Annotated in this window: 103 protein-coding genes, 3 pseudogenes and 1 riboswitch (1 of these 107 running past the window's edge); of the genes and pseudogenes, 47 read left to right on the top strand and 59 right to left on the bottom strand. The window is 51.5% G+C overall.

The window, feature by feature from the left end; genetic code table 11:
* Positions 1–124: 124 nt before the first annotated feature.
* Together murI and btuB are read right to left on the bottom strand one after the other, a co-directional pair.
* Positions 125–982: a glutamate racemase gene (gene murI, locus ACJHXB_RS19260; protein WP_000201819.1), complete on the bottom strand. Its 858-nt coding sequence runs from the start codon at positions 980–982 to the stop codon at positions 125–127.
* Entirely contained in the window at positions 927–2,771 is a 1,845-nt protein-coding gene (btuB, locus tag ACJHXB_RS19265) for a TonB-dependent vitamin B12 receptor BtuB (protein WP_000591356.1), read from the bottom strand. The genes murI and btuB overlap by 56 nt, the downstream gene beginning before the upstream one ends.
* A 64-nt stretch (positions 2,772–2,835) precedes the next feature.
* A riboswitch (cobalamin riboswitch) is annotated at positions 2,836–3,026 on the bottom strand.
* A 113-nt stretch (positions 3,027–3,139) separates the two neighbouring features.
* On the opposite strand from btuB, the gene trmA reads away from it, so the two are divergent.
* The gene (gene trmA / locus ACJHXB_RS19270) at positions 3,140–4,240 is read left to right on the top strand and encodes a tRNA (uridine(54)-C5)-methyltransferase TrmA (protein WP_000187004.1); all 1,101 of its coding nucleotides are present in this window, start codon (positions 3,140–3,142) and stop codon (positions 4,238–4,240) included.
* Positions 4,241–4,279: 39 nt separating this feature from the next.
* On the opposite strand, the gene ACJHXB_RS19275 is transcribed toward trmA, so the two are convergent.
* The 4 genes from ACJHXB_RS19275 to ACJHXB_RS19290 all read right to left on the bottom strand — a co-directional run bounded on the left by ACJHXB_RS19275 (position 4,280) and on the right by ACJHXB_RS19290 (position 7,918).
* Positions 4,280–4,639 carry a YijD family membrane protein gene (locus tag ACJHXB_RS19275; RefSeq protein ID WP_000806411.1) on the bottom strand — a complete coding sequence of 120 codons (360 nt, stop codon included), beginning with the start codon at positions 4,637–4,639 and terminating at the stop codon, positions 4,280–4,282.
* Complete coding sequence (gene fabR / locus ACJHXB_RS19280) at positions 4,639–5,289, bottom strand: HTH-type transcriptional repressor FabR (protein ID WP_001309117.1); 651 nt, start codon at positions 5,287–5,289, stop codon at positions 4,639–4,641. The genes ACJHXB_RS19275 and fabR overlap by 1 nt, the downstream gene beginning before the upstream one ends.
* A 103-nt stretch (positions 5,290–5,392) precedes the next feature.
* Positions 5,393–6,709, bottom strand: coding sequence for a citrate-proton symporter (locus ACJHXB_RS19285; RefSeq protein WP_000125476.1), 1,317 nt, complete (start codon positions 6,707–6,709; stop codon positions 5,393–5,395).
* 42 nt (positions 6,710–6,751) lie between these two features.
* On the bottom strand, positions 6,752–7,918 hold the full coding sequence (locus tag ACJHXB_RS19290; protein ID WP_000569565.1) for a M20 aminoacylase family protein: 1,167 nt from the start codon (positions 7,916–7,918) through the stop codon (positions 6,752–6,754).
* A gap of 328 nt (positions 7,919–8,246) precedes the next feature.
* Here ACJHXB_RS19290 and sthA point away from each other — a divergent pair, with 328 nt between their 5' ends.
* Positions 8,247–9,647 (top strand): Si-specific NAD(P)(+) transhydrogenase, encoded by a 1,401-nt coding sequence (gene sthA, locus ACJHXB_RS19295; RefSeq protein WP_001120810.1) that lies wholly within the window; start codon positions 8,247–8,249, stop codon positions 9,645–9,647.
* Here the strand turns inward: sthA and oxyR are convergent.
* From oxyR to argC, 4 genes are all read right to left on the bottom strand, one after another.
* Complete coding sequence (gene oxyR / locus ACJHXB_RS19300; RefSeq protein ID WP_001025939.1) at positions 9,630–10,547, bottom strand: DNA-binding transcriptional regulator OxyR; 918 nt, start codon at positions 10,545–10,547, stop codon at positions 9,630–9,632. The two genes, sthA and oxyR, sit on opposite strands and share 18 nt — an antisense overlap.
* A gap of 266 nt (positions 10,548–10,813) precedes the next feature.
* Positions 10,814–12,187 (bottom strand): argininosuccinate lyase, encoded by a 1,374-nt coding sequence (gene argH / locus ACJHXB_RS19305; protein ID WP_001230093.1) that lies wholly within the window; start codon positions 12,185–12,187, stop codon positions 10,814–10,816.
* A gap of 60 nt (positions 12,188–12,247) precedes the next feature.
* The gene (gene argB, locus ACJHXB_RS19310) at positions 12,248–13,024 is read right to left on the bottom strand and encodes an acetylglutamate kinase (RefSeq protein WP_001605002.1); all 777 of its coding nucleotides are present in this window, start codon (positions 13,022–13,024) and stop codon (positions 12,248–12,250) included.
* 7 nt (positions 13,025–13,031) lie between these two features.
* A complete protein-coding gene (gene argC, locus ACJHXB_RS19315) occupies positions 13,032–14,036 on the bottom strand; it encodes an N-acetyl-gamma-glutamyl-phosphate reductase (protein ID WP_000935366.1) in 1,005 nt (334 codons plus the stop codon).
* Positions 14,037–14,189: 153 nt separating this feature from the next.
* Between argC and argE the strand changes: the two genes are divergently transcribed.
* From argE to ACJHXB_RS19335, 4 genes are all read left to right on the top strand, one after another.
* A complete protein-coding gene (gene argE / locus ACJHXB_RS19320; protein WP_001309115.1) occupies positions 14,190–15,341 on the top strand; it encodes an acetylornithine deacetylase in 1,152 nt (383 codons plus the stop codon).
* A gap of 411 nt (positions 15,342–15,752) precedes the next feature.
* Positions 15,753–18,404: a phosphoenolpyruvate carboxylase gene (ppc, locus tag ACJHXB_RS19325; RefSeq protein WP_001005578.1), complete on the top strand. Its 2,652-nt coding sequence runs from the start codon at positions 15,753–15,755 to the stop codon at positions 18,402–18,404.
* A gap of 182 nt (positions 18,405–18,586) precedes the next feature.
* Positions 18,587–20,320 (top strand): phosphoethanolamine transferase CptA, encoded by a 1,734-nt coding sequence (locus ACJHXB_RS19330; protein WP_000556274.1) that lies wholly within the window; start codon positions 18,587–18,589, stop codon positions 20,318–20,320.
* Between the two features lie 148 nt (positions 20,321–20,468).
* Complete coding sequence (locus ACJHXB_RS19335) at positions 20,469–21,320, top strand: AraC family transcriptional regulator (RefSeq protein ID WP_000274638.1); 852 nt, start codon at positions 20,469–20,471, stop codon at positions 21,318–21,320.
* On the opposite strand, the gene ACJHXB_RS19340 is transcribed toward ACJHXB_RS19335, so the two are convergent.
* Genes ACJHXB_RS19340 through ACJHXB_RS19360 form a run of 5 tightly spaced genes read right to left on the bottom strand, consistent with a single transcriptional unit; the run spans position 21,307 to position 26,256 of the window.
* Positions 21,307–21,648, bottom strand: a complete 342-nt coding sequence (locus ACJHXB_RS19340) for a PTS fructose-like transporter subunit IIB (RefSeq protein ID WP_000323849.1) — start codon at positions 21,646–21,648, stop codon at positions 21,307–21,309. The two genes, ACJHXB_RS19335 and ACJHXB_RS19340, sit on opposite strands and share 14 nt — an antisense overlap.
* A 1-nt stretch (position 21,649) precedes the next feature.
* Positions 21,650–22,528: a [formate-C-acetyltransferase]-activating enzyme gene (locus tag ACJHXB_RS19345; protein WP_000204085.1), complete on the bottom strand. Its 879-nt coding sequence runs from the start codon at positions 22,526–22,528 to the stop codon at positions 21,650–21,652.
* Complete coding sequence (locus ACJHXB_RS19350; RefSeq protein WP_000184858.1) at positions 22,494–24,791, bottom strand: formate C-acetyltransferase; 2,298 nt, start codon at positions 24,789–24,791, stop codon at positions 22,494–22,496. The genes ACJHXB_RS19345 and ACJHXB_RS19350 overlap by 35 nt, the downstream gene beginning before the upstream one ends.
* A 50-nt stretch (positions 24,792–24,841) precedes the next feature.
* On the bottom strand, positions 24,842–25,162 hold the full coding sequence (locus tag ACJHXB_RS19355; protein ID WP_000161265.1) for a PTS fructose-like transporter subunit IIB: 321 nt from the start codon (positions 25,160–25,162) through the stop codon (positions 24,842–24,844).
* Positions 25,163–25,176: 14 nt separating this feature from the next.
* The gene (locus ACJHXB_RS19360; protein WP_001004469.1) at positions 25,177–26,256 is read right to left on the bottom strand and encodes a PTS fructose transporter subunit EIIC; all 1,080 of its coding nucleotides are present in this window, start codon (positions 26,254–26,256) and stop codon (positions 25,177–25,179) included.
* 308 nt (positions 26,257–26,564) lie between these two features.
* On the opposite strand from ACJHXB_RS19360, the gene ptsP reads away from it, so the two are divergent.
* The 4 genes from ptsP (at position 26,565) to ACJHXB_RS19380 (ending at position 31,802) form a co-directional block, all read left to right on the top strand.
* Positions 26,565–29,066, top strand: coding sequence for a phosphoenolpyruvate--protein phosphotransferase (gene ptsP, locus ACJHXB_RS19365; protein WP_001185123.1), 2,502 nt, complete (start codon positions 26,565–26,567; stop codon positions 29,064–29,066).
* A gap of 11 nt (positions 29,067–29,077) precedes the next feature.
* On the top strand, positions 29,078–29,740 hold the full coding sequence (gene fsa, locus ACJHXB_RS19370; RefSeq protein WP_000424856.1) for a fructose-6-phosphate aldolase: 663 nt from the start codon (positions 29,078–29,080) through the stop codon (positions 29,738–29,740).
* 10 nt (positions 29,741–29,750) lie between these two features.
* Positions 29,751–30,854, top strand: coding sequence for a bifunctional L-1,2-propanediol dehydrogenase/glycerol dehydrogenase (gene gldA / locus ACJHXB_RS19375; RefSeq protein WP_000373992.1), 1,104 nt, complete (start codon positions 29,751–29,753; stop codon positions 30,852–30,854).
* Positions 30,855–31,184: 330 nt separating this feature from the next.
* Positions 31,185–31,802, top strand: a complete 618-nt coding sequence (locus ACJHXB_RS19380) for a DUF1287 domain-containing protein (RefSeq protein ID WP_000647905.1) — start codon at positions 31,185–31,187, stop codon at positions 31,800–31,802.
* Between the two features lie 26 nt (positions 31,803–31,828).
* Here ACJHXB_RS19380 and yijE read toward each other — a convergent pair whose 3' ends face one another.
* The 3 genes from yijE to metF all read right to left on the bottom strand — a co-directional run bounded on the left by yijE (position 31,829) and on the right by metF (position 36,226).
* Positions 31,829–32,734, bottom strand: coding sequence for a cystine transporter YijE (yijE, locus tag ACJHXB_RS19385; RefSeq protein ID WP_001366770.1), 906 nt, complete (start codon positions 32,732–32,734; stop codon positions 31,829–31,831).
* 93 nt (positions 32,735–32,827) lie between these two features.
* Entirely contained in the window at positions 32,828–35,008 is a 2,181-nt protein-coding gene (gene katG, locus ACJHXB_RS19390) for a catalase/peroxidase HPI (protein WP_001296626.1), read from the bottom strand.
* Between the two features lie 327 nt (positions 35,009–35,335).
* Positions 35,336–36,226 carry a methylenetetrahydrofolate reductase gene (gene metF, locus ACJHXB_RS19395; protein ID WP_000007513.1) on the bottom strand — a complete coding sequence of 297 codons (891 nt, stop codon included), beginning with the start codon at positions 36,224–36,226 and terminating at the stop codon, positions 35,336–35,338.
* Between the two features lie 75 nt (positions 36,227–36,301).
* Between metF and ACJHXB_RS19400 the strand changes: the two genes are divergently transcribed.
* The gene (locus ACJHXB_RS19400; RefSeq protein WP_000660165.1) at positions 36,302–36,436 is read left to right on the top strand and encodes a hypothetical protein; all 135 of its coding nucleotides are present in this window, start codon (positions 36,302–36,304) and stop codon (positions 36,434–36,436) included.
* A gap of 140 nt (positions 36,437–36,576) precedes the next feature.
* Here ACJHXB_RS19400 and metL read toward each other — a convergent pair whose 3' ends face one another.
* Both metL and metB read right to left on the bottom strand, forming a co-directional pair.
* Complete coding sequence (metL, locus tag ACJHXB_RS19405; RefSeq protein WP_001100672.1) at positions 36,577–39,009, bottom strand: bifunctional aspartate kinase/homoserine dehydrogenase II; 2,433 nt, start codon at positions 39,007–39,009, stop codon at positions 36,577–36,579.
* A 2-nt stretch (positions 39,010–39,011) separates the two neighbouring features.
* Positions 39,012–40,172: a cystathionine gamma-synthase gene (gene metB, locus ACJHXB_RS19410; protein WP_001295694.1), complete on the bottom strand. Its 1,161-nt coding sequence runs from the start codon at positions 40,170–40,172 to the stop codon at positions 39,012–39,014.
* Positions 40,173–40,448: 276 nt separating this feature from the next.
* Between metB and metJ the strand changes: the two genes are divergently transcribed.
* The gene (gene metJ / locus ACJHXB_RS19415) at positions 40,449–40,766 is read left to right on the top strand and encodes a met regulon transcriptional regulator MetJ (protein ID WP_000852812.1); all 318 of its coding nucleotides are present in this window, start codon (positions 40,449–40,451) and stop codon (positions 40,764–40,766) included.
* Positions 40,767–40,825: 59 nt separating this feature from the next.
* Positions 40,826–41,434: a YiiX family permuted papain-like enzyme gene (locus ACJHXB_RS19420; protein WP_000702310.1), complete on the top strand. Its 609-nt coding sequence runs from the start codon at positions 40,826–40,828 to the stop codon at positions 41,432–41,434.
* 60 nt (positions 41,435–41,494) lie between these two features.
* Here the strand turns inward: ACJHXB_RS19420 and rpmE are convergent, their stop codons facing one another.
* Positions 41,495–41,707, bottom strand: a complete 213-nt coding sequence (rpmE, locus tag ACJHXB_RS19425) for a 50S ribosomal protein L31 (protein WP_000710769.1) — start codon at positions 41,705–41,707, stop codon at positions 41,495–41,497.
* Positions 41,708–41,909: 202 nt separating this feature from the next.
* On the opposite strand from rpmE, the gene priA reads away from it, so the two are divergent.
* The 7 genes from priA to rraA all read left to right on the top strand — a co-directional run bounded on the left by priA (position 41,910) and on the right by rraA (position 49,875).
* A complete protein-coding gene (gene priA / locus ACJHXB_RS19430) occupies positions 41,910–44,108 on the top strand; it encodes a primosomal protein N' (RefSeq protein WP_001469197.1) in 2,199 nt (732 codons plus the stop codon).
* 155 nt (positions 44,109–44,263) lie between these two features.
* On the top strand, positions 44,264–45,289 hold the full coding sequence (gene cytR / locus ACJHXB_RS19435) for a DNA-binding transcriptional regulator CytR (RefSeq protein WP_000644904.1): 1,026 nt from the start codon (positions 44,264–44,266) through the stop codon (positions 45,287–45,289).
* Positions 45,290–45,380: 91 nt separating this feature from the next.
* Positions 45,381–46,340 (top strand): cell division protein FtsN, encoded by a 960-nt coding sequence (gene ftsN, locus ACJHXB_RS19440; RefSeq protein ID WP_000068834.1) that lies wholly within the window; start codon positions 45,381–45,383, stop codon positions 46,338–46,340.
* 92 nt (positions 46,341–46,432) lie between these two features.
* A complete protein-coding gene (gene hslV, locus ACJHXB_RS19445) occupies positions 46,433–46,963 on the top strand; it encodes an ATP-dependent protease subunit HslV (RefSeq protein ID WP_135125143.1) in 531 nt (176 codons plus the stop codon).
* 9 nt (positions 46,964–46,972) lie between these two features.
* Positions 46,973–48,304, top strand: coding sequence for an HslU--HslV peptidase ATPase subunit (hslU, locus tag ACJHXB_RS19450; RefSeq protein WP_001293344.1), 1,332 nt, complete (start codon positions 46,973–46,975; stop codon positions 48,302–48,304).
* Positions 48,305–48,370: 66 nt separating this feature from the next.
* On the top strand, positions 48,371–49,297 hold the full coding sequence (gene menA, locus ACJHXB_RS19455) for a 1,4-dihydroxy-2-naphthoate polyprenyltransferase (protein ID WP_000139496.1): 927 nt from the start codon (positions 48,371–48,373) through the stop codon (positions 49,295–49,297).
* Between the two features lie 92 nt (positions 49,298–49,389).
* On the top strand, positions 49,390–49,875 hold the full coding sequence (rraA, locus tag ACJHXB_RS19460; protein WP_000872908.1) for a ribonuclease E activity regulator RraA: 486 nt from the start codon (positions 49,390–49,392) through the stop codon (positions 49,873–49,875).
* A gap of 84 nt (positions 49,876–49,959) precedes the next feature.
* Here the strand turns inward: rraA and zapB are convergent, their stop codons facing one another.
* Positions 49,960–50,205 carry a septal ring assembly protein ZapB gene (zapB, locus tag ACJHXB_RS19465; RefSeq protein ID WP_001296623.1) on the bottom strand — a complete coding sequence of 82 codons (246 nt, stop codon included), beginning with the start codon at positions 50,203–50,205 and terminating at the stop codon, positions 49,960–49,962.
* A gap of 424 nt (positions 50,206–50,629) precedes the next feature.
* On the opposite strand from zapB, the gene glpF reads away from it, so the two are divergent.
* The 4 genes from glpF to fpr all read left to right on the top strand — a co-directional run bounded on the left by glpF (position 50,630) and on the right by fpr (position 54,994).
* Positions 50,630–51,475, top strand: coding sequence for a glycerol uptake facilitator protein GlpF (glpF, locus tag ACJHXB_RS19470; protein ID WP_000084268.1), 846 nt, complete (start codon positions 50,630–50,632; stop codon positions 51,473–51,475).
* A gap of 22 nt (positions 51,476–51,497) precedes the next feature.
* The gene (glpK, locus tag ACJHXB_RS19475) at positions 51,498–53,006 is read left to right on the top strand and encodes a glycerol kinase GlpK (RefSeq protein ID WP_000136788.1); all 1,509 of its coding nucleotides are present in this window, start codon (positions 51,498–51,500) and stop codon (positions 53,004–53,006) included.
* A gap of 134 nt (positions 53,007–53,140) precedes the next feature.
* On the top strand, positions 53,141–54,151 hold the full coding sequence (glpX, locus tag ACJHXB_RS19480) for a class II fructose-bisphosphatase (protein WP_001250644.1): 1,011 nt from the start codon (positions 53,141–53,143) through the stop codon (positions 54,149–54,151).
* 96 nt (positions 54,152–54,247) lie between these two features.
* Positions 54,248–54,994, top strand: a complete 747-nt coding sequence (gene fpr, locus ACJHXB_RS19485) for a ferredoxin--NADP(+) reductase (RefSeq protein ID WP_000796322.1) — start codon at positions 54,248–54,250, stop codon at positions 54,992–54,994.
* Between the two features lie 4 nt (positions 54,995–54,998).
* On the opposite strand, the gene uspD is transcribed toward fpr, so the two are convergent.
* The 3 genes from uspD to ACJHXB_RS19500 all read right to left on the bottom strand — a co-directional run bounded on the left by uspD (position 54,999) and on the right by ACJHXB_RS19500 (position 56,405).
* Entirely contained in the window at positions 54,999–55,427 is a 429-nt protein-coding gene (gene uspD, locus ACJHXB_RS19490) for a universal stress protein UspD (protein WP_000323555.1), read from the bottom strand.
* A 26-nt stretch (positions 55,428–55,453) separates the two neighbouring features.
* On the bottom strand, positions 55,454–55,753 hold the full coding sequence (locus tag ACJHXB_RS19495) for a DUF406 domain-containing protein (protein ID WP_000655986.1): 300 nt from the start codon (positions 55,751–55,753) through the stop codon (positions 55,454–55,456).
* A gap of 211 nt (positions 55,754–55,964) precedes the next feature.
* Complete coding sequence (locus ACJHXB_RS19500) at positions 55,965–56,405, bottom strand: DUF805 domain-containing protein (protein WP_000155244.1); 441 nt, start codon at positions 56,403–56,405, stop codon at positions 55,965–55,967.
* 100 nt (positions 56,406–56,505) lie between these two features.
* On the opposite strand from ACJHXB_RS19500, the gene ACJHXB_RS19505 reads away from it, so the two are divergent.
* Positions 56,506–57,105, top strand: coding sequence for a YiiQ family protein (locus tag ACJHXB_RS19505; RefSeq protein WP_000802226.1), 600 nt, complete (start codon positions 56,506–56,508; stop codon positions 57,103–57,105).
* 107 nt (positions 57,106–57,212) lie between these two features.
* The gene (gene tpiA / locus ACJHXB_RS19510) at positions 57,213–57,980 is read left to right on the top strand and encodes a triose-phosphate isomerase (RefSeq protein ID WP_001216325.1); all 768 of its coding nucleotides are present in this window, start codon (positions 57,213–57,215) and stop codon (positions 57,978–57,980) included.
* A 54-nt stretch (positions 57,981–58,034) separates the two neighbouring features.
* Here tpiA and cdh read toward each other — a convergent pair whose 3' ends face one another.
* The 5 genes from cdh to cpxP all read right to left on the bottom strand — a co-directional run bounded on the left by cdh (position 58,035) and on the right by cpxP (position 62,900).
* Complete coding sequence (cdh, locus tag ACJHXB_RS19515) at positions 58,035–58,790, bottom strand: CDP-diacylglycerol diphosphatase (protein WP_001469196.1); 756 nt, start codon at positions 58,788–58,790, stop codon at positions 58,035–58,037.
* Positions 58,791–58,896: 106 nt separating this feature from the next.
* Positions 58,897–59,886 (bottom strand): sulfate/thiosulfate ABC transporter substrate-binding protein Sbp, encoded by a 990-nt coding sequence (gene sbp, locus ACJHXB_RS19520; RefSeq protein ID WP_001045689.1) that lies wholly within the window; start codon positions 59,884–59,886, stop codon positions 58,897–58,899.
* A 319-nt stretch (positions 59,887–60,205) separates the two neighbouring features.
* The gene (gene pfkA, locus ACJHXB_RS19525) at positions 60,206–61,168 is read right to left on the bottom strand and encodes a 6-phosphofructokinase (protein ID WP_000591795.1); all 963 of its coding nucleotides are present in this window, start codon (positions 61,166–61,168) and stop codon (positions 60,206–60,208) included.
* A 180-nt stretch (positions 61,169–61,348) separates the two neighbouring features.
* Positions 61,349–62,251 (bottom strand): CDF family cation-efflux transporter FieF, encoded by a 903-nt coding sequence (fieF, locus tag ACJHXB_RS19530; protein ID WP_001076742.1) that lies wholly within the window; start codon positions 62,249–62,251, stop codon positions 61,349–61,351.
* A 148-nt stretch (positions 62,252–62,399) separates the two neighbouring features.
* The gene (gene cpxP / locus ACJHXB_RS19535) at positions 62,400–62,900 is read right to left on the bottom strand and encodes a cell-envelope stress modulator CpxP (protein ID WP_001223800.1); all 501 of its coding nucleotides are present in this window, start codon (positions 62,898–62,900) and stop codon (positions 62,400–62,402) included.
* Positions 62,901–63,049: 149 nt separating this feature from the next.
* On the opposite strand from cpxP, the gene cpxR reads away from it, so the two are divergent.
* On the top strand, positions 63,050–63,748 hold the full coding sequence (gene cpxR, locus ACJHXB_RS19540; protein ID WP_001033722.1) for an envelope stress response regulator transcription factor CpxR: 699 nt from the start codon (positions 63,050–63,052) through the stop codon (positions 63,746–63,748).
* Positions 63,745–65,118, top strand: a complete 1,374-nt coding sequence (gene cpxA / locus ACJHXB_RS19545; RefSeq protein WP_000580417.1) for an envelope stress sensor histidine kinase CpxA — start codon at positions 63,745–63,747, stop codon at positions 65,116–65,118. Before cpxR ends, cpxA begins: the two co-directional genes overlap by 4 nt.
* A 104-nt stretch (positions 65,119–65,222) precedes the next feature.
* On the opposite strand, the gene yiiM is transcribed toward cpxA, so the two are convergent.
* From yiiM to sodA, 3 genes are all read right to left on the bottom strand, one after another.
* On the bottom strand, positions 65,223–65,897 hold the full coding sequence (gene yiiM / locus ACJHXB_RS19550) for a 6-hydroxyaminopurine reductase (protein ID WP_001270252.1): 675 nt from the start codon (positions 65,895–65,897) through the stop codon (positions 65,223–65,225).
* Between the two features lie 148 nt (positions 65,898–66,045).
* Positions 66,046–67,029, bottom strand: a complete 984-nt coding sequence (gene kdgT / locus ACJHXB_RS19555) for a 2-keto-3-deoxygluconate transporter (RefSeq protein ID WP_001166063.1) — start codon at positions 67,027–67,029, stop codon at positions 66,046–66,048.
* Between the two features lie 259 nt (positions 67,030–67,288).
* A complete protein-coding gene (gene sodA / locus ACJHXB_RS19560; protein WP_001297064.1) occupies positions 67,289–67,909 on the bottom strand; it encodes a superoxide dismutase [Mn] in 621 nt (206 codons plus the stop codon).
* A gap of 284 nt (positions 67,910–68,193) precedes the next feature.
* Between sodA and rhaT the strand changes: the two genes are divergently transcribed.
* Positions 68,194–69,228: an L-rhamnose/proton symporter RhaT gene (gene rhaT / locus ACJHXB_RS19565; RefSeq protein ID WP_000063520.1), complete on the top strand. Its 1,035-nt coding sequence runs from the start codon at positions 68,194–68,196 to the stop codon at positions 69,226–69,228.
* On the opposite strand, the gene rhaR is transcribed toward rhaT, so the two are convergent.
* Together rhaR and rhaS are read right to left on the bottom strand one after the other, a co-directional pair.
* Positions 69,225–70,073 carry an HTH-type transcriptional activator RhaR gene (rhaR, locus tag ACJHXB_RS19570; protein WP_024185224.1) on the bottom strand — a complete coding sequence of 283 codons (849 nt, stop codon included), beginning with the start codon at positions 70,071–70,073 and terminating at the stop codon, positions 69,225–69,227. The two genes, rhaT and rhaR, sit on opposite strands and share 4 nt — an antisense overlap.
* 73 nt (positions 70,074–70,146) lie before the next feature.
* Complete coding sequence (gene rhaS, locus ACJHXB_RS19575; protein ID WP_000217153.1) at positions 70,147–70,983, bottom strand: HTH-type transcriptional activator RhaS; 837 nt, start codon at positions 70,981–70,983, stop codon at positions 70,147–70,149.
* 287 nt (positions 70,984–71,270) lie between these two features.
* Between rhaS and rhaB the strand changes: the two genes are divergently transcribed.
* The 4 genes from rhaB to rhaM all read left to right on the top strand — a co-directional run bounded on the left by rhaB (position 71,271) and on the right by rhaM (position 75,386).
* Complete coding sequence (rhaB, locus tag ACJHXB_RS19580) at positions 71,271–72,740, top strand: rhamnulokinase (protein WP_000144069.1); 1,470 nt, start codon at positions 71,271–71,273, stop codon at positions 72,738–72,740.
* Positions 72,737–73,996: an L-rhamnose isomerase gene (rhaA, locus tag ACJHXB_RS19585; RefSeq protein WP_001315116.1), complete on the top strand. Its 1,260-nt coding sequence runs from the start codon at positions 72,737–72,739 to the stop codon at positions 73,994–73,996. Before rhaB ends, rhaA begins: the two co-directional genes overlap by 4 nt.
* Positions 73,997–74,237: 241 nt before the next feature.
* Positions 74,238–75,062, top strand: coding sequence for a rhamnulose-1-phosphate aldolase (gene rhaD / locus ACJHXB_RS19590; protein ID WP_001179776.1), 825 nt, complete (start codon positions 74,238–74,240; stop codon positions 75,060–75,062).
* 9 nt (positions 75,063–75,071) lie between these two features.
* The gene (gene rhaM / locus ACJHXB_RS19595) at positions 75,072–75,386 is read left to right on the top strand and encodes an L-rhamnose mutarotase (RefSeq protein WP_000619503.1); all 315 of its coding nucleotides are present in this window, start codon (positions 75,072–75,074) and stop codon (positions 75,384–75,386) included.
* A 40-nt stretch (positions 75,387–75,426) separates the two neighbouring features.
* Here rhaM and ACJHXB_RS19600 read toward each other — a convergent pair whose 3' ends face one another.
* Positions 75,427–76,821: a carbohydrate porin gene (locus ACJHXB_RS19600; protein WP_000749937.1), complete on the bottom strand. Its 1,395-nt coding sequence runs from the start codon at positions 76,819–76,821 to the stop codon at positions 75,427–75,429.
* A 476-nt stretch (positions 76,822–77,297) separates the two neighbouring features.
* Here ACJHXB_RS19600 and ACJHXB_RS19605 point away from each other — a divergent pair, with 476 nt between their 5' ends.
* Genes ACJHXB_RS19605 through ACJHXB_RS19620 form a run of 4 tightly spaced genes read left to right on the top strand, consistent with a single transcriptional unit; the run spans position 77,298 to position 82,014 of the window.
* Positions 77,298–77,744, top strand: coding sequence for a PTS fructose transporter subunit IIA (locus tag ACJHXB_RS19605; RefSeq protein ID WP_000729617.1), 447 nt, complete (start codon positions 77,298–77,300; stop codon positions 77,742–77,744).
* Positions 77,745–77,754: 10 nt separating this feature from the next.
* The gene (locus ACJHXB_RS19610; RefSeq protein WP_000446006.1) at positions 77,755–79,206 is read left to right on the top strand and encodes a PTS fructose-like transporter subunit IIBC; all 1,452 of its coding nucleotides are present in this window, start codon (positions 77,755–77,757) and stop codon (positions 79,204–79,206) included.
* The gene (locus tag ACJHXB_RS19615) at positions 79,196–80,266 is read left to right on the top strand and encodes an aminopeptidase (RefSeq protein WP_001019470.1); all 1,071 of its coding nucleotides are present in this window, start codon (positions 79,196–79,198) and stop codon (positions 80,264–80,266) included. The genes ACJHXB_RS19610 and ACJHXB_RS19615 overlap by 11 nt, the downstream gene beginning before the upstream one ends.
* Entirely contained in the window at positions 80,266–82,014 is a 1,749-nt protein-coding gene (locus ACJHXB_RS19620; protein WP_032341287.1) for a putative frv operon regulatory protein, read from the top strand. The genes ACJHXB_RS19615 and ACJHXB_RS19620 overlap by 1 nt, the downstream gene beginning before the upstream one ends.
* 55 nt (positions 82,015–82,069) lie before the next feature.
* On the opposite strand, the pseudogene ACJHXB_RS19625 reads toward ACJHXB_RS19620, so the two are convergent.
* A pseudogene (locus ACJHXB_RS19625) lies at positions 82,070–82,711 on the bottom strand (YiiG family protein); the annotation flags it as partial.
* An 88-nt stretch (positions 82,712–82,799) separates the two neighbouring features.
* Entirely contained in the window at positions 82,800–83,633 is an 834-nt protein-coding gene (gene fdhD, locus ACJHXB_RS19630; RefSeq protein ID WP_000753597.1) for a formate dehydrogenase accessory sulfurtransferase FdhD, read from the bottom strand.
* A gap of 193 nt (positions 83,634–83,826) precedes the next feature.
* Here fdhD and fdnG point away from each other — a divergent pair, with 193 nt between their 5' ends.
* From fdnG to fdhE, 4 genes are read left to right on the top strand one after another with little or no spacing between them, the layout of a single operon-like run.
* On the top strand, positions 83,827–86,877 hold the full coding sequence (fdnG, locus tag ACJHXB_RS19635; RefSeq protein ID WP_410233529.1) for a formate dehydrogenase-N subunit alpha: 3,051 nt from the start codon (positions 83,827–83,829) through the stop codon (positions 86,875–86,877).
* Between the two features lie 12 nt (positions 86,878–86,889).
* Positions 86,890–87,792 (top strand): formate dehydrogenase O subunit beta, encoded by a 903-nt coding sequence (gene fdoH, locus ACJHXB_RS19640; protein ID WP_000331377.1) that lies wholly within the window; start codon positions 86,890–86,892, stop codon positions 87,790–87,792.
* A complete protein-coding gene (fdoI, locus tag ACJHXB_RS19645) occupies positions 87,789–88,424 on the top strand; it encodes a formate dehydrogenase cytochrome b556 subunit (protein WP_000829013.1) in 636 nt (211 codons plus the stop codon). Before fdoH ends, fdoI begins: the two co-directional genes overlap by 4 nt.
* Positions 88,421–89,350, top strand: coding sequence for a formate dehydrogenase accessory protein FdhE (gene fdhE, locus ACJHXB_RS19650; RefSeq protein ID WP_000027693.1), 930 nt, complete (start codon positions 88,421–88,423; stop codon positions 89,348–89,350). The genes fdoI and fdhE overlap by 4 nt, the downstream gene beginning before the upstream one ends.
* A gap of 181 nt (positions 89,351–89,531) precedes the next feature.
* Here fdhE and ACJHXB_RS19655 read toward each other — a convergent pair whose 3' ends face one another.
* From ACJHXB_RS19655 to ACJHXB_RS19675, 5 genes and pseudogenes are all read right to left on the bottom strand, one after another.
* A complete protein-coding gene (locus tag ACJHXB_RS19655; RefSeq protein ID WP_001309881.1) occupies positions 89,532–89,774 on the bottom strand; it encodes a CopG family transcriptional regulator in 243 nt (80 codons plus the stop codon).
* A gap of 218 nt (positions 89,775–89,992) precedes the next feature.
* Positions 89,993–90,211, bottom strand: coding sequence for a CopG family transcriptional regulator (locus ACJHXB_RS19660; RefSeq protein ID WP_001295676.1), 219 nt, complete (start codon positions 90,209–90,211; stop codon positions 89,993–89,995).
* Positions 90,212–90,629: 418 nt separating this feature from the next.
* Positions 90,630–90,908, bottom strand: a complete 279-nt coding sequence (locus tag ACJHXB_RS19665) for a hypothetical protein (RefSeq protein ID WP_001306650.1) — start codon at positions 90,906–90,908, stop codon at positions 90,630–90,632.
* A 358-nt stretch (positions 90,909–91,266) separates the two neighbouring features.
* Positions 91,267–91,557, bottom strand: a complete 291-nt coding sequence (nadS, locus tag ACJHXB_RS19670) for a NadS family protein (protein WP_000356400.1) — start codon at positions 91,555–91,557, stop codon at positions 91,267–91,269.
* Positions 91,558–91,871, bottom strand: a pseudogene (locus ACJHXB_RS19675) (type II toxin-antitoxin system RelE/ParE family toxin).
* 228 nt (positions 91,872–92,099) lie between these two features.
* Between ACJHXB_RS19675 and ACJHXB_RS19680 the strand changes: the two are divergent.
* A complete protein-coding gene (locus tag ACJHXB_RS19680) occupies positions 92,100–93,008 on the top strand; it encodes an alpha/beta hydrolase (protein WP_001306651.1) in 909 nt (302 codons plus the stop codon).
* Positions 93,009–93,175: 167 nt separating this feature from the next.
* Here the strand turns inward: ACJHXB_RS19680 and ACJHXB_RS19685 are convergent, their stop codons facing one another.
* The 12 genes and pseudogenes from ACJHXB_RS19685 to yihU form a co-directional block, all read right to left on the bottom strand.
* Positions 93,176–94,090: a transposase gene (locus ACJHXB_RS19685; RefSeq protein ID WP_146849359.1), complete on the bottom strand. Its 915-nt coding sequence runs from the start codon at positions 94,088–94,090 to the stop codon at positions 93,176–93,178.
* Positions 94,091–94,102: 12 nt separating this feature from the next.
* Positions 94,103–94,990 (bottom strand): annotated as a pseudogene (locus ACJHXB_RS19690) (hypothetical protein); the annotation flags it as partial.
* Between the two features lie 415 nt (positions 94,991–95,405).
* Positions 95,406–96,347: a fatty acid biosynthesis protein FabY gene (fabY, locus tag ACJHXB_RS19695; protein WP_001297068.1), complete on the bottom strand. Its 942-nt coding sequence runs from the start codon at positions 96,345–96,347 to the stop codon at positions 95,406–95,408.
* 44 nt (positions 96,348–96,391) lie between these two features.
* Complete coding sequence (gene dtd, locus ACJHXB_RS19700; RefSeq protein ID WP_000560983.1) at positions 96,392–96,829, bottom strand: D-aminoacyl-tRNA deacylase; 438 nt, start codon at positions 96,827–96,829, stop codon at positions 96,392–96,394.
* Complete coding sequence (locus ACJHXB_RS19705; protein WP_000920762.1) at positions 96,826–97,698, bottom strand: virulence factor BrkB family protein; 873 nt, start codon at positions 97,696–97,698, stop codon at positions 96,826–96,828. Before ACJHXB_RS19705 ends, dtd begins: the two co-directional genes overlap by 4 nt.
* Positions 97,692–98,291 (bottom strand): glucose-1-phosphatase, encoded by a 600-nt coding sequence (gene yihX / locus ACJHXB_RS19710; RefSeq protein ID WP_001315111.1) that lies wholly within the window; start codon positions 98,289–98,291, stop codon positions 97,692–97,694. Before yihX ends, ACJHXB_RS19705 begins: the two co-directional genes overlap by 7 nt.
* A gap of 140 nt (positions 98,292–98,431) precedes the next feature.
* Positions 98,432–99,319, bottom strand: coding sequence for an aldose 1-epimerase (locus ACJHXB_RS19715; RefSeq protein WP_001469194.1), 888 nt, complete (start codon positions 99,317–99,319; stop codon positions 98,432–98,434).
* Complete coding sequence (locus ACJHXB_RS19720) at positions 99,309–100,658, bottom strand: MFS transporter (RefSeq protein WP_410233530.1); 1,350 nt, start codon at positions 100,656–100,658, stop codon at positions 99,309–99,311. The genes ACJHXB_RS19715 and ACJHXB_RS19720 overlap by 11 nt, the downstream gene beginning before the upstream one ends.
* A 98-nt stretch (positions 100,659–100,756) precedes the next feature.
* The gene (locus ACJHXB_RS19725) at positions 100,757–102,190 is read right to left on the bottom strand and encodes an MFS transporter (protein ID WP_000078437.1); all 1,434 of its coding nucleotides are present in this window, start codon (positions 102,188–102,190) and stop codon (positions 100,757–100,759) included.
* Positions 102,191–102,259: 69 nt separating this feature from the next.
* A complete protein-coding gene (locus ACJHXB_RS19730; RefSeq protein WP_000357981.1) occupies positions 102,260–103,270 on the bottom strand; it encodes a zinc-dependent alcohol dehydrogenase in 1,011 nt (336 codons plus the stop codon).
* Positions 103,271–103,302: 32 nt separating this feature from the next.
* Positions 103,303–104,190, bottom strand: coding sequence for an aldolase (locus ACJHXB_RS19735; protein ID WP_000094552.1), 888 nt, complete (start codon positions 104,188–104,190; stop codon positions 103,303–103,305).
* Between the two features lie 24 nt (positions 104,191–104,214).
* Positions 104,215–105,093 (bottom strand): sulfolactaldehyde 3-reductase, encoded by an 879-nt coding sequence (gene yihU / locus ACJHXB_RS19740; RefSeq protein ID WP_001306655.1) that lies wholly within the window; start codon positions 105,091–105,093, stop codon positions 104,215–104,217.
* Between the two features lie 172 nt (positions 105,094–105,265).
* Between yihU and ACJHXB_RS19745 the strand changes: the two genes are divergently transcribed.
* The gene (locus ACJHXB_RS19745; protein ID WP_000196715.1) at positions 105,266–106,162 is read left to right on the top strand and encodes a sugar kinase; all 897 of its coding nucleotides are present in this window, start codon (positions 105,266–105,268) and stop codon (positions 106,160–106,162) included.
* A 39-nt stretch (positions 106,163–106,201) separates the two neighbouring features.
* Positions 106,202–106,990, top strand: a complete 789-nt coding sequence (locus ACJHXB_RS19750) for a DeoR/GlpR family DNA-binding transcription regulator (RefSeq protein ID WP_410233531.1) — start codon at positions 106,202–106,204, stop codon at positions 106,988–106,990.
* A 59-nt stretch (positions 106,991–107,049) separates the two neighbouring features.
* Here ACJHXB_RS19750 and ACJHXB_RS19755 read toward each other — a convergent pair whose 3' ends face one another.
* From ACJHXB_RS19755 to typA, 4 genes are all read right to left on the bottom strand, one after another.
* Positions 107,050–108,315, bottom strand: a complete 1,266-nt coding sequence (locus ACJHXB_RS19755) for an MFS transporter (protein WP_000956312.1) — start codon at positions 108,313–108,315, stop codon at positions 107,050–107,052.
* Between the two features lie 101 nt (positions 108,316–108,416).
* Positions 108,417–109,397 carry a sugar phosphate isomerase/epimerase family protein gene (locus ACJHXB_RS19760; protein ID WP_000256393.1) on the bottom strand — a complete coding sequence of 327 codons (981 nt, stop codon included), beginning with the start codon at positions 109,395–109,397 and terminating at the stop codon, positions 108,417–108,419.
* A 7-nt stretch (positions 109,398–109,404) separates the two neighbouring features.
* Positions 109,405–110,115, bottom strand: coding sequence for a GntR family transcriptional regulator (locus ACJHXB_RS19765; protein WP_000829793.1), 711 nt, complete (start codon positions 110,113–110,115; stop codon positions 109,405–109,407).
* Between the two features lie 216 nt (positions 110,116–110,331).
* Positions 110,332–112,155 carry a ribosome-dependent GTPase TypA gene (gene typA, locus ACJHXB_RS19770; RefSeq protein WP_000570668.1) on the bottom strand — a complete coding sequence of 608 codons (1,824 nt, stop codon included), beginning with the start codon at positions 112,153–112,155 and terminating at the stop codon, positions 110,332–110,334.
* Between the two features lie 372 nt (positions 112,156–112,527).
* Here typA and glnA point away from each other — a divergent pair, with 372 nt between their 5' ends.
* From glnA to glnG, 3 genes are all read left to right on the top strand, one after another.
* On the top strand, positions 112,528–113,937 hold the full coding sequence (glnA, locus tag ACJHXB_RS19775; RefSeq protein ID WP_001271717.1) for a glutamate--ammonia ligase: 1,410 nt from the start codon (positions 112,528–112,530) through the stop codon (positions 113,935–113,937).
* Between the two features lie 173 nt (positions 113,938–114,110).
* Complete coding sequence (glnL, locus tag ACJHXB_RS19780; RefSeq protein ID WP_000190577.1) at positions 114,111–115,160, top strand: nitrogen regulation protein NR(II); 1,050 nt, start codon at positions 114,111–114,113, stop codon at positions 115,158–115,160.
* Between the two features lie 11 nt (positions 115,161–115,171).
* On the top strand, positions 115,172–115,343 hold the 5' portion of the coding sequence (glnG, locus tag ACJHXB_RS19785) for a nitrogen regulation protein NR(I) (RefSeq protein ID WP_001188777.1). It continues 1,238 nt past the right edge of the window; 172 of the gene's 1,410 nt are visible here — the first part of the coding sequence; its start codon is at positions 115,172–115,174; its stop codon lies beyond the right edge, outside the window.

Below are 115,343 nucleotides of genomic sequence, written 5' to 3' on the forward strand. Positions count from 1 at the left end.
CCCCGCTGACCCGGCGGCGTGTTTGCCGTTGTTCCGTGTCAGTGGTGGCGCATTATAGGGAGTTATTCCGGCCTGACAAGAGGAAATTTAAAATAATTTTCTGACCGCGCAACATTCAACCAAATCAGCCTAAAACTGCCAGTTTTTCGAGCGTTTCGAAGCCGTAACGCTGTAAAACGGGCAATAATTGTTCAGCTTCTGGCGTCATTGCCATACAAAAGGCAATATTCGCATCGGCAGATTTTGCATCCGGGGCTTCATGTTCTAACAGCCAGGCCGTTCGGCGAGCAATCGCTGCGCCAGAATCCACCAGCCGGGTTCCCTCTGGCAGCACCTGTAACAGTTCTTCTTGTAGTAGAGGGAAATGGGTACACCCCAGTACAACGGTATCTGGCGGCTCTTTCATTCTTAACCACGGACGCAAGATACGTTTTAGCGCATCCAGAGAAACATCTTCGCCATGCAGCTTCGCTTCAGCCAACTCGACCATCTCTGCCGAGCCCAGCATTTCTATCTGGCATTCATTAGCGAAACGCGCGATCAGCTCATGAGTATAAGAACGTTTAACAGTTCCGCGGGTTGCCAGTAATCCGACAATGCCATTTGCCGTCAGACGTGCAGCAGGTTTAATCGCCGGCACGACACCAACAACCGGGAAGTCGAACTTTTCGCGTAATGCAGGAAGCGAAACGGTACTGGCGGTGTTGCAAGCGACCACAGCCAGCGCAAGGGGATAACGTTCTTGCACCGCGGTGACAATTGCCACCACTCGCTCAACAATAAACGCTTCGCTTTTTTCGCCATACGGGAAAGCGACGTTATCGAAAGCATAAATGTAATGGAGATCCGGTAAGAGATGCCGGATCTCGTCATAGACCGACAACCCACCGACGCCGGAGTCAAACACCAGCACGGTGGGACGTGGTTCAGAAGGTGTAGCTGCCAGACAAGGTGTATTCCCGTCCTGCAGTTTGGTAGCCATAGACTGTCTCATAATCTTTGTCGAACAGGTTGGCTATTTTACCACGAACTGTCAGGTGAGAGGTGACCGGATACGCAACCGCAAGATCCCACAAGCTCACACCGCCCATTTTAACGGTTTGATAAGGATAAGATGAGTAATCCTTATCATAGCGAGTGCCTAAATACTGATAAGTAATACCCCAGTCGAAGTCATACAATTGCCAGTCGAGCTGGTATTTCACCTGCTGTTTAGCACGGCGTAACAACGGCACGTCGGTAATCGCATTACGCGCATCGACATAATCATAACTCACAGTATGCGTCAGTGGTCCGGTATCAAAATTGGCGGTCGCCTCGACGCCCTTAATCCGCGCTTTCCCTTCGTTGTAATATTTCAGGGTGTGATCATCATAATCGATCAAGTCACTGACATCGTTACGATATCCGGAAATACGCCAGTTCACCCCAGCGGTTAAGCCTTCAAACGCGCCTTCCCACTGTTTGCTTTTCTCAGGATTCAGATTCGGATTTCCGTAGAAACCATACAGTTGCCCAAGATTAGGTGCCTTGTACGACGTGCCATAAGAAGCGATAAAACGATAGCCTTCGATGAATTCCCAACCGGCACTCGTTTGCCAGGTTCCATGACGACCAAACTGTGAGTTATCGTCGCTGCGGGCTGCGCCTTCAAACGTAAAATCGCCGACTTGTTGCAATCCGGTCAGATAGATGCCGGTATTACGTTGATCATATCCATCCTTAACATAAGCTGTGCCCGGTGCCGTGCTCTGCTTCTGCCAGTCAACACCCGCACCAATATTACCGTGGCCAATGATGATGTTGTTTGCCCACTGGACGGTGTATTGCTTCATCTCATCGAGCGTCGCCGACGAATCATAACGACCATAATGGGGATCGTAGTTGTAATCTTTGCTATGGCTATAGCTGGTAATGAGTTGTGATTTAATCAGTTCACCGTTATAGCGCAGCCCGGCGTCCCAACTTTGGCTATAGAGTTTACGGGTATCGAGCAACGGTGAGCCGGGAGAATAATACGCGTCATAATTGGTACGGTTATCATAGCCATAGCCGCGCACAAAGCCGCTCCAGGCATCAGTAAAGTTATGCTCCAGCGCGCCATAAAGCGTTTTACTTAAAAAACCATCGTTATCTGTCTGCGCTTGCGTTCCGGTATTCCCATAGGCAACAACATCATAACCATGAGTATGGGCATAATCGCCCAACAGCGTTACCCGTGTCTTATCCCCCAATTGTTGCTGCGTGGAGACATCATAGTTCTGATAACTATTGCTTCCCCACCCTGCTGAAATTTCCGTTCCGGGTTCATCGCGCGTCGTGATGATATTCACCACCCCACCTATCGCATCGGAACCATAAACGGCGGAGCGCGGCCCACGGATATATTCAACACGCTGGACAAGCGCAATAGGGAACTGGCTAAGGTCGGCAGAACCACTCACTCCCGCCAGATTCAGGCGGACGCCATCAATTAACACCAGCACATGACTGGCATTTGTACCGCGAATAAAAATAGATGAGAGCTGACCTGAACCGCCGTTTTGGGTGATATCGACGCCCGGAAGACGGCGCAGCACATCATTGACCGAGGTCGACTGCCAGCGGTCGATATCCTGACGCGTCACAACGGTGGTTGGTGCAAGCACAGTGCTGCGCGGCTGTTCAAAACGGTTAGCGGTAACGACGAGAGTATCCGGGCTGGTATCCTGTGCCCAAGCGGAAAAGGCTGTGACGGAACACGCCGTCAGCAGCGAAGCTTTTTTAATCATTGTAAAGCATCCACAATAGAAGAAGGATGCCGCAGGTTTCATCAATATTACGCGATGATGAGAACCAGATGCGACGTTGGCCGGCAGGTCTTCGGGCTTGGAGGGGTATCTAAGATACTAAGAGATGATGACTTCCCACCGGATGGCAGTGTCCGCATAACGCAATCATCGCACCTTTCCTTACCGCTGCGCGTCAGCTCCAGATTCGCACTGGATTCCCTATTAACTCACAGGACCGGCAAGTGGATGCTACAGGTTGTAACAAGTTACTGTCCAGACGTAGCTCACAAATAGGAATACATCAAGATCTGGACATCTGATGAGCAATCCCTACAATCGCCGCGTACTTTAATTTTTCAGGATACATCATGACCCCCGAACACCTTCCAACAGAACAGTATGAAGCGCAGTTAGCCGAAAAAGTGGTACGTTTGCAAAGTATGATGGCACCGTTTTCTGACCTGGTTCCGGAAGTGTTTCGCTCGCCGGTCAGTCATTACCGGATGCGTGCGGAGTTCCGCATCTGGCACGATGGCGATGACCTGTATCACATCATTTTCGATCAACAAACCAAAAGCCGCATCCGCGTGGATAGCTTCCCCGCCGCCAGTGAACTTATCAACCAGTTGATGACGGCGATGATTGCGGGTGTGCGCAATAATCCCGTCCTGCGCCACAAGCTGTTCCAGATTGATTACCTCACCACGCTGAGCAATCAGGCGGTCGTTTCCCTGCTGTACCATAAAAAGCTGGATGACGAATGGTGTCAGCAGGCGGAAACCCTGCGTGATGCACTGCGAGCGCAGAATCTGAATGTGCATCTGATTGGTCGGGCAACGAAAACCAAAATCGCGCTGGATCAAGATTACATCGACGAACGTCTGCCGGTCGCAGGGAAAGAGATGATCTACCGTCAGGTAGAAAACAGCTTTACCCAGCCGAACGCGGCGATGAATATTCAGATGCTGGAATGGGCGCTGGACGTAACCAAAGGCTCAAAAGGCGATTTACTGGAGCTGTACTGCGGCAACGGTAACTTCTCATTAGCCCTGGCGCGCAATTTTGATCGGGTATTAGCCACCGAAATCGCCAAGCCGTCGGTCGCTGCCGCGCAATACAACATTGCCGCTAACCATATTGATAATGTACAAATTATTCGTATGGCGGCAGAAGAATTTACTCAGGCGATGAATGGCGTACGTGAGTTTAACCGCCTGCAAGGGATCGACTTAAAGACCTATCAGTGCGAAACCATTTTTGTCGACCCGCCGCGCAGCGGTCTGGACAGTGAAACCGAGAAAATGGTGCAGGCGTATCCGCGTATTTTGTACATCTCCTGTAACCCGGAAACGTTATGCAAGAATCTGGAAACATTAAGCCAGACGCACAAGGTCGAACGTCTGGCTCTGTTTGATCAGTTCCCCTACACGCACCATATGGAGTGCGGCGTATTACTGACCGCGAAGTAAAATCTATGCCGGATGCGCCAGCATCCGGCATGATACCGATTACTCAGCAACTTCCTGCTTACGGTTACGCATCTTCGCGCCAATCCAGAACACCATAATGACGGACAGTACTGCCGGGAAGAAGTTAGAGCCGATATCCGGATATTCCGCACGAACTACCGTGCTGTACAGCAGTACGCCGAGAATAAAACAGGCAGCTGCCAGACCCGGCAAGCCTACCGGCATAGTGCGATTAAGATAACGTTGATGCAGGCAGTAAACCGTCAGCACAAGGGAAATAATCGGGAATACAGAAAATGGCACAATGGAGCTAAACAGCGCTGCGAAAGTACCATTAATCGATAAGCCAGCAACTAACGCCAGCAGCAGCGTACCTCTATCTTGATTTGCTTGTTTCATTACTCGTCCTTCACATTTCCCGGAATAATTGCGGTTTTCTCTTGTTCACGGCGATACCAGTAATAAGCCCCTTTCGAAATCATTCGCAGTTGCAGTACCAGTCGCTCTTCTAATTGCCGACGTTGTTCGACGCCGACGTCCAACGCCTCGGCACCCGCACTGAAGACAATCGTCACCATGGCTTCGGCTTGCGCTTCAGTAAACGCACGCGGCATATGGTTTTCGAGTTCCAGATAGTCCGCAAGTTCCGCAATGAAGTGCTGAATTTCACGCGCAACCGCAGCACGAAACGCAGCGGAGGTGCCGGAGCGTTCCCGCAATAATAACCGGAAGGCGTTAGGATTATTACCGATGAACTCCATAAATGTGGAGACCGAGGTGCGGATCACACTCCCGCCTTTGGCGATACGCTGACGCGCCTGGCGCATGAGTTGGCGTAGCATTAAACCGCTCTCATCAACCATGGTCAGACCCAGTTCGTCTACGTCGCGGAAATGCCGATAAAAAGAGGTGGGAGCAATGCCCGCTTCACGCGCCACTTCACGCAAACTCAGGCTGGCGAAGCTGCGTTCAGCACTTAATTGGCTAAATGCGGCTTCCACCAGCGAACGGCGGGTTTTTTCTTTTTGTTGCGCTCTTACGCCCATCACGATGTCTGAATCCTTGCCAAAAGTACTGCTGGCACTATACCAGAGAATGAACATACTGGATTGCTCCAGTGTTGTGAATGAACGGTAACGCAATAAAACATATTTACTGCAATTCTTTGGCCGGTTCTTTTACGTACAACAACGCCAGCATCGACAGCAACGTGCCTCCCCCCAGATACCACGCCGGAGCCGTCAAACTATCCAGCAACACGATGGATTGCGTAGCGAAATATTGAGCAAAACCGCCAAAGATTGCCACACCAATGCTATAAACCAGTGCAAAACCCAATGCCCGAATCCGTTTCGGCAACAATTCAGAGATCAACAACATCACTGGCACACCACCAAGCGTGGTAAAGCTGACCATCACGAAAACCACCGTCAGCAACATGCCAGGGCTTGGGTAATTCACCAACAGCCAGAATGACGGCCAGCTACAGATCAGCACCATCACACGGGAGATTAAAATCAGCTTTTTACGCCCGACCGAATCGCACAACATCCCCACCAGCAACGCACCCACAAACGTAATAACGCCCGCCAGTAACATCGCTGCATGAGAATAATGTTGAGGCATCGCCAGATACTTCGCCGCCCAGGTGCCGTAATAAAAGAGGGAAATATAGGTTGCGACCGTGCTACCAATAGCGAGTAAAACGCCATTAACGATCGTCGCCTTGTGTAGCAGGAGCAGAGAGAACGCGCTTTCGCTGGTAGCAGCTTTTTTATTGCGCACAGGCTCAGGTACGTCATTTTCCAGGCTCAGACGCAACCAGCAACCGATAGGTGCTAATAACACGCCAATAAAGAACGGCACACGCCAGCCCCATTCTGCCATTACGGTTTCTGAACCTGTGGCGAACGGTAGCCATGCGCTCAGACCTAAAGCAACAACACCACCAAAGGTCGTTGCCAGCCCCTGGGTCGCCAGCGACCAGCTACTGTAAAAGCCGCGACGATTTGCCGGAGCTGATTCAACCAACAAAGACATTGAGGCACCGACTTCGCCTCCTGCCGCAACGCCCTGAATTAGACGCGCCAGCACCAGCGTCGCGGTTCCCCAATAGCCTGCCGTTGCATATGTCGGCGCGATGCCAATCATCAACGTGCCGAGGCTCATCAGGGCAATGGTGAACACCATCGCGGGCTTACGTCCGAAACGATCGGCCCAGGCCCCGACGATAATTCCACCAAGCGGGCGCATAAAAAAACTCACGCCAAACGTTGCAAATGCCAGTAGTAGCGCGACGTTTTTGTCTGCGCTGGGCGGGAAAAATAGTGTACTGATATAGACCACAAAAAAGTTGTAAACGCCAAAATCAAAAAATTCGAGCGCATTGCCAAACGCCGAAGCAAAAATCACCCGCTTACCGCTGGGCTTTTTCTTCACAATCACGCTTCCATTTACGATCGCCGTCATTCCATGTTCCTTGCCAAAAAGTGTTGTTGTGTGTTGTTTTATTTATTGCAGCCAGGCTTCTACCAGTGCGCCCCAGTAGCTGCATGCCGGGACCAGACTTGCATCGTTGAAGTCGTAGCCCGGGTTATGCACCATGCAGGAACCTTCCCCGACATCGCCATTACCGAACAGCAAAAAAGCGCCTTTCGGCTGGGCTTCCAGCATGAAAGAGAAATCCTCACTGCCCATCAGGGGCTTGATGCCAAACTCGGCCCGATCTTCACCAAACGTTTTACACGCCACCTGCCAGGCGAAGCGCGCCATCTCCTCGTCATTCACTAATACCGGTGTACCGTTAACATGCGTAACCTCAGCCGTAGCACCAAAGCTGGCAGCCTGGGCTTGTGCCAGAGCAGGAATACGGGTCAGAAGAAGTTGTCGGGTATCGCGGCTAAGAGAGCGGACGCTGATTTTCATCTCAGCACTGTCAGGAATGACGTTAGCCGCCTCCCCTGCAACAATGCTGCCGACGGTAATTACCGCCGCTTCCAGCGGATCGACATTGCGCGACACAATGCTTTGTAATGCGGTGGTGATATGTGCAGCAACCAGCACCGGATCGATGGCTTTGTGCGGGATCGCACCGTGTCCACCACAACCACGAACCGTAATATGGAACTGATCCATTGACGCCATTAGCGCCCCAGGCTGGAAATAAAACTTACCCACCGGCAGACCGGGCATGTTATGCATGCCGAAAATGACATCGCAGGGGAAACGGTCAAAAAGCCCCTCTTTAACCATGATCTCACCGCCGTTAATCATCTCTTCCGCAGGCTGGAAGATGAGACGTAACGTGCCGTTAAAAAGGCGGGTTTCGGCAAAATAACGCGCGGCACCCAGCAGTATGGTGGTATGCCCGTCATGCCCGCAGGCGTGCATTAAACCAGGATGTTTACTGGCCCAGGGCTTGCCACTATTTTCATAAATTGGCAATGCATCCATATCCGCCCGCAGGCCAATACTTTTCTCTCCGTCGCCCACTTTTAACGTGGCTACCACGCCGGTTGTCGCCAGCCCTTGCTCAACCTCATAGCCCCACTGGCGCAGCTTTTCCGCCACCAAAGCACTGGTTTTAAATTCTTGTAATCCCAGTTCCGGGTTTTCGTGGATCTGATGGCGGATCTCGCGCAGTTCTTCCTCAAACCCTCGAATATAGTGTTCGATCATCGGCTATTCCTTTATTCACTTATAAACAGGCTAATTAACGGATCTTATTGATGGTATAAATACAAATAACTCATCAATATAAAATATTTATATATTTGTTTTATAAGAAGATTTCATAAAGACAATAACAAAAAAGAACGCTTCGGCAAGATAAAACTATCAGCCATAAGAAAAAGCGATTAATAGTGAATTAATGAAATAAGAAGGGGCAGATAAAGCAAAGCCCGCTCAAGTTATAGCCAGATAAATGACGGGGATCAATTGGCTTACCCGCGATAAAATGTTACCATTCTGTTGCTTTTATGTATAAGAACAGGTAAGCCCTACCATGCCACATTCCTACGATTACGATGCCATAGTAATAGGTTCCGGCCCCGGCGGCGAAGGCGCTGCAATGGGCCTGGTTAAGCAAGGTGCGCGCGTCGCAGTTATCGAGCGTTATCAAAATGTTGGCGGCGGTTGCACCCACTGGGGCACCATCCCGTCGAAAGCTCTCCGTCACGCCGTCAGCCGCATTATAGAATTCAATCAAAACCCACTATACAGCGACCATTCGCGACTGCTCCGCTCTTCTTTTGCCGATATCCTTAACCATGCCGATAACGTGATTAATCAACAAACGCGCATGCGTCAGGGATTTTACGAACGTAATCACTGTGAAATATTGCAGGGAAACGCTCGCTTTGTTGACGAGCATACGCTGGCGCTGGATTGCCCGGACGGCAGCGTCGAAACACTAACCGCTGAAAAATTTGTTATTGCCTGTGGCTCTCGTCCATATCATCCAACAGATGTTGATTTCACCCATCCACGCATTTACGACAGCGACTCAATTCTTAGCATGCACCACGAACCGCGCCATGTGCTGATTTACGGTGCTGGAGTGATCGGCTGTGAATATGCGTCGATCTTCCGCGGTATGGATGTAAAAGTGGATCTGATCAATACCCGCGATCGCCTGCTGGCATTTCTCGATCAAGAGATGTCAGATTCTCTCTCCTATCACTTCTGGAACAGTGGCGTAGTGATTCGTCACAACGAAGAGTACGAGAAGATCGAAGGCTGTGACGACGGTGTGATCATGCATCTGAAGTCGGGTAAAAAACTGAAAGCTGACTGTCTGCTCTATGCCAACGGTCGCACCGGTAATACCGATTCGCTGGCGTTACAGAACATTGGGCTGGAAACTGACAGTCGCGGACAGCTGAAGGTCAACAGCATGTATCAGACCGCACAGCCACACGTTTACGCGGTGGGCGACGTGATTGGTTATCCGAGCCTAGCGTCGGCGGCCTATGACCAGGGGCGCATTGCCGCGCAGGCGCTGGTGAAAGGCGAAGCCACCGCACATCTGATTGAAGATATCCCTACCGGCATTTACACCATCCCGGAAATCAGCTCTGTGGGCAAAACCGAACAGCAGCTGACCGCGATGAAAGTGCCGTATGAAGTGGGCCGCGCCCAGTTCAAACATCTGGCACGCGCACAAATCGTCGGCATGAACGTGGGCACGCTGAAAATTTTGTTCCATCGGGAAACAAAAGAGATTCTGGGTATTCACTGCTTTGGCGAGCGCGCTGCCGAAATTATTCATATCGGTCAGGCGATTATGGAACAGAAAGGTGGCGGCAACACTATTGAGTACTTCGTCAACACCACCTTTAACTACCCGACGATGGCGGAAGCCTATCGGGTAGCTGCGTTAAACGGTTTAAACCGCCTGTTTTAACACTTTATCGAAATGGCCATCCATTCTTGCGCGGATGGCCTCTGCCAGCTGCTCATAGCGGCTGCGCAGCGGTGAGCCCGGACGATAAACCAGCCCAATAGTGCGGCGAGGCTCCGGCTTAATGCACGGCAGATAAACAACTCCATCGCGTTTGCGCTCCGGCGGCACAGCCAGCGCTGGCAGTAAAGTGATCCCGCTACCTGCCGCCACCATGTTGCGCAGCGTCTCCAGGCTGGTCGCGCGGAAGTGTGTATCTTCATCCGCCCCGGCTTCAAAACAGAAACCCATTGCCTGATCGCGCAAACAATGACCATCTTCCAGCATCAGCAGTTTTTCTCCTGCCAGATCGGCCATCGGTACGCATTCGCGGTTCGCCCACGGGTGATCTTCATAGATAGCCAGCAACATTGGCTCATCAAACAACGGCACTTCAATGAATGCTTCGCTCTCTTTCACCAGCGCGAGGATCACGCAATCGAGCTTGCCGCTGTCCAGTTGCGCCAGTAACTGGTGGGTCTGTGCTTCATGCAGATACATTTCCAGCTTTGGAAAGGTCTGGTGCAGCATCGGGATAATATGCGGTAGCAGGTACGGTCCAACCGTGGGAATCAAACCAATATGCAGCGGTCCGGACATCGTCTCGCCCTGCTGGCTTGCCATCTCTTTAAGGACTTTCACCTCACGCAGCACGGTACGCGCCTGATCCACCAGCAGCATTCCCGCCTGGGTGAACAACACTTTACGGCTGGTCCGCTCCAGCAACATCACGCCCAACTCATCTTCCAGCTTACGAATTTGCCCGCTAAGCGTCGGCTGGCTAACGTGGCAGGAATCTGCCGCACGCCGAAAATGGCGGTGTTCGGCCAATGCCACCAGGTACTCAAGATCACGAATATTCATTATCCATCCTCCATTGCCACGATAGTTCGCGGCGATAGGTAGCATAGCAACGAACGATTATCCCTATCAAGCATTCTGACTGATAATTGCTCACAGAAACGGAGCGGCACCTCTTTTAACCCTTGAAGTCACTGCCCGTTTCGAGAGTTTCTCAACTCGAATAACTAAAGCCAACGTGAACTTTTGCGGATCTCCAGGATCCGCTTTTTTTTGCCATAAAAAAGCCCGGCGATAAGCCAGGCTCAAATTTGTACATATAAATGTTCTTACCCCAACCGCGCCTGCGCAAAAGCAATCGCCTGCGCCACCTGCTGCGGTGAGACGCCGCCTTTTGCCGCACGCTTGTCGAGGCACGATTGTAGCGACAGAATCGGATAGACATCTTCGCCAATCACCTGACTGAATTTCTGCAACTCACTGAGCGGTAGTTCTTCCAGCGGTTTGCCCTGACGAATGGCTTCCACCACCGCTTCACCAACAATATGGTGCGCCTCGCGGAACGGTACGCCTTTCGCCACCAGGTAATCCGCCAGTTCAGTGGCGTTGGCGTAACCCTGCTGAGCCGCTTCCTGGCAACGCGGACGTTTCACCTGAATGCCGTCCAGCACCAGCGCCGCCATATGCAGGCAGTCCAGCCAGGTATCGAGCGCGTCGAACAGACCTTCTTTGTCTTCCTGCATATCTTTGTTGTAAGCCAGCGGCAAACCTTTCAGCGTCATCATCATGCCGGTTAACGCCCCCTGCACCCGACCGCATTTACCGCGAATCAGCTCCAGCGCATCCGGGTTTTTCTTCTGCGGCATTAATGATGAACCGGAAGTCACGCGGTCCGAAAGCTCGACAAACCCCGCTTCGCCGGTGTTAAAGAAAATCAGATCTTCAGCAAAACGCGACAGATGCACCATGCCGATAGCGGCAGCAGACAGCAGTTCCAGCACGTGGTCACGGTCAGAAACGCTGTCGAGACTGTTACGGGTCGCTGAGGCAAATCCCAGCCAGCCTGCTAACTGTTCACGGTCGATTTCATAGGCCGTTCCCGCCAGTGCGCCACAGCCTAACGGGCTGACATCCAGACGCTTAAGCGCATCCTGCAAACGGCTTTCATCACGCGCCAGCATCTCAACGTAGGCCAGGCACCAGTGCGCGAAAGTCACCGGTTGAGCGCGTTGCAGGTGGGTGTAACCCGGCATCACCGCGTCCTGATTGTTTTGTGCGGTCTCGACCAGAGCGGATTGTAACTGCCGGTTAGCCGTCAGTAACTCGCTAACGGTATCTTTGCACCACAGTTTCAGGTCAGTCGCTACCTGATCATTACGACTACGCCCGGTATGCAGCTTTTTGCCTAACTGGCCCACTTTGTCGATCAGTTTGCCTTCCACCCAGCTATGGATATCTTCGGCGTCGCTTTCAAGGATTTGTTGTGGCCTGGCGCGAACATCTTCCAGCAGCACGTTCAACGCCTCTTCCAGTTGCGCCTGTTCTTCTGCGGTCAGCACACCGACCGTTACCAGGGCTTTGGACCAGGCCACAGAGCCAACAATATCCTGCTCCGCCAGACGGTAATCAAAGCGCAGTGAGTCGTTAAATTGTTTGAACCGTTGATCTGCTGCCTGGGTAAAACGTCCGCCCCAAAGTGCCATAACTCTGTTTCCTTATTTTGAAATTCAATGCCGGAAAGCTGCGCTTCCGGCCAACAAAACTTAAGCTAAAATCCGCGTACCCATCGGCATACCGTTAAACAGTGCCGGAAGCTGTTCCGCATGACGCCAGGAAGCGATATCCACCGGGCGGCCCAGCGTGCGCGCAGCATCCAGCGCCGCGTTCACTTTCACTATCATGCCATCAGTAATAATGCCCTGCTCAATCAGTTGTTCTGCTTTCGCGGCGGTCATTTCGGCAATACGTTGCCCTTTGCCGTCGAGAATGCCGCTGACGTCGGAGAGCAAAATCAGATCCGCGCCCAGCGTTGCCGCCAGCGCCGTCGCTGCCTGGTCAGCATTGACGTTCATCAGTTGCCCTTCGTCTGTTACGCCAATGGAGCTGACCACCGGCAGATAACCGTTCTCCAGCAAGGTGTTGATAAGCTTAGGCGAACCTGGCTGCGCCAGTCCAACATGGCCTAACTCTTCATCAAGCTGGGTCACTTTGACGCTGTCGCCGTCACCGAGAAACAAACCTACGGCCGCAATCTGATGTTTCTTCGCCCATGCCAGCAGGGTTTTATTTGCCGTTCCCGCCAGTGCTCCGGTGATAATGTTTATCTGATCCGCTGGCGTCACCCGCAGGCCATTTTTCTTTTTCACCGGCAGATTCAGCCCTTTCATCAACTCATCTACCACGCAGCCGCCACCGTGGACAATCACCAGCGGACGCTGATGTGACTCACGATAATTCACCAGGGCGCTAAACAGACGTTCCAGCGCCTCTTCACTATCCAGCAGTACGCCGCCCAGTTTGATAATTAATGGATTCATCATTGCACCCTTAAATAAGAGACTGCGTTTCCGCATAGCCGAAACGTATATTGGCGCACTGTACCGCTTGTGCCGCCGCGCCTTTCAGTAAGTTGTCTTCGGTCGCCACAATAATCAGATGCTCGCCCTGAACGGCAAACCCGATATCGCAAAATGGCAGCCCAACGACATTTTTCAGCGCCGGAACGCCTTTGTCATACAGTCGCACCAGCGGTTTATGGGCATACGCCTGCTGTAACACTTGCGCGACTTGCACCTGGGTCACACCCGGTTTCAGGCGGCAGGTAATGGTTTCGAGAATGCCGCGCGGGAAATTGCCCAGATGCGGGGTGAAGATAACGTCAGCACCGAGGTGTGTGGCGATCTCTGGTTGATGGCGATGAGTAAAGACGCCATACGGTTGCAGGCTAACTTCACAAAAACTATTTGAAATCGCTGCCTTACGTCCTGCACCGCTCACGCCGCTGGTGGCGTTGATCACCGGCCACTGATTGAGGTCAAGAAGATCGGCATCAATCAACGGTTTCAGCGCCAGCTGTGCCGCCGTCGGATAACAGCCTGGCACGGCAATCAAGTTCGCTTCTTTTAATTTATTACCGCACCACTCGGCCAGACCGTAGGCTGCCTGTTCCAGCAGTTCCGGATACTGATGGGTAAAGCCGTAATATTTTTCATAGAAGGTGGCGTCGTTAACACGAAACGCGCCGGAAAGGTCGAACACCACGCAGCCGGCTTCAAGAAATTGCGGCGCTAAATCGTGGCTAACTTCATGGGCGGTGGCGAGAAACACCACGTCCACCCCTGGGCTAAACTCGCTGATATCCGACATCGGCTGCAACGGCAGATCAACGATGCCTTTTAGCTGCGGATGCAAATCGGAGATTAACTTTCCCGCATCATTGCTTTGCGCTGAAACAGTCAAAGCGGTTATGTTCATATGCGGATGGCGATTTACATAGGTCACTAGCTCTGCGCCAGCGTAGCCGCTGGCACCCACAATCAGCGTATTCAACATCGGGGCTATTCACCTTCTTATGTCTGGTTGCCAGGTTAAACGTAAAACATTCACCTTACGGCTGGTGGGTTTTATTACGCTCAACGTTAGTGTATTTTTATTCATAAATACTGCATGAATATTGATACTATCATGACCAGAGGTGTGTCAACAATGAAAAACAAATTACCGCCATTTATCGAGATTTACCGTGCTCTGATTGCCACACCTTCAATAAGCGCCACGGAAGAGGCACTCGATCAAAGCAATGCAGATTTAATCACTCTGCTGGCGGACTGGTTTAAAGATTTAGGCTTCAATGTGGAAGTGCAGCCTGTGCCAGGAACTCGCAACAAATTTAATATGCTGGCAAGTACCGGACAGGGGGCTGGCGGTTTGTTGCTGGCGGGGCATACCGATACGGTGCCATTTGATGACGGACGCTGGACGCGCGATCCGTTTACACTGACGGAGCATGACGGCAAGCTTTACGGCTTAGGCACCGCCGACATGAAAGGCTTTTTTGCGTTTATCCTTGATGCGCTACGCGATGTCGACGTCACGAAACTGAAAAAACCGCTCTACATTCTGGCGACTGCCGATGAAGAAACCAGTATGGCCGGAGCGCGTTATTTTGCCGAAACTACCGCCCTGCGCCCGGATTGCGCCATCATTGGCGAACCGACGTCACTACAACCGGTACGCGCACATAAAGGTCATATCTCTAACGCCATCCGTATTCAGGGCCAGTCGGGCCACTCCAGCGATCCTGCACGCGGAGTTAACGCTATCGAACTGATGCACGACGCCATCGGGCATATTTTGCAATTGCGCGATAAGCTGAAAGAACGTTATCACTACGAAGCGTTTACCGTGCCATACCCCACGCTCAACCTCGGGCATATTCACGGTGGCGACGCTTCTAACCGTATTTGCGCTTGCTGTGAGTTGCATATGGATATTCGTCCGCTGCCGGGCATGACACTCAATGAACTTAATGGCCTACTCAACGATGCGCTGGCTCCGGTGAGCGAACGCTGGCCGGGTCGTCTGACGGTCGACGAGCTGCATCCGCCGATCCCTGGCTATGAATGCCCGCCAAATCATCAACTGGTTGAAGTAGTTGAGAAATTGCTCGGAGCAAAGACCGAAGTGGTGAATTACTGTACCGAAGCGCCGTTTATTCAAACGTTATGCCCGACGCTGGTTCTGGGCCCTGGCTCAATTAATCAGGCTCATCAGCCTGATGAATATCTGGAGACGCGGTTTATCAAGCCCACCCGCGAACTGATAACCCAGGTAATTCACCATTTTTGCTGGCATTAAAAAAGCAAATCAGGCTGATGACAAAGCCATGCAAGCGCACGGACAGTCCCCTCGCCCCTTCGGGGAGAGGGTTAGGGTGAGGGGAAAACCGTGCCCATACTGACCCGTAAGCGAGTTTGTCAGCAATCTCAAATGATGCCCAAATGGTAACTACAACTCATAACTCTTTGGTGTTAATTGAGGCGATTTTTTAACATTCCCATAAGTTACGCTTATTTAAAGCGTCGTGAATTTAATGGCGTAAATTCCTGCTATTTATTCGTTTGCTGAAGCGATTTCGCAGCATTTGACGTCACCGCTTTTACGTGGCTTTATAAAAGACGACGAAAAGCAAAGCCCGAGCATATTCGCGCCAATGCGACGTGAAGGATACAGGGCTATCAAACGATAAGATGGGGTGTCTGGGGTAATATGAACGAACAATATTCCGCATTGCGTAGTAATGTCAGTATGCTCGGCAAAGTGCTGGGAGAAACCATCAAGGATGCGTTGGGAGAACACATTCTTGAACGCGTAGAAACTATCCGTAAGTTGTCGAAATCTTCACGCGCTGGCAATGATGCTAACCGCCAGGAGTTGCTCACCACCTTACAAAATTTGTCGAACGACGAGCTGCTGCCCGTTGCGCGTGCGTTTAGTCAGTTCCTGAACCTGGCCAACACCGCTGAGCAATACCACAGCATTTCGCCGAAAGGCGAAGCTGCCAGCAACCCGGAAGTGATCGCCCGCACCCTGCGTAAACTGAAAAACCAGCCGGAACTGAGCGAAGACACCATCAAAAAAGCAGTGGAATCGCTGTCGCTGGAACTGGTCCTCACGGCTCACCCAACCGAAATTACCCGTCGTACACTGATCCACAAAATGGTGGAAGTGAACGCCTGTTTAAAACAGCTCGATAACAAAGATATCGCCGACTACGAACACAACCAGCTGATGCGCCGCCTGCGCCAGTTGATCGCCCAGTCATGGCATACCGATGAAATCCGTAAACTGCGTCCAAGCCCGGTAGATGAAGCCAAATGGGGCTTTGCCGTAGTAGAAAACAGCCTGTGGCAAGGCGTACCGAATTACCTGCGCGAATTGAACGAACAACTGGAAGAGAATCTCGGCTACAAACTGCCCGTCGAATTTGTTCCGGTCCGTTTTACCTCGTGGATGGGCGGTGACCGCGACGGCAACCCGAACGTCACTGCCGATATCACCCGCCACGTCCTGCTGCTCAGTCGCTGGAAAGCCACCGATCTGTTCCTGAAAGATATTCAGGTGCTGGTTTCTGAACTGTCGATGGTTGAAGCGACCCCTGAACTGCTGGCGCTGGTTGGCGAAGAAGGTGCCGCAGAACCGTATCGCTATCTGATGAAAAACCTGCGTTCTCGCCTGATGGCGACACAGGCATGGCTGGAAGCGCGCCTGAAAGGCGAAGAACTGCCAAAACCAGAAGGCCTGCTGACACAAAACGAAGAACTGTGGGAACCGCTCTACGCTTGCTACCAGTCACTTCAGGCGTGTGGCATGGGTATTATCGCCAACGGCGATCTGCTCGACACCCTGCGCCGCGTGAAATGTTTCGGCGTACCGCTGGTCCGTATTGATATCCGTCAGGAGAGCACCCGCCATACCGAAGCGCTGGGCGAGCTGACCCGCTACCTCGGTATCGGCGACTACGAAAGCTGGTCAGAGGCCGACAAACAGGCGTTCCTGATCCGCGAACTGAACTCCAAACGTCCGCTTCTGCCGCGCAACTGGCAACCAAGCGCCGAAACGCGCGAAGTGCTCGATACCTGCCAGGTGATTGCCGAAGCGCCGCAAGGCTCCATTGCCGCCTACGTGATCTCGATGGCGAAAACGCCGTCCGACGTGCTGGCTGTCCACCTGCTGCTGAAAGAAGCGGGTATCGGGTTTGCAATGCCGGTTGCTCCGCTGTTTGAAACCCTCGATGACCTGAACAACGCCAACGATGTCATGACCCAGCTGCTGAATATCGACTGGTATCGCGGCCTGATTCAGGGCAAACAGATGGTGATGATTGGCTATTCCGACTCAGCAAAAGATGCGGGCGTGATGGCGGCTTCCTGGGCGCAATATCAGGCACAGGATGCATTAATCAAAACCTGCGAAAAAGCGGGTATTGAACTGACGTTGTTCCACGGTCGCGGCGGTTCCATTGGTCGCGGCGGCGCACCTGCTCATGCGGCGCTGCTGTCACAACCGCCAGGAAGCCTGAAAGGCGGCCTGCGCGTGACTGAACAGGGCGAGATGATCCGCTTTAAATATGGTCTGCCAGAAATCACCGTCAGCAGCCTGTCGCTGTACACCGGGGCGATTTTGGAAGCCAACCTGCTGCCACCACCTGAGCCGAAAGAGAGCTGGCGTCGCATTATGGATGAACTGTCAGTCATCTCCTGCGATCTCTACCGTGGCTACGTACGTGAAAACAAAGATTTTGTGCCTTACTTCCGCTCCGCTACGCCGGAACAAGAACTGGGCAAACTGCCGCTGGGTTCACGTCCGGCCAAACGTCGCCCGACCGGTGGCGTCGAGTCGCTGCGCGCCATTCCGTGGATTTTTGCATGGACGCAAAACCGCCTGATGCTCCCCGCCTGGCTGGGTGCAGGTACGGCGCTGCAAAAAGTGGTCGAAGATGGCAAACAGAGCGAGCTGGAGGCTATGTGCCGCGATTGGCCATTCTTCTCGACGCGTCTCGGCATGCTGGAGATGGTCTTCGCCAAAGCAGACCTGTGGCTGGCGGAATACTATGACCAACGTCTGGTAGACAAAGCACTGTGGCCGTTAGGTAAAGAGTTACGCAATCTGCAAGAAGAAGACATCAAAGTGGTGCTGGCGATTGCCAACGATTCCCATCTGATGGCCGATCTGCCGTGGATTGCAGAGTCTATTCAGCTACGGAATATTTACACCGACCCGCTGAACGTATTGCAGGCCGAGTTGCTGCACCGCTCCCGCCAGGCAGAAAAAGAAGGCCATGAGCCGGATCCTCGCGTCGAGCAGGCGTTAATGGTCACTATTGCCGGGATTGCGGCAGGTATGCGTAATACCGGCTAATCTTCCTCTCCTGCAAACCCTCGTGCTTTTGCGCGAGGGTTTTCTGAAATACTTCTGTTCTAACACCCTCGTTTTCAATATATTTCTGTCTGCATTTTATTCAAATTCTGGATATCCCTTCAGATATCCTTAAGGAATTGTCGGTACATTCGGCGATATTTTTTTCAAGACAGGTTCTTACTATGCATTCCACAGAAGTCCAGGCTAAACCTCTTTTTAGCTGGAAAGCCCTGGGTTGGGCACTGCTCTACTTTTGGTTTTTCTCTACTCTGCTACAGGCCATTATTTACATCAGTGGTTATAGTGGCACTAACGGCATTCGCGACTCGCTGTTATTCAGTTCGCTGTGGTTGATCCCGGTATTCCTCTTTCCGAAGCGGATTAAAATTATTGCCGCAGTAATCGGCGTAGTGCTATGGGCGGCCTCTCTGGCGGCGCTGTGCTACTACATCATCTACGGTCAGGAGTTCTCGCAGAGCGTTCTGTTTGTGATGTTCGAAACCAACACCAACGAAGCCAGCGAGTATTTAAGCCAGTATTTCAGCCTGAAAATTGTGCTTATCGCGCTGGCCTATACGGCGGTGGCAGTTCTGCTGTGGACACGCCTGCGCCCGGTCTATATTCCAAAGCCGTGGCGTTATGTTGTCTCTTTTGCCCTACTTTATGGCTTGATTCTGCATCCGATCGCCATGAATACGTTTATCAAAAACAAGCCGTTTGAGAAAACGTTGGATAACCTGGCATCGCGTATGGAGCCTGCCGCACCGTGGCAATTCCTGACCGGCTATTATCAGTATCGTCAGCAACTAAACTCGCTAACAAAGCTACTGAATGAAAATAATGCCTTGCCGCCGCTGGCGAATTTCAAAGATGAATCGGGTAACGAACCGCGCACTTTAGTGCTGGTGATTGGCGAGTCGACCCAGCGTGGACGCATGAGTCTGTACGGTTATCCGCGTGAAACCACGCCGGAGCTGGATGCGCTGCATAAAACCGATCCGAATCTGACCGTGTTTAATAACGTGGTGACGTCTCGTCCGTACACCATTGAAATCCTGCAACAGGCGCTGACCTTTGCCAATGAAAAGAACCCGGATCTGTATCTGACGCAGCCGTCGCTGATGAACATGATGAAACAGGCGGGTTATAAAACCTTCTGGATCACCAACCAGCAGACGATGACTGCCCGCAACACCATGCTGACGGTATTTTCGCGCCAGACCGACAAGCAGTACTACATGAACCAGCAACGTACGCAGAGTGCGCGTGAATACGACACCAACGTGCTGAAGCCGTTCCAGGAAGTGCTGAAGGACCCTGCGCCGAAGAAACTGATCATCGTTCATCTGCTGGGTACGCATATCAAATACAAATACCGTTACCCGGAAAATCAGGGCAAGTTTGATGGCAATACCGATCATGTTCCGCCGGGATTAAGCGCAGAAGAACTGGAGTCATATAACGATTATGACAACGCTAACCTGTACAACGATCACGTGGTTGCCAGCCTGATTAAAGACTTTAAAGCAGCAGACCCGAACGGTTTCCTGGTTTATTTCTCTGACCACGGTGAAGAGGTTTACGACACGCCGCCGCACAAAACTCAGGGGCGTAATGAAGACAACCCGACGCGTCATATGTACACCATTCCGTTCCTGCTGTGGACGTCAGAAAAATGGCAAGCGACTCATCCGCGTGATTTCTCACAGGATGTTGATCGTAAATACAGCCTGGCGGAACTGATCCACACCTGGTCAGATTTGGCGGGCTTATCTTACGACGGTTACGATCCAACCCGTTCAGTGGTGAATCCGCAGTTCAAAGAAACCACCCGCTGGATTGGTAACCCGTACAAGAAAAATGCGCTGATCGATTACGACACTCTGCCGTATGGCGATCAGGTAGGTAATCAGTAAATGACCTTTGTATCGCGTCTGGCGCTATTTGCCGGATGCGATACTGCCGCAATGTTTACATCGCACTCCCATCAGGCCACACTTTTCAGGTGGCCTTTTTTCATAATGCCAGTTACTGTTTTCCCGTCTACATAGCTAAGGGAATAACATGTATCACGACGTCAGCTATCTGCTCTCCCGCCTGATCAACGGCCCGCTGTCCCTGCGCCAGATTTACTTTGCCAGCAGCAACGGTCCGGTGCCCGATCTCGCGTATCAGGTCGATTTTCCACGGCTGGAAATTGTGCTGGAAGGTGAGTTTGTTGATACCGGCGCTGGAGCAACGTTAGTTCCCGGCGATGTGCTGTACGTTCCCGCTGGTGGCTGGAATTTTCCACAATGGCAAGCCCCCGCCACTACCTTTAGCGTGCTGTTTGGCAAACAGCAACTCGGCTTCAGCGTCGTGCAATGGGATGGCAAACAATATCAAAATCTGGCGAAGCAACACGTCGCCCGACGCGGCCCGCGCATTGGTTCTTTTCTGCTACAAACGCTCAATGAAATGCAAATGCAGCCGCAGGAGCAGCAAACGGCAAGGCTTATCGTCGCCAGCCTGCTTAGCCACTGCCGCGATTTGCTCGGCAGCCAAATCCAGACCGCCTCACGTAGCCAGGCACTATTCGAAGCTATTCGCGATTATATCGACGAACGCTATGCCTCCGCGCTTACCCGCGAATCTGTCGCACAGGCGTTCTATATTTCACCAAACTATCTCTCGCACCTGTTTCAAAAAACGGGGGCCATTGGTTTTAACGAATACCTGAATTACACGCGACTGGAGCACGCTAAGACGTTATTGAAAGGCTATGACCTGAAGGTAAAAGAAGTGGCGCACGCCTGCGGCTTTGTCGACAGCAACTACTTCTGCCGTCTGTTTCGTAAAAATACCGAACGCTCACCGTCGGAATATCGTCGGCAGTACCACAGCCAACTGACAGAAAAACCGACTACTCCAGAATAAGATGGGTTTGCTGCGGCGCAGAAAGCACTTTGCGCACCGCGCTCATCACCCGCTGCGGCTCACGCAGGAAAGCGTAGATGCTGCATTGCACATAGCGGCAATGTTCAAATCGCTCAGCACCGGCAAGCTCGATATCCGTAATTAACAGCGCAACATCCGCCCGGCGGATATCCTCGTCCGCTAAACGATTCTCCGTTCCCAACGCGCCCTGGGTTTCAATGCTGACGCCCCACTTCTCTAACTGGCACAACTTTTCCAGCCGTTCCGCCGCCATATATGTATGCGCCACGCCGCTTACGCAGGCGGTTACTGCCACCAGGTATGCCATTTTAACCTCCCACGGTAACCTGAAATCCGGCCCGTTCTGCCATTTCGCGCATCGTTGTCACATCGGCTGACGACGGCGCAGCAACATCTTTCATCGACCATGTTTTCCCCAGCAGGCGGTATTTCGGTTCGCCGTACTGATGAAACGGTAACAGATGGATCTGCCTGATATTCAGCGGGATCAGTACATCCAGCGCCTGCTGCATATTCTCCCGGCTGAGTGTGAAACCAGGGATCAGCGGTAAACGCGGGATCACGTTGACACCCTCACTCACCAGCAAACGCAGATTCTCCAGCACGCGTTGCAGGTTCATCTTCACCACATCCCGAGCCTGAGCCGCATCCATAATTTTTAAATCGAACAACACTTCATCGCACAATTTCGCCAGCGGTAACAGCTTGCTGGCTGGCGCGTCTCCGGCAGTTTCGATGGCGCATGACACACCCCATAGCCGCAGTCGCTGTAAAAAACGGGTCGCAAACTCCGCCTGCATTAACACTTCGCCGCCAGAAAGCGTGACGCCACCGCCGGACGTGCGAAAAAAAATGTCATCTTTCATCACTTCCCGTTCCAGAGCGTCAAGGCTGATATCGCGGCCAATCCGTTCAAATGCCCCGGAGGGGCATTCATCCGCATCACGCAAACATTTCGCGCAGTGCAGACATTTCGCCTCTCTGCGCACCGTCTGGATTTTGCCGGAGATCGACTCCGGATTAGCACACCATGGGCAAAGATGCGGACAGCCTTTAAAAAAGACCACCGTACGAATGCCCTCGCCGTCATTCAGTGAATAACGCTGAATGTTGAAAATGCGCGCCACATCATCGCGGCGCATTTCCACAACGTTACAGCTGATGCGCTGTCCGGCGGATGATGTCATCCTGGATCTCCTTCGACAATTCGACAAAGAAGGCGCTGTATCCGGCAACGCGCACCACCAGCCCGGCATAATCTTGTGGGCGCTGTTGCGCTTCCCGTAACGTGTCGGCGTTCACCACGTTAAACTGAATATGCTGCAACTTAAGCTGGGTAAATGCCCGTAAGAAGTCAGCCAGTTTGCGTAATCCCGCTTCACCTTCCAGGGTCGCCGGAGTGAATTTCACGTTCAGCAACGTACCGTTAGACAGCAGCGTATTATCGAGCTTACTGACTGATTTCAGTACCGCCGTTGGCCCTTGTGCATCCTGACCCAGCATGGGTGACAAGCCACCGTCTGCCAGTTGTTCCCCGGCAAAACGACCGTCTGGCGTCGCGCCAACCACCGATCCCAACGGGACGTGAGCAGAAACGGTATACGATCCTGGCGTGAAGTAGCCGCCGCGCGGGTTCTGGTATTTTTCCACTTCTTTGCAGTAGTGGCGTAACAGTTCGGCGCTGATGTTATCCACCTCGTCGATATCGTTACCGTATTTCTCGAAGCGGTTAATTAAGCGAGCGCGGACTTTTTCGCCTTCTGGCGTTGCGAAGTTGGCTTTTAATACCGACAGCAATTCGTCAAAACTTAAACGCTGTTGATCAAAAATCATCCCTTTCAACGCATGGAGAGAATCGCTCAGGTTGGCGATACCGATCCCCTGTACGCCGGAGAAGTTATAACGCGCGCCGCCGTCAGTAATATCGCGGCCTTTTTCCAGACAATCGCTGATAAAAGACGAGAGTAGCGGTACAGGTGCCCAGTCGCGATGGCCGATATCACAAATATTGCTGCCCTCAACCATCAGGGTGATGTAGTGGCTGATCTTGGCGCGGATCTGTTCCAGTAAACCTTCATAAGTCAGCGCAGCGTTGCCTTCATTTTCATGCAGGCAGATTTCCATCACTTTCAGCAGGTTAAACATCGCGATGTCATGCAAGCCGTAGGTTCTGCCGGGAATAGATAATTCCACACAGCCCACTACGGAATAGTCGCGCGCATCTTCCAGCGAAACGCCACGGTTGAGGAACGCTGGCACCACCACTTCATCGTTAAAGATTTGCGGAATACCGGTGCCGAGGCGAATGGTTTCTGCGGTTTTCATCAGGAACGGCGTGTCGATCAAGGCGTTAGTGCGCACGCCGAGGTTCGGTTGCGGTAATTGCACGCTTTGATAAGCGTCAAGGCAAAGGAACGAAAGCACGTTCACCGCGCTACGTCCGTTCTCGGTTAACCCGCCGAGCAGTGCGGTATAGCCGGTAGGGAAACCTGCGAAATAACGCGCGCTACTGGTGGAGCGCAACAGCACGATGTCGTTGCATTTCACCCATAAAGATTCGAGCAGTTCTTTCAGGAATGCCGGATCTTCGCCCTGGGTTAATGATGCCTGATAGAACGGCAACATATACTGGTCGAAGCGCCCCAACGATAGCGAACTGGCGTTGGATTCGTATTGCAGAATGATGTTCATGTACCAGAATAACTGGCACGCCTGCCAGAACGTCTGCGGCTTATGTTCGGCGTTATGGCGGGAGATCTCCGCAATGGTCAGCAGTTCTTCGCGACGCGGGCCATCAGTGCAGCTTGCCGCCATCGTTTCCGCCAGTTCGGCGTAACGCAAAATATGTTTCTGCGAGGCTTCCAGCAGTAACAGCGCTGCCTGATAAAAGTGATTCTCCGGCTGTTGCTGACAATGTTGCTGCATCTGTGCCACCAGCTCCCCCAGCCCGTGATTCAGCAGGCGCGGGTAATCAATAATAATGTGCCCCTGGCCTTTATCCGTCTGGTTGATGCTGAAAATCTGCGTGCTGGTCGCGGCTTTTACTTCATCCGTCATCTGCCCGTTGATGAAATCTTTCATCGAACGTTTTTCCCAGTACGGGAACAACTCTTCGCGGTAGATACGTTTATCTTCTTCGCTGATAGCAAAGCGGTCCTGCGGACGCGTCGGGAATTGATCCAGCTCTTTCAGCAGCCAGTAAGGGTCCATTTCCGGCGACATAATCCCGGCGCGTGGTTTTACGGTGCGGTTACCGGCAATCAGTTCTTCATCACGAATCGAAATTTCAACGTGTTCAAGGATATACGCTGTTGCTTTCGCCCGACGCATTATCACCGGCTCCCCTTCGGTTTGCCGATGGCTGGCGGTATAAAGCAACGCCCGCTCCAGCGAGATTTCACGGGTATTGGCAAACAGTGCAGTTTTGAGGCGAGAGATACGATTCGTCATGAGGAACTCCTGTGGGAAAGCGAACCCGCCCTTGCGGGCGGGATAAGAACTTAAGCGGTTTGTGCCAGGTGAGCTTCAATTTTGCTCATAATGGCGTCAGCACGCTTTACCGCGTCGCTGATGTTGACACGCACGATAGTCTTGCCAGCAAAACGCTCTTCAAATTTGATGCCGATATCTTTGGTCAAAATCACCATATCGGCGCTTGCCACGTCTTCCGCAGTCAGTTCATTTTCCAGACCAATCGACCCCTGGGTTTCTACTTTCACTTCCCAGCCTTTCGCTTTCGCGGCGCTTTCCAGCGCCTCTGCCGCCATATAAGTATGGGCAACACCTGAAGGACATGCGGTTACTGCGATAATTTTCGTCATGGCTCGTTCCTCAATTAATTAATTTCAAAATCCAGATCCAGGTCGTCTTCCTTCTCTTCAGTTGAAGACCCATTTTTACGCGCCAGACTTTTCAGCACGTTCACGCAGACTGCCGTCACAACCGCCCCGACAGCCACTGCCGCGATGTAACCCAACTTACCTTCAACCACCGGCAGCACAATCAGACCACCCCAGCCTGCATAGCACTGCGCACCGACCAGCGCCGCAGTTACCGCACCACAAACTGAACCGACCATGATGGAAGGAATGACACGCAGCGGATCGGCAGCGGCGAAAGGAATCGCCCCTTCAGTAACCCCAACACAGCCCATCACCAGTGCCGCCTTGCCGGTTTCGCGCTCTTCTGCGGAGAAATTTTTACGACCAATCAGCGTCGCCAGCCCCATCCCCAGCGGTGGAACACAAATCCCCACGGCAGCAATAGCCACCACGGTATAAACACCCTGAGCAACGCAAATCAGCATGAAGGCATAGGCCACTTTGTTAACCGGGCCGCCCATATCGAACGCCAGCATCAGACCCATGATCACCGCCAGCATAACAATGCTGCCCTGCTGCATCCCCTGAAGCCACTGGGTCAGGCTGTTGGTCAACGCCCCCACCGGCTCGCCCAGCCCCCACATCATGACGCCAGCGGTAATCAGTGTGCCGACGATTGGAATGATGAAGATTGGCATCACCGAGCGCAGAACTTTATGCACCGGAATTTTCTTCAGGTAATGCACCACGATGCCGCCGATAATCCCGGCGATCAGCGCACCAAAGAAGCCCGCGCCAAAGCTGTTACCAACCCAGGCACCGATAGCGCATGGAGCCAGCGCAGAACGTTCTGCAATGGAATAACCGATGTAAGCGGCGAGGAAAGGCACCATCAGCGTCAAACCTGCAACGCCGATATCAAACAGTTTTTTCAGATTCGGATCGGCTACGGCATCCGGCACTGCGCCTTTGCCATACAACATGACGGAAACCGCCAGCAAAATACCGCCCGATACCACGAAGGGAATCATGTGTGAAACGCCCGTCATTAAATGCTGACGGGTATTTTTCAGGATCTGCACCAACTCATTCATAAGCTGCTCCCGGGCTTGCGAAAGCCCATGTCCATATTTTTGATGGAAGAAACAATAGGCAATCGCAGGCGGAGCAAACAGTGGATAAAAAGGCCATTTACTGGACTTTTGTAATATCAGTACAAAAATGCGATCCGCCTCATAACTTGCGATAATCCGGAAGTACACCGCAAAACGGCGTCTTGTGAGACGCGTCGCAAATTGACGGTTACATTACATTTGTCCAGCTTTTGGCAGATTTGTCACATGGTAGGCCGTTGCCGTGCGCTCTTATCCTGTAAACAGAAAACCGTACCGGGAGAAAGGCAATGGCCCTGATTGTGGAATTTATTTGTGAGCTACCTAACGGCGTCCATGCGCGTCCGGCAAGCCACGTTGAAACGCTGTGTAATACTTTTTCATCACAAATTGAGTGGCATAACCTGCGCACTGACCGCAAGGGCAACGCCAAAAGCGCCCTTGCGCTGATTGGCACCGATACGCTGGTGGGCGATAACTGCCAGTTACTGATTTCCGGGGCCGACGAACAGGAAGCGCACCAGCGTTTAAGCCAATGGCTGCGCGATGAATTCCCCCACTGCGACGCACCGCTGGCGGAAGTAAAATCTGACGAACTGGAACCACTGCCGGTTTCACTGACCAATCTGAATCCGCAAATTATCCGTGCCCGCACCGTGTGCAGCGGTAGCGCAGGCGGCATTCTGACGCCGATCTCTTCTTTAGATCTCAATGCGCTGGGTAATCTTCCCGCAGCCAAAGGCGTTGACGCCGAACAATCCGCACTGGAAAACGGTCTGACGCTGGTACTGAAAAACATAGAGTTTCGTCTGCTGGATAGCGACGGTGCTACCAGCGCGATTCTGGAAGCGCACCGATCCCTGGCTGGCGATACTTCCCTGCGCGAACATTTACTGGCAGGTGTCAGCGCCGGATTAAGCTGTGCCGAAGCGATTGTCGCCAGTGCACACCACTTCTGCGAAGAGTTTTCCCGTTCCAGCAGCAGCTACCTGCAAGAACGCGCCCTGGACGTACGCGACGTCTGCTTCCAGTTACTCCAGCAAATCTACGGTGAGCAACGCTTCCCGGCACCGGGCAAACTGACGCAGCCCGCCATTTGTATGGCGGATGAACTGACCCCCAGCCAGTTCCTCGAACTGGATAAAAATCACCTCAAAGGATTGTTGCTCAAAAGCGGCGGCACCACCTCACATACGGTGATCCTTGCCCGTTCGTTCAACATTCCGACGCTGGTTGGTGTGGATATTGATGCCCTCACTCCGTGGCAGCATCAAACGATTTATATCGACGGCAACGCTGGGGCGATTGTGGTTGAGCCAGGGGAAGCCGTAGCTCGTTATTATCAGCAGGAAGCCCGCGTACAGGACGCCCTGCGTGAGCAACAGCGTGTCTGGCTGACCCAACAAGCCCGTACCGCAGACGGTATCCGCATTGAAATTGCCGCTAACATCGCTCACTCCGTGGAAGCGCAGGCCGCATTCGGCAATGGTGCGGAAGGCGTTGGTTTATTCCGCACTGAAATGCTCTATATGGATCGCACCAGTGCACCGGGCGAAAGCGAGCTGTACAACATTTTTTGTCAGGCGCTGGAGTCCGCCAACGGACGCAGCATTATTGTGCGCACTATGGATATTGGCGGTGACAAACCCGTTGATTATCTGAATATTCCCGCAGAGGCAAACCCGTTCCTCGGTTATCGCGCGGTGCGTATTTATGAAGAATACGCGTCGTTGTTTACCACACAACTACGGTCGATCCTGCGCGCCTCTGCTCACGGCAGCCTGAAAATCATGATCCCGATGATCTCCTCAATGGAAGAGATCTTATGGGTAAAAGAAAAACTGGCAGAAGCCAAACAGCAACTACGTAACGAACACATTCCGTTTGATGAGAAGATCCAGCTCGGCATTATGCTGGAAGTGCCGTCGGTGATGTTCATCATCGATCAATGCTGCGAAGAGATTGATTTCTTTAGTATTGGTAGTAATGACCTGACGCAATATCTACTGGCAGTGGATCGCGATAACGCTAAGGTGACTCGTCACTACAACAGCCTGAATCCGGCCTTCTTGCGGGCGCTCGATTACGCCGTGCAGGCGGTGCATCGCCAGGGCAAATGGATTGGTCTGTGCGGTGAACTGGGAGCGAAAGGTTCCGTGCTGCCGTTGCTGGTCGGTTTAGGGCTGGATGAACTCAGCATGAGCGCACCATCAATTCCGGCGGCGAAAGCGCGGATGGCGCAACTTGATAGCCGTGAGTGCCGCAAGTTGCTCAACCAGGCAATGGCCTGCCGTACTTCGCTGGAAGTGGAACACCTGCTGGCGCAATTCCGCATGACCCAACAAGACGCACCGCTGGTCACCGCCGAGTGCATCACACTGGAAAGCGACTGGCGCAGCAAAGAAGAAGTGCTCAAAGGCATGACCGATAACCTGCTGCTGGCGGGCCGCTGTCGCTATCCGCGTAAACTGGAAGCCGACTTGTGGGCGCGCGAGGCCGTTTTCTCTACCGGTCTGGGCTTTAGTTTTGCCATTCCCCACAGCAAATCAGAACACATTGAGCAATCCACCATCAGCGTAGCGCGTTTGCAAGCGCCGGTGCGCTGGGGCGATGATGAAGCGCAATTCATCATTATGTTAACCCTGAACAAACACGCCGCGGGCGATCAACATATGCGCATTTTCTCGCGCCTCGCTCGTCGCATCATGCACGAAGAATTCCGTAATGCGCTGGTTAACGCCGCCTCTGCCGACGCTATCGCCAGCCTGCTGCAACATGAACTGGAACTGTAAAAGGAAACATCATGGAACTGTATCTGGACACCGCTAACGTCGCAGAAGTCGAACGTCTGGCACGCATATTCCCGATTGCCGGGGTGACAACTAACCCGAGCATTATCGCTGCCAGCAAGGAGTCCATCTGGGAAGTGCTGCCGCGCCTTCAAAAAGCGATCGGTGATGAGGGAATTCTGTTTGCTCAGACCATGAGCCGCGACGCGCAGGGTATGGTGAAAGAAGCGAAACGCCTGCGCGACGCCATTCCGGGTATTGTGGTGAAAATCCCGGTGACTTCCGAAGGTCTGGCAGCAATTAAAATACTGAAAAAAGAGGGTATTACTACACTTGGCACCGCTGTATATAGCGCCGCACAAGGGTTATTAGCCGCACTGGCAGGGGCAAAATACGTTGCTCCGTATGTTAACCGCGTAGATGCCCAGGGCGGAGACGGCATTCGTACGGTTCAGGAGCTGCAAGCGCTGTTAGAAATGCACGCACCAGAAAGCATGGTGCTGGCGGCCAGCTTTAAAACGCCGCGTCAGGCGCTGGACTGTTTACTGGCAGGATGTGAATCCATCACCCTGCCCTTAGATGTAGCGCAACAAATGCTCAACACCCCTGCGGTAGAGTCAGCTATAGAGAAGTTCGAACACGACTGGAATGCCGCATTTGGCACTACTCATCTCTAAAGGAGCAATTATGGACCGCATTATTCAATCACCGGGTAAATACATCCAGGGCGCTGATGTGATTAATCGTCTGGGCGAATACCTGAAGCCGCTGGCAGAACGCTGGTTAGTGGTGGGTGACAAATTTGTTTTAGGTTTTGCTCAATCCACTGTCGAGAAAAGCTTTAAAGATGCTGGACTGGTAGTAGAAATTGCGCCGTTTGGCGGTGAATGTTCGCAAAATGAGATCGACCGTCTGCGTGGCATCGCGGAGACTGCGCAGTGTGGCGCAATTCTCGGTATCGGTGGCGGAAAAACTCTCGATACTGCCAAAGCACTGGCACATTTCATGGGTGTTCCGGTAGCGATCGCACCGACTATCGCCTCTACCGACGCACCGTGCAGCGCATTGTCTGTTATCTACACCGATGATGGTGAATTTGACCGCTATCTGATGTTGCCAAATAACCCGAATATGGTCATTGTCGACACCAAAATCGTCGCTGGCGCACCTGCACGTCTGTTAGCGGCGGGTATCGGCGATGCGCTGGCAACCTGGTTTGAAGCACGCGCCTGTTCCCGTAGCGGCGCTACCACTATGGCGGGCGGCAAGTGTACCCAGGCGGCGCTGGCACTGGCAGAACTGTGCTACAACACTCTGCTGGAAGAAGGCGAAAAAGCGATGCTTGCCGCCGAACAGCATGTAGTGACTCCGGCGCTGGAGCGCGTGATTGAAGCGAACACCTATTTGAGCGGCGTTGGTTTTGAAAGCGGCGGGCTGGCGGCGGCTCACGCGGTGCATAACGGCCTGACCGCTATCCCGGACGCGCATCACTATTACCACGGTGAAAAAGTGGCATTTGGTACGCTGACGCAGCTGGTTCTGGAAAATGCGCCGGTGGAGGAAATCGAAACCGTAGCTGCCCTTAGCCATGCGGTAGGTTTGCCAATAACTCTCGCTCAACTGGATATTAAAGAAGATGTCCCGGCGAAAATGCGAATTGTGGCAGAAGCGGCATGTGCAGAAGGTGAAACCATTCACAACATGCCTGGCGGCGCGACGCCAGATCAGGTTTACGCCGCACTGCTGGTAGCCGACCAGTACGGTCAGCGTTTCCTGCAAGAGTGGGAATAACCTACTCCAAACTCCCGGCTTGTCCGGGAGTTTGAGAGTGCAGGCAAAGTGGCTCACTCGTCACTGCGGGCATGTTTTTCCCCCTCGCCCTTTCAGGGAGAGGGTCGGGGTGAGGGTAAATATTCGCCCCGGAGCTGGCCTGTTCCCCTCACCCTAACCCTCTCCCCAAAGGGGAGAGGGGACTGTTCGAGCACTTTTTATACGTTATCACCCGTCTGAAACTCCCACGTTGTTCAGGAATTTTTTATCCGCTTCTGGACATTTTCTCTACAGAACAATCGTTAGCCCGGAAGGTCGAATCTGTGACTCTTATTTTCACGGACGGAACAGATGAAAGCTTCACTGGCGCTGGTCAGCCTGCTAACGGCATTTACCAGCAACTCCTTAAAATCTCCGGCCGTTCCACCAACCGTGGTACAAATCCAGGCCAACACCAACCTTGCCATCGCAGACGGTGCCAGACAGCAAATCGGCGGCACGCTATTTTACGATCCGGCGTATGTGCAGCTTACCTATCCTGGCGGTGATGTCCCGCAAGAACGCGGCGTATGTTCCGATGTGGTGATCCGCGCCTTGCGCAGCCAGAAGGTCGATTTGCAGAAACTGGTTCACGAAGATATGGCGAAGAATTTTGCTGAGTACCCGCAAAAATGGCAGTTAAAGCGCCCGGACAGCAACATCGATCACCGTCGGGTGCCTAATCTGGAAACCTGGTTTACCCGCCACGATAAAACACGCCCCACCAGCAAGAACCCCGGTGATTATCAAGCGGGCGATATTGTCTCCTGGCGATTAGATAACGGGCTGGCGCATATTGGGGTGGTGTCAGATGGCTTCGCCCGCGACGGTACGCCGCTGGTGATACATAACATTGGCGCAGGCGCGCAGGAAGAAGACGTGCTGTTTAGCTGGCGGATGGTGGGGCACTATCGGTATTTTGTTAAATAAGCGATCGCCCCACATGAAGAAAAAATTCAGATGTTTTTTACACTGACAGCTTCTTTTTTCTTACGGCTCACCAGCGCCAGTGCCAGCACAATCAGCACAATACCGCTACCTTCAACGGCCCCCGGATTCTCACCGAGCAGCCACCAGGAAAAGAGTACGCCGCAAACGGGAACGGCCAGTGTGCTTAAGCTGGCAATACTGGCAGGCAAGTTTTTCAATACAAACAACCATAAGCTCCACGCCAGCGCCGTCGCCAGAATCGCACTGTAGGCCAGAGCCCAGAACACGGTGGGTTGCCAGTCAATTTCACGTTGCGGCACCAGTAAAGCGACCGCACTCATCACCAGCGCCGCATAAAGCATCTGCCAGGATGTTAACGACAATAAATCCACGCGCGGATGGCGGGCGTATAGGCGTTTCGCGACAATCGCGCTCGCCCCCCAACTAACACCGGAGAGGATTGCCAGCATGGCACTTTTCATCGAAGAGAAATCGAGCTGCCACGGTTGTAACACCAGCAGTAAGCCAACGGCGGCAATCAGAATCACAAAATATTGCCCACGTCGCAGGCGTTCACCGAGAAACAACGCGGCGAAAATCACCACCCAGAACGGCATGGTATAGCTCAGGATCGCCACCTTCCCCGCTCCTCCACTGACCAGCGCCCACTGCGCCAGGCCAACCATCCCACAGGTTTGTAACAGGGCAATGGCTAAGGTGTATTTAAACGGTGTCGGGCGCATTCCGCGACCACGTAATAAAAGGACGATGAATAAAACGAGAGCGCCGAAAATGCAGCGTAAGGCGGTAAAGTCGAAGGCACCGATGTAGCTGGTGACTTGCTTCATGAAAATCCAGCTATAACTCCAGATAAGTGTGAGCACAACCAGGCCACTGATTGCCAGTGGGTTGCTCTTTCCTGCGGCAGACATGAGAGATCCAGTGTGTAGTTTTCCTGTGGACACTATACGCCGGTAAAGAAACTTCAGCGACTGCCTGAAAGACAGTCGCTGAAGAAGGTCAGATTACAGCAGGTCGAAACGGTCGAGGTTCATCACTTTCACCCATGCCGCCACGAAGTCTTTAACAAACTTCTCGTGGGCATCGCTGCTGGCGTAAACTTCCGCCACCGCACGCAAGACAGAGTTAGAGCCAAAGACCAGATCCGCACGGCTGGCTGTGTATTTCACTTCGCCGGTTTCACGGTCACGGCCTTCGAACAGCTCTTTCGATTCGTCGGTCGCTTTCCACTCGTAACGCATATCCAGCAAGTTCACGAAGAAGTCATTACTCAATACACCAACGCGGTCAGTGAAGACGCCGTTTTTGCTGCCATCGAAGTTGGCACCCAGTACACGCATCCCGCCCACCAGCGCGGTCATTTCCGGCGCGGTCAGCGTCAGTTGCTGTGCTTTATCAATCAGCAGTGACTCGGTGGTGGAAACGTCCAGACGAGCGCGATAGTTACGGAAACCGTCAGCAATTGGCTCCAGCAGTTCGAACATTTCAATGTCAGTCTGATCCTGACGCGCATCAACGCGACCCGGTGCAAACGGTACATGAATGCTCAAACCTGCGGCGCTTGCGGCTTTCTCTACGCCAACCACACCTGCCAGCACGATGATATCCGCAAGCGAGGCTTTACCAGACTCTTTCTGGATTTTCTCCAGAACAGGCAGAGCACGAACGGCTGCGGCGTTCACATCCCAGTCGCGCTGCGGCATTAATGCCAGACGCGCACCGTTGGCACCACCGCGTTTGTCGCCACCACGGAAGGTAGAAGCAGACGCCCAGGCTACCGATACCAGCTCGCTGACAGACAGACCAGAATCCGCAATCGCGAATTTCAGATCGATAATGTCCTGCTCGGTCGGGTTGTAGATCGGCTGCGGCAGCGGATCTTGCCAGATCAGATCTTCTTTCGGTACTTCCGGTCCGATGTAGCGAGATTTCGGCCCCATATCCCTGTGCGTCAGTTTGAACCAGGCACGGGCAAAGGCTTCATTGAACGCCTGCGGATCGTTGAGAAAACGACGAGAGATCTTCTCGAACTCCGGATCAAAACGCAGCGTCAGGTCGGTCACCAGCATCGTCGGTTTACGTTTCTTCGACGGATCGAACGGATCCGGGATAATTTCCGGTGCGTCTACCGCTTCGAACTGGATTGCGCCAGCCGGACTGCGGGTCTGTACCCACTCATACTTGAACAGGTTTTCGAAGAAGTAGTTGCTCCACTGGGTCGGCGTCTGGGTCCAGACTACTTCCAGACCAGAGGTAATGGCATCTGCGCCAACGCCGCTGCCGTAAGTGCTCGCCCAGCCTAAACCTTGTTCTTCAATCGGTGCAGCTTCTGGATCAGGACCTACATTTGATGTCGGACCGGCACCGTGAGTTTTACCCAGCGTATGACCACCCGCAATCAGCGCCACGGTTTCTTCGTCGTTCATGCCCATGTTGCCGAAGGTCGCGCGGATAGCTGCTGCCGCAGAAAGCGGTTCGCCGCTGTGATCCGGGCCTTCCGGGTTAACGTAAATCAGGCCCATCTCGGTTGCGCCCAGCGGCGCTTTCGCCAGTGCTTCCGGATGACGGTGGGTCAGCCAGGCTTTTTCATCACCCCAGTTAACATCCAGATCCGGTTCCCAGACGTCTTCACGACCGGCACCAAAACCGAAGGTACGGAAGCCGGAGTTTTCCAGCGCCACGTTACCCGCGAGGATAAACAGGTCGGCCCAGGAGATTTTCTGACCATATTTCTGTTTGATTGGCCACAACAGGCGACGCGCTTTATCGAGGCTTACGTTATCCGGCCAGGAGTTCAGCGGTGCAAAACGTTGCTGACCACGACCCGCGCCGCCGCGCCCGTCGATTGAACGGTAAGTACCCGCGCCGTGCCAGGCCATACGAATAAACAGACCGGCGTAGCTGCCCCAGTCGGCAGGCCACCACGGCTGAGATTCTGTCAGCAGGGCTTTCAGATCTTTTTTCAGACCGTAGTAATCTAATTTGCTGAATTCTTTGCGGTAGTCAAAGTCCTCACCCAGTGGGTTAGAACGATTAGAATGTTGGTTTAACAGGTCAACACGGAGTTGATTTGGCCACCAGTCGCGCGTGGTTGTGCCCCCACCTGCGCTCTGGTCGTGACCGCCCTGATGGAACGGGCATTTGCCAGTGGCTGTCGTGTTATGGATATCGTCTGACGTGCTCATCAATGTGCTCCCCTCTACAGTGTTACCGTTACGATACACAGCGTTAGAGAGAAGTTATAATTGAATTAATCCACGGATGCGATAGTTGAGATCTTACATATTGTTGGTTAAAGAGATGTAGATCAAATTGATCGTAATTAAGCCCTTATGAGTATGTCTGATTTCGGACAAATGCTTTATAAAAAAGGTTTTAGCTTGGTATCCTTCAAGTAATGAGGGAGAAAACAAGGCTGATAACCTTATTTTCCCGCCCTCATTTCGAGGCAGCATTTTGTGCTCTGTTTAAAATTTGTGATCACTGTGTGATTTTTACAAAAGCCACAATACTTATAAACCAGGTCGAACACCCAGCGTATGGCAAATCGCGTAACTCATTTCAGCGCGGTTAAGCGTATAGAAGTGGAAATCTTTCACTCCTTCACGGCTTAAAATCTTCACCATATCCATGGCGATATTCGCGCCCACCAGCTTGCGGGTTTCAGCATCATCATCCAGCCCGTCGAACATTTGTGCCATCCACGCCGGAATACGCACGTTGGTCATGTCGGCAAATTTCTTCGCCTGTTTAAAGTTCGAAACCGGCAAAATTCCCGGAATGATTTCCACATCAATGCCTGCCGAGACGCAGCGATCGCGAAAACGCAGGTAGCTTTCGACATCGAAGAAGAACTGAGTAATCGCGCGGTTGGCTCCGGCATCCACTTTTCGTCTCAGGTTGAGTAAATCGGCCTGGGCACTTTTCGCTTCTGGATGTACTTCCGGATACGCCGCCACGGAGATATCGAAATCTGCCACTTCTTTTAACAGCGTCACCAGGTCAGAAGCATACATTTCTGGCTTACCACTTCCCGGCGGCAGGTCGCCACGCAGCGCCACGATATGGCGAATACCGTTATTCCAGTAGTCGCGTGCAATGGTGCGCAGCTCGTCGGGCGTCGCATCAATGCAAGTAAGATGCGGTGCCGCTTCCAGACCAGTGCGATCTTTAATGCCTTTAATAATGCTGTGCGTACGGTCGCGCTCGCCGGAGTTCGCGCCATAGGTCACCGACACAAACTTCGGTTTCAGGTTGCTAAGGCGATCGATGGAGTTCCACAGGGTCTGCTCCATTTCACTGGTACGCGGCGGGAAAAACTCGAACGAAACGTTAATCTGCCCCTGGACTTCTGCCAGACTCTGATTCAGGGCATCCCGCTGGCTGGCGTGAAAAAAGCTCATACCTTACCTCATCAATCGCTTGTAGTTATATGTTGTGTTGTGCACATCTATCCGTTTAGACGTCCAGATGTAAAGATGAAGGAAAAGCTGAAGGGCGTCAACCGAAAAATGACCAATGATGGTGAGGAAAAATCAGGGAAGTTGAAAAAAATTCAGGATGGTAAGAAAAAGAAAATCCGGTATGCAAAACAGACCGGATTGCAGATGTAGGCTAACAACGTACTTATTGCTTCTTGCCGGATACGGCGTAAACGCTTCATCCGGCCTATAACCCTATGATAATTCAATAAATTACATTATAACCCATAGACCCGAAGACATGCGTACCGGACATTATTAGTTTCCTGAAATTACAACAACTGCGCCAGGCGGTTAATATCCGACTGAATCGCCCCTGCGGTGACGTCGCGCCCCGCGCCAGGCCCACGGATCACCAGAGGGTTATCGCGATACCAGCGGCTTTCGATGGCAAAGACGTTATCGCACGGCAGCAGTGATGCCAGCGGATGGTCTTCACGCACCGCTTCCACGCCCACACGCGCTTTGCCATTGGCATCGAAACGCGCCACGTAGCGCAGCACCAGCCCCATTTCGCGGGCCGCTTCCAGTCGTTGCACCATCTGCTCGTTCAGTTCATCGCCGTTTTCAAAGAAATGGTCGATGCTACCGCCTTCGCAATGGGCAGGCACCAGCGATTCCACGCGCACCTGATCTGGTTCGATGTCGTAACCCGCTTCACGCGCCAGAATCACCAGCTTGCGCATCACGTCTTTGCCGGAAAGGTCATCACGCGGGTCAGGCTCGGTTAAGCCCTGCTGCCACGCCTGATCCACCAGTTCGGTAAACGGCACGCTACCGTCGAATTGCAGGAACAGCCAGGAGAGCGTGCCGGAGAAGATCCCGCTGATCGACAAAATAGTATCGCCGCTGTCGATCAGATCGCGCACGGTGTGGTTGATCGGCAAGCCTGCGCCGACGGTGGCGTTGTACAGCCAGTGACGCCCGGTTTTTTCGAAGGCGTCGTGGATCTGGCGATATTTATTGCTGTCGCTCGCTCCTGCCAGTTTGTTGGCACTGATGACGTGGAAACCGTGGCTGGCGAAATCAAGATACTGGTCAGCGAGCTGCTGGCTGGCGGTAACGTCCAGCACCACTAAATCATCATACGGATGGGCGCGCATCCACAGGAACAGCGACTCTTCATCCTGCTCGACCGCTTCATCGTTGAAGAAGGCTAGCGCGCGGCTGGCATCCAGCCCGTCATAACTCAACAGGCTGCGGCGGCTGTCCACCACGCCTGCCAGCACAAATTCAAAGCCGGTACGTGCCGAAAGCGTGCTCTGCTCACGGGCGAACAGTTCCAGCCAGCGGGAACCGATATTGCCCTTGCCGAACAATACCAGGCCGATGCGTTTTTCTGCGCGGAAGACGGACTGATGCAGCCCCTGAATCAGGCTTTCGGTCGGGCCGGTGCGCAGTACTGCCACCAGGCTGATGCCGTCATCGGACTGCCAGGTAAATTCGACCGGCTGGCCTTTCAGTTGCTGCCAGAAGCGGTGGCAATGCAGCGGGTTACGGGTGACACCCGCCCCAACCATCGCCACCAGCGCCAGCCCCTGACGCAGGCGCAGTTCGCCAGGTAATCCCGCTTCGTCGAGGATTTTCAGCGCACTGTCGGCCACTTCTGAGGTGTAGCAAAATTGCAGCAACTGGCGATCATTATGCACGCCAACTGCCAGTGGACGCACCTGCGCGCGTTTCAGGATTTGGTCGATCTCTTTATGCGCCAGTTTGAAATCCTGGCTGGCGGGCACCTGAAACTCAATCAAGCAGACATCATCATGGCTGGTGACAATACGCGCACCAGTACCGGAGGCCAGCACGCGTTCAATGCGCGTGGAACCTTGATCCGGCGTGTAGCTACAGCGCAGCTGCAGGTCGATTTCGCTGCCAGAAACTGGCTGTAAAGTACGGGCGTGAAGAACGGGAGCCGCCAGACGCGCCAGTTCGCTGGCCTCATCCAGACGCAGCAACGGCAGCAGGCAGGCATCTTTCACTTTACGCGGGTCGGCGCTGTATACCCCGGCGACGTCGCTCCAGATGGTTACGCGGGAAACTCCCGCCAGCGCACCGATTTGTGTCGCGGAATAGTCGGAACCGTTACGCCCCAGCAGCACCGTTTCACTGGCGTTGTTACGGCTGATAAACCCGGTCACCACCAGACGTTTGCCCGGATGTTGTACCAGTAGCTGTTGCAGCAACGGGTAAGAAAGTCCTTCATCAACCTGCGGTTGCGCAGCGCGTTCAGCGCGTAAAAACTCGCGGGCATCAAGCCAGGCCGCTGGCAGCCCTTGTTGATTAAGTACCGCAGACATCAGGCGCGCCGACCACACTTCGCCGTGGCCCACCACTTCCGCATACACCGCGTCGTTAATACCGCTGTCGAGCAGCGCCGCCAGGCGTTCCAGATCGCTGACAAAAGCGCTAATGAGGCTATCGGCTTCTTCGGCGGGTAACAGGCCGCTAATCAGATCGCACTGATAGCGACGCAGCGTTTGTTGAACCTGATGCGCAGAGAGACGATCGGTCTGGCTTAGTTTCAACCAGTTAATCAACTGGTTAGTGGTGCTACCGGCGGCGGAAACCACCATCATATCGTCAGGCTGAGAGTACTCCGCCATAATGCCCGCGACACGCAAATAACACTTCACATCAGCCAGACTACTGCCACCAAATTTATGCAGTTGACGACCTTTCGCCCCTGCCTGCGCAATCACATTCATTTTTACCCCTTGTTTGCAGCCCGGAAGCCATTTTCCAGGTCGGCAATTAAATCTTCGCCATCTTCAATACCGGTGGAGATACGCAGCAGCGTCTCGGAGATCCCGGCGGCGGCACGCGCTTCTGGTGCCATGCCTGCATGTGTCATGGTTGCGGCGTGAGAGATTAAACTTTCCACTCCCCCTAATGATTCCGCCAGCGTAAACAACGACAGCCCGCCCAGGAAACGACGCAGCGTCTGCTCATCGCCATCCAGTTCAAAACTCAACATTGCGCCAAAGCCTTTTTGCTGGCGCGCGGCAATTTCATGCCCCTGATTTTCCGGCAGCGACGGGTGATACAGTTTTTTCACCAACGGCTGGGTTTGCAGATATTTCACAATCGCCTGCGCGTTGCGCTGGGCCAGCTCCATACGCGGCACCAGCGTTCGCAAACCGCGTAGCAGCAGATAGCTGTCAAACGCGCCGCCCGTCACGCCAATATTGTTTGCCCACCAGGCCAGTTCGGTGACAACGTCCGGATCTTTAGCAATCACCACGCCGGCCACCACGTCTGAGTGACCGTTCAGATATTTCGTGCATGAATGCAACACCAGATCGGCACCTAATGCCAGCGGATTTTGTAATGCCGGGCTTAAGAAGGTGTTATCCACCACACTCACCGCCCCGACTTCCCTTGCCAGATGGCAGATTTTCGCAATATCCACGACGCGTAACAATGGATTACTTGGGCTTTCTACCAGTACCAGTTTGGGTTTTTCTGCCAGCGCTGCCCGTAATGCCTGTTCATCGCCTTGATCAACAAACAACACGCGATAGCAACCGCGTTTCGCCAGACTGTCGAACAGGCGATAGCTACCTCCGTAGCAGTCGTGTGGCGCAACCAGCAGATCGCCAGGTTTCAAAAAGACGGTCGTTACCAGGTGAATCGCGGACATGCCGGTATTAGTAAGTACGGCACCGGCACCACCTTCCAGTTCTGCCAGCGCACGCTGAACCACATCGCGCGTTGGGTTGCCGCGCCGCGAGTAATCATGCGCGCGCGGTTCATTAAATCCGGTAAAGTTATAGGTGCTGGAAAGATGGATGGGAGGGACAACGCAACCATACTGTTCGTCGTCATTTAACCCGCTACGCACTGCGATGGTGGCCTGTTTACGCGTCATGTGATGAAGTTCCCTGGGCTTGGTCGGTGAAATGTCAGGCACCAGAGTAAACATTGTGTTAATGGACGTCAATACATCTGGACATCTAAACTTCTTTGCGTATAGATTGAGCAAATCCCAAATAGCCGTTAAAATTATATGCATTATCACGCCGACAGGTGCATTACACGATGTCACGGTAACGCCTGTACGGTAAACTATGCGGGTTTACGGTCAGTACCCACATAAATTGTGTGGTCTGGTCTCAATTTATTGACGAAGAGGATTAAGTATCTCATGGCTGAATGGAGCGGCGAATATATCAGCCCATACGCTGAGCACGGCAAGAAGAGTGAACAAGTCAAAAAGATTACGGTTTCCATTCCTCTTAAGGTGTTAAAAATCCTCACCGATGAACGCACGCGTCGTCAGGTGAACAACCTGCGTCACGCTACCAACAGCGAGCTGCTGTGCGAAGCGTTTCTGCATGCCTTTACCGGGCAACCATTGCCGGATGATGCCGATCTGCGTAAAGAGCGCAGCGACGAAATCCCGGAAGCGGCAAAAGAGATCATGCGTGAGATGGGGATTAACCCGGAGACGTGGGAATACTAAAGCGGAAAAGAGCGGCGCGGAGTTAACCAGCCGCTTTTTTCATACAAGGACGTTTAACGATGAAAATCAGGCTACTGATCCTCAGCCTGCTGGTTTCTGTGCCTGCCTTTGCCTGGCAGCCGCAAACTGGCGACATCATCTTTCAAATCTCTCGCTCATCGCAAAGTAAAGCGATCCAACTGGCGACCCATTCCGATTACAGCCACACCGGTATGCTGGTGATGCGTAACAAAAAGCCCTACGTTTTTGAAGCGGTCGGCCCGGTGAAATACACCCCGCTCAAGCAGTGGATTGCCCATGGTGAAAAGGGCAAATACGTTGTTCGCCGCGTTGAAGGCGGACTGAGTGTTAAACAACAGCAAAAACTGGCGCAAACGGCAAAACGTTATCTCGGCAAACCGTACGATTTCAGCTTCTCGTGGAGCGACGATCGCCAGTACTGTTCGGAAGTGGTGTGGAAGGTTTACCAGAATGCGCTGGGAATGCGCGTGGGCGAACAGCAGAAGTTGAAAGAGTTCGATCTGAGTAACCCGCTGGTTCAGGCAAAGCTCAAAGAACGCTACGGCAAAAATATTCCGCTTGAGGAAACGGTGGTCTCGCCACAAGCCGTTTTCGACGCGCCACAACTCACCACGGTTGCCAAAGAGTGGCCGCTGTTTTCGTGGTAATACGACCAAAATTCAGGCACAAAAAAAGCGCCATGCGGCGCTTTTTTCGGAAATCCGGTCTTATTTGCTGCCCGGGATGTTGAAACGCTTGTTGAAGCGGTCAACACGGCCACCGGTAGCAACATCACGCTGTTTGCCAGTGAAGAACGGGTGGCACTTGCTGCACACGTCGAGGTTCAGGTCATGACCAACGGTGGAGCGGATTTTCATTACGTTACCGCAAGAGCAGCTAGCAGTAATTTCTTCGTATTTCGGGTGAATATCTTTTTTCATGGGAAAACCTCGGTTTAAGGCCGCGTCGCTCTTCCAGCCCTAACGCCAGACACCACGCGATGTTAAAAGTATAGCTTCAATACGATCATTTCGTACGAAGGCGCGAAATCATACAGAAATTAACCAGCGTATGCAAACTGATCCGCACTCTTCTACGGCAATGTGTATACTAACCCACCGAATTTCAAGTCAGGATGATGCTATGCCCGTTGCCCACGTTGCCTTGCCCGTTCCGCTTCCTCGTACCTTTGACTATCTCCTGCCAGAAGGCATGACGGTTAAAGCCGGGTGTCGCGTGCGCGTGCCGTTTGGCAAACAGCAGGAGCGCATCGGGGTTGTGGTATCAGTTAGCGATGTCAGTGAGCTGCCGCTTAACGAGCTGAAAGCGGTAGTTGAAGTGCTGGACGTTGAGCCGGTATTTACTCACTCCGTCTGGCGATTACTGCTATGGGCGGCGGATTACTATCATCATCCGATTGGCGATGTGCTGTTTCATGCCTTGCCGATTTTACTACGCCAAGGGCGGCCTGCGGCGAACGCGCCGATGTGGTACTGGTTTGCCACTGAACAAGGCCAGGCGGTGGATCTGAACAGCCTGAAACGCTCGCCAAAGCAACAACAGGCGCTGGCAGCGTTACGGCAAGGCAAAATCTGGCGCGACCAGGTTGCAACGCTCGAATTTAATGATGCCGCGTTGCAGGCACTGCGCAAAAAAGGTCTGTGTGATTTAGCAAGTGAAACACCAGAGTTTAGCGACTGGCGCACGAACTATGCCGTTTCTGGTGAGCGGTTGCGGTTGAATACCGAACAGGCCACCGCCGTTGGCGCAATTCATAGCGCGGCAGATACTTTTTCTGCCTGGCTGCTGGCGGGCGTTACCGGTTCCGGTAAAACGGAGGTTTATCTCAGTGTACTGGAAAATGTGCTCGCTCAGGGCAAACAGGCGCTGGTGATGGTGCCGGAAATCGGCCTGACACCGCAAACTATCGCCCGTTTTCGTGAACGTTTTAATGCCCCCGTAGAAGTTCTGCATTCCGGCCTGAACGACAGCGAGCGTCTTTCGGCGTGGTTGAAAGCGAAAAATGGTGAGGCGGCGATTGTGATCGGCACCCGCTCCGCGCTGTTTACGCCGTTTAAAAATCTCGGTGTGATTGTCATTGATGAAGAGCACGACAGTTCCTACAAGCAGCAGGAAGGCTGGCGCTATCATGCCCGCGACCTGGCGGTTTATCGTGCGCACAGCGAGCAAATCCCGATTATTCTTGGCTCCGCAACACCCGCACTGGAAACGTTATGCAACGTCCAGCAGAAAAAATACCGCCTGCTGCGCCTGACGCGTCGGGCGGGGAATGCGCGTCCGGCAATTCAACACGTGCTGGATTTAAAAGGTCAGAAGGTGCAGGCGGGGCTGGCTCCGGCGTTAATCACCCGTATGCGCCAGCATTTACAGGCCGACAACCAGGTTATCCTCTTTCTTAACCGCCGTGGCTTTGCGCCTGCCTTGCTGTGCCACGACTGCGGCTGGATTGCCGAATGTCCACGTTGCGATCACTACTACACGCTGCATCAGGCGCAACAGCATTTGCGCTGCCACCATTGCGACAGTCAGCGTCCGGTGCCGCGCCAGTGCCCTTCCTGCGGTTCCACGCACCTGGTACCCGTGGGGCTGGGCACCGAACAGCTTGAACAGACGCTTGCGCCGCTGTTCCCTGGTGTGCCCATTTCTCGTATCGACCGCGATACCACCAGCCGCAAAGGAGCGCTGGAACAACAACTGGCGGAAGTGCATCGCGGCGGCGCGAGGATCTTGATCGGCACGCAAATGCTGGCGAAAGGTCACCACTTTCCGGATGTGACGCTGGTGGCGTTACTGGATGTGGACGGTGCGCTGTTTTCTGCCGATTTTCGCTCGGCAGAGCGTTTTGCCCAGCTTTACACCCAGGTCGCCGGTCGTGCCGGGCGTGCGGGTAAACAGGGCGAAGTGGTGCTGCAAACGCACCATCCGGAACATCCTCTGTTGCAAACGTTGCTCTATAAAGGCTACGACGCCTTTGCCGAACAGGCGCTGGCTGAGCGACGGATGATGCAGCTGCCGCCGTGGACCAGCCATGTGATTGTGCGTGCGGAAGATCATAACAATCAGCATGCGCCGCTGTTCCTGCAACAACTGCGTAATCTGATCCTCTCCAGTCCGCTGGCAGACGACAAACTGTGGGTTCTCGGTCCGGTTCCGGCACTGGCCCCTAAGCGTGGTGGTCGCTGGCGCTGGCAAATTTTGTTGCAGCACCCTTCCCGCGTGCGATTACAGCACATCATCAATGGTACGCTGGCGCTTATTAATACAATACCGGATTCCCGTAAGGTGAAATGGGTGCTGGATGTCGATCCCATCGAGGGCTAATGCGCAAACGATGCGAGGCGGATCGAAAAATTCAATATTCATCACACTTTTCATGAAAATTCTGTAACCGTTTTCACGCGCTATCTGCTAAAAATGTTGCCGATGTGAAGTAAACATGGATGTAGTACGCCTGACGTGCCAGGCGAGGAGTGAGTGTGAAAGCGAAGAAGCAGGAAACTGCCGCGACCATGAAAGACGTTGCCCTCAAGGCAAAAGTCTCTACAGCGACTGTCTCCCGAGCATTAATGAATCCCGATAAAGTCTCCCAGGCCACCCGTAATCGGGTTGAAAAAGCGGCCCGGGAAGTGGGTTATTTACCGCAGCCTATGGGGCGCAACGTCAAGCGTAATGAATCCCGCACCATTCTGGTGATTGTCCCGGATATCTGCGATCCCTTCTTTAGCGAAATTATTCGCGGTATCGAAGTTACGGCGGCAAATCACGGATATCTGGTGCTGATTGGCGACTGTGCGCATCAAAATCAGCAGGAAAAAACCTTTATCGATTTGATCATCACCAAGCAAATTGATGGCATGTTGTTGCTGGGTTCAAGGCTGCCGTTTGATGCCAGCATTGAGGAACAGCGTAATCTGCCGCCGATGGTGATGGCGAACGAATTTGCACCGGAACTGGAGCTGCCTACCGTTCATATCGACAATCTGACCGCCGCATTTGATGCAGTAAATTATTTATATGAGCAAGGGCATAAACGGATTGGCTGTATAGCCGGTCCCGAAGAGATGCCGCTGTGTCACTACCGCCTGCAAGGCTACGTTCAGGCGCTGCGTCGCTGCGGCATTATGGTTGATCCGCAATACATCGCCCGTGGCGACTTCACCTTCGAAGCCGGAAGCAAAGCAATGCAACAGCTGCTTGATCTTCCACAACCGCCTACTGCTGTCTTCTGCCATAGCGATGTGATGGCGCTCGGCGCACTTTCGCAGGCAAAACGCCAGGGGCTGAAAGTACCGGAAGACCTTTCCATAATCGGTTTTGATAACATCGACCTGACGCAATTTTGTGATCCGCCGCTGACAACCATCGCGCAGCCGCGTTACGAAATCGGTCGGGAAGCTATGCTGTTATTGCTTGATCAAATGCAGGGGCAACACGTTGGCAGTGGCTCTCGTTTAATGGACTGCGAACTTATCATCCGGGGATCAACACGCGCGTTACCTTAAAGTAAACCTTTAAGACTGCCGTGACTGGTCAAAGGCCCGCCGCTTAAGTAACATGGCGGGCTGACGAACGAATAAATACAGCGAAACGATAGTGGCACAACGAGATTATGTACGCCGCAGCCAACCGGCACCTTCGCGGCGAAAAAAGAGCACCTCACGGAAAAAGCAACGAAATCTGCCTGCGGTTTCTCCCGCTATGGTCGCTATTGCTGCCGCCGTTCTTGTGACCTTTATCGGTGGTCTGTACTTCATTACGCATCACAAGAAAGAAGAGTCCGAGACGCTGCAAAGCCAGAAAGTGACCGGAAACGGACTACCACCAAAACCAGAAGAACGCTGGCGCTACATCAAAGAGCTGGAAAGTCGCCAGCCGGGTGTGCGTGCGCCTACAGAACCTTCTGCCGGTGGTGAAGTGAAAACGCCGGAGCAACTAACACCAGAGCAACGCCAGCTCCTTGAGCAAATGCAGGCTGATATGCGCCAGCAGCCAACGCAGCTGGTTGAAGTTCCGTGGAATGAGCAGACGCCGGAACAGCGTCAGCAAACGCTACAGCGCCAGCGTCAGGCGCAGCAATTAGCGGAGCAGCAACGCCTGGCTCAGCAGTCGCGTACGACTGAACAAAGCTGGCAGCAGCAGACGCGTACGTCGCAAGCCGCACCGGTACAGGCGCAACCGCGCCAGTCTAAACCGGCTTCTACTCAGCAGCCGTACCAGGATCTGCTGCAAACTCCTGCGCACACGACCGCGCAGTCGAAGCCGCAGCAAGCTGCGCCGGTTGCTCGTGCCGCTGACGCGCCAAAACCGACGGCGGAGAAAAAAGACGAACGCCGCTGGATGGTGCAGTGCGGTTCGTTCAGAGGCGCGGAACAGGCAGAGACGGTACGTGCTCAGCTGGCGTTTGAAGGCTTTGACTCGAAGATCACCACCAACAATGGCTGGAATCGTGTGGTCATTGGCCCGGTGAAAGGCAAAGAGAACGCAGACAGCACCCTCAATCGCTTGAAGATGGCGGGTCATACAAACTGCATTCGGCTCGCCGCCGGGGGTTGAAACCCTCAAAATCCCCCCCATCTATAATTGCATTATGCCCCGTACTTTTGTACGGGGTTTGTACTCTGTATTCGTAACCAAGGGGTCAGCTCGTGACAACTATAGTAAGCGTACGCCGTAACGACCATGTGGTCATCGCTGGTGATGGTCAGGCCACGTTGGGCAATACCGTAATGAAAGGCAACGTGAAAAAGGTCCGCCGTCTGTACAACGACAAAGTCATCGCGGGCTTTGCGGGCGGTACTGCGGATGCTTTTACGCTGTTCGAACTGTTTGAACGTAAACTGGAAATGCATCAGGGCCATCTGGTCAAAGCCGCCGTTGAGCTGGCGAAAGACTGGCGTACCGATCGCATGCTGCGCAAACTTGAAGCACTGCTGGCAGTCGCGGATGAAACTGCATCGCTTATCATCACCGGTAACGGTGACGTGGTGCAGCCAGAAAACGATCTTATTGCTATCGGCTCCGGCGGCCCTTACGCCCAGGCTGCGGCGCGCGCGCTGTTAGAAAACACTGAACTTAGCGCCCGTGAAATTGCTGAAAAGGCGTTGGATATTGCAGGCGACATTTGCATCTATACCAACCATTTCCACACCATCGAAGAATTAAGCTACAAAGCGTAAGGATCTCCCATGTCTGAAATGACCCCACGCGAAATCGTCAGCGAACTGGATAAGCACATCATCGGCCAGGACAACGCCAAGCGTTCCGTGGCGATTGCTCTGCGTAACCGCTGGCGTCGCATGCAGCTCAACGAAGAGCTGCGCCATGAAGTGACCCCGAAAAATATCCTGATGATCGGCCCGACCGGTGTCGGTAAAACTGAAATCGCCCGTCGTCTGGCTAAGCTGGCGAATGCGCCGTTCATCAAAGTTGAAGCGACCAAATTCACCGAAGTGGGCTATGTCGGTAAGGAAGTGGATTCTATTATTCGCGATCTGACCGATGCCGCCGTGAAAATGGTACGCGTCCAGGCTATCGAGAAAAACCGTTATCGCGCTGAAGAACTGGCAGAAGAACGTATTCTCGACGTGCTGATCCCACCTGCTAAAAACAACTGGGGACAGACCGAACAGCAGCAGGAACCGTCCGCTGCTCGTCAGGCATTCCGCAAGAAACTGCGTGAAGGCCAGCTTGATGACAAAGAAATCGAGATCGATCTTGCCGCAGCACCGATGGGCGTTGAAATTATGGCTCCTCCGGGCATGGAAGAGATGACCAGCCAGCTGCAGTCCATGTTCCAGAACCTGGGCGGCCAGAAGCAAAAAGCACGTAAGCTGAAAATCAAAGACGCCATGAAGCTGCTGATTGAAGAAGAAGCGGCGAAACTGGTGAATCCGGAAGAGCTGAAGCAAGACGCTATCGACGCTGTTGAGCAGCACGGGATCGTGTTTATCGACGAAATCGACAAAATCTGTAAGCGCGGCGAGTCTTCCGGTCCGGATGTTTCTCGTGAAGGTGTTCAGCGTGACCTGCTGCCGCTGGTAGAAGGTTGCACCGTTTCCACCAAACACGGGATGGTCAAAACTGACCACATTCTGTTTATCGCTTCTGGCGCGTTCCAGATTGCGAAACCGTCTGACCTGATCCCGGAACTGCAAGGTCGTCTGCCAATCCGCGTTGAGCTGCAGGCACTGACCACCAGCGACTTCGAGCGTATTCTGACCGAGCCGAATGCCTCTATTACCGTGCAGTACAAAGCACTGATGGCGACTGAAGGCGTAAATATCGAGTTTACCGACTCCGGTATTAAGCGCATCGCGGAAGCGGCATGGCAGGTGAACGAATCTACCGAAAACATCGGTGCTCGTCGTTTACATACCGTTCTGGAGCGTTTAATGGAAGAGATTTCCTACGACGCCAGCGATTTAAGCGGTCAAACCATCACTATTGACGCAGATTATGTGAGCAAACATCTGGATGCGTTGGTGGCAGATGAAGATCTGAGCCGTTTTATCCTATAATCGCGTTCAATCATTTTCATCATTGTTTGATGGGGCTGAAAGGCCCCATTTTTATTGGCGCGTATTATGACTGAACAACAAATTAGCCGAACTCAGGCGTGGCTGGAAAGTTTACGACCTAAAACCCTCCCCCTCGCCTTTGCTGCAATTATCGTCGGGACGGCGCTGGCATGGTGGCAAGGTCACTTCGATCCGCTGGTCGCCCTGCTGGCACTGATTACCGCCGGGCTATTACAGATCCTTTCTAACCTCGCCAATGATTACGGCGATGCGGTAAAAGGCAGCGATAAACCTGACCGTATCGGACCGCTACGCGGCATGCAAAAAGGGGTCATTACCCAGCAAGAGATGAAACGGGCGCTCATTATTACCGTCGTGCTCATCTGTCTCTCCGGGCTGGCACTGGTTGCAGTGGCGTGCCATACGTTGGCCGATTTTGTCGGTTTCCTGATTCTTGGTGGGTTGTCGATCATTGCCGCTATCACCTACACCGTGGGCAATCGTCCTTATGGTTATATCGGTCTGGGTGATATTTCCGTACTGGTTTTCTTTGGCTGGTTGAGCGTCATGGGCAGCTGGTATTTACAGGCTCATACATTGATTCCGGCGCTGATCCTTCCGGCGACCGCATGCGGCCTGCTGGCAACGGCAGTACTGAACATTAATAACCTGCGTGATATCAATAGCGACCGCGAAAATGGCAAAAACACGCTGGTGGTGCGCTTAGGTGAAGTGAACGCGCGTCGTTATCATGCCTGCCTGCTGATGGGCTCTCTGGTGTGCCTGGCGCTGTTTAATCTCTTTTCGCTGCATAGCCTGTGGGGCTGGCTGTTTCTGCTGGCGGCACCGTTGCTGGTGAAGCAAGCCCGTTATGTGATGCGGGAAATGGACCCGGTGGCGATGCGACCGATGCTGGAACGCACTGTCAAGGGAGCGTTACTGACTAACCTGCTGTTTGTTTTAGGGATATTCCTAAGCCAGTGGGCAGCATAACTGACAAATATCAATTAACAATTGATGATTTTGCCAACAGCCCACATAGCGCGATATACTGAAAATTCTCGCAGCAACTGAATGTTAAGCCTATGAAATACGATACTTCCGAGCTTTGTGACATCTATCAAGAAGATGTTAACGTCGTGGAACCGCTGTTCTCCAACTTTGGCGGACGGGCGTCGTTTGGCGGACAAATAATCACGGTAAAATGTTTCGAGGACAACGGGTTGCTGTACGATCTGCTCGAACAGAATGGCCGTGGTCGTGTTCTTGTCGTCGATGGCGGTGGTTCTGTTCGTCGCGCACTGGTCGATGCTGAACTGGCGCGTCTGGCAGTACAAAATGAATGGGAAGGTCTGGTCATTTACGGCGCGGTGCGTCAGGTAGATGACCTGGAAGAGTTGGATATCGGCATCCAGGCGATGGCGGCAATTCCGGTTGGTGCCGCTGGCGAAGGCATTGGCGAAAGCGATGTCCGCGTCAATTTTGGCGGTGTCACCTTCTTCTCCGGCGACCATCTTTATGCCGACAATACCGGGATTATTCTTTCTGAAGATCCGTTGGATATTGAATGATAGAAAAGGCACCGCAAGGTGCCTTTTTTCTGCGTTACCTGTTGGCCTACACAGTAAAGAAATTACGCGGAAGATGAAGCGTAATCAGACCTCTTCCATGCGACCCAGCAGGGCCTGCAGACGTTCCTGCCAGCCGTTCTGCTGTTCTTTCAGATGGTTGTTCTCACGCTCCAGCTCTTCGCGCTGATGCTGGGCATTTTGAACTTCCTGCGACAGTGAGTTGTTTTTTTCTTTCAGCTCTTCGATTTCCATCTGCAACAGAGTGATGGTATCAATCGCCTGCTGTACTTTTGCTTCCAGTTTCTCAAACACTTCTAATGACATTGTCATACCTCTCCTGAATTGCAAGGCGTTGATGGATAAAAATCCTCGTCCCGATTACCGGTGACGCCTTAATAAATACGAGCGCACTTTAGTTAGCTCCGATTGTATGAAGCCGCGCCATCGCTGTCCAGCGGCACGCCTTGCAGATTAAGGTTTGCCACACTTTTCATCCTTCTCCTGGTGACATAATCCACATCAATCGAAAATGTTAATAAATTTGTTGCGCGAATGATCTAACAAACATGCATCATGTACAATCAGATGGAATAAATGGCGCGATAACGCTCATTTTATGACGAAGCACACACATTTTAAGTTCGATATTTCTCGTTTTTGCTCGTTAACGATAAGTTTACAGCATGCCTACAAGCATCGTGGAGGTCCGTGACTTTCACGCATACAACAAACATTAACTCTTCAGGATCCGATTATGAGTCAAACATCAACCTTGAAAGGCCAGTGCATTGCTGAATTCCTCGGTACCGGGTTGTTGATTTTTTTCGGGGTGGGTTGCGTTGCAGCACTAAAAGTCGCTGGTGCGTCTTTTGGTCAGTGGGAAATCAGTGTCATTTGGGGACTGGGGGTGGCAATGGCCATCTACCTGACCGCAGGGGTTTCCGGCGCGCATCTTAACCCCGCTGTTACCATTGCATTGTGGCTGTTTGCCTGTTTCGACAAGCGCAAAGTTATTCCTTTTATCGTTTCACAAGTTGCCGGCGCTTTCTGCGCTGCGGCTTTAGTTTACGGGCTTTACTACAATTTATTTTTCGACTTCGAACAGACTCATCACATTGTTCGCGGCAGCGTTGAAAGTGTTGATCTGGCTGGCACTTTCTCTACTTACCCGAATCCTCATATCAATTTTGTGCAGGCTTTCGCAGTTGAGATGGTGATTACCGCTATTCTGATGGGGCTGATCCTGGCGTTAACGGACGATGGCAACGGTGTACCACGCGGCCCTTTGGCTCCCTTGCTGATTGGTCTACTGATTGCGGTCATTGGCGCATCTATGGGCCCATTGACGGGTTTTGCCATGAACCCAGCGCGTGACTTCGGTCCGAAAGTCTTTGCCTGGCTGGCGGGCTGGGGCAATGTCGCCTTTACCGGCGGCAGAGATATTCCTTACTTCCTGGTGCCGCTTTTTGGCCCTATCGTTGGCGCGATTGTAGGTGCATTTGCCTACCGCAAACTGATTGGTCGCCATTTGCCTTGCGATATCTGTGTTGTGGAAGAAAAGGAGACCACAACTCCTTCAGAACAAAAAGCTTCGCTGTAATATGACTACGGGACAATTAAACATGACTGAAAAAAAATATATCGTTGCGCTCGACCAGGGCACCACCAGCTCCCGCGCGGTCGTAATGGATCACGATGCCAATATCATTAGCGTGTCGCAGCGCGAATTTGAGCAAATCTACCCAAAACCAGGCTGGGTAGAACACGACCCAATGGAAATCTGGGCCACCCAAAGCTCCACGCTGGTAGAAGTGCTGGCGAAAGCCGATATCAGTTCCGATCAAATTGCAGCTATCGGTATTACGAACCAGCGTGAAACCACTATTGTCTGGGAAAAAGAAACCGGCAAGCCTATCTATAACGCCATTGTCTGGCAGTGCCGTCGTACCGCAGAAATCTGCGAGCATTTAAAACGTGACGGTTTAGAAGATTATATCCGCAGCAATACCGGTCTGGTGATTGACCCGTACTTCTCTGGCACCAAAGTGAAGTGGATCCTCGACCATGTGGAAGGCTCTCGCGAGCGTGCGCGTCGTGGTGAATTGCTGTTTGGTACGGTTGATACGTGGCTTATCTGGAAAATGACTCAGGGCCGTGTCCATGTGACCGATTACACCAACGCCTCTCGTACCATGTTGTTCAACATCCATACCCTGGACTGGGACGACAAAATGCTGGAGGTGCTGGATATTCCGCGTGAGATGCTGCCAGAAGTGCGTCGTTCTTCCGAAGTATACGGTCAGACTAACATTGGCGGCAAAGGCGGCACGCGTATTCCAATCTCCGGGATCGCCGGTGACCAGCAGGCGGCGCTGTTTGGTCAGTTGTGCGTGAAAGAAGGGATGGCGAAAAATACCTACGGCACTGGCTGCTTTATGCTGATGAACACTGGCGAGAAAGCGGTGAAATCAGAAAACGGCCTGCTGACCACCATCGCCTGCGGCCCGACTGGCGAAGTGAACTATGCGCTGGAAGGTGCGGTGTTTATGGCGGGCGCATCCATTCAGTGGCTGCGCGATGAGATGAAGTTGATTAACGACGCGTACGATTCCGAATATTTCGCCACCAAAGTGCAAAACACCAATGGTGTATATGTGGTTCCGGCATTTACCGGGCTGGGTGCGCCATACTGGGATCCGTATGCGCGCGGGGCGATTTTCGGCTTAACGCGTGGAGTGAACGCTAACCACATTATCCGCGCGACGCTGGAGTCTATTGCTTATCAGACGCGTGACGTACTGGAAGCAATGCAGGCCGACTCCGGTATTCGTCTGCACGCGCTGCGCGTGGATGGCGGCGCAGTAGCGAACAATTTCCTGATGCAGTTCCAGTCCGATATTCTCGGTACGCGCGTTGAGCGCCCGGAAGTGCGCGAAGTCACCGCATTGGGTGCGGCCTATCTTGCTGGTCTGGCGGTTGGCTTCTGGCAGAACCTCGACGAGCTGCAAGAGAAAGCGGTGATTGAGCGCGAGTTCCGTCCAGGCATCGAAACCACTGAGCGTAATTACCGTTACGCAGGCTGGAAAAAAGCGGTCAAACGCGCGATGGCGTGGGAAGAACACGACGAGTAATGTAAATGCCGGATGAAGCGTTTATGCCGCATCCGGTAGTCCTGAATCGTGCGGGGGCAACCCCGCACACATCAATAATCCCGCCCTTCCCCTGTGCTACACTTCGCGCCATTCCTTACTGCTTAGAGTTTGCTATGAGACGAGAACTTGCCATCGAATTTTCCCGCGTCACCGAATCTGCGGCGCTGGCTGGCTACAAATGGTTAGGACGCGGCGATAAAAACACCGCGGACGGCGCGGCGGTAAACGCCATGCGTATTATGCTCAACCAGGTCAACATTGACGGCACCATCGTCATTGGTGAAGGTGAAATCGACGAAGCACCGATGCTCTACATTGGTGAAAAAGTCGGTACTGGTCGCGGCGACGCGGTAGATATTGCTGTTGATCCGATTGAAGGCACGCGCATGACGGCGATGGGCCAGGCTAACGCGCTGGCGGTGCTGGCAGTAGGCGATAAAGGCTGTTTCCTCAACGCGCCAGATATGTATATGGAGAAGCTGATCGTCGGACCGGGAGCCAAAGGCACCATTGATCTGAACCTGCCGCTGGCGGATAACCTGCGCAATGTAGCGGCGGCGCTCGGCAAACCGTTGAGCGAACTGACGGTAACGATTCTGGCTAAACCACGCCACGATGCCGTTATCGCTGAAATGCAGCAACTCGGCGTACGCGTATTTGCTATTCCGGATGGCGACGTTGCGGCCTCAATTCTCACCTGTATGCCAGACAGCGAAGTTGACGTGCTGTACGGTATTGGTGGCGCGCCGGAAGGCGTGGTTTCTGCGGCGGTGATCCGCGCATTAGATGGTGACATGAACGGTCGTCTGCTGGCGCGTCATGACGTCAAAGGCGACAACGAAGAGAATCGTCGCATTGGCGAGCAGGAGCTGGCACGCTGCAAAGCAATGGGCATCGAAGCCGGTAAAGTATTACGTCTGGGCGATATGGCACGCAGCGATAACGTCATCTTTTCTGCCACCGGTATTACCAAAGGCGATCTGCTGGAAGGCATTAGCCGCAAAGGCAATATCGCGACTACCGAAACGCTGCTGATCCGCGGCAAGTCACGCACTATTCGCCGCATTCAGTCCATCCACTATCTGGATCGCAAAGACCCGGAAATGCAGGTGCACATTCTCTGAGTGATTTGATCGATTGAGCCTTCCAGTCCTTCGGGACTGGAATTTTTTTGTTCGGAGAACGAAGATAAGGCAAGTCAATCAAAACAGGAGAAAAACATGGCTGATTGGGTAACAGGCAAAGTCACTAAAGTGCAGAACTGGACCGACGCCCTGTTTAGTCTCACCGTTCACGCCCCCGTGCTTCCGTTTACCGCCGGGCAATTTACCAAGCTTGGCCTTGAAATCGACGGTGAACGCGTCCAGCGCGCCTACTCCTATGTTAACTCGCCCGATAATCCCGATCTGGAGTTTTACCTGGTCACCGTCCCCGATGGCAAATTAAGCCCACGATTGGCGGCACTGAAACCGGGCGATGAAGTGCAGGTGGTTAGCGAAGCAGCTGGCTTCTTTGTTCTGGATGAAGTACCAGATTGCGAAACGCTATGGATGCTGGCAACCGGTACAGCGATTGGCCCTTATTTATCGATTCTGCAACTGGGCAAAGATTTAGATCGCTTCAAAAATCTGGTCCTGGTTCACGCCGCACGTTATGCCGCCGACTTAAGCTATTTGCCACTGATGCAAGAACTGGAAAAACGCTACGAAGGCAAACTGCGCATTCAGACGGTGGTCAGTCGGGAAACGGCAGCGGGGTCGCTCACCGGACGGATACCAGCGTTAATTGAAAGTGGTGAACTGGAAAGCGCGGTTGGCCTGCCGATGAATAAAGAAACCAGCCATGTGATGCTGTGCGGCAATCCACAGATGGTGCGCGATACGCAACAGTTACTGAAAGAGACCCGGCAGATGACGAAACATTTACGTCGCCGACCGGGCCATATGACAGCGGAGCATTACTGGTAAGCGGTTACTTATCGATAAACGGCACGATGAGCAAATCCGCACTCAACTTATTGATCATCCCGCGATATGCCGGCATCAAACGGTTGATAAATGAGTGGTGATGACCACAGACAAGGAGGTCGCACTGCTCTTTTTGCATAATTTCCAGCAGTGTTTCCGGCATTTCTCCGCGTTCAATACGCAGTTTTGTCTTCGGCCATTGAATATTTTTCGTCAGTTTATACAGCTTGTTATCCGACTTATTCTTCAACAATTGAAGAATATCTTCTGTTGCAGGGAAGTAGATACCCGGATACAACTCGCTTAAGCCATCATCAATATGAATTAACGTCAGATGAGCGTCATTATGTCTGGCGAGCTCCAGGGCTTTATTCACCAGTAAGGCATCTTCTTCATTCCCGGAAATTGCCACGCCAATGTGTTTATAAGCCATGTTTAACTCCTTCTAAAGCAACTCCATCAAGCTAACGAACGCAGTGATAACTCAAAAATAATCATCTCGGCCTGGCATGAGAAGGTGAAGGCCGCATCAAGCTCAACTTGCCCTTCCAGATCCTTAATCTTATAGGCCACGCTGGCCCCTTCATCTGCAGAGGATGCAGCGGCGGCAAGCTCTTTCAGTTTGGTCATAAAGGACTCTGCTTCTTCGCGGGTGGCAAAAAAGCGCGAAAACTTACTGGTACAGTTGTCGTTATCAATCACCGTACCGATATCAATCGCACATCCTTTAGTACTGCATTTATCTACGACATCTTTCATAGGGCACCTCTGTATATTCGCCTCTCTGTCGATTACGACTTAAGAATAATGCGCCGTTAAGGGAAGAACAAACAAGTAATGATCTTATGGATTACCATTTTTTTTGATATTGCTTAAGGTGAAGAGCTCAGAAGGATTTTCCGGGCATTGTCATTTGCATCGTGGAAATAACAATCCCGGAAAAAAATAGCAGTAAGAGATATATTAAAGGTTAATTACTTGATTTATTGTCGGCTTTATACTTCACATCCTGGGTATCTTTACCATATTTATTTTCGCCTTGTGTGCCAACAAACGCACCAAGATCGATAAGCATCATCACCAGAATCAACGTCGGGACAAAACGCCCCACCGCCCATTGCCAGACACCCGGTAAAATCGCCCAGTTACCCGCCAGCAGCATCCACGCCACAATCATCAGAAATGCCCATGCGCCGGAACGCCCGCGATCATGCAAGCGCTTAACGGTTACTGCCGCTGTTGGCCAAAACAAGCACACAAGGCAAAACGCCGCGGTCTGAATATCGAGTAAATTTTTACCCGCCAGTGAGAAAAGCACCAGCATGCCTGCGAACCACAGGCCTATCCAAATCCAGAAATCACGGCGTCCAATACGCCCTTTAAATGAGAATAACCATTGCTGTATGGTCATGTAAGTTCCTTGATGGTTGTCTTTTCCAGGATTCTACCCTTTTGACAAGGGCGACAGATATCGTTTTAATCGGAGCCAGTCATAACAAAAGGTACTGTCAATGAAGCCAGGGTGTACGCTGTTTTTTCTCTTATGTTCTGCATTAACCGTTACAACAACGGCGCATGCACAAACACCAGATACGGCAACGACCGCGCCTTATCTGCTGGCTGGAGCCCCTACTTTCGATCTCTCCATCAGCCAGTTTCGAGAAGACTTTAACAGCCAGAATCCCAGCCTGCCACTGAACGAATTTCGTGCCATCGACAGCAGTCCCGACAAAGCCAATCTCACTCGTGCTGCCAGTAAAATTAACGAGAACTTGTATGCTTCTACAGCGCTGGAGCGCGGTACCTTAAAAATCAAAAGCATTCAAATGACCTGGCTACCCATCCAGGGGCCAGAGCAAAAAGCCGCGAAAGCGAAAGCTCAGGAATACATGGCAGCGGTGATCCGCACACTCACCCCATTAATGACCAAAACACAAAGCCAGAAAAAACTGCAGTCGCTACTAACGGCCGGGAAAAACAAACGTTATTACACCGAGACAGAAGGTGCACTGCGTTATGTTGTCGCGGACAACGGCGAAAAGGGGCTGACCTTCGCTGTTGAACCGATTAAGCTGGCGCTATCTGAATCGCTTGAAGGTTTGAATAAATGACAAAAAGCAAAGCCTTTGTGCCGATGAATCTCTATACTGTTTCACAGACCTGCTGCCCTGCGGGGCGGCCATCTTCCTTTATTCGCTTATAAGCGTGGAGAATTAAAATGCGACATCCTTTAGTGATGGGTAACTGGAAACTGAACGGCAGCCGCCACATGGTTCACGAGCTGGTTTCTAACCTGCGTAAAGAGCTGGCAGGTGTTGCTGGCTGTGCGGTTGCAATCGCACCACCGGAAATGTACATCGATATGGCGAAGCGCGAAGCTGAAGGCAGCCACATCATGCTGGGTGCGCAAAACGTGGACCTGAACCTGTCCGGCGCATTCACCGGTGAAACCTCTGCTGCTATGCTGAAAGACATCGGCGCACAGTACATCATCATCGGCCACTCTGAACGTCGTACTTACCACAAAGAGTCTGACGAACTGATCGCGAAAAAATTCGCGGTGCTGAAAGAGCAGGGTCTGACTCCGGTTCTGTGCATCGGTGAAACCGAAGCTGAAAACGAAGCGGGCAAAACTGAAGAAGTTTGTGCACGTCAGATCGACGCGGTACTGAAAACTCAGGGTGCTGCAGCATTCGAAGGTGCGGTAATCGCTTACGAACCAGTATGGGCAATCGGTACTGGCAAATCTGCAACTCCGGCGCAGGCACAGGCTGTTCACAAATTCATCCGTGACCACATCGCTAAAGTTGACGCTAACATCGCTGAACAAGTGATCATCCAGTACGGCGGCTCTGTAAACGCGTCTAACGCTGCAGAACTGTTTGCTCAGCCAGACATCGACGGCGCGCTGGTTGGCGGTGCTTCTCTGAAAGCTGACGCTTTCGCAGTGATCGTTAAAGCTGCAGAAGCGGCTAAACAGGCTTAAGTCTGACAGGTGCCGGATTTCATATCCGGCACTTACTTTCCTTAACTCCTCGCCTTAACGCAAAATCTCACACTGATGATCCTGGATTTCCTCGGCTGAAGCACGGTTCAGCGTCAGTAGATTTCGTTGTGTCGCCAGCAAAACAAACGAATTATCACTCTGCCGCACCATCGCCAGCCCGTAGCTTCCCATATGTTCCCGCGCCTCAGGTACTTCTTCTGCCAGCATCATAAATGGGCTGCGTTGTACCAGTTCGCTTTCCGTTACCCGACGCGCCAGGTATTCATGCCCGCGCAAACCACCTGGCAGTGGCAACCAGCGGCTGCTGATGTTCGCCAGATTTTTATCCAGTTGTTCGCGCACATCAGGACGAATACAAGAGATATGAATATGAAAATGGTTTTGCGTACGCCCGGTGCGGGAGTTGATCGCCAAAGAAACCGCGCGATCGGGAACCGACTGACCGTATTTTTTGCTCATAAAATCACGCGCCTGCCAGGCCAACCAAAAGAAGTTCGGCGTTGAAGGATCGGTCAACAAAGGACTTTCAGTTCCGTTAATACGATACGTTGGCATCAACAGATATTGCAGTGGGCCATTAAGATCTTTTAAAACAACGTATCCGGCATTGGGTTTGACTTCCGCACATGGCGAAGGATTTTGATTTTGCTGCTGATTGGGCAAACATTCCTCAAGGACAATCTTACGTAATGTATCCGACTCTTCACCGGTTAATTTCCAGTAACCAATACCGGCAGCCACAACGGCGATAACTATCATCACCAAAAAAAGAAGACCCGCTTTTTTCATCTTTTTTTCCCTGTACCTCAAAGAGATGCAAGGGTAACGCAAAATCGTGACAAATAAAAAACCCGGTCGCGAGAAACCACCGGGTTTGATAATTATCCTGGAGAAATCAGCGTTTGCTGATCTGATCGAACGTACCGCCGTTAGCAAAATGCTCTTTTTGCGCTTTCGTCCAGCCGCCGAACTCTTCATCAATGGTGAATAACTTCAGCTTTGGAAACGCATTTTCGTACTTTTTCGCTACCTCAGCGTCGCGCGGACGGTAGTAGTTTTTCGCGGCAATTTCCTGACCTTCTGGCGAGTAGAGATATTTCAGGTAGGCTTCCGCCACCTCTTTAGTACCTTTTTTCTCAACCACTTTATCGACCACCGACACGGTTGGCTCTGCGAGGATAGACTCACTCGGCGTGACAATTTCGAATTTATCTTTCCCCAGTTCATTCGCTGCCAGCAGAGCTTCGTTTTCCCAGGCAATCAGTACATCGCCAATCCCGCGCTCGACAAAGGTGTTAGTGGAGCCGCGCGCGCCAGAATCCAGAACTTCGACGTTTTTATACAGTGCCCGAACAAAATCCTGTGCTTTTGCCTGATCGTTGTTGTTGTGATGCAGCGCGTAGCCCCAGGCTGCCAGGTAGTTCCAGCGCGCGCCACCAGAGCTTTTCGGATTAGGCGTGATCACCGAAACACCCGGTTTAATCAGATCGTTCCAGTCATGGATCTGCTTCGGATTGCCCTTACGCACCAGGAAAACAATGGTGGAAGTGTACGGTGCGGAGTTATCCGGCAGACGTTTGATCCACTCTTTATCAATCCGCCCGCGTTCCGCAATCGCGTCCACGTCATAGGCCAGAGCCAGAGTGACAACATCAGCTTCAATACCATTGATTACCGACGTCGCTTGTTTGCCTGAACCACCGTGTGACTGACGAATCACCACGTTATCGCCAGTTTGCTGTTTCCAGTGGGCGCTGAATGCCTTGTTGTACTGTTCGTACAATTCGCGCGTTGGATCATATGAAACGTTAAGAAGCTGAATATCCTTTGCCATAACGCTGGTTGCCGCCAGCAAAAATGTTAACCCTACGCCCCACTTGTTCATCGCCCGACTCTCTTATGTTGTGTTGTGATGAGCAAAGCGTGCCAGAAGGTTAACCAAACATTAAAGAATAAAAAAAGATTGGCTATAACTTGCGGGTATATGTTGGGGGATTAAAAAGGCGGAAGAAATCCGCCTCATATTGCTGACAAAGTGCGCTTTGTCCATGCCGGATGCGGCGCGAACGCCTTATCCGGCCTACAAAAGTTTGCAAATTCAATAAATTGCAGAATTCACGTAGGCCTGATAAGCGAAGCGCATCAGGCCTTTTTGCTTCTGTCATCGGTTTCAGGCTAAAGGAATCTGCCTTTTTCCGAAATCATTAATACAGTTTTTTCGCGCAGTCCAGCCAGTCGCCTTTGAACGGACGCTTCATGTTTTCGATAGCGTCGATGATGTCGTGGTGAACCAGCTGTTCGTTCTGGATACCTACGCAACGACCGCCGTAACCTGCCAGCAGCAGATCGATAGCGTAAGCGCCCATACGGGAAGCCAGAATACGGTCGTAAGGCACCGGAGAACCACCGCGCTGGATGTGGCCCAGCACTGTTGCGCGGGTTTCACGACCGGTTTCTTTCTCGATGAAATGTGCCAGTTCGTCAACATCACACATATGTTCGGTAATCGCCACGATCGCGTGTTTTTTACCTTTCGCGATACCCGCTTTGATTTCGTTTACCAGGTCTTCACGGCTGAATTCAACTTCCGGAACCACAACGAATTCACAGCCACCGGCAATGGCCGCAGCCAACGTCAGATCGCCACAATAACGGCCCATCACTTCCACCACGGAAATACGCTGGTGAGAAGAAGAGGTGTCACGCAGACGGTCGATCGCTTCTACAACGGTGCTCAGCGCAGTGAAGAAACCGATAGTGTAGTCAGTGCCTTTGATGTCGTTGTCGATAGTGCCAGGCAGACCGATGCACGGGAAGCCCATTTCGGTCAGACGCATTGCACCCATGTAGGAACCGTCACCGCCGATAACCACCAGCGCGTCGATACCACGTTTTTTCAGGTTTTCGATAGCCACGGCGCGGATGTTCTCGTCGCGGAATTCCGGGAAACGCGCAGAACCGAGGAACGTACCACCACGGTTGATCATGTCAGAAACGCTGTAACGGTCTAGCTGTACCATACGGTCTTCATACAGACCCAGATAGCCGTCATAAATGCCCATTACTTCCAGACCTTCTGTCAGCGCAGAACGAACAACCCCGCGAATTGCGGCGTTCATGCCTGGCGCATCACCGCCGCTTGTCAACACACCGATTTTCTTAATCATGACTACCTCTGAACTTTGGAATGCAAAATGAAATCTGTTGCCGGAAGTCTTCTTGCACATCGAAGTGATCCAACGAATGTGCAAATAGTATAACAATCACTTCCTGCTGAATTGATTCAGGTCAGGCCAAATGGCGGTATTTTATACACAAAATGCGGGTCTGGCTCTCTTTTATACTGATTATGAAAGCATAGACCGTTTACCCTCCCTGGGTACGACGGAACAGGGGTCCTGATGGATAATCACATCCGATCCCGGAAAACGCCGTAAAATAGCCTGCTCTACCTGATCCGCCACCATATGTGCCTGAACCAAAGGCAGAGAGTCTTCCATTTCCAAATGAATCTGAATAAAGCGGGTCGGCCCTGACTGCCGCGTGCGAAGATCGTGAGCGCCGCTAACACCCGGCCAGGAAGTCACGATATCAATAATTTCTTGCCGTTCTTCATCAGGCAATGCGCGATCCAGTAATGACTGTACCGCCTCATATCCCATGCGTAACGCGCTATATAAAATATAGATGCCGATTCCCAATGCAAACAGAGCATCGGCGCGATGCCAGCCGTACCAGGACAACCCCAGCGCCAGCAGAATTGCGCCGTTCATCATAACATCAGACTGGTAATGTAGCATATCAGCCCGCACCGCCTGGCTTTGCGTCCGGCGCACCACCCACCGCTGAAACGAGACAAGGATAATCGTACAAATTAGCGCCACAATTGTCACGATAACCCCGACGCCTGGATCTGTCATCGGTGTTGGAGATATCAGATGTTGAATACCCGTCAAAAACAGGAATAGTGCTGAACCGGAGATAAACATACTTTGCGCCAGCGCCGCGAGGGACTCAGCTTTACCGTGACCAAACGAGTGATTATCGTCGGCAGGTTGCAGGGAATATCGCACCACCAGTAAATTCGTCAACGACGCGCCGATATCCACCAGCGAATCCACCAGCGCGGCGAGAATACTCACCGACCCGGTATACCACCATGCAAAAATTTTAATCAGCAATAGCAGTGAAGCCATCGCCGTTGCAGCAATCGCCGCCCGACTGACCAGCCGTCCATAAGATTGATTCATAAATACTCCCGCTATCAACTGACGCTAGTATAACGGAAGCAAATCATCTGCAATGCATTAAGCAGCAAGCAAATTGAGGATAAAAAAAACCCCCACATCATGTGGGGGAAGACAGGGATGGTGTCTATGGCAAGGAAAACAGGGTTTACTACTGGGAACGTGAGTTGCTACTACTCAATAGCTTCAACGATGAACTTTTTTGCCATTGCGTCACGTCACGCAACTGCTCCATTCGTTGTTGATGTTTCTCATTTAAAACCGCTTGCTGCTCCGGCGTTAACAGGCGATACATTTGGTTGCGGACTTTTGCCATCTCAACCTGACGAGCAATTTGCTCATTCGCCATTTTTTCTGCCTGTGCGCGCACAGCGTTTTCATCAAAATTTTCTGCGGTGACAAGGCGATGCATTGTCTCCAGTTCGCTAACATTAACAGGAGGCTGTTCGTGCCGGGCCTGTTGCATAAGATCTCGCATCTGCTGACGCTGATGTTCGGTTAAACTTATGCCGTCGAACATATGGCTCTGCGTACTGCGCTGCGTAAGTTCTTCACCCGGATGCCAGTTATCGCCTGAACCGACTTCAGCAGCGTGGCTTAATGAACTGACTGCCAGCGTTGAGGCCATGACGGCAGCGGTAACTATGCGCATCATTTGCTCCCAAAATCTTTCTGTCGCGATTCAACGATAGAGAGTTTACGATTCAGGCTGCAAACATGCGTCAGGGGGTGTAAAACAACGTAAAGTCATGGATTAGCGACGTCTGATGACGTAATTTCTGCCTCGGAGGTATTTAAACAATGAATAAAATCCTGTTAGTTGATGATGACCGAGAGCTGACTTCCCTATTAAAGGAGCTGCTCGAGATGGAAGGCTTCAACGTGATTGTTGCCCACGATGGGGAACAGGCGCTTGATCTTCTGGACGACAGCATTGATTTACTTTTGCTTGACGTAATGATGCCGAAGAAAAATGGTATCGACACATTAAAAGCACTTCGCCAGACACACCAGACGCCTGTCATTATGTTGACGGCGCGCGGCAGTGAACTTGATCGCGTTCTCGGCCTTGAGCTGGGCGCAGATGACTATCTCCCGAAACCGTTTAATGATCGTGAGCTGGTGGCACGTATTCGCGCGATCCTGCGCCGTTCGCACTGGAGCGAACAACAGCAAAACAACGACAACGGTTCACCGACACTGGAAGTTGATGCCTTAGTGCTGAATCCAGGCCGTCAGGAAGCCAGCTTCGACGGGCAAACGCTGGAGTTAACCGGTACTGAGTTTACCCTGCTCTATTTGCTGGCACAGCATCTGGGTCAGGTGGTTTCCCGTGAACATTTAAGCCAGGAAGTGCTGGGCAAACGCCTGACGCCTTTCGACCGCGCTATCGATATGCACATTTCCAACCTGCGTCGTAAACTGCCGGATCGTAAAGATGGTCACCCGTGGTTTAAAACCTTGCGTGGTCGCGGCTATCTGATGGTTTCTGCTTCATGATAGGCAGCTTAACCGCGCGCATCTTCGCCATCTTCTGGCTGACGCTGGCGCTGGTGTTGATGTTGGTTTTGATGTTACCCAAGCTCGATTCACGCCAGATGACCGAGCTTCTGGATAGCGAACAGCGTCAGGGGCTGATGATTGAGCAGCATGTTGAAGCGGAACTGGCGAACGATCCGCCCAACGATTTAATGTGGTGGCGGCGTCTGTTCCGGGCGATTGATAAGTGGGCACCGCCAGGACAGCGTTTGTTATTGGTGACCACCGAGGGCCGCGTGATCGGCGCTGAACGCAGCGAAATGCAGATCATTCGTAACTTTATTGGTCAGGCCGATAACGCCGATCATCCGCAGAAGAAAAAGTATGGCCGCGTGGAACTGGTCGGTCCGTTCTCCGTGCGTGATGGCGAAGATAATTACCAACTTTATCTGATTCGTCCGGCCAGCAGTTCTCAATCCGATTTCATTAACTTACTGTTTGACCGCCCGCTATTACTGCTGATTGTCACCATGCTGGTCAGTACGCCGCTGCTGTTGTGGTTGGCCTGGAGTCTGGCAAAACCGGCGCGTAAGCTGAAAAACGCGGCCGATGAAGTTGCCCAGGGAAACTTACGTCAGCACCCGGAACTGGAAGCGGGGCCACAGGAATTCCTTGCCGCAGGTGCCAGTTTTAACCAGATGGTCACCGCGCTGGAGCGCATGATGACCTCTCAGCAGCGTCTGCTTTCTGATATCTCTCACGAGCTGCGCACCCCGCTGACGCGTCTGCAACTGGGTACGGCGTTACTGCGCCGTCGTAGCGGTGAAAGCAAGGAACTGGAGCGTATTGAAACCGAAGCGCAACGTCTGGACAGCATGATTAACGATCTGTTGGTGATGTCACGTAATCAGCAGAAAAACGCGCTGGTGAGTGAGACCATCAAAGCCAACCAGTTGTGGAGTGAAGTGCTGGATAACGCGGCGTTCGAAGCAGAACAGATGGGCAAGTCGTTGACGGTTAACTTCCCGCCTGGGCCGTGGCCGCTGTACGGCAACCCGAACGCCCTGGAGAGTGCGCTGGAAAACATTGTTCGTAATGCCCTGCGTTATTCCCATACGAAGATTGAAGTGGGCTTTGCGGTAGATAAAGACGGTATCACCATTACGGTGGATGACGATGGTCCTGGCGTTAGCCCGGAAGATCGCGAACAGATTTTCCGTCCGTTCTATCGTACCGATGAAGCACGCGATCGTGAATCTGGCGGTACAGGTTTGGGGCTGGCGATTGTTGAAACCGCCATCCAGCAGCATCGTGGCTGGGTGAAGGCAGAAGACAGCCCGCTTGGCGGTTTACGGCTGGTGATTTGGTTGCCGCTGTATAAGCGGAGTTAAACTCCGCATTGTAGGCAGGATAAGGCGTTTACGCCGCATCCGGCATTTGAGCAGGATGCCTGATGCGACGCTGATAGCGTCTTATCAGGCCTACACTCCGGGGGTTATTTTCCCCACAACCGGCGGGAAAAATCTTCGATCTTGCCGCTCAGTCGGCGCTTTTGCATCGTCCGCGTCCAGCTTTTCGATAACCCGGCGGCGGAGAGTAAACGGTGATACTGCTCGTCATCAAACGGCATATGCCATGCGATGGCGGCAGCCTCCTGCACGGTCACATCACTGACACGGGAAACCAACTCCAGCGGAGCATCAGCAGATACCAACCCTGGCGCAATCACGCTATACAACCACCCAACTTTACCCGTGTTTTGCATCAACTGCGCTATATCGCTGATATCAAAATGGTAATTGAGTTTATAGCAAGGTGAGCGTGGCTGGCTGACCTGAATTAATGCCTCTCCCCAGCGGAAAATATCGCCAATATAAACATTACTTTCCGTCAGACCGTCGGTTGAGAGATTTTCGCCAAACGCAGGCGCAACAAACAACTCCGCCTGTTCCGGAAATTCCCGCGCCCAGTAGAGATAGTGCTCACGAGGATAATGACACAGCGCTCTGTCTGGCCCGCCGTGAACCTTTTTCTCCGCCTGCTCGTCACCTTCCAGCCCCAGCTCCGTCAGCATCAACTCACCATCAACCTGGATTTTGGCAATTGCGCTGGGTTTGCCTTCGGGATAAGCCTGAATCTTGCCTGTGTATACATCAACCGGATATCGCATCTGTTCCCTCTCCACGAGAAATTTCCCCATTAGACCATATTTATTTTATGTCAGGCGTGCTGTTTTCGCGGTAAGTATCCAGGCAGGAACTCAATAGCAAACCGGACGAACGTTAGTTCATCCGGCTGTGGGGATTAAGGAAGCAGGTTTATTTCACCGTACCTAAAATTTCGATTTTCGCTGCTCTGGCTTTGACTTTACGTGACCAGATAGAGGTAAGAATTGGCACCAGAATCGAAGTCACAATGACCGCCGTCGCGACCAGCGAAGTTGCTGCCGGAGCCATCGGTTTAAACGCAGGCACCATTTCTGCAATCAGCACAGGTGTCGCTACCGCAGCCCCTGCGGAACTGGAAGCGGCAATTCCGGCAGTGCCATCGCCACCGCCAATCAATTTATCGGCGATAATCAACGGAATACCGGTCACGATAATTACTGCCACACCCAACAGGATCCCCAGCAAACCTGTCTGGGCAATTACAGTCAAATCAATGGTATTGCCCAGCGCGAAGGCAAAGAATGGAATCAGCGTCTGCACCGCTTTGCTGAAAAATTCTCGTAATTCAGGGTCAAGGTTCCCAAGGGCAAAGCCCACCAGGAACGGTAATACTGCGCCGACGAAAACATGCGGTTCAAACGAGGCAATCCCGGCAGTGCCCAGAATAATCATCGTCATGAGCGGCCCGGACTCCAATGACATCAACACAAATGCCCCAGCTTCTTCTTTTGTGCCGTACTGCTGCATGATGGAAGCGTAAAGTCCGCCGTTGGTCATATCCATCGCCGCCACCAGCGCCAGCGTTGAAAGTCCGGCAAAGAATCCAACTTCAACACCATGTTCCGGAATAATGCGCGAGGCAATTGCCGCAACCACCCACGCGACGGCAATTTTAGTTACCACCAGCGTACCGGATTTACGCAATACCGTTCCCGTCGCGCTTAATTTTATTGACGCCCCCATGCAAAAAAACCACACCGCCAGAATGGGCACCGTACCGGTAATCATCCCGTTGGTGAATGATCCAAAATATTTCCCCGCCCCCGGCGAGAAGGTGTGGCACAGTGCGCCAAGGAATAGCGGGACGAGCATCATCCCCCCCGGGATTTTCTCAATCGAGCGTTTTATCTGCATTTCCATCACCTGTCGGCATATTTTTAAGGGCTGATGCGTCATTCCTCAACGGAGCATCAGTGTTGATGGAAACGAAGATAGACATTCATTTAATCAATAAAAGTGATCAAAACCACATCAATTGAAACAGTGTTTTATTTTTATCGGATCATTGTTTTTATTTTGAAATTGATCACAAAAAAACCACCGCCGTTGGCGATGGTTCATTTTTTACGCTGATATGCGGCGTAAACGCCTCATTGCAGCAGGCGGCAAATGATTATTTTTTCGCCGCAAAACGTGCCGCTGCTTCGTCCCAGTTCACCACGTTCCAGAACTCTTTGATGTAGTCCGGACGGCGGTTCTGGAATTTCAGGTAGTAAGCATGTTCCCACACATCCAGGCCCAGAATCGGGAAGCCGGAAGCGCCAGAAATAGCTTCACCCATCAGCGGGGAGTCCTGGTTAGCAGTAGAAACCACCGCCAGTTTATCGCCTTTCAGCACCAGCCATGCCCAGCCGGAACCAAAGCGGGAAGCTGCCGCTTTTTCAAATTCTGCTTTGAAGTTATCAACGGAGCCGAAGTCACGTTCGATAGCCGCTTTCAGGTCACCCTGTAAGGTGGTGCCTTTTTTCAGACCTTTCCAGAACAGGCTGTGGTTAGCGTGACCGCCAGCGTTGTTGCGCAGTACTGTTTTCTTGTCTGCTGGCAGCTGGTCCAGTTTGGTGATCAGCTCTTCAACCGGCAGGTTGGCAAATTCTGGCAGGCTTTCCAGCGCCGCGTTGGCGTTGTTGACGTAGGTCTGATGGTGTTTGGTGTGGTGGATTTCCATGGTCTGCTTATCGAAGTGCGGTTCCAGGGCATCGTAAGCATACGGCAGGGATGGCAGGGTATAGCTCATATTCATCTCCAGTATTGTCGGGCGGCCGATTGTTAATGCCGCGTAAGCAGTTGGTTCATTATAGTTAATTAAATGATATTGAAAATGATTATCAATGCCGTACTTTTCGTAAGGGTATGGTTTTGCAGGAAAATGCCCGAGATGTGAAGCAAATCACCCACTTAATGCCGTGATTGCCAGTAAATCGACAACGGCGGCAACAGGCGAAAGGTTAATCGACAGCACGATTTTTACACTCATCTCGTCGGAGATGTGACGCGACGAAAAATGATGAGGATAAGAAGATGAGTAACGCGATTACGATGGGGATATTTTGGCATTTGATCGGCGCGGCCAGTGCAGCCTGTTTTTACGCTCCGTTCAAAAAAGTAAAAAAATGGTCATGGGAAACCATGTGGTCAGTTGGTGGGATTGTTTCGTGGATTATTCTGCCGTGGGCCATCAGCGCCCTGTTACTGCCGAATTTCTGGGCGTATTACAGCTCGTTTAGTCTCTCTACGCTGCTGCCTGTTTTTCTGTTCGGCGCTATGTGGGGGATCGGTAATATCAACTACGGCCTGACCATGCGTTATCTCGGCATGTCGATGGGGATTGGTATCGCCATTGGCATTACGTTGATTGTCGGTACGCTGATGACGCCAATTATCAACGGCAATTTCGATGTGTTGATTAGCACCGAAGGCGGACGCATGACGTTGCTCGGCGTTCTGGTGGCGCTGATTGGCGTAGGGATTGTGACTCGCGCCGGGCAGTTGAAAGAGCGCAAGATGGGCATTAAAGCCGAAGAGTTCAACCTGAAAAAAGGGCTGGTGCTGGCGGTGATGTGCGGCATTTTCTCTGCCGGGATGTCCTTTGCGATGAACGCCGCAAAACCGATGCATGAAGCCGCTGCTGCACTGGGCGTCGATCCACTGTATGTCGCTCTGCCAAGCTATGTTGTCATCATGGGAGGCGGCGCGATCATCAACCTCGGTTTCTGCTTCATTCGTCTGGCAAAAGTGAAGGATTTGTCGCTAAAAACCGACTTCTCGCTGGCAAAACCGCTGATCATTCACAATGTGTTACTCTCAGCACTGGGCGGGTTGATGTGGTATCTGCAATTCTTTTTCTATGCCTGGGGCCACGCCCGCATTCCGGCGCAGTATGACTACATCAGCTGGATGCTGCATATGAGCTTCTATGTATTGTGCGGCGGTATCGTCGGGTTGGTGCTGAAAGAGTGGAACAATGCAGGTCGCCGTCCGGTAACGGTGTTGAGCCTCGGTTGTGTGGTGATTATTGTCGCCGCCAACATCGTCGGCATGGGCATGGCGAATTAATCTTTCTGCGAATTGAGATGACGCCACTGGCTGGGCGTCATCCCGGTTTCCCGGGTAAACACCACCGAAAAATAGTTACTATCTTCAAAGCCACATTCGGTTGAAATATCACTGATTAACAGGCGGCTATGCTGGAGAAGATATTGCGCATGACACACTCTGACCTGCCGCAGATATTGATTGATGGTCATGCCAGTCTGCTGGCGAAATTGCTGACGCAAAACGCGCTCACTGCACGATGCCTCATCACAAAATTTATCCAGCGCAAAGGGACTTTTCAGGCTGGCCGCCAGCCGGGTAATCAGCTTATCCAGCAACGTTTCGCTGGATGTTGGCGGCAACGAATCACTGGTGTAACGATGGCGATTCAGCAACACCACCAACTGCCCGAACAGCAACTCTGCCATTTCGTTAGCAAACGGCACATGCTGACTACTTTCATGCTCAAGCTGACCGATAATCTGCCGCGCCTGTGCCATCCCCATGCTACCTAAGCGCCAGTGTGGTTGCCCTGCGCTGGCGCTAAATCCCGGAATCGCCCCCTGCCAGTCAAGATTCAGCTTCAGCCGCTCCGGGCAATAAATAATATTCTGCAAAACCAGATCGTTAACGGAAGCGTAGGAGTGTTTATCGTCAGCATGAATGTAAAAGAGATCGCCACGGGTAATGCGATAAGGGCGATCGTTGAGTACATGCAGACCATTACCGCGCCAGACAATTACCAGCTCACAAAAATCATGTGTATGTTCAGCAAAGACATCTTGCGGATAACGGTCAGCCACAGCGACTGCCTGCTGGTCGCTGGCAAAAAAATCATCTTTGAGAAGTTTTAACTGATGCGCCACCGTGGCTACCTCGGCCAGAGAACGAAGTTGATTATTCGCAATATGGCGTACAAATACGTTGAGAAGATTCGCGTTATTGCAGAAAGCCATCCCGTCCCTGGCGAATATCACGCGGTGACCAGTTAAACTCTCGGCGAAAAAGCGTCGAAAAGTGGTTACTGTCGCTAAATCCGCAGCGATAGGCGATGTCAGTAACGCTGGCCTCACTGTGGCGTAGCAGATGTCGGGCTTTCATCAGTCGCAGGCGGTTCAGGTAACGCTGAGGCGTCAGTCCCGTTTTCTGCTTAAGCTGCCGATGTAGCGTACGCAGCGAAAGAGAAAATTGATCCGCCACGGCATCCCAATTCACCTCATCGGCAAAATGGTCCTCCAGCCAGGCCAGAAGCAAGTTGAGACGTGATGCGCTGTTTTCCAGGTTCTCCTGCAAACTGCTTTTACGCAGCAAGAGCAGTAATTGCATAAACAAGATCTCGCGACTGGCGGTCGAGGGTAAATCATTTTCCCCTTCCTGCTGTTCCATCTGTGCAACCAGCTGTCGCACCTGCTGCAACACGCTGTGGTTAACGCGCCAGTGAGACGGATACTGCCCATCCTGCTCTTGTGGCAGCAACTGATTCAGCCCGGCGAGAAACTGAAATCGATCCGGCGAGCGATACAGCACATTAGTCAGACACAGATTATCGGTATGTTCATACAGATGCCGATCATGATCGCGTACGAAACAGACCGTCCCACCGGTGATGGTATAGGGCTGCCCATTAAACACATGAATACCCGTGCCATGTTCGACAATCACAATTTCATGAAAATCATGATGATGTTCAGGAAAATCCGCCTGCGGGAGCCGGGGTTCTATCGCCACGGACGCGTTACCAGACGGAAAAAAATCCACACTATGTAATACGGTCATACTGGCCTCCTGATGTCGTCAACACGGCGAAATAGTAATCACGAGGCCAGGTTCTTACCTTAAATTTTCGACGGAAAACCACGTAAAAAACGTCGATTTTTCAAGATACAGCGTGAATTTTCAGGAAATGCGGTAAGCATCACATCACCACAATTCAGCAAATTGTGAACATCATCACGTTCATCTTTCCCTGGTTGCCAATGGCCCATTTTCCTGTCAGTAACGAGAAGGTCGCGAATTCAGGCGCTTTTTAGACTGGTCGTAATGAAATTCAGCAGGATCACATTATGACCTTTCGCAATTGTGTCGCCGTCGATCTCGGCGCATCCAGTGGGCGCGTGATGCTGGCGCGTTACGAGCGTGAATGCCGCAGCCTGACGCTGCGCGAAATCCATCGTTTTAACAATGGGCTGCATAGCCAGAACGGTTATGTCACCTGGGATGTGGATAGCCTGGAAAGTGCCATTCGCCTTGGATTAAACAAGGTGTGCGAGGAAGGGATTCGTATCGATAGCATTGGGATTGATACCTGGGGCGTGGACTTTGTGCTGCTCGACCAACAGGGTCAGCGCGTGGGCCTGCCCGTTGCTTATCGCGATAGCCGCACCAATGGCCTGATGGCGCAGGCACAACAGCAACTCGGCAAACGCGATATTTATCAGCGTAGCGGCATACAATTTCTACCCTTCAATACGATCTATCAGTTGCGTGCGCTGACGGAGCAACAACCTGAACTTATTCCACACATTGCTCACGCTCTGCTGATGGCGGATTACTTTAGTTATCGCCTGACCGGCAAGATGAACTGGGAGTACACCAACGCCACGACCACGCAACTGGTCAATATCAATAGCGACGACTGGGACGAGTCGCTACTGGCGTGGAGCGGTGCCAACAAAGCCTGGTTTGGTCGCCCGACGCATCCGGGTAATGTCATTGGGCACTGGATTTGCCCGCAGGGTAATGAGATTCCGGTGGTCGCCGTTGCCAGCCATGATACCGCCAGCGCGGTTATCGCCTCGCCGTTAAACAGTTCACGCGCCGCTTATCTCTCTTCTGGCACCTGGTCATTGATGGGCTTCGAAAGCCAGACGCCATTTACCAATGACACGGCGCTGGCAGCCAACATCACCAATGAAGGCGGGGCGGAAGGTCGCTATCGGGTGCTGAAAAATATTATGGGCTTATGGCTGCTTCAGCGGGTGCTTCAGGAGCGGCAAATCAACGATCTTCCGGCGCTTATCGCCGCGACACAAGCACTGCCGGCTTGCCGCTTCATCATCAATCCCAATGACGATCGCTTTATTAATCCTGAGGCGATGTGCAGAGAAATTCAGGCTGCGTGTCGGGAAACGGCGCAACCGATCCCGGAAAGTGATGCTGAACTGGCGCGCTGTATTTTCGACAGTCTGGCGTTGCTGTATGCCGATGTGTTGCATGAGCTGGCACAGCTGCGTGGTGAAGATTTCTCGCAACTGCATATTGTCGGCGGTGGCTGCCAGAACGCGCTGCTCAACCAGTTATGTGCTGATGCCTGCGGTATTCGGGTGATCGCCGGGCCTGTTGAAGCCTCGACGCTCGGCAATATCGGCATCCAGTTAATGACGCTGGATGAACTCAACAATGTGGATGATTTCCGTCAGGTCGTCAGCACCACCGCGAATCTGACCACCTTTACCCCTAATCCTGACAGTGAAATTGCCCACTATGTGGCGCAGATTCACTCTACACGACAGACAAAGGAGCTTTGCGCATGACCACTCAACTGGAACAGGCCTGGGAGCTGGCGAAACAGCGTTTCGCGGCAGTAGGGATTGATGTCGAGGAGGCACTGCGCCAACTTGATCGTTTACCCGTTTCAATGCACTGCTGGCAGGGCGATGATGTTTCCGGTTTTGAAAACCCGGAAGGTTCGCTGACCGGGGGGATTCAGGCTACTGGCAATTATCCGGGCAAAGCGCGTAATGCCAGCGAGCTACGTGCCGATCTGGAACAAGCTATGCGGCTGATTCCGGGGCCGAAACGGCTTAATTTACATGCCATCTATCTGGAATCAGACACGCCAGTCTCGCGCGACCAGATCAAACCAGAGCACTTCAAAAACTGGGTTGAATGGGCGAAAGCCAATCAGCTCGGTCTGGATTTTAACCCCTCCTGTTTTTCGCATCCGCTAAGCGCCGATGGCTTTACGCTTTCCCATGCCGACGACAGTATTCGCCAGTTCTGGATTGATCACTGCAAAGCCAGCCGCCGTGTTTCAGCCTATTTTGGCGAGCAACTTGGCACACCGTCGGTGATGAACATCTGGATCCCGGATGGCATGAAAGATATCACCGTTGACCGTCTCGCCCCACGTCAGCGTTTGCTGGCAGCACTGGATGAGGTGATCAGCGAGAAGCTGGATCCGGCGCACCATATCGACGCCGTTGAGAGCAAATTGTTTGGCATTGGCGCGGAGAGTTACACGGTTGGCTCCAATGAGTTTTACATGGGGTATGCCACCAGCCGCCAGACGGCGCTGTGCCTGGACGCCGGGCATTTCCACCCGACTGAAGTGATTTCCGACAAGATTTCCGCCGCCATGCTGTATGTGCCGCAGTTGCTGCTGCACGTCAGTCGTCCGGTTCGCTGGGACAGCGATCACGTGGTGCTGCTGGATGATGAAACTCAGGCGATTGCCAGTGAGATTGTTCGTCACGATCTGTTCGACCGGGTACATATCGGTCTCGATTTCTTTGATGCCTCTATCAACCGCATTGCCGCGTGGGTCATTGGTACACGCAATATGAAAAAAGCCCTGCTGCGTGCGTTGCTGGAACCTACCGCTGAGCTGCGCAAGCTGGAAGCGGCGGGCGATTACACTGCGCGTCTGGCACTGCTGGAAGAGCAGAAATCGTTGCCGTGGCAGGCGGTCTGGGAAATGTATTGCCAACGTCACGATACCCCAGCGGGTAGCGAATGGCTGAAGAGCGTGCGGGCTTATGAAAAAGAAATTTTGAGCCAGCGAGGGTAAACACTGCCGGATGCGGCGCGAGCGCCTTATTCGGCCTACGGGTCGAATGTCCATGCGGGCTGTCACCCTCACCCCGGCCCTCTCCCTGAAAGGGCGAGGGAGAAAAACATAGCCTCGTTCAGCAACGGAGCTGAGCACCGCTCCGGACAGTCCCCTCGCCCCTACGGGGAGAGGGTTAGGGTGAGGGGAACAAGCCGCACCATGTCTAAACAAGGCAACCTAATTTACAGGAACACAGAACATGCAAAACATTACCCAGTCCTGGTTTGTCCAGGGAATGATCAAAGCCACCACCGATGCCTGGCTGAAAGGCTGGGACGAACGCAACGGCGGCAACCTGACGCTGCGCCTGGAGGACGCCGATATCGCACCGTATCACGACAATTTCCACCCTCAACCGCGCTATATCCCGCTCAGCCAGCCCATGCCTTTACTGGCAAATACACCGTTTATTGTCACCGGCTCCGGCAAATTCTTTCGTAACGTCCAGCTTGATCCTGCGGCTAACTTAGGCGTCGTAAAAGTCGACAGCGACGGCGCGGGCTACCATATTCTCTGGGGGCTAACTCACGAAGCCGTTCCAACCTCTGAACTTCCGGCGCACTTCCTCTCTCATTGCGAACGCATTAAAGCCACCAACGGTAAAGATCGGGTGATCATGCACTGCCATGCCACCAACCTGATCGCCCTTACCTACGTACTGGAAAACGACACCGCGGTCTTCACTCGCCAGCTTTGGGAAGGCAGCACCGAGTGTCTGGTAGTGTTCCCGGATGGCGTCGGCATTTTGCCGTGGATGGTGCCCGGCACCGACGAAATCGGCCAGGCGACCGCACAGGAAATGCAAAAACATTCGCTGGTGTTGTGGCCCTTCCACGGCGTCTTCGGCAGCGGTCCGACACTGGATGAAACATTCGGTTTAATCGACACCGCAGAAAAATCAGCACAAGTATTAGTGAAGGTTTATTCGATGGGCGGCATGAAACAGACCATCAGTCGTGAAGAGCTGATAGCGCTCGGCCAGCGTTTCGGCGTTACACCACTCGCCAGTGCGCTGGCGCTGTAAGGAGCAAACATGATCCGCAAAGCCTTTGTCATGCAGGTTAACCCCGACGCCCACGAAGAGTATCAGCGTCGGCATAATCCAATCTGGCCGGAACTGGAAGCAGTGTTGAAATCTCACGGTGCGCATAACTACGCCATTTACCTCGACAAAGCGCGTAATCTGCTGTTTGCCACGGTAGAGATTGAATCTGAAGAACGGTGGAATGCGGTAGCCAGTACTGATGTTTGCCAACGTTGGTGGAAGTATATGACCGACGTTATGCCAGCTAACCCGGATAACAGCCCAGTCAGTAGCGAGCTGCAAGAAGTGTTTTACCTGCCTTAATGAGTTGCGGTGCCGGAAAATATCCAGCACCGCGCCTTCATCAGAAGAAGTATTTAAAGCGAACGCGTGCACCGTAACGGTCATCAGTATCATCACCGTGTTTTTTATCACCGTCGCTATCCAGAATGGAGTAATACGTCCCGAGGTAAATATTAAAGTTCTCCATATCCATCACATTAGCGAACTGATAAGACGCATGAATGGTGTGAATGGTGTACGTCCCTTCATCATCAATCCAGCAGTCGTTATCACAAACTACACCGCTGAATTCATCAATCTTATTGTGCGCGTAGATATAACCCAGCTCGAAACGTTTCCACAGCGCGTTAATCCCGGCAGTGAAGTCTTTCTCATTATTAGCATCTAAATAGGCGGTATTAAGATTAACCACGACGCCATTTTCCGGATCCGTTTTCAGGCCGTTCCAGGTCATGCTCATACCATAGCCGGTACGATCGGACTGATCGACAAAATTACCCTTGCTATCGGTATAACCATAAGCATTATTTACCACGTTCGCTTCCATCGCTGCGGAAACGGTGAATTCTTCCGTCGGCGACCAGGCAATTACCGGACGCAGATAAGCAACATTTTTCTGCTGCTCCATATCGCGTCCATGATAATTACCGTCATTATATAAAGATGTTCCGTCTTCAAGTAACGTGTTTAATTCAAAATACCAGTTATCGAGTTGTTTGCTGACGAGGAAATTACCGCCAGCGTTAGAGCGCCCGCGGCCCTCTTTCATCATATAGATATAACCGCTGCCATCGTCATAAAGATCGTTCGCAGTATTACCGGAATGTTCAACAAAGGTATCCTGATTCAGCGGGAACATATCGTAGGCTTCAAAACGGCCTACTTTGACCTTCCAGTCGTTTTCTTTGCCAAAGAAGAATACCGCATCATCGATATTTACTGAACCGTGCATGTCCCCCAGCGGTTGTGCGGAGAACCCGGCGAAATAGCCATTATCCAGTTTTCGCATACCATCAAAACCTAACAGAATACGACCATTGAGATTCCACTGTTCATTAGTGGGATCGCTATTCACATCAGCGTTGGTCATTGCCAGCAGGCCATGATTACTTTCCGCATCCATATTAAATTCTACATCGCCGTAGATTTTTAAATCGCCATACCCTGAAAGCAGGAGATTAGGCGAGGTGGCGTTTTTCTTCTCTGACTCCGTCGTTGATTGACCGTTTACCGGCGTGTTGCCCTGTGCGGTTTTAATTTCGCGGATCTCGGCGGCTTGTTGTGTCTGAAGCTGTTTAACCTGCCCCTCTGCTTTTGCTGCCCGCATTTCTGCCGCTTCCAGGCGTTCTTCCAGCAATGCCATGCGTTGTTCCAGCGTTAAATGCTGTGTTTTTGCCATTCCGGTACTACATGCCAATAATAAACCGATGGCTAAAGATAATGTCGATTTTTTCATTATTTACGTTCCCTGAAATAAAAGAGACCCTACGCTTTCCAAAAGGAATACGTATATAGAGAAATATAAGGTGTGCACTTTCGAATTTTTAATCCAACTTCAGCAGGCCGATGGATAGTATCCCGCTGCATAATATGAGTAAATCCGCTGATTTCCTGGAACGTGAGGAATATAACAATAGTGCCGTTTTTAACCAAATATCGTAAAAAATATTAGATATAATTCACGCTGACTCATAAGCCACAAATATAAATAACCTTGCTGCAAAACATGTGCGGCAGTTAAACATTCACAACATCATTAAATAATGATTTTTTATTCACTGCATTTATTATGCCCATCAATATGTGCCTTACACCGCAAAATTTATCCTTCACTCTGCCTTATATTGTCACGACTTCACGACATATCCGCGCTCATCACAAAACCGCCCCGCCGTTACAATTAACTATAATATTTTTTCATGGAGTCCAATAATGGCAGCACTTACTGCAAGCTGTATTGACCTGAATATTCAGGGCAATGGCACTTATTCCGTTCTGAAGCAGTTGGCGACAATGGCGTTACAAAACGGTTTTATCACCGACTCACATCAATTCCTGCAAACCCTGCTGCTGCGCGAAAAAATGCACTCCACGGGATTTGGTTCCGGTGTCGCCGTGCCGCACGGTAAAAGCGCCTGCGTTAAACAACCGTTCGTGTTATTCGCCCGCAAAGCGCAGGCCATTGACTGGAAAGCCAGCGACGGCGAAGACGTCAATTGCTGGATCTGCCTCGGCGTGCCGCAAAGTGGCGAAGAGGATCAGGTCAAAATCATCGGCACACTGTGTCGCAAAATTATCCACCAGGATTTTATCAACCAACTGCGACAGGGCGACGCCGACCAGGTGCTTGCTTTGTTAAATCAAACCCTCAGCTCATAAGGAAGTGGCGATGGAGTCATCCTTACGTATTGTCGCGATCACCAACTGCCCCGCCGGGATCGCTCACACCTACATGGTGGCGGAAGCCCTGGAACAGAAAGCCCGTTCTCTCGGTCATACCATTAAAGTTGAAACTCAAGGATCAAGCGGCGTCGAAAACCGCTTATCCAGCGAAGAGATTGCCGCTGCCGATTACGTGATTTTCGCCACCGGGCGTGGCCTGAGCGGTGACGATCGCGCGCGATTTGCCGGGAAAATGGTTTATGAGATTGCCATCTCCCAGGCGCTGAAAAATATCGACCAGATTTTCAGTGAATTACCGACAAACTCACAACTTTTTGCCGCAGATAGCGGCGTGAAGCTCGGCAAACAGGAAGTGCAAAGTGGCAGCGTAATGAGCCATCTGATGGCGGGTGTCTCTGCGGCGCTGCCGTTTGTCATCGGTGGCGGTATCCTGGTGGCGCTTGCCAACATGCTGGTGCAGTTCGGTTTGCCGTATACCGATATGTCGAAAGGCGCGCCGTCGTTTACCTGGGTGGTGGAATCCATCGGTTATCTCGGCTTCACCTTTATGATCCCCATCATGGGCGCTTATATTGCCTCGTCGATTGCCGATAAACCCGCTTTCGCTCCGGCGTTTCTGGTTTGTTATCTGGCGAACGACAAAGCCCTGCTCGGCACCCAGTCTGGCGCGGGCTTCCTCGGTGCGGTGGTGCTGGGGCTGGCGATTGGCTATTTCGTCTTCTGGTTCCGCAAAGTGCGCCTTGGCAAAGCATTACAACCGCTGCTCGGTTCCATGCTGATCCCGTTCGTCACTTTGCTGGTTTTCGGCGTACTGACTTACTACGTTATCGGACCGGTGATGTCCGACCTCATGGGCGGGTTGCTGCACTTCCTGAACACCATTCCTCCGTCAATGAAGTTTGCGGCAGCGTTTTTGGTCGGTGCGATGCTGGCGTTCGATATGGGCGGCCCTATCAATAAAACCGCCTGGTTCTTCTGCTTCTCACTGCTGGAAAAACACATTTACGACTGGTACGCCATCGTCGGCGTTGTCGCGCTGATGCCACCTGTCGCGGCAGGTCTTGCGACGTTCATTGCGCCCAAACTGTTTACCCGACAGGAAAAAGAGGCTGCCAGTAGTGCCATTGTGGTCGGTGCCACAGTCGCAACCGAACCGGCTATTCCTTACGCTCTGGCAGCTCCGTTGCCGATGATTACCGCCAATACGCTGGCGGGCGGTATTACCGGCGTGCTGGTGATCGCTTTCGGAATCAAACGTCTGGCACCTGGTTTGGGTATCTTTGACCCGCTGATCGGCCTGATGTCGCCGGTAGGTTCGTTTTATCTGGTGCTGGCGATTGGCCTCGCGCTGAACATTTTATTCATTATCGTCCTGAAAGGATTATGGTTACGCCGCAAAGCCAAAGCTGCGCAACAGGAGCTTGTCCATGAACATTGAGTTACTGCAACAGTTGTGCGAAGCCAGCGCCGTCAGCGGCGATGAACAGGAAGTTCGCGACATTCTGATAAACACGCTGGAACCTTGCGTTAATGAGATCACCTTTGATGGTCTGGGCAGCTTTGTTGCCCGTAAGGGGAATAAAGGTCCAAAAGTTGCCGTTGTCGGGCATATGGATGAGGTCGGCTTTATGGTCACCCACATCGACGAGAGCGGTTTTCTGCGTTTTACCACCATTGGCGGCTGGTGGAATCAGTCGATGCTCAACCACCGGGTAACCATACGCACACACAAGGGATTTAAAATCCCTGGTGTGATTGGTTCCGTCGCGCCTCATGCGTTAACGGAAAAGCAAAAGCAACAACCGCTGTCATTTGATGAGATGTTCATTGATATTGGCGCGAACAGTCGCGAAGAGGTGGAAAAACGCGGCGTGGAAATTGGCAATTTTATTAGCCCTGAGGCCAATTTTGCCTGCTGGGGCGAAGATAAAGTGGTCGGCAAGGCTCTGGATAATCGCATCGGCTGCGCGATGATGGCTGAGCTATTGCAGACGGTGAATAACCCCGAAATTACGCTGTATGGCGTTGGCAGTGTGGAAGAAGAAGTTGGGCTACGCGGGGCGCAAACCTCGGCTGAACACATTAAACCGGATGTGGTGATCGTGCTGGATACCGCTGTCGCGGGCGATGTTCCAGGCATTGATAACATTAAATATCCGCTGAAACTGGGCAACGGGCCGGGGCTGATGCTGTTTGACAAGCGCTACTTCCCCAACCAGAAACTGGTAGCAGCGTTAAAAAGCTGTGCCACGCAGAATGATTTACCGCTGCAATTTTCCACTATGAAAACCGGTGCGACGGATGGCGGGCGCTACAACGTAATGGGCGGCGGGCGTCCGGTTGTCGCGCTGTGTCTGCCAACTCGTTATCTGCACGCCAACAGCGGTATGATTTCAAAAGCCGATTATGATGCTCTGCTCACGCTGATACGGGGTTTTCTGACGACCTTAACTGCGGAGAAAGTCAACGCGTTTAGCCAGTTCCGTCAGGTGGATTAATGCTAAACGAACGCCAGTTAAAGATTGTCGATCTGCTGGAGCAACAGCCGCGCACGCCTGGCGAGCTGGCGCATCAGACTGGCGTTTCTGGCAGGACCATCCTGCGTGATATTGACTATCTCAACTTCACCCTTAACGGCAAAGCCCGCATTTTCGCCAGTGGCAGTGCGGGCTATCAGCTGGAAATCTTCGAGCGCCGCAGTTTTTTTCAGTTGCTGCAAAAGCACGATAACGACGATCGGCTGCTGGCGCTGTTATTACTGAATACTTTCACTCCCCGTGCGCAACTCGCCTCGGCGCTTAATTTGCCAGAAACGTGGGTAGCAGAGCGTCTGCCCCGCCTGAAACAGCGTTATGAACGTACTTGCTGCCTGGCCAGTCGCCCCGGTTTGGGCCATTTCATTGATGAGACAGAAGAGAAACGCGTTATATTGCTGGCGAACTTGCTGCGCAAAGATCCGTTTTTAATTCCTCTGGCGGGCGTAACACGAGACAACCTTCAGCAATTATCCACGGTCTGCGACAACCAACACCGCTGGCCGCTGATGCAGGGTGATTATCTCTCCAGCCTGATTCTGGCGATTTACGCCCTGCGTAATCAACTGACCGATGAGTGGCCGCAATATCCCGGTGACGAGATAAAACAAATCGTTGAATATAGCGGCCTGTTTCTTGGTGATAACGCTGTAAGAACCCTGACGGGTTTGATAGAGAAACAGCATCAGCAAGCACAGGTAATTTCTGCCGATAATGTGCAGGGGGTGCTGCAAAGGGTGCCGGGCATTGCGTCATTGAATATTATTGATACGCAACTGGTTGAGAATATTACCGGGCATTTATTACGTTGCCTTGCCGCGCCGGTGTGGATTGGTGAGCACCGCCAAAGCAGCATGAATAACCTGAAAGCCGCCTGGCCTGCGGCCTTTGATATGAGTCTGCACTTTATTACGCTACTGCGTGAACAACTCGATATTCCCCTTTTCGACAGCGATCTGATCGGTTTGTATTTTGCCTGTGCGCTGGAACGGCATCAAAACGAACGCCAGCCGATCATTTTGCTCTCTGATCAGAACGCGATTGCCACTATTAATCAGCTCGCCATTGAGCGCGATGTTTTAAATTGTCGGGTGATTATTGCCCGTAGCTTAAGCGAACTTGTTGCCATTCGCGAAGAGATTGAGCCGTTATTGATCATTAACAACAGCCATTATTTACTGGATGACACGGTAAATAATTGCATCACCGTAAAAAATATCATTACGGCTGCCGGTATCGAACAAATAAAACATTTTCTGGCGACGGCATTTATTCGCCAGCAACCGGAGCGTTTTTTCTCTACCCCCGGAAGTTTTCATTATTCGAATGTACGCGGTGAAAGCTGGCAACATATTACCCGGCAAATTTGTGCGCAATTAGTCGCACAACACCATATTACCGCCGATGAAGCACAACGGATCATCGCCCGCGAAAGCGAAGGCGAAAACCTGATTGTTAATCGTCTCGCCATCCCACATTGCTGGAGCGAACAGGAACGACGTTTTCGTGGATTTTTTATTACCCTCGCCCAACCGGTTGAGGTGAATAACGAAGTAGTTAACCATGTCTTGATCGCCTGCGCCGCCGCCGATGCACGTCATGAGCTAAAAATATTTAGCTATCTGGCAAGCGTATTGTGTCAGCATCCGGCAGAGGTTATTGCCGGGTTAACAGGATATGAGGCATTTATGGAGTTACTTCACAAGGGGTGAACTGTGTCGGATGCGCCGCATCCGACACTGCATTTATCACCAAAATCAAAAACGTTTAACGCAGGCTATTATAGTCATCGACCATTTCGTTGTACTCGCGTAACGCTCGCGGAAATGAGTCGTCGACCATCCAGATTGAGTTTGCGTCCTGAAGTTGCTCTTTATCCCAGTCAGAGTACAGGACTTTATCTCTGATGCGGCGAACGTATTTTTTAGCCTCGAGTTGATACTGGCTTGCCGAATTAATAAACGAGAAATTCATGCCGCTTTTATCCGCTTCTTTGGCTTGCGCCACCAGCGTTTCCAGTTCAGACACTTTCTTCATTGCCGCTTCTGCATCAAACTTATTTTGCGATATCAGGTTATTAATTTGTTTCGCTGAAATCATGACTGCCAGAGAGTAGTAGTGGAATGTTTTCCCTTCTCTTTCTTCAATATTTTTCAATTCCGCAAGCTGGCGCTTATCGTTAATTTCCTGAATCGCCGCATGATAAGATTCTGCTACAGGTTCAAAGGCTTCAAGATTTTTTAAGAATGTCTGGTGCAGCGTTTTCCCTTTCGCAAACGCATCGTCTTTATAATTTTCCTGGGTGTAATATTTATCCATTTCGTTAATGGTATTACCCAACGCCACGGCAGCATCAATATAACTCACCGCCACGCCATCAATAGGTTGCAGCGCAGGCGTTAACGCCACTACACGCGTTTTGTTTATAAATAAAATAATAAAATTCACGAAATGAATAAGTCCTGCAATTTAATATATATCGCAGGACTTATTTTAATTAATTGCTCAAACGCTGCGGATGGGTATAAACCGTTGCCCGACCCGGTTTACAAAAGCCCACCAGCGTCAAATTACAGCGTTCAGCCACTTCTACAGCAAGCGTGGTCGCGGCAGACACCGCAAACAAAATCTCTACGCCGCACATCGCCGACTTTTGCACCATTTCATAACTGGCACGACTGGAAACCAGTACCGCACCTTGCTGCCAGCTTTCCCCTTCTTGTGACCGGCGGCCTAACAGTTTGTCCAGCGCCACATGGCGACCCACGTCTTCATGCCCGCCGACCAGTTCGCCAGATGGCAACATCCAGGCGGCGGCGTGAGTACAACCGGTCAGTTGCCCCACTGGCTGGAAATCATTGAGATGACGTAATGCATCATCCAGTTTGTTGAGATCAAACGTCTGGGTGAACGGTAGCGGCTGCACCGGTTTTCCGATGTCATTAAGTTGCTCCACGCCGCACACGCCACATCCCGTACGTCCCGCCAGTGCCCGGCGACGCTCCTTCAACCCCATAAAGCGGCGGCTGGAAAGCTCAATTTGCACTTCCAGACCATTACAGGAAGGAACGACATCCATACCGAAGATATCGCGTGGACTTTCGATTATCCCCTCGGAAAGCGAAAAACCGAGCGCAAAGTACTCAAGGTCTTTGGGTGACGCCATCATCACTACATGCGAAATGCCGTTGTAGACCAGCGCAACGGGAACCTCTTCCGCCACCTCATCTAACCGTGGGTGTTGTAAATCATCACGCCGCCATAACTCAATTTGACGAACACCTGTGACATTTGTCACATTTTCGATTTCTTTTTGCTGTGTTTTTTTCACTTTCTCTTAACCAGATAAGAACACACACACCAACATTATGGTATTCTGTTACAAACCCTTCCTGGATGGAGGGAAATTGAGCCAATTCTGGACCTTTGCGGCCCCTTCCGCAAAGAAAAATAACTCCCACTCCCTGCACACGCAGCAAGCGAATGTAAATGGGACGTGACAATGTCGAAACAAGGAGCAATCCATGCAGGTCAGCAGAAGGCAGTTCTTTAAGATCTGCGCTGGCGGTATGGCAGGCACCACGGCAGCGGCACTGGGTTTTGCACCCAGCGTAGCACTCGCGGAAACTCGGCAGTATAAACTGCTGCGCACCCGCGAAACCCGTAATACCTGCACCTATTGTTCCGTAGGCTGTGGGCTGTTGATGTACAGCCTCGGTGACGGAGCAAAAAACGCCAAAGCATCTATCTTCCATATCGAAGGCGATCCGGATCACCCGGTCAACCGCGGTGCACTTTGTCCGAAAGGCGCTGGCCTGGTGGATTTCATCCACTCCGAAAGCCGTCTGAAGTTTCCGGAATACCGTGCGCCAGGTTCTGATAAATGGCAGCAAATCAGTTGGGAAGAGGCGTTTGATCGCATCGCCAAACTGATGAAAGAAGACCGCGATGCTAACTACATTGCGCAAAACGCCGAAGGCGTGACTGTTAACCGCTGGCTCTCCACCGGGATGCTGTGTGCTTCCGCGTCGAGTAACGAAACCGGCTATTTAACGCAAAAATTCTCCCGCGCGCTGGGTATGCTCGCGGTCGACAACCAGGCGCGTGTCTGACACGGACCAACGGTAGCAAGTCTTGCTCCAACATTTGGTCGCGGTGCGATGACCAACCACTGGGTCGACATCAAGAATGCCAACCTCGTCGTGGTGATGGGCGGTAACGCCGCTGAAGCTCACCCGGTCGGGTTCCGCTGGGCGATGGAAGCCAAAATTCACAATGGCGCGAAGCTGATTGTGATCGATCCTCGCTTTACGCGTACGGCGGCGGTGGCTGACTACTATGCCCCTATTCGTTCCGGTACTGACATTGCTTTCCTGTCAGGCGTATTGCTGTACCTGCTGAACAATGAAAAATTCAACCGCGAATATACCGAAGCCTATACCAACGCCAGCCTGATCGTGCGTGAGGATTACGGCTTTGAAGATGGCCTGTTCACCGGCTATGACGCGGAAAAACGCAAGTACGATAAATCCTCCTGGACTTACGAACTGGACGAAAACGGCTTCGCCAAACGCGATACCACGCTGCAACATCCGCGCTGCGTGTGGAACTTGCTGAAACAGCACGTTTCCCGCTACACGCCAGATGTGGTTGAAAACATCTGTGGTACGCCAAAAGACGCGTTCCTGAAAGTCTGCGAATACATCGCCGAAACCAGTGCTCACGATAAAACTGCCTCGTTCCTGTATGCCCTCGGCTGGACGCAACACTCTGTTGGTGCGCAAAACATTCGTACGATGGCGATGATCCAGCTGCTGCTCGGCAATATGGGGATGGCAGGCGGCGGCGTTAACGCCCTGCGCGGTCACTCCAATATTCAGGGGCTGACGGACCTGGGGCTGCTGTCGCAGAGCCTGCCGGGTTACATGACGCTGCCGAGCGAGAAGCAGACCGATCTGCAAACCTACCTTACCGCCAACACGCCAAAACCGCTGCTGGAAGGCCAGGTAAACTACTGGGGCAACTACCCGAAATTCTTCGTCTCCATGATGAAGGCCTTCTTTGGTGATAAAGCGACGGCGGAAAATAGCTGGGGCTTTGACTGGTTGCCGAAGTGGGATAAAGGCTACGACGTCCTGCAATACTTCGAGATGATGAAAGAGGGCAAGGTCAATGGCTATATCTGCCAGGGCTTTAACCCTGTTGCCTCATTCCCGAACAAAAACAAAGTGATCGGTTGTCTGTCGAAACTGAAGTTCCTCGTCACCATCGACCCGCTGAACACTGAAACCTCTAACTTCTGGCAGAACCACGGTGAGCTGAACGAAGTTGACTCGTCGAAGATCCAGACCGAAGTGTTCCGTCTGCCATCGACCTGCTTCGCGGAAGAGAACGGTTCAATCGTTAACTCCGGTCGCTGGTTACAGTGGCACTGGAAAGGTGCGGACGCCCCGGGGATTGCGCTGACTGACGGCGAGATCCTCTCCGGTATCTTCCTGCGCTTGCGCAAGATGTATGCCGAACAGGGTGGCGCGAACCCGGACCAGGTGCTGAACATGACATGGAACTACGCCATTCCGCATGAGCCATCTTCAGAAGAAGTGGCGATGGAGAGCAACGGTAAGGCGCTGGCCGATATTACCGATCCGGCAACCGGGGCGGTTATCGTCAAGAAAGGCCAACAATTTAGCTCGTTTGCCCAACTGCGCGATGACGGTACAACCTCCTGTGGCTGCTGGATTTTCGCCGGTAGCTGGACGCCGGAAGGCAACCAGATGGCGCGTCGTGATAACGCCGATCCGTCTGGCCTCGGTAACACGCTGGGCTGGGCATGGGCATGGCCGCTTAACCGCCGCATTCTGTATAACCGCGCCTCCGCAGATCCGCAGGGTAACCCGTGGGATCCGAAGCGTCAGTTGCTGAAATGGGACGGCACTAAGTGGACCGGCTGGGATATTCCGGACTACAGCGCAGCGCCTCCGGGCAGCGGTGTTGGGCCGTTTATCATGCAGCAGGAAGGCATGGGGCGTCTGTTTGCCCTCGATAAGATGGCGGAAGGTCCGTTCCCGGAACACTACGAGCCGTTTGAAACGCCGCTGGGAACTAACCCGCTGCATCCAAACGTTATCTCGAACCCGGCTGCACGTATCTTTAAAGACGACGCCGAAGCGTTGGGTAAAGCCGATAAGTTCCCGTATGTCGGAACCACCTATCGTCTGACCGAGCACTTCCACTACTGGACCAAACACGCGCTGTTGAACGCGATTTTGCAACCAGAGCAGTTTGTGGAAATCGGTGAGTCGCTGGCGAATAAACTTGGCATTGCCCAGGGCGATACCGTGAAAGTCTCCTCCAACCGTGGCTATATCAAAGCCAAAGCGGTGGTGACCAAACGTATTCGCACGCTGAAAGCGAACGGCAAAGATATCGATACCATCGGTATTCCGATTCACTGGGGCTATGAAGGTGTTGCGAAAAAAGGCTTTATTGCCAATACGTTAACGCCATTCGTTGGTGATGCGAACACGCAGACGCCAGAGTTTAAGTCCTTCCTTGTGAATGTGGAAAAGGTGTAACGGAGACGACATATGGCTTATCAATCGCAAGATATCATTCGTCGTTCCGCGACTAACGGTCTGACCCCCGCGCCTCAGGCGCGGGACTTCCAGGAAGAAGTGGCGAAACTCATCGACGTCACCACCTGTATCGGCTGTAAAGCCTGTCAGGTGGCGTGTTCAGAGTGGAACGACATTCGCGATACCGTCGGCAATAACATTGGGGTGTACGACAACCCCAATGATTTAAGTGCCAAATCGTGGACGGTGATGCGCTTCTCGGAAGTGGAACAGAACGACAAACTGGAATGGCTGATCCGCAAAGACGGCTGTATGCACTGTTCCGATCCAGGCTGCCTGAAAGCGTGCCCGGCGGAAGGAGCAATTATTCAGTATGCCAACGGTATCGTCGACTTCCAGTCCGAGCAGTGCATCGGCTGCGGTTATTGCATTGCGGGCTGTCCGTTCGACATTCCGCGCCTCAACCCGGAAGACAACCGCGTCTACAAATGTACGCTGTGCGTTGACCGCGTGGTGGTTGGGCAAGAACCGGCCTGCGTGAAGACCTGCCCAACGGGCGCGATTCACTTCGGTACGAAAGAGTCGATGAAAACGCTGGCGAGCGAGCGCGTGGCGGAGCTGAAAACTCGCGGTTACGACAATGCGGGTCTGTACGATCCGGCAGGCGTTGGTGGTACACACGTTATGTACGTGCTGCACCATGCTGACAAGCCAAATCTGTATCATGGCTTGCCGGAGAACCCGGAAATCAGCGAAACCGTGAAATTCTGGAAAGGCATCTGGAAACCGCTCGCAGCTGTTGGCTTTGCGGCTACCTTCGCGGCCAGTATCTTCCACTACGTGGGTGTCGGTCCGAACCGTGCGGATGAGGAAGAGAATAATCTGCACGAAGAGAAAGACGAGGAGCGCAAATGAAACGACGTGACACCATCGTGCGCTACACCGCGCCGGAACGTATCAACCACTGGATCACCGCCTTCTGCTTCATCCTGGCGGCGGTGAGCGGGCTTGGCTTTTTGTTCCCGTCCTTCAACTGGTTGATGCAAATCATGGGCACACCGCAGCTGGCGCGAATTCTGCACCCGTTTGTCGGCGTGGTTATGTTTGCCTCGTTCATCATCATGTTTTTCCGTTACTGGCATCACAACCTAATCAATCGGGATGATATCTTTTGGGCGAAGAATATTCGTAAGATCGTCGTCAACGAGGAAGTAGGTGACACCGGGCGTTATAACTTCGGTCAGAAATGCGTTTTCTGGGCGGCGATTATTTTCCTGGTTCTGCTGCTGGTGAGCGGCGTGATTATCTGGCGTCCTTATTTTGCGCCTGCTTTCTCAATCCCGGTGATCCGATTCGCGTTAATGCTGCATTCATTTGCCGCAGTGGCGTTAATTGTGGTTATCATGGTGCATATCTACGCCGCCCTTTGGGTGAAAGGCACGATTACCGCCATGGTGGAAGGATGGGTTACCAGCGCCTGGGCGAAGAAACATCACCCGCGCTGGTACCGTGAGGTCCGCAAGACAACGGAAAAGAAAGCTGAATGAGTATTCGCATAATCCCGCAAGATGAGCTGGGTTCGAGCGAGAAACGTACGGCGGATATGATTCCGCCGTTATTGTTCCCTCGGCTCAAGAATTTATACCACCGCCGCGCCGAGCGTCTGCGCGAGCTGGCAGAAAATAATCCGCTGGGTGATTACCTGCGCTTTGCTGCGCTTATCGCCCACGCCCAGGAAGTGGTGCTGTACGACCATCCGCTGGAGATGGATCTGACTGCACGAATTAAAGAAGCCAGCGCACAAGGCAAGCCCCCGCTGGATATTCACGTTCTGCCGCGTGATAAGCACTGGCAAAAGCTGCTGATGGCGCTAATTGCTGAGCTTAAACCTGAAATGAGCGGCCCGGCGCTGGCAGTGATTGAGAATCTGGAGAAGGCATCAACTCAGGAGCTGGAAGATATGGCCAGCGCACTGTTTGCCTCTGATTTCTCATCCGTCAGTAGCGATAAAGCGCCGTTTATCTGGGCTGCACTGTCGCTCTACTGGGCGCAGATGGCCAATCTGATCCCCGGCAAAGCCCGCGCTGAATACGGCGAACAACGTCAATATTGCCCGGTATGTGGCTCTATGCCGGTGTCCAGCATGGTGCAAATTGGCACCACTCAGGGGCTGCGTTACCTGCACTGCAACCTGTGTGAAACCGAATGGCACGTAGTGCGCGTAAAATGCAGCAACTGCGAGCAGAGCGGCAAACTGCATTACTGGTCGCTGGATGACGAACAGGCCGCGATTAAAGCCGAAAGCTGCGATGACTGCGGCACTTACCTGAAGATTCTTTATCAGGAAAAAGAACCGAAAGTTGAAGCCGTGGCAGATGACCTCGCCTCTCTGGTACTGGACGCGCGAATGGAGCAAGAAGGCTACGCCCGCAGTTCCATCAACCCGTTCCTGTTTCCGGGTGAAGGAGAGTAATCTCTGACGTTTTCCGGGTGGCGCAGGTCGCCCGGATTACAGTTCATAGGGTGTGACGACACCATCTCTCTTATTCCGCGTTACCACCTCAAGCTATGCTGCCAGTGCCTGTTTTGCCTCAATTTTCACACTGAACAAATCGATAACAATATCGATATCAAATAGCCAAATCTTTTTGCCATTACCATTCCTCGCGCAGCTTACGCTGGTATTCGACACCATCTTCCTCACTCCCTTGCCAGATGCCAAAAGCACTGGCTCTTGCTGTTTGCGATTGATTTACCAGGTATTGATCTACCGCTTCCCGTAATAGCTCCGCACGAGGAAGATTACGCTGCACCTCGAGATCATCAAGTTGCTTAAACAACTCATTCGATAAATTGAGTAAAATTCTGCCCATATCTATACCTGCCAGAGAGTTCATAAATATCTCGCCAATATCATTTTTGAATCTATGGAGAGAAAAGTACCCTTGCCGAATCTTTAAAGAAAGCGCATTTACGCATCATTTTTTATTTTTGCGAGGCGTTTTCCAGATATGATGTAACAGTTGCAGTTATTATAAGTTCAAGTAAAACAGCCTTGTATTAATACCAGAATAAGGGCATCTGTTTTTTTATATTCAAGAATGAAAAATTTTTGTCATTCCTTATGCTCCTTACACTGATCATCAACACCAACTACCTCCCCCTTTTGCCTGCCTCCCTTTGCTTTACGCACCGGGAATTGCTGACGCTCCAGATATTGCTCTACCGCTTCGCGTAAAATTGCAGATCGTGAAACCTTACGCCAGCCCCGAAGCTTGTTCAGCCGTTTAATTGCCTCTTCTGATAAATGAAGAAAAACCGTATTCATCGCCATTACCACCACCTTACATATATTACTCATTAATGTATGTGCGAAAATTACGCCGGAAAATCATTTAAAAAAAGCGGATTTTTGCATGTCGTTTTGTTTTTGCGAGACGGCATCCAAAGATAATGTAACAGTTGCAGTTATTTCAATTGTTACTCAAAAATGGTTTAGTAATAACCCAGGATGGTTTATTACTTTTAATTAAGCGGGGACACATCTACAGAAAAGAAACAACAAATAATAAGGATGAATTATGGGTGCTATAAATATTTTATATTCAAGAATATTTTTTTGATTGGGTGTTCATTTGCTTCATCAGGATGGTGTACCCGAAAAAGTCAGCAGCTTTACCGCACCAGGGTTTAAGGTGAAATCTACCATTCATAACTGACCGGTCAGTGCCGCACCAACCGGTCTTTAATTGTTAGTAGTAGTAAATTTGTGGATAACAGTCCGGGAACCAGACGATTCCTTCTGGATCATCCCCCTGCATTACCCGATGACATTGGCGTCGATCATCTGCGCGACGGCGAAGCGTAGTATAGAGCCGCTTCCATTCATGATCGCCCGGTGTACTGTAGTTTACCCAACAATCCATTGAAGGGTGACGCCATTTACCTGTAAGTGTTGGGATCCCTGAATGATTATGTGGCTTCGCTTTACCATTACGATCCCTATCTTTACGCGTATTAAGCGTGGACATTTTTAGTCTCCTGTTAAGAGTTCTAAAAATGTGCTTCCTTAAAATAGTTCATCATTTTCCCTTAATTCGCATAGCGTGCTTTTGCACGAATTTCCGATACGCGGGGACCATTATGATAGCGTCGATGCCCACACATCCAACAAGAACAAATACAGGGAGTACGAAAGCAAATACCTGATGCTTTTTTGCTTCCATCGCCTGCAGTGCGATAACGGCAGCGGATTTTTTTTAATCGCGCCATATGATGGCGACGTTCAGCACGATTACGGGTCATAGTAAAACTCCTGAGCAGGCGGCACTATGCCGCTTTCATAGGAGTTCTGAATGCTGGTGCTTTCTGTATGGCATAACCATGCCTCTAACGGTTAAGTGCCTGCAGCACATGTTGCGGATCATTGGCAATCGCTCGCAGCAAAGCCTTTGCAGGCCCAGTCGGTGAACGTCGCCCCTGCTCCCAGTTACGCAACGTGTCTACGCTTACGGAAATAAGTTCGGCAAATTTAGATTGTGACAACCCTGAAGCGCGGCGTATTTCTTTGATTTTCATAGCATCAACTTCAAAAGTCCGTGAAGGCTGTCGCGTTCCTTCAATAATTTCATTCATCTGGGCCATGCTGTGAGTCAACCGCTCAAAAAGTGCCTTATCCATTTACCACCTCGTATTTAACAACCGGAGCATTGCTTTTTCCTGGGGAGACAGATCATCTTTAAAATACCCTTACGATAAATAAGCAGTAATCTGATCTCATAATGTTTAACCTGATGAAAGTAAATAACCCTGACACCAGCACGTTTCCCCTTTCCTCCTGACACCCATCGAACCTTTCTTAACCCACCAGTTTCAGGTATTACCTCACCATAGTCAGGATTCAAGGCCAGGAAAAACTGAAAACGACTGAATTCATCGTCGGTCAGCAGTTTTTGAACATCTTCAGTAAAAATTTCCGTTTCGATGAAGAGCATAATTATACGCCATTGGCTTAGAGTAACAATCCTTTTTGTACGTCATTGACGTACCCTTGAAACCACTAGCTTACTGATAGTGCTCCAGCAAAACCACGTCTCTGCCGGGTTTGTCTTTACATTTGCGAGGCGCTTTCCAGATTTTTCACGCCCGTGAATTTCCCTGTATCCATCCAGCAAAAACGGGTGTATAAAACTGTACATTCATACAGCAAAATGAGTTCTACTATGGCACTGGAAAAAGGAATTGCAGAGTTAGTCGAAGAGTTTATCGCTGCGGGTCGCCCCTCATCGCGTCAACAAAGTATTGCGCAGCGCAGGGAGGGCTATATCGCCAGCGCTGTCCTTGCGGGTGAGACAGAAACGCGGGTAGATATTCAGACTATCGAACTTGAAGGGATGATCTTACGAATAGTGTCACCGCTGAATGCCCCGACATTACTCCCGACGATAATTTATTACTACGGTGGCTGTTTTGTTAGCGGCGGGTTCGCAACTCACGACAACCAGCTGCGCCAGTTAGCCTATTACGGGCAATGTCGGGTTATTGCCGTCCAGTATCGGCTGGCACCGGAACAGACTTTCCCCGCCGCCCATGATGATGCGCAACGAGGTGCAGAATTAGTCTGGCAACACGCCGAACGACTCGGCGTTGATAAACAACGGATAACTCTTGCCGGTGACAGTGCGGGCGGACATCTGGCGCTGGTAACTGCTTTGCGATTAAAGCGTGCTGGCGAGTGGCAACCGGCACAACTCATCTTAATTTATCCCATGCTTGATGCGACTGCGCATTTCGAAAGCTACATACGCAATGGTCACGATTACATCATCACACGCGACACTTTACTGAGCGGCTTTGAGATGTATCTGCCAGGCATTGAACGCAGGCATCCTGAAGCCAGCCCTCTTTGGCGCGATGATTTCAATGGCTTGCCACCTGTACATATCATTACCGCTGAATACGACCCACTTTGCGATGAAGGTGAAGCGTTGTATCACCGCATGACAGGGCAAGGAGTGCAATGCACCTGCCAACGCTACCTTGGCGTTATCCACGGATTTTTTCAGTTAGGTGGTATCAGTGAGGCTGCGCGATCGGCGCTGCGGGATGTGGCCTGGAGAGCGGGAAGGTAACTCCTGAGCAGCGGCACTATGCCGCTTTCACAGGAGTTCTGAATGCTGGTGCTTTCTGTATGGCTTCGCCATGCCCCTCGCGGCTAAGTGCCTGCGCACATCTCTCTTTGTATGTCATTTTTGCAATGCATTGGCCGAATTCTGGTAATTCTAATGAGTTTTACTCTTCAGACTCCCATCCCTACGGTATACGAGCTAGATTCATGAATGAAATCGACATTTTTAAAAAACGAATCTTGTAAAACATCCGTGTTGATATTACCTTGCAACCCAACATTAAATTTGTTAGAGAGATGAAGAACTCGAATATCAAAAAGGTCTTTTAACATCATTAATTCTTTGGCTGTTAATGAATCGCAACTAAAATATCCCTGTTGATCAAAAAGCTTTTCTATTTCTCTACCATCGGCGAGGCGTTTTTCAAGGAGTGTTTGCAACATCGAGTTGCCAAGGACAATGGATATCGTGCGATCTTTCGCAGATTTACACCCCATCACAACGGCAACATTCGTATCCCCCTCAGGAGCTTCATTTATCGCCGTCGCTAAAATGGTGGTCAAACACGCAAACGGAACTGTATTTCTTTCGTGATTTAATTTATCTACCAGTTCATTCCATTTATCAAAAGCCGGGCTATATTTGTTGCGCACAGTAATATCCGATTGGTTAAACAATTCAGCCATGCGATTTTTTATCATCTCGATATCCGGCGAACCAGAAAGACTTTGCGCATAATACGGTCCTGATGATGTTGCATACATTAAAGCCGAGCCCACACCTGTCGCCATGATGGGCGCAGCCACGGTTTTGGCAAGGGCGACGCTGCGATGGCTATGCGCTTCACAGGCTAAAGGAACATACTCCACTAGCTGCGGTAATTCCTTACATGCCTCCCTCATCGTTGCGGTATGCTTTACAAACAACGGTTTTTCACTGCCCAAAAAAACCTTCTGCTTAATTGCACTAAGAAAACGTAAATCCAAAATGATTGTTTTTGGTTTATTATTTTTTGGCACATTTCCTATTATCCCGCTAAGAACCTTCCTTGCTGCATGGAGATTTTTTTGCACAGCACATAACACAATTGACGAAGCCTTCTCTACTGCATTATTGATTTTAATTTTAAAATCTGCATGATATACGTTGACGGGCAATGCAAGTATATCTTCCCCTACATCTTTGGCTGAGTATTTATTTGTGATCGACGGTCGTGAATCCACGAGAAAACTTAGCTGCAAATTATGCTCTATATTACCAGCTGTTTTTGTAGTGTGATTAAACATAGAGATGCCACCTCTCATTCTTTCACACATATCCTCAACTTTTTCACTTCGTTCTTGAGGCAATTTGGCTTTAACGTTAATTTGATGATTTTTACCCGTGCATTCCTTAACTACAAGAGGAATGTTATCTAAAGTGCCATACAGGCTAATAACGTCACCAGGATTTTTATCATGTAAGTAAGTTTGATTAATACTCGAAGCATTCACAAAGAGGTCAATATTATAACTGTTTATAACTTCACCTACATCAAATGTGTAGTGCTTACTCTGGAGGCTGCCATCCTTGTTTAATTGTATATCAATCAATATATCCCCGGACTTTGTCACCATATCTTTGCCATAAACCATTTGCATAGCCATTTCGAGGAGATTTTTATCTAACTGATTGCGGGCGTTGAGTAAGCGACTACCAAATAATTTATATACTGTTCCCGTCATTGCCAGCGCTGCACTTTCTGGTACTTTGCGTTTCCACAGTGAGGTTTCTTTATTTTTAAACAGGTCATATTTATTATTACTCGACAACCCGAGTTTAAGTTCGTTAACACAATCGCAAAGTTGCTCCTCACCTTCCATTTTAAGGCGATGTGAAAAATCATTTAATAGCGTTTGCTTCGGTGATTCATTACTCATTAGCTGTTTTTCTAAATTAACAATAGAATAACTTTCTTGTTTAATGAGATTAATATTGGCAACCATTACAGCCTCCTTCCCACGGTTTAAGAGCAAACATGCCACATAATTATTTACAACATCCAGAAGCAGTAAATGAATGATACTGACAATGACGCCAGCCCATTATCTTTGCATAATGTTTGTTAGCTATAGACTTTAAAAATATTTATGAGAAAAGTATGGCACCAGAGAGGGTTTTGACTATCAAAAATCGCTCAAATCTGAACTAATATTATGAATTAAGCATTATCGGCGATAATAGCCACTCAGCTCTACAAATAATATTTAAATGCTCCTGAACAGTGATGTAGCAAGACACGTATGGTGCCAACGAAGAATAAAAATTTATAGAGTTCTTATTCAATATAACCGGAATAGTCAGAGGCTAATGTAAATGACCTGAATGAGTGAGAGAGGCAACACCGCCCCTCTCCATCAGCTACTCTTCTTCGTTCCCGCCCTCTTCATACGGGCCAAATGGCTTCGCAGGCAGAACGATATACGTCCCTTCAAACACCGCGCCCGGCGTCTCGTCGCCAAAGATTTCGACCTGCATTTGCACCCGTGCTTTTCGTCCGCGCGCCAGACGGTCGAGATCGCCGCTTAAGGCACCGAGGTCGGCTACCGCATGAGGTTTACCGCTAATCGGCTTGCTGTAGCGAATATGCGCATCCGCCAGAATAATCGTTCCGCCGAGGTGGCGTTCACGCAGCATCAGCCAGATAAGCCCCCAACCGGTGAGCGTTGCCAGTGAGAATAAACTCCCGGCAAACAGCGTATGGTGCGGATTCTGATTGCCGGTTTCCGGCATGGTGGTGATAAATTTTTGCCCGGTATATTGCTGAATGCGCACGCCCATTTTTTCGCTTAGCGGGATATGTTCGTACCACGCCTGCTGAAGCTGGGCGCACCAGTCGCCGCGATGCAAAATATCATCCAGAGTGGCGACAGGTTTAATCATCAAAAAATGGCGAATCGGCGTGGTGGTTGGCGTGGTGATTTCTCCCTGATTAACAAACCCCAGCTTGGCGAAAAACTCCACCGCGTCTTCGCGGGCGCTACAGGTCACGCGCTTAACACCTTCCTGACGCGCCACAGATTCGAGGGTCATCGCCATCAGCGTTCCTAACCCTTTGTCCTGCACGTCGGGATGAACGGCCATAAAGCGAATGGACGCTTCATTGTCGGCATTAATATACAGTCGGCCTACCGCCACCAGATTACCCTGCTCGTCGACGACCATCTGGTGATGCGCCATCGCATCCCACGCGTCGCGTTCCGAACCTTTCGGTTGATGCAGGGGCTTACGCAACATTTCCCAGCGAAACTGATAGTAACGCTCTAACTCTTCTTCTGTTTGTGGAACCCGAAGGTGATACATAGCGATACTCTCTCTTGTTTCCCGTGACAAACCTGGAAGCTGGCTCATACCTGCAACCAGAATGTCACGGGGCCATCATTGACCAGCGATACCTGCATATCCGCAGCGAAGCGTCCTGTTTGCGTGTTCATCTCTTGCTGACGGCAGCGTTCGACGAAATAGTCATATAACGCCTCTGCGCGATCCGGTGATGCGCCTTTGGAGAAACTTGGGCGCATCCCCCGTTCGGTATCTGCGGCGAGGGTAAACTGGGAAACAACCAGTACACTGCCGCCCGCCTGTTGCACGTTGAGATTCATCTTGCCTTCGGCATCGCTAAAGATGCGGTAGCCGAGCACACGCTCGCACAGACGGTTTGCTTTCTGTTCGTCGTCATCCTTTTCGACACCCAATAACACCAAAAGTCCCGCGCCAATTTCGCCCGTCACTTCTCCCTCCACGGTGACGCTGGCACGGGTTACGCGTTGAATTAATGCAATCATGGTTCGTCGTCTTCTTCTTGTTCAGCAGCTTGTTTTAATTTGCGGTATTCCCCGAGAGTGACAGTAATTTCCGCGCCAAGCAAGACGATACACCATGTCCAGTAGACCCAGACAAAGAGAATGGGGATCACCGCCAGCACGCCGTAAATGAGCTGATATGACGGGAACATGGTGATATAAAGCGCGAAACCTTTCTTTCCTGCTTCGAACAGGAGTGCAGCGACAAACGCGCCGACAATCGCGTCGCGGTTAGGTACGCGGATGGTAGGAACAATGCTGTACAGCAACCAGAAGGAGATCCACGACAACAGCAGCGGAAAAATACGCAGCACGTTGTCGATGACAGTATTGAGATCGCTCGCCCAGCGCAGGGAGAGCAAATAGGAACTGATCGCCAGACTGGCCCCTGCCAGCAGCGGCCCCAGCGTTAAAATCATCCAGTACACGGCAAACGAGTAAATTTTTGGTCGCGCTCGTTTACTGCGCCAGATGGTATTCAACGCGCTATCGATGGAGTACATCAACAATAACGCGGTGACGATCAGCCCGCACGCCCCAACGGCGGTCATCTTGTTGGAATTGGCAACAAATTGTTCGATATACCGCTGAATAACATCGCCAGTAGCAGGCAGAAAGTTGGCAAAAATAAAGTGACGCAACTGAATGCTGACGTCGGAAAACATGGGAAAAGCGGCGAAAAGCGCAAAAACAACGGCAACCAGCGGCACTAATGAGAGCAACGACACATAGGCAAGGTTACCTGCCAGGGTTGTCATGTTGTCCTCATCAATGCGTTGCCAGAGTAGTTTTAGCCAGGCCCATAGTGGACGGGTACGGTGCCTGGCTTTGTCCTGAATGGTTTTTAGCATAACACCTTCGCGAAATAGTCCGGGATGGTGGTTTTATCTTTCACCAGAATACTGGTAATGCCTAGCTGATTCGCTCCTTCTATATTATCGGCGTTATCGTCGAAAAAGACCGTATCGCTGGGTGAAAAACCTTCTGCCTGCAAAACATGCTGATAAATTCGTGCTTCAGGTTTGCGCATCCCCAGATCTTGCGACAGATAGATATGGTCAGCAGCATCACGGATTTCCGGGTATTCCTCCGGCCAGAAGGTAGTATGCAGGCGGTTAGTATTGGAAAGCACCACCACGCGATGCCCCTGCTCACGCAGTTTATGCATGATGGCGATCACTTCCGGGCGCAGCGCAACAAACACCGCCTGCCAGCCGTGAGAGAACTGCTCGTAGCTTAGCGGCAGGGCCATCTCATGACACAGCGCCTCTGCGAACGCTTCGTCGCTAATTTCCCCACGCTCATGCTGATGAAACGCCTCGCCCATGTGGAAACTCTTCTTAAGCGTAGCCAGTGGAACACGCGTTAAATCGCTCCAGGCTCCCAGCACACGGTTAAAGTCGATATCGACAATCACATTACCTAAATCAAAGATATAGAGCATTTTTGCCTCCTTTCGCGCCACAAGAAATTAACTGTAGCGGGAAAGGATGGGTTTGGCTATGTGGCAATAAGGGTAATCTTGTGATGCTGATTGCGAAAAAGCAGAGTAATTTCACTGGCTTTTTCGCAATAGATGAATGGTTAAGATTCAGGTGTAAATTGCCAACGAGTTTCGATGACCAGCGGCTTATCTGGTGTCACAAATTCCGGCGTTAGATTTATTGCGTTAGGTGCCTGAGTCAGCGGGTTAATACAGGTGGCATCGGGCTGTTTATCAAATACCACCAGACTGTTTGCAGAAGAGGTCATGGTCATCGCGAGTTTACCAGGCCACAGTAACTTAACCTTCACCCCGTCATAAAAACCAAAACAGTCATCCCAGGGACCGACTTGAGGAGAGATACGATTTCCAGTTGGCAGTTCATCACTACCCGCTTCTTCTTGCCAGTCCGCATCAAAAAGCACCTGCAACGATTCTGTATTTTGCGGAGTCAGCTTTTTCGCAAACCACGGATGCCAGCCTGCGGAGGCCGGGAATGTATCGGCATGTGAATGGACTTCCAGTTGCAAAACCAGCGCATCGTTCTCCAGCAAAAAAGTCTGAATCACTTCCCCTTGCCAGGGCCACGGTGAAGCCAGGGGCATACGTAAAGTCAGGGAATCTGCTGTTTTGTCGATGATTTCCCACGTTGAGTAACAAGCCATACCATGCAACGCATGTGGTGGTTTATTGGCGGGTAAAGAATAACATTGCCCACCAGCATTCAGCGTCGCATTCCCCAGTCGCCCTGCCCACGGCACCATTGGGAAACAGCCATACTGAAAAGCTCTGCGCTGCGGCTGCCATTGGCGTAATACTTCAGAACCAAATGCCTTTAACGAGGTTATCCTGGCACCATCATGCGGATAAATCTGCAGGTGAATATTGCCTTTTTCCAGCGTCACTAACTCTCCTACAGGCCCAGGCCATGGCGCGTCAAACGCCTGTTGTAGCGCCAGGTAATGCTCGTTTTTTCGTTCAGTTTTCATGAGATTGTTCCCTGATGTAGCGGTAAGAAGCGGTTTCTTGTTCATCGGTCGGCTCAATCAGCCAGACGCAAACAAAGGAAAGAACTGAGACAGCAAATAAAAACAGAGCGACATACCACGGTTTTCCTCCCCCTAGCGCCAGCAAACTTGAGGCGATAAGGGGGCTTAGTCCGCCAAGAATCGCGGAAAATTGATAAGCAAAAGAAAGGCCGGTATATCGTACTTTGGTACCGAACATGCGGGTGAAAAGTGTTGGCTGCACGGCAAACATCATCGTCGGACCTAAGTTGTAGCCGAGGATCATACTGCACCAGATGATGAGCGTACTTTTGCTATCCAGTAATAAGAAGAAAGGAAACGCGAACAGGACACAAAATCCAGCTCCCGACAAATACAGACTTTTTTGACCTATACGATCTGATAACCATCCAACCAATGGACAACTGAAAATACCGATCGCCGAGGCAATCAACATACCCGTCAGGGGAATATCTCGCGACAATGCTAATTGGCTGGAAATATAGACAATACCAAAGGCGTTAATAATATTAGAGGAGACACTTTCCGCCAGCCTCGCACCCAGTGCCAATAAAATATTTCGTGGATGTTTTTTGAATAATTCAATCAACGGAGGAACGGACTTTTCTTTATTATTCGTCATTTTTTGCTTTTGAAAATCCAGCGTTTCTTCGGTATGCAGGCGGATAAACAGCCCAACGATCAACATCACCGCAGAAAGCCAAAACGGAATGCGCCATCCCCAGGAGAGAAACTGCTCCGAAGTAAGAAAATGGTTACAGAGAGCAAAAATACCGGTTGCCAGCATAATACCCACAGACGCAGCCGTTTGCGGGAGTGAACCTAAAAATCCGCGTCGGGATTCGGGCGCTGATTCTATGGTCATCAATGCCGCTCCGCCGTACTCGCCACCAAGACCAAAGCCCTGAATTAAACGTAGCACCATTAATATGAGCGGTGCCCAGATCCCAATTTCCTGATACGTCGGAATAAAACCAATCAAAAATGTGGAGCATCCGACAATAGCCAGCGTCCAGATAAGCGTTATTTTTCGCCCGATTTTATCGCCAAAATGACCAAAGACGATGCCACCTAAAGGACGAGTCAGAAAACCGACACCAAAGGTCGCAAAGGAAGCTATAAGACCTATAAAAGGATCGCTGTCTGGATAAAACAGCGGTGCAAATACCAGTCCTGCTGCCGTGCCAAAAATAAAAAAGTCATACCATTCCATTAACGCGCCTGCGAAACTGCCCATAACGACACGTCTCATGGCTTTACCGGAAAGCCCTTCACGCGGTGCGGGTAACTTTTCAGACATAATTTTCCTCTCCTGGTAGGCGAGAAATCTGGGATACGAACCACTAAACGTGGGCAGTTTGAATTAATGCGCATCGGCTTAAACCGATGCGCATTAAATTATTTCTTCAATTCAGCCAGAACCTCTGCGTCCTCAGCATCAACATTTGCACCCAGTGGTTCCCAATTAATCAATACACAGGTCAGGAATCCCAGGAATGGCACGATTGCCAACCAGTAAAACGCTTCAGTTTTCAACGCACCCCACAGCATCGGCCAGAAAATGAGTCCTGCAATTGCCCCTGTGCGCATAATAGCGCGGGCAAATCCGACCCCAGTAGGGCGAATAGCGGGAGGATAAGAGAGTGTGGCAATGGTCATGCCCAGCCCACCAGGACCCGCTGAATGGAAGAAAATAATTGATCCCAATAACCCTAAAGACAGCCAGGGATTAGTCGTTGCCAGTGCGCCTAACGACAGCAATGCTAAGGTCACAACAGCAAATCCATACATCGACTGTCGGCGAGTACCCAGTCGTTGGAGAATAAACGAGCCGATCATCCCACCAGTCACCCCACAAAGGGCATTTACGACAGCAGAACCGGTCAACGCGCCAGTAAGCCCTCCGCTTATTATTCCCGCCAACGTAAGAGGAAGATAAACGCCTACGGCGTTATATTGCCACGCCTGCATGGTTGCCACGACACAGCCAAGGATGGTGCGTTTGCGGTAACGATCATTAAATAAGATGCCATATCCACCACTGTATTTATTCTCTGCTTTTTCCGAGAGTTTCGCTTCTGTTGTACCCGATGCCGCAACGCGAGCCTGAACACCATAACGTTTTCCCAGAATGTCGCACGCTTCCTGGTAACGCCCGACGCGTGCGGCCCACATTGCGGATTCACCAATAAAGAAGTAACGCAAAATCATGAAGATGACTGCAAAAATAGCTCCGATGAATATTCCGTAACGCCACAATTGTTCTTCAGCGATACCCGACAGAAGCAGCGGCAAAAGCACCAAATAAACAACGGTTGTCGAAACATACCAGGCCATTTGCCAGAGGTTGACCGACGTTCCGGTTTTCTTCGACGTTGAACCACGAAGCTCTGCCACGGCATTGGTTGCCAAAGGGAAGTCGATGCCTAAACCAAAGCCCATGATGACGCGGCACACCAGAACCCACCAGATACTGGGAGCAATAGCTACCGCTGCAGCACCGATGGTGCACAGCCCCATGCCAATAATAAATGCCCGCTTTTGCCCAAAGCGGTTTATTACTCGGTTCGCTAATAAACCGCCAATTAACGCGGCGATTAATACTGACGCATTGACGGTTGCAGCAAGACCCGGAGAAATGCCGAATTGAGCGGCAATGTATTTATTACCAAACCCCACCATCGCCGCCTGGTAGGCATCAATCAATATGCCGCCCAAAGCAATAAAAATAACGCCGATACTGGTGTTGATTGCAGAGTTCTTATTAACAATATCAATTACGTCTTGTGGCCGACTAATTGAATAAGTTGCAGGACTGGTGATTTGACTCATCGCAGTGTCCTTTTTAATTGTTGTAGGGTGGCGCTGACGTGACGCAGCGCCAGACAGAGATTTAGAAAATCATTCCGGCGCAAATTGCAGCATGACCTTTATGGAGTCATTTTGCTGCGCGCGTTCGAATGCCGCCGCTGCATCCTCAATGGCAAATAAATCGGTAACCAGTTCACTGGTATCAAACCGCCCATCCGCCAGCCATTCGATAACAGCATCGAAATCTTCAGGGATGTACATGCCAGAGTTGAGCAAGTCACGCTCGAAACGTTGCATCATCGGTAATGGTATTTCACGCGGCCCACTTGGTACGCCCATGCACACGACGGTGCCTCCGGCATATACACGGGTACATGCATCGTTAAGCGTGGCCTGCGCTGCAACGACATCAATCGCCCCCGTAAATCGCACATCTGCGGCCAGCTCACCTGGTGCCCAAACTTCTGCTGCGCCCAGCTTTAACGCCAGCGCGCGTTTGGCAGCGTCAGGTTCAATCACGGTAATCTTACCTGCCCCCATAATGCGCAGTGCCTGCACGATGGATAAGCCTATCGTTCCGGCACCAATCACCAGTACGCTTTCCAGAGAAGCTTTCGGCATTCGGTTAACGCAGTGACGAGCACAAGCCGCCGGTTCGGCAAAGGCCAACACTTTTAGCGGTAAAGAGGCTGGTGCGACATGGCAATTACGCGCAGGAACAATGTGTTGTGAGCGAGCAAAGCCCGGTGCGCGAAAACCAGCAACCTGCGGTGGTTCACAAAGATTAAAACGTCCTGCTTTGCAGGCTCGGCATTCCATGCAAGCCATGATGGGATCGACCACAACATGATCGCCCGGCTGTACATTTTTAACGTCGCTGCCCACTTCCGTAACGCGCGCTGCAATTTCATGACCGGGGACGACAGGCGGTTTGGCAAACGGATGACCGCCTTTCAGAACATGCAGATCCGAACCGCATATCCCGTAGAACACGGGCGCAATCCGTACTTCGTGCGGTTTAAGTTGCTGGTGTGGTACTTCAACATATTGAGTGGTGACTTTCCCAATATCTGAAAATAAAACCTGGGTAATTTTATCCATTGTTATTCTCCAGAATCGATATCCATAGGGGATTAGCGTTGCGCGATACCTTCATCGACAATTTCAGCCAGCCGTTGCAAGCGTGGAACGGAGACATCGCGCAGCATAGTTTGTGGATCTTGTGCACCAACAACCGACGCCCAAACCGCTCGTCCAGCCAGGAAGCCCGACGCACCACCTTTCATGGCAATACTTACTGCACGGCCAAAAATATCGGCATCAACGCCAGAAGAAAGAATTACCCACGGCATCTTCATCTGATCGTTAAGTTGCTGACAGGCGGCAAGTAAGTTTTTTTCATCGCCTTTGCCCCCTAATGGCATCTCGGCTTTGTAAAGATCGGCCTCTGTTCCACCAAGCTCTGCGGCGGCGGCAACAATGGCGCTTTCACGATCAAAGTCCCAACCGCGACGAGGTGGACGCACCACAGGTTCAATAATGCTAACCAGCCCGGCACTACGGCAGCGACGAACAAATTTATCAACCATTGCCAGACGTTCCTCTGCGGGTTCATCTTCACGCCAGAGTACAAGTAATTTCATTGCCTTAGCCCCCATTTCACGGGCTTTATGCGGGTCGACGGACATATCTATTTCAACGCTATCAACCGGGATGCCATTACCTGGGATAAAAAGATCGGCAGCGACAATCAGGCCGCAAGAATTAGCAACAGCGCCCTGCTCGACTATTTGCTCAAGACAAAATTGTTTATCCGCCAGAACGGCAGAAGCATAAGGTGTAAGGATTCGGGTCGCGGCAACTTTAAAATCGGTGAGTACACTGTCGGCGATGGGTTTTGGCTGCCCTGCTGCCGCAAACATCAGGCGCATGGCCTCACGCTGATCGACAGCTAACATGGCGAATCCACCACCTGGGCGGGAGATATCTTTCAGCGTAAATGGGGTGAAGTGGGATGACATAGAAACTCCTGTTAATAGATAAAATTAAAGACCAGCCTGCTGGCGAACCTGATTTAGCAGGGCACTCCAATCCTGCCGCCCTTTGCCGTCTTGACTTGCTGCGGCGTAATAACTTTCTGCTGCAATCCCCATATTGAGCGGTGCCCCCGTCTCCCGAGCGACGTCAACTGCAATACGCAGATCTTTCAACGCCAGATCCACCATGAAGGCGGGTGAAAGATCGCCTTTCAGCACTTTGCCAGGCCAGGTGGTCGTAAAATGTCCTTTCCCTGCTGCCGTACCACTCATCACCTTAATTGCGACATCAAGATTTAATCCCAGTGACTCACATAACACAGCGGCCTCGGAGGACAGCGCATTAAGCGCAATGCTCATATAGTTGTTAATTAGCTTCACGCGGATCCCCATTCCTGGGCCGCCAGCCTCGACCAGCTCATTACCCATGCACATGAGAATCGGGCGTGCACGTGCAATCTGCTCATCAGTGCCACCCGCTAAAATCAGCAATGTGCCATCAATCGCATTCACGGACGTTCTGCCCACGGGAGCGTCCATCATACTGATGCCTTTTTCTTGTAACTCCCGTATTAATGCATCGGTCTGTAAGGGATGAATAGTCGACATATCAATCAATAACGCGTCAGATGAAACAGCCTCACAGACGCCTTTTTCCCCCAACAGAACCTGTCGAACAATGTCACCATTGGGAAGCATAGTGATGATAAATTCAGCGCCTGCTGCTGCTTCCGCTGGGGTTTGTGCCGCAGTGGCCCCCTGCGTAACTAGCACATCGACGGCCTGTGCATTGACATCAAATACCTGCAATGAATGCCCTTTTTGCAATAGATTGTTAGCCATTGGGCTACCCATCTGCCCCAGCCCGAGAAATGCAATGGTTGCCATGAATACTCTCCTGTCTGACATTGACAAAATAATGACAATTGAAAATTCGTTTTCGTCTGTTTTTGAGCATATTTGTAATTTATGTTCAAAAACACGACACGCATCACTAATTTGATCATTTGTGTCATTTAAATTGACCAAAGACGACAAAATTAAACAGGACAAGACAAATATGACCAGAATTGCATGCGTGGGTATCACAGTTCAGGACAGGATTTATTCTTTGCCCACTCTGCCGGAGGGCGGCGGGAAATATCAGGCAAATCATTATCTTGAGATTGGTGGCGGCCCGGCAGCAACAGCCGCTGTTGCAATCGCAAAGCTTGGCGTGGAGGTTGATTTCATCGGTCGCGTCGGCGATGACAGTTGTGGAAATACCTTACTTGCAGAACTTGAGGGTTGGGGCGTCAATACCGCATTTTGCCGCCGATATCCTAACGCCCGTTCGTCGCAATCAGCGATCCTCGTTGATCAGCATGGCGAACGGATTATCGTTAATTATCCAAGTCCTGATCTCGGTACTGATGCCGAATGGTTAGAAGCGATCGATTTCTCTCGTTATGATCTGATTCTGGCCGATGTTCGCTGGCATAGCGGTACTGAAAAAGCATTCTCGCTAGCGCGCCTTGCGGGTGTGACAACGCTTTTAGACGCCGATATGACACCGCAGGATATTTCTCCACTTGTCGCGCTTGCCGATCACGCCGTGTTCTCAACACCAGGGCTGAAACGCATGACTGGCCTGCAGTCACCTGAAGAAGGTTTGTTCCAGGCAACGACACAAACAGCAGGTAAAGTGTATGTTACGCTGGGTTCTGAAGGATCGTTGTGGATTGAAGATGGTCATTTGTGTCAACAGGAGGCATTTTCTGTCAATGTGGTTGATACCACTGGAGCAGGCGATGTTTTTCACGGCGCACTCGCGGTAGCGTTGGCAGAAAAAATGCCAACAAAAGAGGCTATTCGTTTTGCCAGTGCGGTTGCCGCGATGAAATGTACCCAGCCTGGCGGTCGGGCCGGCATTCCTAATCGTGAGCAAACCGAATCATTTTTGTCACTTTATGCGTAAAATGGTAAACATCTACCGAGGAGGGGCAAGGGAGTATTCATGAGTATCATCGAAGTGACAGGTAATCCACGCCATGACCAACTCGTTCATCTAATCGCAGAACGCGGTTATATGAATATTGAAGAACTGGCACAACTGCTGGATGTTTCAACGCAAACCGTGCGCCGGGATATCCGAAAACTCAGTGAGCAGGGCTTGATCACCCGTCATCATGGAGGGGCCGGGCGCGTCTCCAGCGTCATGAATACCGCTTTTGAGCAACGGGAACTATCGCTCACCGCCGAGAAACGGGCGATCGCTGAGGCAGTCGCCGATTACCTTCCCGAACGCTGTACCGTTTTTATCACCATCGGTACAACCGTAGAAGCCGTTGCCAGGGCATTACTCAACCGGCGTGATTTACGCATTATCACTAACAGCCTACGTGTGGCACAGATTCTTTATAAGAATCAGGATATTGAAGTGATGGTGCCGGGAGGCACTTTACGCGCTCATAACGGCGGGATTATCGGCCCAGGAGCCGTGGATTTTATTGAAGGCTTCCGCGCAGATTATTTAATCACCAGTATAGGTGCCATTGAACATGACGGCACCCTACTGGAATTTGATGTAAATGAAGCGTTAATCGCGAGAACGATGATTAAACATGCGCGGAATACATTGTTAGTGGCCGATCATACGAAGTTTGCCGCGTCTGCTGCCGTTTCAATTGGCAATGCACGGAATGTCAGGGCTTTTTTTACTGATGCCCCGCCTCCCAATTCTTTCTGCCAGTTGTTAAGTGAAGAGAATGTTGAACTGGTGGTTGCCGAGCAAGAAGTATCCTGAAATTGAAACTTCGGTTGATACGGTTTTCGTTGGCCGGATTAAGCACATCCGGCCACTAATTAAGCTTCAGCCGCCAGCATCTCTTTCTTACGTTGGCTAATACGCTTAACCAGCATTACGGAAACCACCGCACCACAGAATGCGAAGCAGGCCATAATGCCAAACACGATTTTGTAGCCAATAATCCCCGGATTTAAATCCAGAATGTAGCCATACAGACTGAAGCAGAACATCGCCGGGGCGTAACCAATAAAGCTACCCAACGCCATCGCCGCGCCTGTTTTATTTTCAGCAATTTTTGCTTCGCCGATAGGTGCAAAAAATACGGCTCGCTGTGTAAAGACTATCGCGCCAAAGCCCAGCGTACATGCCATCCCTAAATAGACCGGCATACTTTCGTGCGGCAGCATAATCAACAGTACGAGCGCAGCGGTACTGATGATAAAGGTGTAGCATAGATATTTACTCGGCGATTTCAGGATCTTATCTGAAATCATGCCACCAATCGGTCCACCAATCATTTTCAGACAGTATTGGTTAATGATGCCGTAAGCCCCCACCAGCGCAACGGGCAATAGATAGATGTTTTTCAGGAATGGAATGAAGAATGTCAGGCCACAGTAAACCGCATAAACGAAGAAGACGTTGAAAGCGATAAGCCAGATAGTTTTGTCTTTCAGCACCGAGGTCATACTGGTGTTTTTCGATGCTCCGTCTTCTTTTTTCACCTCAACGGACGGTGCCTCTTCTTTGTCATTCAGAACAAAGAAAATGATAATGCCTACGGCAATCACAATAAGGGAATAGAACCAGATGCCTGCTTTAAAACCCAATAAGCCACTGCCAAACCAGGTAAATACTGCCAACGCAGAAAATGCCACCACGGTATCGACAATGCCACGCCCTGTTTCGAAGAAGCCAAACAACCGACCTTGTTGTTCGCTATTGCCCAATCGACTTACCGACTTGAGCAAGACCGGCCAGTTCATCATGTCGCAAGTAACGCCAAATAGCGCCCAGACAAAGAGGATGCCCCAATACCCCGGCATTGTCGTCAAATAAACACCCAGTAATCCTGTCGCAATGAGTGAGAATGACATGGTGTATCTGCGCGGTAGTTTATCGGCAAAATAAATAGACAGAAAAAAACCCACTGTCGTGACAAATGAGTTTACTGACATAGCATTACCAATTTGACCATTGGTCAAATGGAAATATTCCTGCATCGGGATATAAAACGCATCTTTCAGCGACGGTAATTTATAAATTGTACCGCCACACAATGTTAATAGACTAAATAACGCCCATTTCTTTTTCGTGAGCATAACATCCCCTAAGCGATTTTTAAAATCACTGTTTTAAAGGCAATAAGATACCGACCATTCATATGGAATGGTTTTATTAACTGCGTATGAGTTAAAACTTATTAGTGGTTCAGAAGATGGTTTGCCTCTTGTTTGATTTGTTGTAGTACGTTACGCACATGATTTATCTGATTAATTGCATCTTCTTTTTCTTTACGTAACCGCGCATCCAGTAAATGATTTTCTGGCAATGGTGTTTCACTCATCTGGCGATAAGGGATCCACGGATTATCATCTTCGTCTTCAAAGCGGAACGCCGGCGCATAGTAATCAACCTCTTCTTCCAGGCCATATGCCGTCACCTGCGGCTCATCATCACCCAGGCATATAAGGTGCGTTAATAACGCTTTGAACGGCATATCACCCTGACCTGAAATACAGGCTTTATGACCCAGGCCACCCTCTTCTTTAACGATCAAGGCATCTTTGATATGGACCTGGGTAATATGCGGTGCCATCGTTTTTAAAGCGTCGATGGGATGCTCATTTGCATTGATCATGTTCGCAAAATCAAACAGTAAGGAAAGAGATTCCATCTCACTTTCTTTGACCAGCGACACCAGCTCATGGCTTTTTAAATCTTCATGCTGTTCGATCGTAAAAGTCAGGCCGCTGTCCTGATACGTTTCCCGTACATAGGCAATGTCGTTAGCGATGATCGATAATACGTCGCGCAAATTACCTTCATAACGTGGATAAAAACGTACGGACGATGCCCCAGTTTTCAACGCAATGGCGACGGCTTCGTCAATAGATGCCTTATCTGAAGCGCTGGTTTCAATATGAATATCAAGGTTCAGACGGCGGGCTTTATCCCCAAAGGCAGAGAGTTCTTTATCGTCCATATTACCAAGAGAAAAACGCTCGCCATCCAGAACATGGATTTTGACGCCACGTAGATTATTTTCACTTGCGATATCAAGTAAATCAGCAGGCAACACTCTTTCCAGCCGCATATTTAAATGAAAGGCATAAGCATGTAAATAAAGAGGAAGAGTGTCGACACGTTGTAGAATCTTTCTTGCGTTATTTATTGTCACCATAAAACACCTACAGATTAATGATGAGGTCTACGGCCTCAAATCGCCAATATTCAATATCTATCTGGACAATATTGCCTTGCTGGTCGGCGCGATGCTTTTCAATTAAGATCGCTGGCATACCCGCAGAACCGCCAAGATACTTGCTGATATCGCCCGGCATTCTGACGGGTTTGAAAATCAATTTTTTTACTACCGTCTCTTTTTGGTAGCACTTTTCCCAGACTGCAGAAAATGAGTGGTTTTCAAGTTGTTCAATAAAACCCGGAGCAACTTCAGGATTAATATATGTTTCGTGATAGAAAACTTTATGTCCTTCCAGCGCCCCCCAGCCGGTGATGCGATAGAGTTCAGTTGATGGTGTCACTGCAATCAGTGGCGCGAGCGTCTCGGGAATATCGCTGGTACGGTTTTTCTCGGTAAACCCCCAGGAAGGTTCTCGTCCTTGCTCAATTGCGGCCCGCTGAAAGCTCGCCGACAGCTCCGGACTGTAATTAAATCGCGGCTGGGTCACGAACCACCCCTTACGATCCTTACGGAAGATTTTGGATTCTGCCTCGAGGTTCAACAACGCCTGGCGCAGCGTCATACGTTTAATGCCCAGCAGTTCTCCCAGCTCTCTTTCTGAAGGGAGTTTTCCACCCGGCGTGGTGATGCCATCTTTCAACCACCGATCCAGTTTATCTTTTGCATTTTCTACGGTGGATTGATTCTCCGCCATTGTTTAATCCTTTTGGTTTAAACCAGATGAAGCATCTTACGCTTACGCCAAAAAAGAAAGCAATTAACGGTGTATGACTTTGCAGATAATTGTGACAAAGCTCTCTATTGACGTAATCACAGACTTATAAGGGAGATACTCGCATTGGTGTGCGCTCACGACAGGTAAAAAAAAACCTGCCAGCGATGGCAGGTTTTTTATAACTAAAAAACGAAATTAATCGTCTTTCGGTGCGCGGTTGGCGCGGCGACGATCGTTTTCCGTCAGGTGACGTTTACGAATACGGATAGAGGTCGGAGTCACTTCTACCAGTTCGTCATCATCGATGAACTCCAGAGCTTGTTCCAGAGTCATGCGGATAGGCGGAACCAGAACAACGGCTTCGTCAGTACCGGAAGCACGCATGTTGGTCAGTTTCTTACCGGTCAGGCAGTTTACAGTCAGGTCGTTAGAGCGGCTATGAATACCGATAATCTGACCTTCGTAAACTTCTGCACCGTGACCGAGGAACAGCTTACCGCGATCCTGCAGACCGAACAGCGCGAACGCGACCGCTTTACCCTGACCGTTAGAGATCAGTACACCGTTCTGACGCTGACCCACTTCGCCCGGACGTACGTCGTCGTAGTGGCTGAAGGTGGAGTACAGCAGACCAGTACCGGAAGTCATGGTCATGAACTCAGAACGGAAGCCAATCAGACCACGGCTTGGGATCACGTAGTCGAGACGTACGCGGCCTTTACCGTCTGGATTCATGTTTTTCAGGTCGCCTTTACGTTCGCCCAGCGCCTGCATCACAGAACCCTGATGCTGTTCTTCAACGTCCAGCGTCACGTTTTCATACGGCTCTTGTTTACGACCGTCGATTTCACGGAAGATAACTTTCGGACGGGATACCGCCAGTTCGAAACCTTCACGACGCATGTTTTCGATCAGAACAGACAGGTGCAGTTCGCCACGACCAGAAACGCGGAACGCATCGGCGTCTTCGGTTTCTTCTACGCGCAGCGCAACGTTGTGTACCAGTTCTTTGTTCAGACGATCCAGGATCTGACGAGACGTTACGAACTTACCTTCTTTACCGCAGAACGGCGAGGTGTTAACGCAGAAGAACATAGAAACGGTCGGCTCATCAACGGAGAGTGCCGGCAGCGCTTCAACGTTTTGCGTGTCGCAAACGGTGTCAGAAATGTTCAGTTCGCCCAGGCCCGTGATCGCCACGATATCGCCAGCTTCCGCCAGATCGGTTTCAATACGTTCCAGACCGAGGTGGCCCAGCACTTTACCGACTTTCGCATTACGGGTTTTGCCTTCGCTATCGATGATAGTGACCTGCTGGTTCGGCTTCACTTTACCGCGCTTGATGCGGCCAATGCCGATAACGCCAACATAGCTGTTGTAATCGAGCTGAGAAATCTGCATCTGGAACGGACCGTCAAGGTCAACGTCCGGCGCAGGAACGTGGTCAACAATCGCCTGATACAGCGGGGTCATGTCTTCCGCCATATCTTCGTGGTCCAGACCCGCGATACCGTTCAGCGCAGAAGCGTAAACGATCGGGAAGTCCAGCTGCTCGTCGGTCGCGTCGAGGTTAACGAACAGATCGAATACCTGATCCACAACCCAATCAGGACGCGCGCCAGGGCGGTCAACTTTGTTGATAACAACAATCGGCTTCAGGCCGTAAGCAAACGCTTTTTTGGTTACGAAGCGCGTTTGCGGCATCGGGCCGTCAAATGCGTCAACCACCAGCAGCACTGAGTCTACCATGGACATTACACGTTCAACTTCACCACCGAAGTCGGCGTGCCCCGGGGTATCAACGATGTTGATACGGTAATCATTCCATTTGATAGCGGTGTTTTTCGCGAGGATGGTAATCCCACGCTCTTTCTCCAAATCGTTGGAGTCCATCACGCGCTCTTGGGTTTCGGCACGAGAGTCGAACGTACCGGATTGTTGGAGCAGCTTGTCTACCAGGGTGGTTTTACCATGGTCTACGTGCGCGATGATGGCGATATTACGCAATTTTTCGATCACAACTTTGCCTCAGGCATTAGAAATAGCGCGTTATTGTACACGGATTAATCGCACTACAAAACAGGATCACAAACATCCTCCGCAAACAAGTATTGCAGAGTCCCTTTGTGATCGCTTTCACGGAGCATAAAAAGGGTTATCCAAAGGTCATTGCACCAATATGGTGCTTAATGTTTCCATTGAAGCACTATATTGGTGCAACATTCACATCATGGTGCAGCCCTTTTGCACGATGTTAAGCATGATAACGCCTTTTAGGGGCAATTTAAAAGTTGGCACAGTTTTCGCTTTATCTTTTTTACGGCGACACGGCCAAAATAATTGCAGATTTCGTTACCACGACGACCATGACCAATCCAGGAGAGTTAAAGTATGTCCGCTGAACACGTACTGACGATGCTGAACGAGCACGAAGTGAAGTTTGTTGATTTGCGCTTCACCGATACCAAAGGTAAAGAACAGCACGTCACTATCCCTGCTCATCAGGTGAATGCTGAATTCTTCGAAGAAGGCAAAATGTTTGACGGCTCCTCGATTGGCGGCTGGAAAGGCATTAACGAATCCGACATGGTGCTGATGCCAGACGCATCCACCGCAGTGATTGACCCGTTCTTCGCCGATTCTACCCTGATTATCCGTTGCGACATCCTTGAACCTGGCACCCTGCAAGGCTATGACCGTGACCCGCGCTCTATTGCGAAGCGCGCCGAAGATTACCTGCGTTCCACTGGCATTGCCGACACCGTACTGTTCGGGCCAGAACCTGAATTCTTCCTGTTCGATGACATCCGTTTCGGATCTTCTATCTCCGGTTCCCACGTTGCTATCGACGATATCGAAGGCGCATGGAACTCCTCCACCCAATACGAAGGTGGTAACAAAGGTCACCGTCCGGCAGTGAAAGGCGGTTACTTCCCGGTGCCACCAGTAGACTCTGCTCAGGATATTCGTTCTGAAATGTGTCTGGTGATGGAACAGATGGGCCTGGTGGTTGAAGCACATCACCACGAAGTAGCGACTGCTGGTCAGAACGAAGTGGCTACCCGCTTCAATACCATGACCAAAAAAGCTGACGAAATTCAGATCTACAAATATGTTGTGCACAACGTAGCGCACCGCTTCGGTAAAACCGCGACCTTTATGCCAAAACCGATGTTCGGTGATAACGGCTCCGGTATGCATTGCCACATGTCGCTGTCTAAAAACGGCGTTAACCTGTTCGCAGGCGACAAATACGCAGGTCTGTCTGAGCAGGCGCTGTACTACATTGGCGGCGTCATCAAACACGCTAAAGCGATTAACGCCCTGGCAAACCCGACCACCAACTCTTACAAGCGTCTGGTCCCGGGCTACGAAGCACCGGTAATGCTGGCTTACTCTGCGCGTAACCGTTCTGCGTCTATCCGTATTCCGGTGGTTTCTTCTCCGAAAGCACGTCGTATCGAAGTACGTTTCCCGGACCCGGCGGCTAACCCGTACCTGTGCTTTGCTGCCCTGCTGATGGCCGGTCTTGACGGTATCAAGAACAAGATCCATCCGGGCGAAGCAATGGACAAAAACCTGTATGACCTGCCGCCGGAAGAAGCGAAAGAGATCCCACAGGTTGCTGGTTCTCTGGAAGAAGCACTGAACGAACTGGATCTGGACCGCGAGTTCCTGAAAGCCGGTGGTGTGTTCACTGATGAAGCGATCGATGCGTACATCGCTCTGCGTCGCGAAGAAGATGACCGCGTGCGTATGACTCCGCATCCGGTAGAGTTTGAGCTGTACTACAGCGTCTAATAGTTGAAGTTGTACTACCCGGCGCAACAACGCCGGGATTTAGTTGCCGTGGAAACTTTCAGCCCATCTCTGCATGGGCTTTTTTCTCCGTCAATTCTCTGATGCTTCGCGCTTTTTATCCGTAAAAAGCTATAATGCACTAAAATGGTGCAACCTGTTCAGGAGACTGCTTTATGGCAACAGGCACGCAGCCCGATGCTGGGCAGATCCTCAACTCGCTGATTAACAGTATTTTGTTAATCGATGACAACCTGGCGATCCATTACGCCAACCCCGCCGCGCAACAACTGCTCGCCCAAAGCTCCCGCAAATTGTTTGGTACACCGTTACCGGAACTGTTGAGCTACTTCTCATTAAATATCGAGCTGATGCAAGAAAGTCTGGAGGCGGGGCAAGGTTTTACCGATAACGAAGTGACGCTGGTCATCGACGGGCGCTCGCATATCCTTTCTGTGACGGCCCAGCGTATGCCGGACGGCATGATCCTGCTGGAGATGGCACCGATGGATAACCAGCGCCGCTTAAGTCAGGAACAGCTACAGCACGCCCAGCAGGTTGCTGCCCGTGATTTAGTGCGCGGCCTGGCACATGAGATTAAAAATCCGCTTGGCGGTTTACGTGGCGCGGCGCAGCTGCTCAGCAAAGCATTACCTGACCCGTCACTACTCGAATATACCAAAGTGATTATCGAACAGGCGGACCGGCTGCGAAATCTGGTCGACCGTCTGTTGGGACCGCAACTGCCCGGTACGCGCGTTACCGAAAGTATTCATAAAGTGGCTGAACGCGTGGTGACGCTGGTGTCGATGGAACTGCCGGACAACGTGCGGTTGATTCGTGATTACGACCCCAGCCTGCCGGAACTGGCGCACGACCCGGATCAAATTGAGCAAGTGCTCCTGAATATTGTGCGCAATGCGCTACAGGCGCTGGGGCCAGAGGGTGGTGAAATCATTCTGCGTACCCGCACAGCTTTCCAACTGACCTTACACGGCGAGCGTTATCGGCTGGCGGCGCGAATTGATGTGGAAGATAACGGGCCAGGTATTCCGCCTCATTTGCAGGATACACTGTTTTACCCGATGGTCAGCGGCCGCGAAGGTGGCACCGGGCTTGGCTTATCCATCGCCCGTAATTTGATTGATCAGCATTCAGGCAAAATTGAATTTACCAGTTGGCCAGGTCATACCGAGTTCTCGGTTTACCTGCCTATCAGGAAATAAAGGTGACGTTTATGCAACGAGGGATAGTCTGGGTAGTCGATGACGATAGTTCCATCCGTTGGGTGCTTGAACGTGCGCTCGCTGGAGCGGGTTTAACCTGTACAACATTTGAGAACGGCGCGGAGGTACTGGAGGCGCTGGCGAGCAAAACGCCGGATGTGCTGCTTTCAGATATCCGTATGC

Origin of the sequence: Escherichia sp. WS3227_2, from assembly GCF_046486495.1 — a bacterium.
GTDB classification, from domain to species: Bacteria; Pseudomonadota; Gammaproteobacteria; order Enterobacterales; family Enterobacteriaceae; genus Escherichia; species Escherichia coli.

Bases quoted from the DNA above. Each gene is read 5' to 3' on its own strand.
- murI (WP_000201819.1), bottom strand. From the start codon at position 982: ATGGCTACCAAACTGCAGGACGGGAATACACCTTGTCTGGCAGCTACA.
- btuB (WP_000591356.1), bottom strand. From the start codon at position 2,771: ATGATTAAAAAAGCTTCGCTGCTGACGGCGTGTTCCGTCACAGCCTTT.
- trmA (WP_000187004.1), top strand. From the start codon at position 3,140: ATGACCCCCGAACACCTTCCAACAGAACAGTATGAAGCGCAGTTAGCC.
- ACJHXB_RS19275 (WP_000806411.1), bottom strand. From the start codon at position 4,639: ATGAAACAAGCAAATCAAGATAGAGGTACGCTGCTGCTGGCGTTAGTT.
- ACJHXB_RS19285 (WP_000125476.1), bottom strand. From the start codon at position 6,709: ATGACGGCGATCGTAAATGGAAGCGTGATTGTGAAGAAAAAGCCCAGC.
- ACJHXB_RS19290 (WP_000569565.1), bottom strand. From the start codon at position 7,918: ATGATCGAACACTATATTCGAGGGTTTGAGGAAGAACTGCGCGAGATC.
- sthA (WP_001120810.1), top strand. From the start codon at position 8,247: ATGCCACATTCCTACGATTACGATGCCATAGTAATAGGTTCCGGCCCC.
- oxyR (WP_001025939.1), bottom strand. From the start codon at position 10,547: ATGAATATTCGTGATCTTGAGTACCTGGTGGCATTGGCCGAACACCGC.
- argH (WP_001230093.1), bottom strand. From the start codon at position 12,187: ATGGCACTTTGGGGCGGACGTTTTACCCAGGCAGCAGATCAACGGTTC.
- argB (WP_001605002.1), bottom strand. From the start codon at position 13,024: ATGATGAATCCATTAATTATCAAACTGGGCGGCGTACTGCTGGATAGT.
- argC (WP_000935366.1), bottom strand. From the start codon at position 14,036: ATGTTGAATACGCTGATTGTGGGTGCCAGCGGCTACGCTGGCGCAGAG.
- argE (WP_001309115.1), top strand. From the start codon at position 14,190: ATGAAAAACAAATTACCGCCATTTATCGAGATTTACCGTGCTCTGATT.
- ppc (WP_001005578.1), top strand. From the start codon at position 15,753: ATGAACGAACAATATTCCGCATTGCGTAGTAATGTCAGTATGCTCGGC.
- ACJHXB_RS19330 (WP_000556274.1), top strand. From the start codon at position 18,587: ATGCATTCCACAGAAGTCCAGGCTAAACCTCTTTTTAGCTGGAAAGCC.
- ACJHXB_RS19335 (WP_000274638.1), top strand. From the start codon at position 20,469: ATGTATCACGACGTCAGCTATCTGCTCTCCCGCCTGATCAACGGCCCG.
- ACJHXB_RS19340 (WP_000323849.1), bottom strand. From the start codon at position 21,648: ATGGCATACCTGGTGGCAGTAACCGCCTGCGTAAGCGGCGTGGCGCAT.
- ACJHXB_RS19345 (WP_000204085.1), bottom strand. From the start codon at position 22,528: ATGACATCATCCGCCGGACAGCGCATCAGCTGTAACGTTGTGGAAATG.
- ACJHXB_RS19350 (WP_000184858.1), bottom strand. From the start codon at position 24,791: ATGACGAATCGTATCTCTCGCCTCAAAACTGCACTGTTTGCCAATACC.
- ACJHXB_RS19355 (WP_000161265.1), bottom strand. From the start codon at position 25,162: ATGACGAAAATTATCGCAGTAACCGCATGTCCTTCAGGTGTTGCCCAT.
- ACJHXB_RS19360 (WP_001004469.1), bottom strand. From the start codon at position 26,256: ATGAATGAGTTGGTGCAGATCCTGAAAAATACCCGTCAGCATTTAATG.
- ptsP (WP_001185123.1), top strand. From the start codon at position 26,565: ATGGCCCTGATTGTGGAATTTATTTGTGAGCTACCTAACGGCGTCCAT.
- fsa (WP_000424856.1), top strand. From the start codon at position 29,078: ATGGAACTGTATCTGGACACCGCTAACGTCGCAGAAGTCGAACGTCTG.
- gldA (WP_000373992.1), top strand. From the start codon at position 29,751: ATGGACCGCATTATTCAATCACCGGGTAAATACATCCAGGGCGCTGAT.
- ACJHXB_RS19380 (WP_000647905.1), top strand. From the start codon at position 31,185: ATGAAAGCTTCACTGGCGCTGGTCAGCCTGCTAACGGCATTTACCAGC.
- yijE (WP_001366770.1), bottom strand. From the start codon at position 32,734: ATGTCTGCCGCAGGAAAGAGCAACCCACTGGCAATCAGTGGCCTGGTT.
- katG (WP_001296626.1), bottom strand. From the start codon at position 35,008: ATGAGCACGTCAGACGATATCCATAACACGACAGCCACTGGCAAATGC.
- metF (WP_000007513.1), bottom strand. From the start codon at position 36,226: ATGAGCTTTTTTCACGCCAGCCAGCGGGATGCCCTGAATCAGAGTCTG.
- ACJHXB_RS19400 (WP_000660165.1), top strand. From the start codon at position 36,302: ATGAAGGAAAAGCTGAAGGGCGTCAACCGAAAAATGACCAATGATGGT.
- metL (WP_001100672.1), bottom strand. From the start codon at position 39,009: ATGAATGTGATTGCGCAGGCAGGGGCGAAAGGTCGTCAACTGCATAAA.
- metB (WP_001295694.1), bottom strand. From the start codon at position 40,172: ATGACGCGTAAACAGGCCACCATCGCAGTGCGTAGCGGGTTAAATGAC.
- metJ (WP_000852812.1), top strand. From the start codon at position 40,449: ATGGCTGAATGGAGCGGCGAATATATCAGCCCATACGCTGAGCACGGC.
- ACJHXB_RS19420 (WP_000702310.1), top strand. From the start codon at position 40,826: ATGAAAATCAGGCTACTGATCCTCAGCCTGCTGGTTTCTGTGCCTGCC.
- rpmE (WP_000710769.1), bottom strand. From the start codon at position 41,707: ATGAAAAAAGATATTCACCCGAAATACGAAGAAATTACTGCTAGCTGC.
- priA (WP_001469197.1), top strand. From the start codon at position 41,910: ATGCCCGTTGCCCACGTTGCCTTGCCCGTTCCGCTTCCTCGTACCTTT.
- hslU (WP_001293344.1), top strand. From the start codon at position 46,973: ATGTCTGAAATGACCCCACGCGAAATCGTCAGCGAACTGGATAAGCAC.
- menA (WP_000139496.1), top strand. From the start codon at position 48,371: ATGACTGAACAACAAATTAGCCGAACTCAGGCGTGGCTGGAAAGTTTA.
- rraA (WP_000872908.1), top strand. From the start codon at position 49,390: ATGAAATACGATACTTCCGAGCTTTGTGACATCTATCAAGAAGATGTT.
- zapB (WP_001296623.1), bottom strand. From the start codon at position 50,205: ATGACAATGTCATTAGAAGTGTTTGAGAAACTGGAAGCAAAAGTACAG.
- glpF (WP_000084268.1), top strand. From the start codon at position 50,630: ATGAGTCAAACATCAACCTTGAAAGGCCAGTGCATTGCTGAATTCCTC.
- glpK (WP_000136788.1), top strand. From the start codon at position 51,498: ATGACTGAAAAAAAATATATCGTTGCGCTCGACCAGGGCACCACCAGC.
- glpX (WP_001250644.1), top strand. From the start codon at position 53,141: ATGAGACGAGAACTTGCCATCGAATTTTCCCGCGTCACCGAATCTGCG.
- fpr (WP_000796322.1), top strand. From the start codon at position 54,248: ATGGCTGATTGGGTAACAGGCAAAGTCACTAAAGTGCAGAACTGGACC.
- uspD (WP_000323555.1), bottom strand. From the start codon at position 55,427: ATGGCTTATAAACACATTGGCGTGGCAATTTCCGGGAATGAAGAAGAT.
- ACJHXB_RS19495 (WP_000655986.1), bottom strand. From the start codon at position 55,753: ATGAAAGATGTCGTAGATAAATGCAGTACTAAAGGATGTGCGATTGAT.
- ACJHXB_RS19500 (WP_000155244.1), bottom strand. From the start codon at position 56,405: ATGACCATACAGCAATGGTTATTCTCATTTAAAGGGCGTATTGGACGC.
- ACJHXB_RS19505 (WP_000802226.1), top strand. From the start codon at position 56,506: ATGAAGCCAGGGTGTACGCTGTTTTTTCTCTTATGTTCTGCATTAACC.
- tpiA (WP_001216325.1), top strand. From the start codon at position 57,213: ATGCGACATCCTTTAGTGATGGGTAACTGGAAACTGAACGGCAGCCGC.
- cdh (WP_001469196.1), bottom strand. From the start codon at position 58,790: ATGAAAAAAGCGGGTCTTCTTTTTTTGGTGATGATAGTTATCGCCGTT.
- sbp (WP_001045689.1), bottom strand. From the start codon at position 59,886: ATGAACAAGTGGGGCGTAGGGTTAACATTTTTGCTGGCGGCAACCAGC.
- pfkA (WP_000591795.1), bottom strand. From the start codon at position 61,168: ATGATTAAGAAAATCGGTGTGTTGACAAGCGGCGGTGATGCGCCAGGC.
- fieF (WP_001076742.1), bottom strand. From the start codon at position 62,251: ATGAATCAATCTTATGGACGGCTGGTCAGTCGGGCGGCGATTGCTGCA.
- cpxP (WP_001223800.1), bottom strand. From the start codon at position 62,900: ATGCGCATAGTTACCGCTGCCGTCATGGCCTCAACGCTGGCAGTCAGT.
- cpxR (WP_001033722.1), top strand. From the start codon at position 63,050: ATGAATAAAATCCTGTTAGTTGATGATGACCGAGAGCTGACTTCCCTA.
- cpxA (WP_000580417.1), top strand. From the start codon at position 63,745: ATGATAGGCAGCTTAACCGCGCGCATCTTCGCCATCTTCTGGCTGACG.
- yiiM (WP_001270252.1), bottom strand. From the start codon at position 65,897: ATGCGATATCCGGTTGATGTATACACAGGCAAGATTCAGGCTTATCCC.
- kdgT (WP_001166063.1), bottom strand. From the start codon at position 67,029: ATGCAGATAAAACGCTCGATTGAGAAAATCCCGGGGGGGATGATGCTC.
- sodA (WP_001297064.1), bottom strand. From the start codon at position 67,909: ATGAGCTATACCCTGCCATCCCTGCCGTATGCTTACGATGCCCTGGAA.
- rhaT (WP_000063520.1), top strand. From the start codon at position 68,194: ATGAGTAACGCGATTACGATGGGGATATTTTGGCATTTGATCGGCGCG.
- rhaS (WP_000217153.1), bottom strand. From the start codon at position 70,983: ATGACCGTATTACATAGTGTGGATTTTTTTCCGTCTGGTAACGCGTCC.
- rhaB (WP_000144069.1), top strand. From the start codon at position 71,271: ATGACCTTTCGCAATTGTGTCGCCGTCGATCTCGGCGCATCCAGTGGG.
- rhaA (WP_001315116.1), top strand. From the start codon at position 72,737: ATGACCACTCAACTGGAACAGGCCTGGGAGCTGGCGAAACAGCGTTTC.
- rhaD (WP_001179776.1), top strand. From the start codon at position 74,238: ATGCAAAACATTACCCAGTCCTGGTTTGTCCAGGGAATGATCAAAGCC.
- rhaM (WP_000619503.1), top strand. From the start codon at position 75,072: ATGATCCGCAAAGCCTTTGTCATGCAGGTTAACCCCGACGCCCACGAA.
- ACJHXB_RS19600 (WP_000749937.1), bottom strand. From the start codon at position 76,821: ATGAAAAAATCGACATTATCTTTAGCCATCGGTTTATTATTGGCATGT.
- ACJHXB_RS19605 (WP_000729617.1), top strand. From the start codon at position 77,298: ATGGCAGCACTTACTGCAAGCTGTATTGACCTGAATATTCAGGGCAAT.
- ACJHXB_RS19610 (WP_000446006.1), top strand. From the start codon at position 77,755: ATGGAGTCATCCTTACGTATTGTCGCGATCACCAACTGCCCCGCCGGG.
- ACJHXB_RS19615 (WP_001019470.1), top strand. From the start codon at position 79,196: ATGAACATTGAGTTACTGCAACAGTTGTGCGAAGCCAGCGCCGTCAGC.
- ACJHXB_RS19620 (WP_032341287.1), top strand. From the start codon at position 80,266: ATGCTAAACGAACGCCAGTTAAAGATTGTCGATCTGCTGGAGCAACAG.
- fdoH (WP_000331377.1), top strand. From the start codon at position 86,890: ATGGCTTATCAATCGCAAGATATCATTCGTCGTTCCGCGACTAACGGT.
- fdoI (WP_000829013.1), top strand. From the start codon at position 87,789: ATGAAACGACGTGACACCATCGTGCGCTACACCGCGCCGGAACGTATC.
- fdhE (WP_000027693.1), top strand. From the start codon at position 88,421: ATGAGTATTCGCATAATCCCGCAAGATGAGCTGGGTTCGAGCGAGAAA.
- ACJHXB_RS19655 (WP_001309881.1), bottom strand. From the start codon at position 89,774: ATGAACTCTCTGGCAGGTATAGATATGGGCAGAATTTTACTCAATTTA.
- ACJHXB_RS19660 (WP_001295676.1), bottom strand. From the start codon at position 90,211: ATGGCGATGAATACGGTTTTTCTTCATTTATCAGAAGAGGCAATTAAA.
- ACJHXB_RS19665 (WP_001306650.1), bottom strand. From the start codon at position 90,908: ATGTCCACGCTTAATACGCGTAAAGATAGGGATCGTAATGGTAAAGCG.
- nadS (WP_000356400.1), bottom strand. From the start codon at position 91,557: ATGGATAAGGCACTTTTTGAGCGGTTGACTCACAGCATGGCCCAGATG.
- ACJHXB_RS19680 (WP_001306651.1), top strand. From the start codon at position 92,100: ATGGCACTGGAAAAAGGAATTGCAGAGTTAGTCGAAGAGTTTATCGCT.
- fabY (WP_001297068.1), bottom strand. From the start codon at position 96,347: ATGTATCACCTTCGGGTTCCACAAACAGAAGAAGAGTTAGAGCGTTAC.
- dtd (WP_000560983.1), bottom strand. From the start codon at position 96,829: ATGATTGCATTAATTCAACGCGTAACCCGTGCCAGCGTCACCGTGGAG.
- ACJHXB_RS19705 (WP_000920762.1), bottom strand. From the start codon at position 97,698: ATGCTAAAAACCATTCAGGACAAAGCCAGGCACCGTACCCGTCCACTA.
- yihX (WP_001315111.1), bottom strand. From the start codon at position 98,291: ATGCTCTATATCTTTGATTTAGGTAATGTGATTGTCGATATCGACTTT.
- ACJHXB_RS19715 (WP_001469194.1), bottom strand. From the start codon at position 99,319: ATGAAAACTGAACGAAAAAACGAGCATTACCTGGCGCTACAACAGGCG.
- ACJHXB_RS19720 (WP_410233530.1), bottom strand. From the start codon at position 100,658: ATGTCTGAAAAGTTACCCGCACCGCGTGAAGGGCTTTCCGGTAAAGCC.
- ACJHXB_RS19725 (WP_000078437.1), bottom strand. From the start codon at position 102,190: ATGAGTCAAATCACCAGTCCTGCAACTTATTCAATTAGTCGGCCACAA.
- ACJHXB_RS19730 (WP_000357981.1), bottom strand. From the start codon at position 103,270: ATGGATAAAATTACCCAGGTTTTATTTTCAGATATTGGGAAAGTCACC.
- ACJHXB_RS19735 (WP_000094552.1), bottom strand. From the start codon at position 104,190: ATGTCATCCCACTTCACCCCATTTACGCTGAAAGATATCTCCCGCCCA.
- yihU (WP_001306655.1), bottom strand. From the start codon at position 105,093: ATGGCAACCATTGCATTTCTCGGGCTGGGGCAGATGGGTAGCCCAATG.
- ACJHXB_RS19745 (WP_000196715.1), top strand. From the start codon at position 105,266: ATGACCAGAATTGCATGCGTGGGTATCACAGTTCAGGACAGGATTTAT.
- ACJHXB_RS19750 (WP_410233531.1), top strand. From the start codon at position 106,202: ATGAGTATCATCGAAGTGACAGGTAATCCACGCCATGACCAACTCGTT.
- ACJHXB_RS19755 (WP_000956312.1), bottom strand. From the start codon at position 108,315: ATGCTCACGAAAAAGAAATGGGCGTTATTTAGTCTATTAACATTGTGT.
- ACJHXB_RS19760 (WP_000256393.1), bottom strand. From the start codon at position 109,397: ATGGTGACAATAAATAACGCAAGAAAGATTCTACAACGTGTCGACACT.
- ACJHXB_RS19765 (WP_000829793.1), bottom strand. From the start codon at position 110,115: ATGGCGGAGAATCAATCCACCGTAGAAAATGCAAAAGATAAACTGGAT.
- glnA (WP_001271717.1), top strand. From the start codon at position 112,528: ATGTCCGCTGAACACGTACTGACGATGCTGAACGAGCACGAAGTGAAG.
- glnL (WP_000190577.1), top strand. From the start codon at position 114,111: ATGGCAACAGGCACGCAGCCCGATGCTGGGCAGATCCTCAACTCGCTG.